This is a genomic window from Pseudomonas sp. NPDC087346, from assembly GCF_044744235.1.
Lineage (GTDB): Bacteria > Pseudomonadota > Gammaproteobacteria > Pseudomonadales > Pseudomonadaceae > Aquipseudomonas.
This window is the reverse complement of sequence record NZ_JBIUXX010000006.1, coordinates 1-115,343: the sequence shown is the minus strand read 5'-3', so window position 1 is coordinate 115,343 and position 115,343 is coordinate 1. Positions and strand designations below refer to the sequence as shown.

The 115,343-nt window shown below is 59.6% G+C and carries 62 protein-coding genes (1 of these 62 running past the window's edge); 23 read left to right on the top strand and 39 right to left on the bottom strand.

Annotation, left to right across the window (positions count from 1 at the left end; translation table 11 throughout):
• The 6 genes from ACIOZM_RS05820 to ACIOZM_RS05795 all read right to left on the bottom strand — a co-directional run.
• On the bottom strand, positions 1 to 1,110 hold the 5' end (the start) of the coding sequence (locus tag ACIOZM_RS05820; protein WP_401210592.1) for a TonB-dependent siderophore receptor. The gene continues 1,314 nt to the left of window position 1, outside the view; 1,110 of the gene's 2,424 nt are visible here — the first part of the coding sequence; it begins with the start codon at positions 1,108 to 1,110; the stop codon falls past the left edge of the window.
• A 98-nt stretch (positions 1,111 to 1,208) separates the two neighbouring features.
• Positions 1,209 to 2,192 carry a FecR family protein gene (locus ACIOZM_RS05815; protein ID WP_401210589.1) on the bottom strand — a complete coding sequence of 328 codons (984 nt, stop codon included), beginning with the start codon at positions 2,190 to 2,192 and terminating at the stop codon, positions 1,209 to 1,211.
• 40 nt (positions 2,193 to 2,232) lie between these two features.
• Positions 2,233 to 2,733 carry a sigma-70 family RNA polymerase sigma factor gene (locus tag ACIOZM_RS05810; protein ID WP_401210586.1) on the bottom strand — a complete coding sequence of 167 codons (501 nt, stop codon included), beginning with the start codon at positions 2,731 to 2,733 and terminating at the stop codon, positions 2,233 to 2,235.
• Between the two features lie 195 nt (positions 2,734 to 2,928).
• Positions 2,929 to 7,395: a hemagglutinin repeat-containing protein gene (locus ACIOZM_RS05805; protein WP_401210583.1), complete on the bottom strand. Its 4,467-nt coding sequence runs from the start codon at positions 7,393 to 7,395 to the stop codon at positions 2,929 to 2,931.
• Between the two features lie 110 nt (positions 7,396 to 7,505).
• On the bottom strand, positions 7,506 to 9,233 hold the full coding sequence (locus tag ACIOZM_RS05800) for a ShlB/FhaC/HecB family hemolysin secretion/activation protein (RefSeq protein ID WP_401210581.1): 1,728 nt from the start codon (positions 9,231 to 9,233) through the stop codon (positions 7,506 to 7,508).
• Between the two features lie 108 nt (positions 9,234 to 9,341).
• Positions 9,342 to 10,475, bottom strand: coding sequence for an MFS transporter (locus ACIOZM_RS05795; RefSeq protein WP_401210577.1), 1,134 nt, complete (start codon positions 10,473 to 10,475; stop codon positions 9,342 to 9,344).
• 99 nt (positions 10,476 to 10,574) lie between these two features.
• Here ACIOZM_RS05795 and ACIOZM_RS05790 point away from each other — a divergent pair, with 99 nt between their 5' ends.
• From ACIOZM_RS05790 to ACIOZM_RS05780, 3 genes are all read left to right on the top strand, one after another.
• A complete protein-coding gene (locus tag ACIOZM_RS05790) occupies positions 10,575 to 11,339 on the top strand; it encodes an AraC family transcriptional regulator (RefSeq protein ID WP_401210574.1) in 765 nt (254 codons plus the stop codon).
• Between the two features lie 96 nt (positions 11,340 to 11,435).
• Entirely contained in the window at positions 11,436 to 12,557 is a 1,122-nt protein-coding gene (locus ACIOZM_RS05785) for an HlyD family secretion protein (RefSeq protein ID WP_401210572.1), read from the top strand.
• Positions 12,554 to 14,146, top strand: coding sequence for a DHA2 family efflux MFS transporter permease subunit (locus ACIOZM_RS05780; protein ID WP_401210570.1), 1,593 nt, complete (start codon positions 12,554 to 12,556; stop codon positions 14,144 to 14,146). The genes ACIOZM_RS05785 and ACIOZM_RS05780 overlap by 4 nt, the downstream gene beginning before the upstream one ends.
• A gap of 117 nt (positions 14,147 to 14,263) precedes the next feature.
• Here the strand turns inward: ACIOZM_RS05780 and ACIOZM_RS05775 are convergent, their stop codons facing one another.
• The 3 genes from ACIOZM_RS05775 to ACIOZM_RS05765 all read right to left on the bottom strand — a co-directional run bounded on the left by ACIOZM_RS05775 (position 14,264) and on the right by ACIOZM_RS05765 (position 17,338).
• The gene (locus ACIOZM_RS05775; protein WP_401210567.1) at positions 14,264 to 14,704 is read right to left on the bottom strand and encodes a carboxymuconolactone decarboxylase family protein; all 441 of its coding nucleotides are present in this window, start codon (positions 14,702 to 14,704) and stop codon (positions 14,264 to 14,266) included.
• A 97-nt stretch (positions 14,705 to 14,801) separates the two neighbouring features.
• A complete protein-coding gene (locus tag ACIOZM_RS05770) occupies positions 14,802 to 16,244 on the bottom strand; it encodes a mechanosensitive ion channel domain-containing protein (RefSeq protein ID WP_401210564.1) in 1,443 nt (480 codons plus the stop codon).
• Positions 16,245 to 16,471: 227 nt separating this feature from the next.
• Positions 16,472 to 17,338: a pirin family protein gene (locus tag ACIOZM_RS05765; protein WP_401210562.1), complete on the bottom strand. Its 867-nt coding sequence runs from the start codon at positions 17,336 to 17,338 to the stop codon at positions 16,472 to 16,474.
• A gap of 733 nt (positions 17,339 to 18,071) precedes the next feature.
• Between ACIOZM_RS05765 and dkgB the strand changes: the two genes are divergently transcribed.
• A complete protein-coding gene (gene dkgB, locus ACIOZM_RS05760; RefSeq protein WP_401210559.1) occupies positions 18,072 to 18,875 on the top strand; it encodes a 2,5-didehydrogluconate reductase DkgB in 804 nt (267 codons plus the stop codon).
• Between the two features lie 4 nt (positions 18,876 to 18,879).
• Here dkgB and ACIOZM_RS05755 read toward each other — a convergent pair whose 3' ends face one another.
• From ACIOZM_RS05755 to ACIOZM_RS05665, 19 genes are all read right to left on the bottom strand, one after another.
• Positions 18,880 to 22,092: a transporter substrate-binding domain-containing protein gene (locus tag ACIOZM_RS05755; protein ID WP_401210556.1), complete on the bottom strand. Its 3,213-nt coding sequence runs from the start codon at positions 22,090 to 22,092 to the stop codon at positions 18,880 to 18,882.
• Between the two features lie 10 nt (positions 22,093 to 22,102).
• A complete protein-coding gene (locus ACIOZM_RS05750) occupies positions 22,103 to 22,717 on the bottom strand; it encodes a response regulator (RefSeq protein ID WP_401210554.1) in 615 nt (204 codons plus the stop codon).
• A 108-nt stretch (positions 22,718 to 22,825) separates the two neighbouring features.
• Entirely contained in the window at positions 22,826 to 23,260 is a 435-nt protein-coding gene (locus ACIOZM_RS05745) for a chemotaxis protein CheY (RefSeq protein WP_401210551.1), read from the bottom strand.
• A gap of 91 nt (positions 23,261 to 23,351) precedes the next feature.
• Entirely contained in the window at positions 23,352 to 24,560 is a 1,209-nt protein-coding gene (locus ACIOZM_RS05740) for an EAL domain-containing protein (RefSeq protein WP_401210548.1), read from the bottom strand.
• Between the two features lie 94 nt (positions 24,561 to 24,654).
• A complete protein-coding gene (locus ACIOZM_RS05735) occupies positions 24,655 to 25,044 on the bottom strand; it encodes a hypothetical protein (RefSeq protein ID WP_401210546.1) in 390 nt (129 codons plus the stop codon).
• Between the two features lie 175 nt (positions 25,045 to 25,219).
• Positions 25,220 to 27,376, bottom strand: coding sequence for an autotransporter outer membrane beta-barrel domain-containing protein (locus ACIOZM_RS05730; protein ID WP_401210544.1), 2,157 nt, complete (start codon positions 27,374 to 27,376; stop codon positions 25,220 to 25,222).
• A 228-nt stretch (positions 27,377 to 27,604) separates the two neighbouring features.
• Entirely contained in the window at positions 27,605 to 28,378 is a 774-nt protein-coding gene (locus ACIOZM_RS05725) for an OmpA family protein (RefSeq protein ID WP_401210541.1), read from the bottom strand.
• A 9-nt stretch (positions 28,379 to 28,387) separates the two neighbouring features.
• Positions 28,388 to 28,801, bottom strand: coding sequence for a DUF4398 domain-containing protein (locus ACIOZM_RS05720; RefSeq protein WP_401210539.1), 414 nt, complete (start codon positions 28,799 to 28,801; stop codon positions 28,388 to 28,390).
• Positions 28,802 to 29,006: 205 nt separating this feature from the next.
• Positions 29,007 to 30,107, bottom strand: coding sequence for a fimbrial protein (locus tag ACIOZM_RS05715; RefSeq protein WP_401210537.1), 1,101 nt, complete (start codon positions 30,105 to 30,107; stop codon positions 29,007 to 29,009).
• Positions 30,107 to 32,701, bottom strand: a complete 2,595-nt coding sequence (locus tag ACIOZM_RS05710; protein ID WP_401210534.1) for a fimbria/pilus outer membrane usher protein — start codon at positions 32,699 to 32,701, stop codon at positions 30,107 to 30,109. Before ACIOZM_RS05710 ends, ACIOZM_RS05715 begins: the two co-directional genes overlap by 1 nt.
• A 34-nt stretch (positions 32,702 to 32,735) precedes the next feature.
• Positions 32,736 to 33,476 (bottom strand): molecular chaperone, encoded by a 741-nt coding sequence (locus ACIOZM_RS05705; RefSeq protein WP_401210531.1) that lies wholly within the window; start codon positions 33,474 to 33,476, stop codon positions 32,736 to 32,738.
• Between the two features lie 71 nt (positions 33,477 to 33,547).
• A complete protein-coding gene (locus ACIOZM_RS05700; protein WP_401210529.1) occupies positions 33,548 to 34,093 on the bottom strand; it encodes a fimbrial protein in 546 nt (181 codons plus the stop codon).
• Positions 34,094 to 34,283: 190 nt separating this feature from the next.
• The gene (locus ACIOZM_RS05695; RefSeq protein ID WP_401210526.1) at positions 34,284 to 37,913 is read right to left on the bottom strand and encodes a transporter substrate-binding domain-containing protein; all 3,630 of its coding nucleotides are present in this window, start codon (positions 37,911 to 37,913) and stop codon (positions 34,284 to 34,286) included.
• A complete protein-coding gene (locus tag ACIOZM_RS05690) occupies positions 37,914 to 38,540 on the bottom strand; it encodes a response regulator (protein WP_401210524.1) in 627 nt (208 codons plus the stop codon).
• A 162-nt stretch (positions 38,541 to 38,702) separates the two neighbouring features.
• Positions 38,703 to 39,890, bottom strand: coding sequence for an EAL domain-containing protein (locus ACIOZM_RS05685; protein WP_401210521.1), 1,188 nt, complete (start codon positions 39,888 to 39,890; stop codon positions 38,703 to 38,705).
• Between the two features lie 122 nt (positions 39,891 to 40,012).
• Positions 40,013 to 40,729: an MgtC/SapB family protein gene (locus ACIOZM_RS05680; protein ID WP_401210519.1), complete on the bottom strand. Its 717-nt coding sequence runs from the start codon at positions 40,727 to 40,729 to the stop codon at positions 40,013 to 40,015.
• 123 nt (positions 40,730 to 40,852) lie between these two features.
• Positions 40,853 to 43,552, bottom strand: coding sequence for a magnesium-translocating P-type ATPase (gene mgtA, locus ACIOZM_RS05675; RefSeq protein ID WP_401210516.1), 2,700 nt, complete (start codon positions 43,550 to 43,552; stop codon positions 40,853 to 40,855).
• Between the two features lie 725 nt (positions 43,553 to 44,277).
• Complete coding sequence (locus ACIOZM_RS05670; protein WP_401210514.1) at positions 44,278 to 45,615, bottom strand: lysine N(6)-hydroxylase/L-ornithine N(5)-oxygenase family protein; 1,338 nt, start codon at positions 45,613 to 45,615, stop codon at positions 44,278 to 44,280.
• A 135-nt stretch (positions 45,616 to 45,750) separates the two neighbouring features.
• A complete protein-coding gene (locus ACIOZM_RS05665; RefSeq protein WP_401210511.1) occupies positions 45,751 to 46,233 on the bottom strand; it encodes a sigma-70 family RNA polymerase sigma factor in 483 nt (160 codons plus the stop codon).
• Positions 46,234 to 46,558: 325 nt separating this feature from the next.
• On the opposite strand from ACIOZM_RS05665, the gene ACIOZM_RS05660 reads away from it, so the two are divergent.
• From ACIOZM_RS05660 to ACIOZM_RS05650, 3 genes are read left to right on the top strand one after another with little or no spacing between them, the layout of a single operon-like run.
• Positions 46,559 to 47,731 (top strand): efflux RND transporter periplasmic adaptor subunit, encoded by a 1,173-nt coding sequence (locus ACIOZM_RS05660; protein ID WP_401210508.1) that lies wholly within the window; start codon positions 46,559 to 46,561, stop codon positions 47,729 to 47,731.
• The gene (locus tag ACIOZM_RS05655; RefSeq protein WP_401210505.1) at positions 47,732 to 49,705 is read left to right on the top strand and encodes a MacB family efflux pump subunit; all 1,974 of its coding nucleotides are present in this window, start codon (positions 47,732 to 47,734) and stop codon (positions 49,703 to 49,705) included.
• Positions 49,706 to 49,712: 7 nt separating this feature from the next.
• Positions 49,713 to 51,113 carry an efflux transporter outer membrane subunit gene (locus ACIOZM_RS05650; protein ID WP_401210502.1) on the top strand — a complete coding sequence of 467 codons (1,401 nt, stop codon included), beginning with the start codon at positions 49,713 to 49,715 and terminating at the stop codon, positions 51,111 to 51,113.
• A gap of 561 nt (positions 51,114 to 51,674) precedes the next feature.
• On the opposite strand, the gene ACIOZM_RS05645 is transcribed toward ACIOZM_RS05650, so the two are convergent.
• On the bottom strand, positions 51,675 to 53,303 hold the full coding sequence (locus ACIOZM_RS05645; RefSeq protein WP_401210500.1) for a PvdJ/PvdD/PvdP-like protein: 1,629 nt from the start codon (positions 53,301 to 53,303) through the stop codon (positions 51,675 to 51,677).
• A gap of 219 nt (positions 53,304 to 53,522) precedes the next feature.
• Here ACIOZM_RS05645 and pvdM point away from each other — a divergent pair, with 219 nt between their 5' ends.
• The 5 genes from pvdM to ACIOZM_RS05620 all read left to right on the top strand — a co-directional run bounded on the left by pvdM (position 53,523) and on the right by ACIOZM_RS05620 (position 61,447).
• The gene (gene pvdM, locus ACIOZM_RS05640) at positions 53,523 to 54,872 is read left to right on the top strand and encodes a pyoverdine-tailoring dipeptidase-like protein PvdM (RefSeq protein ID WP_401210497.1); all 1,350 of its coding nucleotides are present in this window, start codon (positions 53,523 to 53,525) and stop codon (positions 54,870 to 54,872) included.
• Positions 54,873 to 54,900: 28 nt separating this feature from the next.
• Positions 54,901 to 56,181, top strand: a complete 1,281-nt coding sequence (locus tag ACIOZM_RS05635) for an aminotransferase class V-fold PLP-dependent enzyme (RefSeq protein WP_401210495.1) — start codon at positions 54,901 to 54,903, stop codon at positions 56,179 to 56,181.
• Between the two features lie 30 nt (positions 56,182 to 56,211).
• Positions 56,212 to 57,105: a formylglycine-generating enzyme family protein gene (locus ACIOZM_RS05630; protein ID WP_401210493.1), complete on the top strand. Its 894-nt coding sequence runs from the start codon at positions 56,212 to 56,214 to the stop codon at positions 57,103 to 57,105.
• A 119-nt stretch (positions 57,106 to 57,224) separates the two neighbouring features.
• Positions 57,225 to 58,874: a cyclic peptide export ABC transporter gene (locus tag ACIOZM_RS05625; protein WP_401210490.1), complete on the top strand. Its 1,650-nt coding sequence runs from the start codon at positions 57,225 to 57,227 to the stop codon at positions 58,872 to 58,874.
• Between the two features lie 152 nt (positions 58,875 to 59,026).
• On the top strand, positions 59,027 to 61,447 hold the full coding sequence (locus tag ACIOZM_RS05620) for a TonB-dependent siderophore receptor (protein WP_401210487.1): 2,421 nt from the start codon (positions 59,027 to 59,029) through the stop codon (positions 61,445 to 61,447).
• A gap of 1,278 nt (positions 61,448 to 62,725) precedes the next feature.
• On the opposite strand, the gene ACIOZM_RS05615 is transcribed toward ACIOZM_RS05620, so the two are convergent.
• The 6 genes from ACIOZM_RS05615 to ACIOZM_RS05590 form a co-directional block, all read right to left on the bottom strand.
• Complete coding sequence (locus ACIOZM_RS05615) at positions 62,726 to 63,184, bottom strand: REP-associated tyrosine transposase (protein ID WP_401210484.1); 459 nt, start codon at positions 63,182 to 63,184, stop codon at positions 62,726 to 62,728.
• 591 nt (positions 63,185 to 63,775) lie between these two features.
• On the bottom strand, positions 63,776 to 64,729 hold the full coding sequence (locus tag ACIOZM_RS05610; RefSeq protein WP_401210481.1) for an alpha/beta hydrolase: 954 nt from the start codon (positions 64,727 to 64,729) through the stop codon (positions 63,776 to 63,778).
• A gap of 63 nt (positions 64,730 to 64,792) precedes the next feature.
• The gene (locus ACIOZM_RS05605) at positions 64,793 to 78,418 is read right to left on the bottom strand and encodes a non-ribosomal peptide synthase/polyketide synthase (protein ID WP_401210478.1); all 13,626 of its coding nucleotides are present in this window, start codon (positions 78,416 to 78,418) and stop codon (positions 64,793 to 64,795) included.
• A gap of 12 nt (positions 78,419 to 78,430) precedes the next feature.
• The gene (locus ACIOZM_RS05600; RefSeq protein ID WP_401210475.1) at positions 78,431 to 94,009 is read right to left on the bottom strand and encodes a non-ribosomal peptide synthetase; all 15,579 of its coding nucleotides are present in this window, start codon (positions 94,007 to 94,009) and stop codon (positions 78,431 to 78,433) included.
• 232 nt (positions 94,010 to 94,241) lie between these two features.
• The gene (locus ACIOZM_RS05595; RefSeq protein ID WP_401210472.1) at positions 94,242 to 94,976 is read right to left on the bottom strand and encodes a thioesterase II family protein; all 735 of its coding nucleotides are present in this window, start codon (positions 94,974 to 94,976) and stop codon (positions 94,242 to 94,244) included.
• 79 nt (positions 94,977 to 95,055) lie between these two features.
• Positions 95,056 to 96,228, bottom strand: coding sequence for an MFS transporter (locus ACIOZM_RS05590; RefSeq protein ID WP_401210470.1), 1,173 nt, complete (start codon positions 96,226 to 96,228; stop codon positions 95,056 to 95,058).
• Between the two features lie 195 nt (positions 96,229 to 96,423).
• Between ACIOZM_RS05590 and ACIOZM_RS05585 the strand changes: the two genes are divergently transcribed.
• From ACIOZM_RS05585 to ACIOZM_RS05555, 7 genes are all read left to right on the top strand, one after another.
• Positions 96,424 to 97,224: a glucose 1-dehydrogenase gene (locus ACIOZM_RS05585; RefSeq protein ID WP_401210467.1), complete on the top strand. Its 801-nt coding sequence runs from the start codon at positions 96,424 to 96,426 to the stop codon at positions 97,222 to 97,224.
• A complete protein-coding gene (locus ACIOZM_RS05580) occupies positions 97,217 to 99,043 on the top strand; it encodes a glycoside hydrolase family 15 protein (RefSeq protein ID WP_401210464.1) in 1,827 nt (608 codons plus the stop codon). The genes ACIOZM_RS05585 and ACIOZM_RS05580 overlap by 8 nt, the downstream gene beginning before the upstream one ends.
• Positions 99,044 to 99,434: 391 nt before the next feature.
• Positions 99,435 to 99,830, top strand: coding sequence for a hypothetical protein (locus tag ACIOZM_RS05575; RefSeq protein ID WP_401210462.1), 396 nt, complete (start codon positions 99,435 to 99,437; stop codon positions 99,828 to 99,830).
• Between the two features lie 108 nt (positions 99,831 to 99,938).
• Complete coding sequence (locus ACIOZM_RS05570; protein ID WP_401210459.1) at positions 99,939 to 100,832, top strand: alpha/beta fold hydrolase; 894 nt, start codon at positions 99,939 to 99,941, stop codon at positions 100,830 to 100,832.
• A 148-nt stretch (positions 100,833 to 100,980) separates the two neighbouring features.
• Positions 100,981 to 103,743: an antiviral RADAR system adenosine triphosphatase RdrA gene (rdrA, locus tag ACIOZM_RS05565; RefSeq protein ID WP_401210456.1), complete on the top strand. Its 2,763-nt coding sequence runs from the start codon at positions 100,981 to 100,983 to the stop codon at positions 103,741 to 103,743.
• The gene (gene rdrB, locus ACIOZM_RS05560; RefSeq protein WP_401210452.1) at positions 103,743 to 106,388 is read left to right on the top strand and encodes an antiviral RADAR system adenosine deaminase RdrB; all 2,646 of its coding nucleotides are present in this window, start codon (positions 103,743 to 103,745) and stop codon (positions 106,386 to 106,388) included. Before rdrA ends, rdrB begins: the two co-directional genes overlap by 1 nt.
• A gap of 85 nt (positions 106,389 to 106,473) precedes the next feature.
• Positions 106,474 to 107,115, top strand: a complete 642-nt coding sequence (locus tag ACIOZM_RS05555) for an SLATT domain-containing protein (protein ID WP_401210450.1) — start codon at positions 106,474 to 106,476, stop codon at positions 107,113 to 107,115.
• A 78-nt stretch (positions 107,116 to 107,193) separates the two neighbouring features.
• On the opposite strand, the gene ACIOZM_RS05550 is transcribed toward ACIOZM_RS05555, so the two are convergent.
• The gene (locus ACIOZM_RS05550; protein WP_401210448.1) at positions 107,194 to 108,165 is read right to left on the bottom strand and encodes a GlxA family transcriptional regulator; all 972 of its coding nucleotides are present in this window, start codon (positions 108,163 to 108,165) and stop codon (positions 107,194 to 107,196) included.
• Positions 108,166 to 108,254: 89 nt separating this feature from the next.
• On the opposite strand from ACIOZM_RS05550, the gene inhA reads away from it, so the two are divergent.
• The 3 genes from inhA (at position 108,255) to ACIOZM_RS05535 (ending at position 111,788) form a co-directional block, all read left to right on the top strand.
• Positions 108,255 to 108,941, top strand: coding sequence for an isonitrile hydratase (gene inhA / locus ACIOZM_RS05545; RefSeq protein WP_401210446.1), 687 nt, complete (start codon positions 108,255 to 108,257; stop codon positions 108,939 to 108,941).
• A gap of 387 nt (positions 108,942 to 109,328) precedes the next feature.
• On the top strand, positions 109,329 to 110,120 hold the full coding sequence (locus ACIOZM_RS05540) for a type II CAAX prenyl endopeptidase Rce1 family protein (RefSeq protein WP_401210443.1): 792 nt from the start codon (positions 109,329 to 109,331) through the stop codon (positions 110,118 to 110,120).
• Positions 110,121 to 110,222: 102 nt separating this feature from the next.
• Complete coding sequence (locus tag ACIOZM_RS05535) at positions 110,223 to 111,788, top strand: methyl-accepting chemotaxis protein (protein WP_401210441.1); 1,566 nt, start codon at positions 110,223 to 110,225, stop codon at positions 111,786 to 111,788.
• A gap of 359 nt (positions 111,789 to 112,147) precedes the next feature.
• On the opposite strand, the gene ACIOZM_RS05530 is transcribed toward ACIOZM_RS05535, so the two are convergent.
• From ACIOZM_RS05530 to ACIOZM_RS05520, 3 genes are all read right to left on the bottom strand, one after another.
• Positions 112,148 to 112,510: a DUF6124 family protein gene (locus ACIOZM_RS05530; protein ID WP_401210439.1), complete on the bottom strand. Its 363-nt coding sequence runs from the start codon at positions 112,508 to 112,510 to the stop codon at positions 112,148 to 112,150.
• Between the two features lie 80 nt (positions 112,511 to 112,590).
• Positions 112,591 to 112,956 (bottom strand): DUF6124 family protein, encoded by a 366-nt coding sequence (locus ACIOZM_RS05525; protein ID WP_401210436.1) that lies wholly within the window; start codon positions 112,954 to 112,956, stop codon positions 112,591 to 112,593.
• A 1,179-nt stretch (positions 112,957 to 114,135) separates the two neighbouring features.
• Entirely contained in the window at positions 114,136 to 114,813 is a 678-nt protein-coding gene (locus tag ACIOZM_RS05520) for an alpha/beta family hydrolase (protein ID WP_401210710.1), read from the bottom strand.
• A gap of 97 nt (positions 114,814 to 114,910) precedes the next feature.
• Between ACIOZM_RS05520 and ACIOZM_RS05515 the strand changes: the two genes are divergently transcribed.
• On the top strand, positions 114,911 to 115,343 hold a 433-nt coding region (locus ACIOZM_RS05515; protein ID WP_401210434.1), incomplete at its 3' end, for a cbb3-type cytochrome c oxidase subunit I.

Sequence of the window (115,343 nt, the reverse complement as noted above, 5' to 3'; positions counted from 1 at the left end):
GAAGTTGTCGTAGTCGCGGTCGGACTCGTACGGCTTGTCGTCATATTGCTTCTGCGTCAGGCCGCCGGGCATGTCGGCGCTGGCATCGTAGTAGTGAAAATTGAGACTGAAATCGTCCTGATCGGTCGGTGCCCAGTGGGTCTTGAGGATCACGTCGTCGATGTCGTTGCTGTTGTTGCGCTCGCGGTAACCGTTGCCGTTGACCCCGGAGTACAACAACGCCACGCCCATGCCGTTATCGGCGGTGCCACCGAGGAATGCGGTGTCGATGTGTTTCCAGCCGCCGTAGCGCGAGGTTTCCAGTGTGGTGCCGATTTCACCGGTGGCTTTTTCCGGGATCGCCCGGGTCACGAAGTTGATCACCCCGCCGACGTTCTGCGGCCCATAACGCACCGAGCCGGCACCGCGTACCACGTCGATGCTGTCGAGGTTGCCGGAAGAAATCGGTGCCATCGACAGCTGCGGCTGACCATACGGCGCGAAGGCTGCCGGTACGCCGTCGATCAACACCGTGGAGCGTGGCGACAGGCGCGAAGTCAGACCGCGCACGCCGACGTTCAGCGAAATATCGCTGCCGCCAGTGCCGTTGGAATCCTGCACCTGCACACCCGGCACGCGCTTGAGCACGTCGCTGACGTTCATCGCGCCCTGCTCGACCATCGCTTCGCGGCGGATCACTGTGCGGGCGCCGGGATGGTTCTGCACCACGGCGGCGTTGGCGTCACCGAGCCAGTCGCCGACCACTTTGATGTCGGTCACGCCCAGTTCCAGCGGGCCATTGGTTGCGGAAGTCGGGGCTGGCGTGAGGGTCACCGAGCCTTCATCGATCTGATATTCCAGACCACTGCCCTGCAGCAATTGGCGCAGGGCCTGTTCCGGCGACAGGTTGCCGTCGACTGCCGGGGCCTGTTTGCCGGCAACCAGATCCGGACTGAAAAACACTTGCAGCGAAGTCTGCTGACCCAGCTCACTCAGCGCCTGACCCAGTGGCTGGGCGCGGATATGAATGGCGTCGGCAGCGTATGCCAGCGGCATCGCAGCGTTGACCGCCAGCGCGAGTGCCAGCGGTAACCAAGGGGATTTTTTGTTGTTGGCAGAGGTGTTTTTCACGTCGTACGTAGTCCTGTGGATCGCAAGAGTGTGCGGCTGTTAATGCAAACCAGTTGCAGTTGAACAGGAAGACGACGAACTCGAAAAAAACCTGAATTTTATTTTGAAATTATTTCCTGACTGCCGTCGGCAAGCGTGCGAATCGCCACCGGCAGGATGTTTGGCAAGGCCTTGAGCAAGGCGTCGGTGTTGTCGGATTTGAACACGCTGGTCAGGCGCAGACTGGCTACGCTCGGGTTGGTGACCGTCAGCGGCTTGTCGCGATAACGCGAAACTTCCTCGACCACTTCACTGAGACTGGCGTTGTTGAACACCAGTTTGCCGCCGCGCCATGCAGTCAGTTCTGTCGGATTGACTGCGTAAGCCGTCGCCACCACGCCCTGCGCATCGACATGCGTTCCGAGGCCGGCGGTCAGGCTGATGAACTGGTTGTCCGGTGCATTCCGGCCCTGCACTTTCACCGTGCCCTGCTCCACCGCGACCCGGGTCTGGGTGACATCGCGGCGCACATCGAAACGGGTGCCGGTGACCGTGACCTTGCCGCTGCCGGCCTCGACCACGAACGGTCGGGCAGTATCGTGCTCGACGTTGAACATCGCCTCGCCCTCGGTCAACTCGATGACCCGGCGATCCTTTTCATAGCGCACCTGCAAACGGCTGCGACTGTTGAGATCGATCACCGAGCCGTCCGGCAACGCCACATGCTTGCGCTCGCCGAGCGCGGTGGCGAACTCGGCGCTGTAGCCATCGGGGTGGTTCAAACCACTGAACAAACCCAGGCCGAGCGCCACAGCCAACGCACTGGCGGCTACGGCATAACGCACCAGCGGCCGGCGTTTGCGGCGGTCTGGCGGGGTTTCACACAAGGCTTTCAAGCGTGGCACCGGCAGCAGATCAGCCGCCGTCCACAAGCCTTGCAGCAACTGGAATTCGTCACGGTGCTGCGGATGTTCACTCAGCCAGGCATCGAAGCGCTGCTGCTCGTCGACACTGATGGCCGGCTCCTGCAAACGCACAAACCAGCGTGCCGCTTCATCGCGCACCGTTGTTTGCCCGCACGCGCAATCACGAGGTTCCATCATGGAATGTCCTGTTTGGCCGGGGATGAAAAGCTGCGAGCACTCATGACTGCAAGCCGTCGAGACGGTCACGTAAATGCCGCAGGGTGCGGATCATATACTTTTCGACCATGTTCTTGGACAGCCCGAGGCGCTCAGCGATTTCCGCCTGAGTCAGCCCCTCGATCTTCTGCCAGACGAAAATCCGTCGGCAATTGACCGGCAGTTCCGCGAGCGCCCGCTCGATGGAATCGGCCAGCTGGATCGCATGCATGTAATGCTCCGGGTCGCCGGTTGACGACTCACTGTGATCGATCGCCTCCGACTCCATGGCACCCCGTCGATCCTCACGCCGATAACCGTCGACCGCGATATTGCGCGCGGTCTGATGCAAATACGCCCGAGGTTGCTGCACCGCCGTCGAATCAGATTCGAGCACCCGCACAAAGGTGTCGTGCGCCAGATCCTCGGCCTGCGAGCGATTGCGCAGGCGGCGGGTCCAGGTGCCGATCAACTCTTCGTAATGCTCGAAAAAGCCGGGTCTGCGGGGCAGCATGGGGATCATTGCGGCACGCTGAGGAAAGGGGCGCGAATAGTAATGCTTCCTATTAAGCCCGGCAAATCATTCCTTGGTGCATAAGGTGAGAGACAAGCGCACGTTCCATGCAGGAGCTGCCGCAGGCTGCGATCTTTTGACCTTGCTGTTTCAAGATCAAAAGATCGCAGCCTGCGGCAGCTCCTACAGGGGTTTTACGGTGTTTTAGCCTTTTTCGTCGATGCCTGCTTGCAGGGTCTGGCTGTCGAGATGACCGCTTAGAGTCACTGGGCCGACTTTCAGGTTGCCGTTCTCAAGGGAAACCTTCGGTGCGTTTTCTTCGGTTTTCTGCGGCAGGTCCAGTCCGGCTTTTACCCCGTAATTGCGGCTGGTCAGGTCGGTGCTGCTGACCTTCGAATCACCAAGATCAACCTTGCCTTCTGTCGAAGAGATCCGTGCGCCCGTCAGTTGCGTGGCGCCACCGACGTTGAGGTTCACACCCTGGCTGCCGCTGATCCCGGAGGCTTGTGCGACGCTGTCCTTGTGCGTGTATTCTCCGTCGACTTTCAGCGTTGGCTTGTAGTCGGTGCCGGCGAGTTTCTGCTTGTCGTCCGGTGGATTTTTCTTCGCAGTCAGGCTCAGGTCGACATCGACCTTGGCTTGACTGGAAGTGTCCTGACGGCTTTCGACGGTCAAGTCACCCGCGACTTTGCCGCTGACATTTTTCGCGTCGATCCGAGCACCCGACAGTTGAGCATCACCTGCGCTGTTGAGCACCACAGTGTCAGCCTTGATCTGGCTGTTCTGCTGCGTGGTGCCTTGCAGGTAATCCACGCCAACCTTGGCCCCGGCGTTGAAACCGTGGTCGCTGCTGGCTTTTTCATCAGCAGCCGTTGGGGTTTTGCTGCTCAGGTTGCCGCCAGCGTTCAGTGCAAGGTTCCAGTTGTTACGGCTATCGGTAGATTGCGCCGACTCCTGCACATAACCGCCCTTCTGTGCACCGATGCTGACGTTAAGTGCGCTGACCTGTGTGCCTTGCAGGCGCACAGAATCACCGCTCAAAGCAACCGCGCCCTGAGCGTTGAGCTGACCACCGTTCAGAGTCTGCGAGTTTTCATTAACCCGACCGATGTTGAAGTTACCGCTGAGATTGCCACCCTGATCACGGCTCTTCTCGCTGCTGGATTTGCTGCCGCCACCCTTCAAGCCACCGCCGAGATTGCTGCCGGTGGCGGTATGCGTGTCGGTGGCCGCTTGCAGATCGAGCTTGCCGTCGGCGTGCAGATCGATACCGCCAGTGCTGTCGATTTTCGTGCCTTGCTGGATCTGATTGCCGCCGCTGCTCAATTGCACGCCATTGCCCTGAATGCTCGCGACATGGGCTTGGCTATCGCTGGTCTGCTTGCCAGTGTGATCGAGCTGGAACCCGGCGCCGAGATCGACATTGGTGCCGTCGGTGCCCGGCAAGGTGCCGACCGTCAACGAAGCATTGCCACGCAGGCTGGAGCCGTCGCTGCTCTGGCGATCGTTGGCCTGATTCAACGCCAGATCGCCGCCAGTCTTGACGTTGACCGCGCCTTGACCGCCATCGAAACGACTGCCTTCGAACTGCGCATTGCCCGCCACATTGATGTTGACGCCTTGGCTACCGGTATAACCACCGACCACTGCAGTGGACGAATCCTTGCGAGTCTGACTGCTGCCGCCCGCGCCGCTGCCGGCGACGTTCACGTCCTCACCGGTTTTGGTGTAGACGCGCACATCGACCTTGGCGTCGGTGGCGCTGTCGCTGCTGCTGTGGGTGTTGCTCGCGGCATCGGCCACCAGTTGATCGGCGCTGATGTTCACTTTGCCGGCGCTGGCGTTGTACTGCGTGCCTTGGTCGTGCAGCGTGCCATTGGCCTTCACGTCCACAGTGCCGCCATCAAAACGGCTGACCACGGCGTTACTGTTTTGCTCGGTTTTGCTCGCGCTACCGTGACCGACCGCGACGTCGATGCCGACGTTCGGCTGGCCGAGATTGCCCAGTGCATCCTTGTCCGGAATCTTGCCGCCGAGGACGTCTTTGACCGCACCGGCAATGGGCCGGGCGATGTCTTTGTATTCGACGTTGGCACCGATGTCCGCCGACCAGTTGCTCTCGGTGTGAGTGCTGCTGTCGGTGTTGCTCGCTGCGCGGTTGTCGATCTCGTTGGCGACCACATTCAGACCGTTGCCGGCCTTGAGTTGTGCGCCTTCGGTGCTGAGCTTGTCGGCATTGATCGTCAGGCCGCCGCTGCTTTGCACACCCGTGGTTTGCGCGGTGGTTTTGCTGGTGGTGTCTTGCGAGGTGCTGTGAGCGAAATCAACGCCACTGCCCGCACGGTCAAGACCGCCGGTGTAGTAGAAACCGCCGCCGGTGCTGCTCTTGTCGGTCGAGGTCTTGTGGCTGTTTTCTTCAGCCAGCAGCGAGACGTTTTTGCCGCTCAGCGTGGTATCGCCAGCAGTGGACTTCACGTCCGCGCCCTTGATCGTCAGGTCGCCGCCAGCTTTTACTTGCACGCTGCCGCCACTCAGGCTGGAGCCTTGCTGGGTGACGTCGTTGCTGGTGACGGTCTGCTGTTTGTCTTCGTAATGAATCCCGGCGCGATATTGCTCAGGCGTATTTTCTTTGGCGTAGGCATCGAAACCACGCGTCTGCGTGCTGTCGCTGCTGTCATGGCTGTTCTGTGCCGAATGCACGTTCACATCCCCGGCCGCATCGGCATTCAACGCACCGCCAGCCTTGACCGTCGAGCCGGCCACTTCAATGTCTTTGGCGCTCTTGAGCTTGAGGTTGCTGTCCGACACCAGCTCGCTGCGCACCGTGGTGCTGTCCTTGCTGTTCTGGCGCGACTCGTCCTTGCTGATGCCGAAGAACTTGCTGTCCTTGTCGTGGTTGTTGCTGTGCGAAGTGTCCTGCACGCCGTCGATGATCAGCGAACCTTTATCGCTGATCACGCTGGCGTCAGTGCCGCCGCGCACCTGACTGCCGCTGATGCGCACGTCGTCAGCCTTGACGATGAGTTTGCCGGTGGCGTTGATTTTGCTGCCCTGATGCTGAGTCTGGCCTTTGTCGGCATCCCCGGTTTTACCGAAGAACCCGCCGCCGACCAGATCACCGGAGTAGCTGTTATCGCTGCTGCGATTGGTGCGCGTGGCGGTGGTGATTTCCACTTGCTTGCCGGCCAGTTGCAGATCACCGGCGCTGTTCAATTCAGCACCTTCGGAGCGCAGCAACGCGGCGGTTTGCAGGGCGATATTGCCGCCCTTCAACTGGCTGGTAACACTGCGCTGCTCTTCGCTGCTGGTGTTCCAGTTGGCTTTCCACAAGTGCTTGCGATGGTTGCCCTGATCGGTCTTGGTGTGGCTTTCGGTGGCAGCGGTCAGACGCAGATCGCCGCCGCTTTGCACGTCGAGATTCTTCGCTGCTTCGACCTTGGCGGCCTTCAGTTCAGTGTCTTTGCCGGACGACAGTTTGACGTCACGGCTGGCGACGATCTGGCTGCCGTGCTGGCGCGAGTCGCTGTCAGTCTCGGTACGGTCATAGGTTTCCCAAGTGATACCGATGGTGCTGTTGTTCCAGTTTTCGCGTTTTTCCTGGAGCTTGCGGCTCTCGACGGTGGTCAGCGTCAGGTTGCGCTTGGCATTGACGCTGACATCGCGGCCACTGACATCGGTCGCGGCCAGGGTCAAATCCTTGCCGCTGTGCAGACCGACGTCGCCCTGACTGCTGCGAATACTGGCACGGGTCACGTCGAGGCTGTCGGGCACTGCCTGACCGCTGACGCTGAGGTCGCCGGCAGAACGAATCTGCACGCCGTCGCGCCCGGCAACTTGCACCGGCCCCACCCGCACGCCCGCACCTTCGGCGGTGCTGACGATGTTGATACGCCCGGCCTGCATCGCGCCGAACAGGCTGGCGTCGATGCGTTGATCGATGGTGTGGCCTGCCGGGTCAACGGTTTTCACCTGACCACTGGCGTAGTCCACTTGATTGCGCCCGACCGTGAGGTTCAATTGATCGCGGGCATTGAGCGCGCCCTGACTGTCGATGCGTGGGGCGATCAGGTTGATCGAGCCCTCACCGTTGCGCAGGCCGCCGCTCTGAATCTGCAACTGACCGGTCGCGTCGCGGGTGCTCAGCGCTTGCAGTTTGCCGTCGTTGAGTTCCGGACGACCGACCACCAGATTGGCATTTGGCGTGTTGATGAAACTGCCGCCGTTAACCGAAATACCGTTGGGGTTGGCCAACACGTAATCGGCGGCGCGTCCGAAGATTTCCTGGGCGCCGTTGATTGAGGAGGCGTTGCGGCTGATCACTTCGTTGAGGATCACGCTCGCGGCCTGCCCCTGCAATTGCGGGTTGGCAGCCAGTTGTCCGGCAAGTTGCGACTGTCCGCCCTGCAAGGCGTTGTTCAGCACCAGGCCCTGACGGTCGACGTTGTAATCGAGGAACTGGTTGTGCGACAGGCCCGAGCCGTTCGGCGCGACGATGTTAACGATCGGCACGCCGCCCTGCGTCTGTAATTGCGCGGTGCCGCCAGGCCCGGGAGCAACCACCACACCGCCGGCCAAAGCGCTCGGCAGGTGTACGGCGAAGAACAGGCTGGCAATTGCCCAGCGCAGTTTGCCCCGAGGGGAAAGATGAAACGCAAAGGTGTTCACTGGCATAAGTCACTCTCCATGTAAGTACGGCATCACGCTGCGCGTTGGGATGAAGGCCGCGGCTGTCGCGCTCAGATCCAGCGGCTGGTTGTTCACTTGATTCAAATCTGCACATTTCATATCTGTAGCCCCACTCGCATCAGCCACGTTTCTGGCTCGTGCTGCAAACCGCGGGGGGTGTCGAGGCTGCGTTGGTAATCGACGTCCACTTGCAGATTCTTCCAGCCCAGATTCAGGCCGATGCTGGCGCCACTCAGGCGTTGGCCTTGTGCGCCGTGATCGGCTTTGATCCAGCCGTGGTCGAGGCCGACACGCGGGGTGATCTGCACCGGCCATTCAGTACGCAGCGGCAGGCGCAAAGTGTTGCGCCAGATCGCGCCGCTGGCACCGGAAACACTGCTGACGCGATAGCCGCGCACCGCAGAATCGTCGGTGCCGAGCAGTTGTTCGATGACCGGCAGCGGGTCGGGGCTGTATTGCAGATTGAGCTGGCTCTGCCACTGCCAGACCTGCGCACCGAACTGGCCGTTGCGCCACTGGCTGAGACCGGCGCGGTATTTGCGAAACTGCGCCTTGGGCAAGTTGTTGATCTGGTGCGCGCTGTCGTCGTCGGCGCCCAGCCAGCGCAGGCCTTGGGCGTAATTGAAATCGAGGTTCCACACCGCGCGGTCGAGCCAGAACAGATTAAGTCCAGCCTCGGCCACGGTCAGGGTCGGGCTCTGAATGCCCAAGCGGACGTTTTCCAGATAGCTGTCGACATCTTTGTGCGCCAGTTGCAGGTTGGCGCTGAGCTGGCGGCTCTGGTCACGCCACAACACGCGGTCGGCGCGCAGACTGAGTTGATCGGTGGTGCCGGTGCTGTGAAAGGTCACGCTGGGCAATTTGAACGGCGCGCGATATTCGGCGTGACTGGCGAACACGCTGTACGTCCAGTAACCGTAAGGAATCGCGTAATACAGGCTGGCATTGCGGCTGTAACGGTCGCCGTGATTGAGCGTGTCGCTGGCGCTGAGGCTCAACAGGTCGTTGAGCTCCAGCGGGCTATCAAGACTCAGGCTGACGGTGTCGCGATCACGCCCGGTGCTGGCGCTGCCGAGGTTGTCGGCGCCCAGTCCCAAGGCCCAGCGCGACTGGCCGCTGGTACGGGAACGCAGGATGATCCGCGACGCGCCGGGCTGGCTGCCGGGGGCGATGTCGGCGGTCAGATCAATCGAGCGCAAGCGGTTCAATTGATCCAGACCTTGTTCCAGATCACGCAGGTTCAACGGCGCGCCGAGCATCCCGGGAAATGCGCCGCCGAGCGAAACCGGCAAACTCTGATCGGCCAGTTCGATCGACTCGATGTAGCCTTCGTCGACCACGATATCCAGCGACTGCCCCGCCGCTGGCGCACTGCTCACGTACGGACGACTGGCGATATAACCCTTCTCGACGTAAATCGCGGTGATGGTCGCCAGCAGATGATTGATCTGGCCGACGCCCATGCACGGCGCGAGCAACGGTTTGATCCGTGCGTTGAGTTTGTCGCTGTCGATCAGCGTCACGCCGCCAATGCGCGTGCCACTTAGCGGCCAGCAACGCTCGTCGGGGGTAACGGTTTCAGGAATAACCGGGGTGACCGGCGCCGGCCCGAACGCGCCGCGTTCCAGTTGCCGCTTTCTTTGCTCAAGCTGCAACTGTTGCAGATCACGCTGCTGCTGTTGCTGCTGGCGCAGCACTTCCTGGCCCGGCGCGACAGGTTCGGCAGCTTCAATCGAGAACGCACAGACACTCAACACAAAGGCCGACAACAGCGGGCAACGCGTGGCACAACGACGGATCACAGCGCAAAACGAATACGGCACTCAACATCCTTTCGACCATCAGATGGCGTGATGCCATCTCATCAATAATCGTGATAGTCAGAGCCTTCCTACACAAATGCAAGACGCTTCCTACAGCGCTTACACTTCTTAAACATTTGATTTTCTTGTGGTCATCGTCAACAAGAACGCCAGTGCACAACACGCCATAAGGGTTTCCCCGAGGGCTTGAGTCCAGGCCGCGAGCATCAATCCGGCACCGATCATCAGGTAGTAAAGCAGGCCCAATAACGCGCCGGCCGTCCCCAACCGATCCGCGTAATTCACCAATGCCGAACCGAGAATATTCGGAATCGCCATGCCGAAAGCCAACACCACCAGCAACATCGGCAGTACAAACGCGATACTGCCTTGAGTCAGCCACACGCCAACTCCACCGAGCAATCCGGTCAATGCGCCGAGCCGAATCAGCTGCAATGCGCTGTAACCCCGGAGCAGTAAACGTTTGTTGATCCACGCTCCAAAACCTGAGCCCAACGCCAGTGCCACACCGCTGTAGCCGAACCAGGATTGACTCAGGCAGAGCCGCTCGAAGATGAACGGTGCGAGGCTGTAATAACTGAACAACGCAATGTTGAAACACGCTACCCACAGCGCAGAACGCCAGATCCCGCGATCACCCAACATGCGCCCGAGCGTTTCGAACAGCCCGATTGCACGCAATGTTGTCGGGCGGGTTTCCGGCAACACCCACCAACTCCAGAACCACAAAACCACGGCCAGCAGCACCAGTGCACCGAGCACGCCGCGATAGCCGAAGCCTTGCACCAGGCTCGCACCGCTGAACAGGCCAATTGCCGGACTGGCCGCCAACGCCATACCCGCCAGCGAAAATACCTGAGCCAGTTCGCGTCCCTGAAAGCGATCGCGCAACACCGTTTGCGTGACCACCGATCCCACCGCCGCACCAAATGCCGCGAGCGCTTGCGCCATCAACAAACCGTTGAAACTGTTGACGCACAGACCGATAACGCACGCCGCCGCGTAGAGCGCCAGCCCGAAGAGCATGGTCGGACGCCGACCGATCCGGTCGCACACTCGCCCCCACGTCACCACGCCAAAGGCAAACGCGAGGAAATACACGGACAGTGTCTGCGCCGCTGCCTGCGGACTGACATTAAATGCCCGGCCAATATCGCCGAGCGCAGGGCTGAACAAGGTTTGCGCGATCTGCGGGAACATCAGCAGCGCGATGCCCAGCAGCAATAATTTCCGGTTGTTCATCTCTCTGTTACCCCTCAATCAAACCGTTGAGGAGTTTAATAAGCAGCGTCTGACGTATTATCCAAACTCTGACAACTTATCCTTGATATCGGACAAACCATGGCCTGGCTCGATGCTCATACGTCTTTTGATGCGGATGCCTTTGCTGCGCCGGTCATCGGCATCGCCGCGACCCTTGGTGATCACGACTCCGGCCTGCACCGGCATCATCGTGGGCAGTTGCTGTATACCCGGCAGGGTTGCACCCGCATCACTTTGGCGCAGCAGTTATGCCTGCTGCCGCCGTCGCGTGCGGCATGGATTCCTCCCGGTGTCAGCCACCGTGCGGTGATGCAGCAAAGCGTCGATTACCGCTCGATCTACCTGTTCCCGGAATGCTGCAACGACTTGCCGCAACAGGTGTGTGTAATTGAAGTCAGTCCTTTGCTGCGCGCCGTGCTTGAGCCGATGGCGACAGCCGCTTTCGATACCGACTGGCAGCACGGTAAATTCGCCCATCTGTTGGGTCTGTGCCTGAGCGAGATCGCAGAAGCGGCCCAGCAACCAATGCTCTTGCCGCTGCCCCGGGACCAGCGCTTATCGGCGTTGCTCTCCACTCCCGAACAATTGCCGCCGGAACTGCAAGTGCTGGAGCAAAAAATCGGCGCCAGCGCCCGCACTATCGGTCGAATTTTCCAGCGTGAAACCGGGATGAACTACCAGCAATGGCGCCAACAGTGGCGGTTGATGCGCGCCATGGAGTTGCTCGCCATTGGGCGCAACCTCGGCTATTGCGCATTCGAACTGGGGTTTGCCAGCGATAGCGCTTTCATCGCCTTCTTCAAAGCGATGACCGGTGACACCCCCGCACGATGGCTGAAATAAACACCTGACGATCGGCAGCAAAAAAAAATTGCGACAAAATATTACTAGCGTCATATTATTAGCGTAATAACTGCCGATTGCATAGGTATTACCGCCATGACCAGTATGCCGACCCACGAGCCCGACCTCGCCGTCCCGACCACCGCCGCCCGGCCTCCCCTGCGCAAACGTCTGTTGTTGCCGGGGCTGGGCTTGATCGTTTTGGTGGCTGCCGGACTGTATGCCGTTCACTGGTGGGGCGACGGGCGGTTTATTGAAGAAACCGATGATGCCTACATCGGGGGCGACGTCACGGTGATCGGGCCGAAGGTCGCTGGTTACATCGAAGAAGTGCTGGTCAGCGACAACCAGTCAGTGAAGGCCGGCGACGTGTTGATCCGCCTCGATGCCCGCGACTATCGCGCCAATCTGGCCAAGGCCGAAGGTGCGGTCGCCGCCGAACAGGCGCTGCTGGCCAACCTCGATGCCACTGAACAACTGCAACAAGCGGTGATCGGCCAGGCCCGCGCCGGCATCGATGCGGCCGGCGCCGAGACCTCACGTTCGCGGGATGACAATGCGCGCTACAAACGTCTGGTAACTACGAATGCCGTCTCGGTCGAAAGCGCACAACGCGCCGACGCCACGTTCAAGACTGCTCAGGCTTTGAGTGCCCGCGCCCAGGCTGAACTGCTCGCCGCACAACGCCAGCTCGCAGTGATAGACACCCAGAAACAACAGGCCCGCGCCGCGCTGATGCAAGCCCGCGCCGAGCGCGATCTGGCGCAACTCAATCTCGGTTACACCGAATTGCGGGCGCCGGTCGATGGCGTGATAGGCAATCGCCGCGCCCGGGTGGGTGCCTATGCGCAGGCCGGTTCACAGCAACTGTCGGTGGTGCCGGCCAGCGGGCTGTGGGTCGATGCCAATTTCAAGGAAGACCAATTGGCGCGGATGAAACCCGGCCAGCGTGTGAGCATTCGCGCCGATGTGTTGTCCGGCCAGGAATTTCATGGTCGACTCGACAGCCTCGCCCCGGCCACTGGCTCGCAGTTCAGCGTGCTGCCACCGGAAAACGCCACCGGCAACTTCACCAAGATTGTGCAGCGCGTACCGGTGCGGATTTTGCTCGATCCGGCCGACGGTGTGCTCGGGCATCTGCGTCCGGGCCTGTCGGTGACTGCGGAAGTCGACACCCGCGCCCAACCTGAAACCACCGCCGTAGCCGCTGCGCCATGAGCCGCGCCCTCACCCTTGCGGCGCAGCCGTTCAACCCGGCGGACATGGCCACCGCGACCAAAGTGTTCGCCTTCGCCACCATGTGCATCGGCATGTTCATTGCGCTGCTGGACATCCAGATCGTCTCGGCATCGCTGCGCGACATCGGCGGCGGTTTGTCCGCCGGCACCGACGAAACCGCATGGGTGCAGACCAGTTATCTGATCGCCGAGATCATCGTGATCCCGTTGTCCGGCTGGCTGTCGCGGGTGTTCTCGACGCGTTGGCTGTTCTGCGCTTCGGCGGTCGGATTTACCTTGGCCAGTCTGCTTTGCGGCATCGCCTGGAACATCCAGAGCATGATCGCCTTTCGGGCGCTGCAAGGGTTTCTCGGCGGTTCGATGATTCCGCTGGTGTTCACCACGGCGTTCTTTTTCTTCACCGGAAAACAACGGGTAATCGCCGCCGCGACCATCGGCGCGGTCGCCTCGCTGGCGCCGACCATGGGACCGGTAATCGGCGGTTGGATCACTGATATTTCGTCGTGGCACTGGCTGTTCTATATCAATCTGGTGCCGGGGATTTTTGTTGCTGTGGCGGTGCCGATGCTGGTGAAAATCGACCAGCCGGAACTGTCGCTGCTCAAGGGCGCGGACTACCTGAGCATGGTGTTTCTCGCGCTGTTTCTCGGCTGCCTGGAATACACCATGGAAGAAGGCCCGCGCTGGAACTGGTTCAGCGATCAAACCATTCTGACTACTGCGTGGATCAGCGGTCTGGCCGGGATCGCCTTTATTGGCCGCACCTTGCATGTGGCCAATCCGATTGTCGATCTGCGCGCACTGAAGGATCGTAATTTCGCCCTCGGCTGCTTCTTCTCCTTCGTCACCGGCATCGGCCTGTTCGCGACCATTTACCTGACGCCGCTGTTTCTTGGGCGAGTGCGCGGCTATAGCGCGCTGGACATTGGTCTGGCGGTTTTCTCGACCGGTGTGTTCCAGATCATGGCGATTCCGCTGTATGCCTTTCTCGCCAACCGCGTTGATCTGCGCTGGATCATGATGGTCGGGCTGGGCTTGTTTGCGGTGTCGATGTGGGAGTTCAGCCCGATCACCCACGACTGGGGCGCCGGTCAACTGATGTTGCCGCAAGCCCTGCGCGGGATTGCCCAGCAACTGGCGGTGCCACCGGCCGTGACTTTGACCCTCGGCGGGTTGGCACCGGCACGGCTGAAACATGCGTCGGGGCTGTTCAATCTGATGCGCAACCTGGGTGGCGCGATTGGTATCGCAGCCTGCGCGACGATCCTCAATGACCGAACCAACCTGCATTTCACCCGGTTGGCCGAGCATCTGAACAGCAGCAATGAAGCGCTGAATCAGTGGCTGTCCGAAGTCGGCGGCAATCTCGCCACCCTCGGTCAAAGCGGTGACGTCGGCGTCACTGGTGCGCTGCATCAGTTATGGCTGCTGACTTATCGCGAGGCGCAAACGCAGACCTATGGCGACACGTTTCTGATGATCATGGTGTGCTTCATCATCGCCACGGCGATGGTGCCCTTGATGCGCAAGGTGCAACCACCGGCCGCGCCGAGTGCTGATGCACATTGACGGAACGCATATCCCCTTGTGGGAGCCAGCCTGCTGGCGATAGCGTCAGCTCAATCAACCAGATGTTGAATGGACAATTGCTATCGCTAGCAGGCTAGCTCCTACAGGGATTAGTGTTTAGAGCTGTGGGGTTTTGCGGAAGCCTACCGCCAGGCGGTTCCAGCTGTTGATGGTGCTGATTGCCACGCTCAGATCGACCATTTCCTTTGGCGAGAACTGCGCGGCAACGGCCTCGTAATCTTCGTCCGGGGCATGGGTCAGGCTCAGTTGGGTCAGGGACTCGGTCCACAGCAGCGCGGCGCGTTCGCGGTCGGTGAAGAACGGTGCTTCACGCCATGCGGTCACGGCGAACAAGCGACGTGGCGTTTCACCGCCCTTGATCGCGTCAGCGGTGTGCATGTCGATGCAGAACGCGCAGCCGTTGATCTGCGACGAACGCAGTTTGACCAGTTCGATCAGGGTCTTTTCCAGCGGCAGTTTCGAGACCGCGGTTTCCAGGGCGATCATGGCTTTGAGTGCGTCTGGGGAGGCTGTGTAGAAATCGACACGAGGTTTCATGGTGGTTCTCCGGGGCCAGTGAATGTGTGACTAAGGTAGTCCCGTCACTGCCCCGAACAAATAGCCAATCTCCCGGAAGACGGGTAGACCACGCCACTCAAACCTGATTACGCAACCATTGCAGAAAACCCTTCTTGGCCACCACCGCCGGCAGGTCCTGCGTCAGGCTTTGCGCCTTGTGCAAGCGGAAGTCGAGCAAGGCTTTCATCGCATCGTTGATGTCGTGGCGCGCATCCAGACAAGGCTTGAGATAGCTTTTCTCGATGCGATACAGCGCACAGAAAGTTTTCGCCGCAAACGTCGCCGGCACCGACGAATCGGACAGAATCCCCGCCTCGCCGATCACCTCCCCCGGCCCCATGCGCCCGGACTCGAACGGTGTGCCGTGACGGATCAACGTCACGGAAATCACGCCGGACTCGATGATAAACAAGTGATCGCTGACCTCTCCGGACTCCAGAATGGTTTCCCCGGCGCGGAAGGTTTGCAGGGTCATGTTCTGGCTGAAGGTGTCTTTCTCTTCCTGACGCAATGTGGAGAAAATCGGCGAACTGTCGAGCAACGCCCGTGGCCGCGAAAGATTGGCCGGCACATTGGCTTCAACGTTCGACAGCAGATTGACGCCGCTGGCCTGCAAATGCCGGTACGCCAGATCGAACAGTTGATTGCGCACTGAACGCTTCTGATCCATCGACGAAACAAACCCGCTGATTTCATATTCCACCCCGGCGCTGCTGGAGCTTTTCAGCGCCACGCTCGGTGCCGGGTTGTCGAGCAGTGGCCGGCAATCCTGCATCGCCCGTTCCAGTGCGTCGATCACCGTGGTCGGTCGGGTATGTGGACTGACTTGAATACTCACCGCCAGCCCGAACATATTGCTCGGGCGACTGAAGTTGATGATCTTGGCCTTGGCCGCCAGCGAGTTGGGAATCACCGCCATGCTGCCCTGACTGGTTTGCAGGCGCGTGGCGCGCCAGTCGATATCGATGACCCGGCCTTCGGTGCCATCGATGGAGATCCAGTCATCGATCTGATAAGGCTTGGTGGTGTTGAGGACGATCCCGGAAAACACGTCGCTCAAGGTGCTTTGCAGCGCCAGACCGACAATGATCGCCAACGCCCCGGACGTCGCCAGCACGCCTTTGACCGGCAGATCCAGCACGTAGGCCAGCGCCGCAATAATGGCGATCAGGAAAATCACTGCCCCGAGCAGATCCTGCAGCAGTCGTCCGGTGTGCCCGACGCGCTGCATCATCACCGCACCGATCAACACCGTCAGAGTGCGCGCACCGAACAGCCACCAGCCAATCTGCAACCCGGTTGCCGCCAGGTGTAGCGGCACGTTGTCGGCCCACGGCGCCGGCTCCATCGGATTGAGGCCTTCGTTGAACAACAGCACGCTGAACAGACTGAAAATCAGCACCCGCACCAGCAGCTTCCACTCGCTGCCCCGGGAACTGATCAGGCGCCACAGACACAGATCGAGAAGAATCAGGATCAACGCGCAAAACAACGGGTGTTCAGTCAGCAGTGACAGCATCAAACAACTCCGACGGGGGCCAATCGCGAGAAGATCGCACAGATTGGCTCAGTGTAGGAGCAATTGATTTCACAGGATGACTGGCTTACCCAAAACACCACAAAACCCTGTGGGAGCTGGCTTGCCAGCGATGGCGACCTGACAGCCAACATTGCATTGGCTGACCGAGCGCTATCGCGGGCAAGCCCGCTCCCACAGGGGTGATGTGTAGCTGTTGAGTACCGGGTTTACCCGTGCATCCGCCCAAACTGCCCGGACTGGAAGTCGGCGAAGGCCTGATGTATTTCCTGCTCGGTATTCATCACGAACGGGCCGTGACCGACGATCGGCTCGTCAATCGGCTCGCCGCTGAGCAGCAACACCACTGCGTCCTCGCTGGCCTCAAGCGTCAACTGCTGACCGTCACGCTCGAACAGCGCCAACTGCCCTACCCGCACCGATTCAACACCATTGACCTGCACCGAACCCTTCAACACCACCAGCGCCGTGTTGCGCCCTTCATGCAAATCAAGGGTCAACAACTTGCCAGCGTTCAGACGCAGGTCCCAGACATCAATCGGAGTAAAGGTGCGCGACGGACCTTTGTGGCCTTCGAACTCACCGGCAATCAGGCGCAGGCTGCCGGCGTTGTCCTTGAGAGCGATACTCGGAATGTCACTGTCAAGAATCGTCTGATAACCAGGCTCGGCCATTTTGTCCTTCGCCGGCAGGTTGACCCACAACTGCACCATTTCCAGCTTACCGCCGGTTCTGGCGAAGTTCTCCGAGTGAAACTCCTCATGCAAGATGCCGGAAGCAGCAGTCATCCACTGCACATCGCCCGGGCCAATCGTGCCGCCACTGCCGGTGGAGTCGCGGTGCTGCACTTCGCCGTCATAAACAATCGTCACCGTCTCAAAACCACGGTGCGGATGCTGACCGACGCCACGACGCTCAGTCGTCGGCGTGAACTCAGCGGGACCGGCGTGATCCAGCAACAGAAACGGACTGATGTGCTCAGCCAGATTGTCATAAGAAAACAGAGTGCGAACCGGAAACCCATCGCCGACCCAATGGCCGCGAGGGCTGGTGTAAATACCGATGATGTTCTTCATGTTGCCTCCAGAACGGGTGAATGACGCAATGGATTAAGCATAAATCCAAGAGCATTAATGCACTAGACGGCAAAAACCGGCCTCATCGTTCCATATAAAGAACAATCCAACGCCAAAAGCTCCCCTGTAGGAGCTCACGAGTGCAACGAGGCAGCGATCTTTTGATCTTGTTTTTCTAAAAAGCAAAATCAAAAGATCGCAGCGTGCAGCAGCTCCTACAGGGAATGCACATACCTGCCAGTGATTGGTCGGCTATCAGGCGCCAAGTTCCGCTTCGCTCCACCACCACTCACAGGATGAGCTTTAGCTCGGCTGTGATCTTGATCTGAGAGGTCCGTCGGCAGGCTGAGTGGAGGGATTTATCCGGGGGTTGGCGCGCAGCGCCGTTTGGCGAAGCCAAATGCATCGAGAGGAGGTGCAGCGAAGCAAACCGTAGGCGATGCCCCCGGATGAAACCCGGAGCGAAGGAACCCCGAGCCCCAGCGAGCGGGCCGAACGTCAGGACAAAGCCTTTTGGGTTACCTTTTCGGCGTTTGGAAAAGGTGACCCGCCGTAAGGGCGGAACCCTAAGCCGCCATCACCGCAGCAACGGATATGCACCCAATCCAAAATCCAAAATCCAAAAAAACATTCGTGCCCCCCGATCAACACTGCTTTGCCCAACCCCCTATTTTTCCCACCCCCCCAATCAAGGAAACTGCCCCCAATCCCCACTAAAACCAAGGAGCAAAAAATGCCCATCCCAGCATTCGGCCAAGGCACATTCCGCCTGCAAGGCCAGGTCGTCATCGACTCAGTAACAACCGCCCTCGACCTCGGCTACCGCGCCATAGACACCGCACAAATCTACGAAAACGAAGCCGAAGTCGGCCAAGCCATCGCCGCCAGCGGCATTCCCCGCGAAGAACTGTTCATCACCAGCAAAATCTGGGTCGCCAACTTCGCCAAGGATCGCCTGATCGACAGCCTCAAAGAGAGCCTGCAAAAACTCCAGACCGACTACCTCGACCTGACCCTGATCCACTGGCCATCGCCAGAAAACCAGGTTCCCGTCGAAGAATTCATGAACGCGCTACTGGAAGCCAAGCGCCAGGGCCTGACCCGCCAGATAGGCATCTCCAACTTCACCATCGACCTGATGAAACAGGCGATCGCCGCCATCGGTGCCGAAAACATCGCCACCAACCAGATCGAACTGCACCCCTATCTGCAAAACCGCAAAGTGGTCGAATTCGCCCAGAGCCAAGGCATCCAGATCACCTCGTACATGACCCTCGCCTATGGCGAAGTGCTGCAAGACCCACTGCTCCAGCAGATCGCCGAGCGCCTGCACGCCTCCCCGGCGCAGGTCACTCTGGCCTGGGCCATGCAACTGGGTTACGCGGTGATTCCGTCGTCGACCAAACGCGCCAACCTGCAAAGCAATCTCGGCGCCACCGCGATCACCCTGAGCGATGCCGACATGGCGCTGATCGCCACGCTGGATCGCGGCCATCGCCTGACCAGCCCGAAAGGCATCGCGCCGCAGTGGGATTGATTGTTCAGGCTTGAAGATGTTGCGCGAGGCTGTGCATGGCCTTGCGCAAGGTTTTGATTGCCTCGCCCAGCACAACCGACTCGGCGTCGTGGCACGCCTGATCGAGATCAGCGCATGCCGACACCAGCCGCGCGGCACCGACCATTTGCGCGCCGCCCTTGATGTGATGGGCCAGATCGCGCAGCCCGCCGGGGTCTTTTCCCACATCATCAAGCCGTTGCAGGTCGTGGTGCAGACTGCTCAGCACTTCCTCGCGCAAACGCGCAATCATCGATTGATCGGCACCGGCCAACTGTTCCAGTGCACTCAAATCGATTTCCTTCAGCGGCAGCGCCTCGCTCGTATCGTCGGGAATCGCGCTATGCCTGACACCGTTCAGCGCCTTCATCAGATTGGGCAAGAGAATCGGTTTGAACAGACAATCGTCCATGCCGGCAGCCAGGCAACGAGTCTTTTCCTCGACTTGCGCGTTGGCGGTAAAACCAAGGATCAGGCAACGTGCCCTGCCGTTCGCCGCTTCCTCTTCACGGATTTCCCGCGCCAGTTCATAGCCATTACGCCGTGGCATGTTGCAGTCGGTAATCACCACATCGAACCGTTGGGTCTGCCACTTCGCCAGTCCCGACTCTCCATCGCCGGTATCAACCGTACGGTGGCCCAAATCACTTAATTGCCAGCACAGCAACAGCCGGTTCACCGGGTGATCATCCACCACCAGAACACTCAGCGAACGCTGCGGCGCAGTCGTCAGCTCAGGATCTGTCGTGTCCGGTACCAGCGCCACCAGCATCGGCAACTCTAGAATCACTTCAACCCGCGTGCCCTGCCCGGGCTCACTGTCGAGGCGCAGTGTGCCGCCCATCATTTCGCAGAGACTGCGACTGATCACCAACCCCAGTCCGGAACCACTGCGCGCCGATTGCGGATTGTTACCTGCCTGGACAAACGGACTGAACAACCGTTGCCGATCCTCGACGCTGATGCCGACACCGCTGTCTTCGATGACCACGCACACCATCAAACGGTCCTCTCCTGCACTGGTCAATTGCAGGTGCAGACTCACCTCACCGTCGTCGGTGAACTTGATCGCATTGCTCAACAGATTCGACAGCACCTGCTTGAACCGCGTCGGGTCAATCAGCACGTCAACGTCGCTGCGTGCATCCAGCTCGATATGCCACAGCAAGTGTTTCTGCCGGGCCAGCCCCTCGAAGACCCGGCATACGCAGCTGACCAGATCACGCAGATTGGCCCGCTCGGGTGCCAGGGACAGATGCCCTGATTCGATGCGCGCGACGTCAAGAATATCGCCGATCAACTCCAGCAATTGCTGGCCGGCGCCGGAAGCCACCTGAATCGCCAGACGATCGGTGACGCCCTCTTCGGCGCGCTTGAGCGCCAGTTCGAGCATGCCCAGCAAGGCATTCATCGGTGTGCGGATTTCATGGCTCATGGTCGCCAGAAAAGTGGTCTTGGCGCGATTGGCGTCGTCCGCCGCATCCTTGGCCTCTTGCAGTTGCTGCAACCATTGCTGACGCTGACGGATCTGCCGGCGCTGAAAACCGATCCAGCCCAGCGCCAACAGGAACAAACCGGCAGCAACAGCGAACGCGCGAATAATCTCCTGACGATGGCGCGACCAATAATTGTCATCGACCACCGCGTCGTGGCTCCAGCGCTCGACCAGTTCATCCATTTCCTGCGGGGCGATGCTCAGTAGCGCCTTGTTCAGAATTGAATGCAGCGCTGCCGACTGCGGCGCAGTGGCCAATGCCAGACGAGCCGGCTGGTCGCCCACGGTCGTGGCGATGCGCAGACGCTCACGGTATTGACGGGCAATAAGATAACGCGCGACCAGCAATGAACTCACCGTCGCGTCCGCCTGCCCCTTGTCGATCAGCGCCATACCCTCGGCCGGGCTCTTGACCTCGACCCAGCGAATTGCGGGGGCCCGGTCCGACAGATAAGCACGCAACGGGTGACCGCGATAAATCGCCAGACGCTTGCCGGCGAGGTCATCCAGACTGCGCGGACTCTGCGCCGTCGTCGCGCTGACCAGCACAAATGGATTGTTCAAATAGGCACGGGTAAACCGCAGCTCTCGTTCACGCTCACCGCTGGGCGTCACCACTGGCAACAGATCGAGTTCACCGGCCTTGAGTTGCTCGATCTGCCGATCCAGCGACCCACCGCGCACGATCTCGAATTGCAAGCCGCTGCGCTGGCCGATCAGGGTCAGCAACTGCGCGGCAAGCCCGCGGAACCGACCGTCAGGATCAAAAAACGTCAAAGGCGCGAAGTCTTCGATAGCCCCCACACGGACTACCGGATGTTGGTCCAGCCAGGTCTGTTCACTGGCGCTCAGTCTCACCCGCGATTGCGCGCTCATCTCGGCGCGGCCAGCGCTCCAGCGTTGCTCGATACGCTGGCGGCGTTCCATGGGAATGGCGGCCAGCGCCTTGTCGACAATATGTTGCAAACGAGCATCGCTGCGCAGCAGAGCAAAACCGAACGAATTGGCGTCCAGGCCCGATGGGCCGGCCAGTTGCAGGTCATTGCGATAATTGGTGTTGATCAGGTAATTGGCGCTGATGAGATCGCCCAGATAAACGTCATCCGCGCCAAACGCTACCGCACCGAGGGCATCCATCGCCGATGCGTAACGTTGCACACTGGAGTCGGGATAGAACGCTTGCACAGTCGCCAGCGGCAGATAGTCCTCGACCATGGCGATACGCTTGCCAGCCAGATCCGCAGGCAGCGAGTCGTCGAGTCGGGTCACCAACATCGGCTGATCCTCGGCGTAGGCTCGGGAAAGTATCAGCTCAGGGTCGGCTATCTCGAAACTGTTCGAGGTTCCCAGCAGATCGAGATCACCGCGCTTGAGCGCTGCAATCACCTCCTCGCGACCGGAGTAGCGCCGTACCTCAATGCGCGTACCCAACAGTTGCGCCAACAGGGCCGCGTAATCGGCAGTCAGCCCTTCGAGATCCTGGTTATTGCGGGTAATTTCAAACGGCGGGTAATCAGGCCCGGAAATCCCCATGCGAAGCACCGGATGCTGACGCAGCCATTGCCGGTCCTGATCGTCCAGTCGTACCTCGACATTTTCCAGCCTGGCGCGGGCCAGTACTTCCAGCACCTGCGGCGCATCACTCGCCCAGCCCGGGGACGCAAGGACCAATAGCAATGCGAAAGTCCAGCGTCTGAGGCTCATGCGCGATATCTCAGATCAAATGATTGCGCTTGGCGAAGTCCCGCAAATGCACGGTCGCTGCCACACCGAGTTTTTTCATCATGCGGGTTTTGTAGGTGCTGACGGTTTTGTGGCTCAGGTGCATATCATCGGCAATGGCGGTGTTGGTCTTGCCGTGCGCCAGTTGCTCGAAGATGCTCAATTCGCGGTCGGAAAGCTGATCGATCAGGTGCTTTTCGCAGGCAAGCGACGAACCCGGATCCGGCAATGCGGAAAAGTACGAATAGCCGGACATGACCGCCTGAACGGCCTTTCGCAACTGCTCGATCGGCTGATTTTTGCATACGTAGCCCATGGCCCCGTGACTCAGGCAGCGGCTCTGATAGTGCAGCGGTTCCTGAGACGAAAAGACCAGGACACGGCAGCCAAAATTGCCGGCATTGATCCGGCTCAGCACTTCAAGTCCATCGAGGAAAGGCAAACGCAGATCGAGCACTACCAACTGAGGTCGGTGCTCGCGGATCAGCGACAGGACTTCATTGCCGTTCGATGTCTCGTAAATCACCGTAAAGCGTTCGGCCTCGAGCGTCATTCTGACAGCGGTACGCACAACCGGATGATCGTCGACGATCAACGCTTTCCTCATGACCTCTCCCGTTGTTGGAACATTGGATTGCTGCGGATGACTGTTGCACGGGAGTCGGGGCGAATCTACCTGTCAGATCTGACAGTTGCGACAACGGGTTATTTATGCTCAGGCGCGGCGCTGCAAGGTTGAGGCTTTATTCCAGGCATTCGAGGCGGTCTCCCGCTGGGCATCTGCCAGCGCCATCAGATGCTCTATCACGCCAATATTGGGCAATGCGGCATGGCTGATCTGCACATTTTCCTGGGCGAAGCCGGACGCAGACTGAAGCGGTGCCGAGGGCTCGTTGTAGATCAGCGCATGACGCACATGCGGGTTATCGAGGAAAAAACCCAGCAGATCCAGTGAGCCCGCCGCCAACTCGGCATTGATGACAACCGCATCGAACGGTTCACAGCCGTATTCCACCAGCGTCAGCAACTCGACAAGACTCTGAGCCGGAGCGACGCGGTAGTAGCCGAGGTGATTGAACAAGCGCTCGATTTTCATCCGGTGAAAATGCTGTGGGTCGGCAATCAGAATACGCAGGGATTTGTTGATCATCATCGATCTCCCGAGAGTAACGGTTTCAGGGAGTGGCAAGCCTACGCAAGGCCCGGGAAGTGTTCTGTAGGATCTTTCCTAAAAAAGCCGGTCATTCATCCGTGAGCGAAACCTCGTTGCGCCGCTGCAACCAATGCAGCAAATCGTCGCCGGACATCGGCCATGCGTACCAGTAACCCTGCCCTTGCGTGCAGCCCAGCGCCATTAACTCGCGACGCTGCGCATCGGTCTCGATGCCCTCGATCACCACCGTCATGCCGAGGGTTTCGCCCAGCGCCAGCGTGCTGCTGATTGCCGCTTTGCAGCGTGGTTCGTGTTCGAGGTTACGAATGAAATCGGCGTCGAGCTTGATCTCGTTGAAAGGCAACTGACACAAGCGCTGCAACGATGAAAACCCGGCACCGAAGTCATCGATCGACAACCGGCAGCCCATCATGCGCAGCCGCACAAGACTTTCCATGCTGGTCGCCGGAGCCTCAAGCAAACCGCTTTCAGTCAGCTCGAAGGTCAAGCTAGAACCGCTGGTGCGATGGCGCGCCAACAGGCCTTTGAGGGTGGACGTCAGTTGCGCATTGGCCAGTTGCACCGCTTGCAGGTTGAACGCCATGTTCAGCGCAAATCCCTGCGCGCGGGCGTTGCGCTGCACGATCAACGCCTGATCCAGTTGTGCAAAGAGCATTTCGTCGAGCAGCCCGCAACGCTCAAGAACCGGCATGAACAGCGCGGGCGAAATGACTCCGCGCGTCGGGTGCAGCCAGCGGCACAGCACTTCAACGCCACAGACTTCCCCGGTTTGCAGGTTGAACTTGGGTTGATACCAGGCATGCAACTGCCCCTCGGCCAGCGCTCGCCGAACTGACGACTCACTGGCCAGCGCCACGCAGCCGACTGATTGCGGCTGGCTGACCGGGCGCTCGATGAACTTGTGCAGCAACTCGGCCAGCACTTGCGAATGCAAAGGCTTGCCGACGTCACCCAGCAGCTCAAGCCCAAGCAAAGCGACCATCTGATGCACTGCCCGCCGCAAGTCCGCTGACAGCGAACTGCTGATGATCACCGACTTGACCTGCCCCGACGCGCCAACGCGCTGGAGAAACTCCAGACCGTCCATGCCCTCCATCTGCAAATCGCACAAGGCGATATCAACCGTACCAATCGTGTCCAGTAGCGCCAGCGCCTGAGTGCCGTCACTGGCCTCGAAGACCTGGTCACAGCCCAGCGTTTGCAGCATGTTGACCGCAACGGAGCGCTGGAAAGCATGGTCTTCAAGCACCAGGACACGGAGCGGCAGGCTAGGCATGGACGTTGACTCTTTGGTTGATCGGGTGGGATGAGTGTCCGCGAATACGGAAGGCAAATCGTTAGGAAAAGTCCCAACGTTTGTGGGAAATTTCCTAAGCATCGAGTTGCTCCAGCAAGGGGCTCAGCGTTTGCCGATCCGCTGTACGAATCAGGCTCAACTGGCGGCGATGAGTGGCATAAATGATCTCGGCCTGCGGCTGCCCACGTCGCGCGTCGTGAATCACCCCGTGGCGAATCTGCGGATTACTCTGGAAAAAACGCACTGGATCGATGCCCGCCGCAACCAACAGTTCTCCGTTAATGATCATCAGGTCGAATTGCTCGAACGGGTCAGACGAATAATGAGTCAACGCCAGTAGCTCACGCAGCGAGCGCGCAGTCGTGAAGGCGCGATATCCCAATTCACCGAGGGATTTTTCGATTCGCAGGCGCAGAACGTTCTGTTCTTCGGCAATCAGGATTCGCAGGCATTTGTAGGACATGGTTTTTCGCAAATGGCATCGCACGCAAGGGACGCGGATCAATAGGCAACCACGCTAACCAAAACCTCTGGCCACCTATGTAGGACAAGTCTGAAAAACGGGCACGAAGCTCGTAAAGACTTACAACAACGCCACACCGGGATGACCCGATGTGGCGTTTTTTCTGACTAAAGTCCTACCAGAGGTAGCGATAACCCAGGCTCACCCCGAACGGTTGCTCGATGTCATTGCCCTTGGCGTATTCGGCATCCAGCGAGATTTTGCTTTTCTCGGTGACTTGCAACACACCGCCGAAACCCAGCTCCATGCGGTTGCCCGGCAGCTCGGAGTCGAACTTGTTGCCGTTGACCCGAACCTTGCTGTTGCCCGCATGTTCGGTGATCCACGAGGCCTTGACGTAAGGTTGCGCCTGCATGCCGTTGTTCAGCGTCAACTGGCGACCGAACAATGAACCGATGCGGCTTTGCACCGAATCGAGATCATCAGCCTTGACCCGCAAACCGTTGCTGGCGGTGTAGTTCGCCCCTTGCATACGGGTTGCGGTGAGTTCCAGTTGCGGCTCGACGAACCAGCCGTCCTTGAGCTTTATGCGTTTGCCAACCTCGACGTCTGCACCGATACCGTTGGTGCTGTAGGAACCTTTTACCGCCTGCCCCAGATTGGTCGGGGTCTTGATGTCGTTATCGAAACGGCTGTACTTCAAAACGCTGTCGACATACACGCCGTTGTCATTCAGGTAAGTGGCATAGACACCGAACATCCGGCTGTCGATTTCGCCCGAGGCGCCCTCACCGAAATCCAGATCGGAACGCGCCGTGCCCAACATGCCACCGACGTAGACCTTGCCGCTGTCGAGGGCGAAAGCCTTGTCGGCACCGATCTCCAGACCGGTGATGTCCTGGGTATAGGCACGGCTGGATTGTTCGCTGACATCGAAGCGCTTGCCGATGGCCCGGGTCCAGATTCCGCCGTCGTCCTTGCCCATGCGCAATTCGCCGAGGCGCTTGACCAGGGCGTTCATTTGCGCGTTCCACAGACCAGCGCCCGCGGTGTGTGCGGCGATGGCGGCGTTGGCGCCTTTCGACAGGTTTTCCGGAGTGGGGTCGACTGGACGTGGCGGGATAACCGGGTCGACCGGTTTTATTGGCTCAACCGGAGTGACTGGATCGACCGGTGTGACTGGATCGACCGGTGTGACTGGGTCCACGGGTTTGACCGGATCAACCGGAATACTGCCGGCACTGCCCAGTACCCAGTCATCACCCTGCTGACTCAAGGTGTAGCGGAACGCGCCGGCATCGACATGGCCGCCGTACAGGGCGAATTTCGCATCACCACCGTTGGTGTCCACCAACACCAGCCGACCGTCCGACGTGGTCGGCTCGCGCCCCGAATCACCGACAACCAAAGTGTGGTTGCCGCTGGCCAGGCCGGCGCCTTGAACGACCAGCAAATCGTCATGTTGACCCGCGATATCGGTGTTCATCAAGACACTGCCATTGCCGGACAACGCATTGACGGTGAAGGTCTTGAAGCTGCCATCAGTGCTCGGCACAAAGGCCAGACGCCCGCCGTTGAGGGTCAGCGAGTCAACGGTTTTCACGCCGTTTTCCATGACGTTGACCGTGCCGCCGGACTCCACCACCAGACCGTTGGCCTGTGCGCCGGTGTAGAGATTGACCTGGCCGCCATTGCTGACCGTGCTGTTGTTGGCGGTGCCGGTGTCGTAGACGCTTTGGGTCCCGCCCAGAATCTGAGTGCCATTGGCCACCGCGCCGCCCAGCGTGCCACGGCGAATGGTTTGCTCGCCTCCGGTGGCAATTACGCTACCGTTGGCCGTCGCCATGTTGCTCAGGTTCTGCACACCACCATCGGCAATCTGCGTGTCATTGGCTCGGGCCATGATGTCCAGAGTCTGCACACTGCCGGCATTGATCAGAGTGCGGTTGGCCGTGGAATTGGTCACCGTTTGCTGACTGGCATTGAGTACGGTGTCGTAAGTCATGCCGCTGGTACCGACTGTTTGAGTGCCTCCCGCGTTAACCACCGTACCGTAACTGACGCCGCTGGAGACATTCTGCGTTGCGCCCTCGACCTGAGTGTCGTAACTCACGCCATCGCGAAACACGTTCTGCGAACCAGTGCCGCTGACGGTAGTGCGATGAGTTGTGCCGTTGGTACCGACCACTTGTATGCCCGTCGTGACGCTTTCGTCATACACCACTGCCCCGCTATTCACCGCAGCGGTATAGGCACTCGCGTGCAACGGCACGAGCAAGGCAACTGCGATGGCAATGGGCGTTCGGCGAAATGAAGGGGCAATGGCTTTCATGGATAGCACCTCAAGTGTGCCATTCCTGGCACCTGCATTTTCGGACTGAGCCCGAACCGCAGACATCAGGGGTTCGCACTCGGGAGGCAGGTAATTTAGGAAATCGAGGAGACTTTTTGAGTAGGACTTTTCCCTATCTTTGTAGGAAATTTCCCAAGCGATACGGTCAGGCTTGACCGCTCACCAACACTGGAAAAGCGAGCCCGTTGCAGGCTCGCCCAATGGTCATCAGCTGCGGGAACCGACCACCGATGAACCGTAGGAAATGATCACTTCCACTCGACGGTTGAGCTGACGCGAGCGCGCATTGCCGTTGTCAGCAATCGGGAACTCCTTGCCGTAACCCTTGGTGATCAAGCGCTCAAGGCCAATGCCCATTTGTTGCAACGCACGGGCCACCGAGTCGGCACGACGCTCCGACAGCGACTGATTGTAGGCATCGCCGCCGACATCATCGGTGAAGCCTTCAATGCGCACTTTGCGCTCGGGATTGGCGCTCAGGTACTGGGCCAGTTGTTCGAAGTTGCGCTGGCTGCCGTACTTGAGGTCGGACTTGCCGGTGTCGAACAGCACATCGCCGAAGGTCACGACTTCACCACGCTCGGTTTTCTGCGCTTTCATCGCTTGCAGCGCTTTCAATTGTTGGGTGCGCACGTCGAGTTGCACCTGGGTGCGCTCGGCGTCGATTTTCTTCAACCCGGCCTCAGCCTGACGACCAGTGATGGTCTGCTCGGCAAGGGCGATTTTCTGGCTGGCGAGGTAGGCCAACTGATCGATACCCGGCGCCTTGCGATCCTTCAGCGAAGCCTGATCAGCCTTGTTCAGCGCACTGAAAGCATCCTTGGTTTCGATGGCCGCCAAAGTGCTCGACTCCGGCTTCTGTTGCAGCGTTGCAAACTGCGAGCGAGCTTGCAGCAGTTGCGGGTTTTCCGGTGGCGTGGCGCAACCCGCAAGCATCACGGCGAACAGCGAAACGACTGGCAATAATTTGAAATTCGGCATGGACTGTCCTTATTGAGCGTTGGCTGGCGGATTGAAGCCAGTGGTCGGGTCTTGCAGCATTTCCTGCTTCAGAACCTGGATGCCACTGCGGGCGTCGGTCAGCTGTTTCTGCAATTTGACGGCTTGCGCCTTGCGTTCGGCGAGGTTGGCGTCCGACTCGATCTGTTCAGCCAGGACACGCGCCTGAACGTAATTACGTTCCCCCATGGCGCGTTCCATCAGAAACATCTTGTCCTGAGCGGCTTTCATTTCCAGCGGCGCGTATTGCGTCGCCTCGGCAGCGACGGCGCGGTTGACGGCGTCTCGGGACAGGCTGATCTGCTGATCGGGGGCCGGCGCACTGGCGCAGGCACTCAAGGCCCCGGCCATGACCAACAGACACGCCGATACGCGTACACGCGAAGACACACGTTTTATAGTCATCTACTACTCCTAACAATGAAGTCCGGGCCCGGTCGTTATTGATCTATAGGCACGGACGGGTTGCGCTCAAACAAGTCGTTAATTCAGTAGTCATCCATGATGAAAATCCCCGTGGCGGTATTGCGCCGCGAAGTGAAAACGCTGGAAAAGTGTCTGCTACCAAAGCGCGCAATTCGTTAGGACACGTCTCAATTTTCAGAAATATTCAGTAGTAATTGATGGTGAAGGTCGCCGTGGCGTTGGCGGGGCCGGCAGTGATGCTGTCCTCGGTCTGGATGTAGCGGGCCTTCAGCGGGATGGTGTAACTGGCGCCTTCCACGGCTCGCGGAGTGATGCCGCTGGCACGCAAGGTTGCCAATGGCAACGGTGTGCCATTGCTGTCGGCGACTTGCAGGCCGATGCCGGTCGCCGCCGGGGTTTCGCCGGGGGCGCTGGGGTTCAGGCTCATGATCCCGAGGTTGGGGGTGATCGCCGTGCGGGTTGGATCGAGGCGGACTTGCAGCACGTTGTTTTTGCGTGAGTCGAGGTTATTGCTGGTGCCATCACTCAACCAGCGCGGGCCGGTGGTCTGGTAATAACCGTTGAACGCCGGGCAATTGTTCAGAGCAATGGAGAAATCCTTCCATGCGGTGAAAGTGTTCTTGCCCGAAAACTCGTTGGTCATGTGAGTGCCCATCGGCACCGCGACGTCAGGGGTCTGGCAGGTGCGTGAGACGATGTTGATGCTGCCGGAGAAATTCACGCGACTAAGATCGATGATATTGCTCGTAACGAGTTTCAGATCCGCTGTCGGCAATTGCGCCCCTTGAATCGTCCCGGGTGACACCTCGCCGATCTTGATTAATGACATGTCGAAGGCGAGCGTCGGTTGAACTGTCACTACACAGACATTCGTACCCGACCCACAGTTGGTGCTATTGGTTGAGGCAGGCAGTGCGGTGCCGGAGTACCAGAGCGCAACGCCAATGCCAGGCACCCCGCTCTGATAGACATTCCCGCCATAGGGGGTCCCGACCCAAGAAGACAGCGGTAAAGGCTTGACTGGTAGCCCGCGGCGGTATTCAAGGTTATATAAACCGGCAGAACACGACACCCGTACAAAAGTCGCCGCCTGGAACGTCTGCCGATAAATTTCCGCACCCAACGGTACATCGCGCCCCACCGTCAGATTGCCGCCCAGCAGGGGCTGCGTTCTGACCATGGTTGATGTCCCGTCAATGAAGTTGCAGTCAGCCAGTGCCGCGCCCGCCATCAACGTCAGCCCGGCCACTGCCAGACCCGATTTGAACAATCCGGTGGTCTTCATCACTTGTACTCCTGTGCGCTGTTCACAGAAGCAACGCGATTATCTGTTTGAGCGACCGAGCACACTGCATCCACTTGCTGCAGTTGCTTGCCTGCGCTTTTCACTGACGGCAATGGCAATGCGCATTGCTGACCGGCCTGAGTGCCCCAACTGATCAACAGTCGGCGCGCGTTGTCCTTGACCCGGGCGTAGAGCTGACCGCCCTGCCCGACCACACCGACCGACACGCCACGGTCATCGACCACACTGGCGCCGAACGGCAGGCTGCTGCCATCGGCCAAGGTGACGTTGAGCAACAACGCCTGACCGTTTTGCGTACCGTATTTGAGCGCCACCACGGCGCCTGCACGCGGCGCGACTTGCTGGCTGGTTTCGCTCAATTCGACGTTCATGTCGGTGCCCAGCGGATCAATCGCCACTTCGTTCAGTTCATACGGGCGCAAGTACGGCACCACCGCGTTGCCACGCTTGTCGAGGCGCAGCCCGGGGAAGCCGACCACTTTCGCGCCCTCGGCCCCTTCAGCGGTGATCACCGCCATGGTTTCGCCGCGATACGGGGTCAACGTCACGCCATTCGGGTGCGCGACCACGCTGCCGCTGGCATTCAGCGAAAGGCTGTCGTAACCCTCGCCACGACTGACGGTGGCACCGACAATGGCTTTGGGGCCGATGTACTGGCCGTTGACCGAGGTGCTGTTGGCGCGAGTTGCGCCGTCATGGCCGGCCGTCACGCCATAGTTGTACTGACGGTCTTCACCGGCAGTGCCGCTGAGCGTCGCTTGCTCGCTGTAAGTACCCTCGGTGTCACGGATGACCCGCGCCGACAGTTGCGGACGATTGACCGTGGAGCCGAACTCCAGCGGCATGCTCACGGTGAACAGCAGGCTGGTGTCCATCTCGCCCATGCCCATGCGCGCACGGTTGGCGCTGACGCCATAACTGACCGAGCCGTGCTGCTTGTTGTAGCTGAACTGGTACTGCACATCGCGACCCGGCAGGTTCCAGTAGTTCTGGGTGAAACCGTTGAACGCCACCTGACCCCAGTCGCCCATGCTCTGGTTGGCGGTCAGCGACAAACGACTGCGCGGACGCCCGTAAAGGCTGGTGTCCAGACCATTGCGCTCGGCATCGAGCAACTGCACGGCGTTGCTGAAATCCAGGTAGTTTTCCGTGGAAAAACGAGTGGCCGCCACGGCAAAGTTACTGCCGGTGCTGAGAATGTTTTTGCTGTAGCTCAAACGCGCACTCTGGCCGCTGGCGGTGCCGCTCTTGAGGTCGGTCTGCGCGTGAGTGACGTCCACCGCCATCGCCCCGACCGGCGTGCTGAACGCCAGACCACCGAGCGCCGCACGATAGTCGTCGCTGAGTTGCGAGCCGCCGTAACCGGTGAAAATATTGCTTAAGCCACGCTGATAGGTGCCCTGAAAAAGCTTCGCCTGGCTGTCGATGTAATTGTTGCGGGTTTCACCGGCCGTCACGCTGAAACGCGAGGTGCCCGGACGCAGCAATTGCGCGGTCGAGGCAAACGGCACGATGAACGACTGTTCGCTGCCGTCAGCTTCGTAGACGGTCACGTCGAGGTCGCCGCCATAACCGGTCGAATACAGGTCATCGATCACGAAAGCGCCCGGCGCCACCGTGGTTTCATACAGCAGATTGCCGGCCTGACGCACGGCCACTCGCGCACTGGTGCGGGCGATGCCACGGATCACCGGCGCATAGCCGCGCTGGGAATCCGGCAGCATGCGATCGTCAGTGCCCAGTTGCACACCGCGATAGGCCATGGTGTCGAAAATCTCGCCACTGGTATTGGCTTCGCCCACGGTCAACTGGCTCTTGAGCGAGGTGACATCGCGCTGGGCGTAGGTGTTGAGCACCTGATAATCCTGACCGTTGAACTTGTCCCAACTGACCGAGCCGTTGTGGCGCAGACGCCAGTCGCCAATGTTCAAACCGGCATTCAGGCCCAGATAAGCCGAGTCGTAGTTACCGGTGTCGGTCTTGTTGTGATTGGCGTTGAAGTTGTAGCTCAGGGTCCCGGCGGTCACGCCGCGATCCCACAATTCAGGGCTGACATAACCACGCGCATCGCGGCGCAGGGCAACCTGCGGAATGCTGATGTCGAGTTGCTGATTGGACGGCGAAAACGTCGCGCTCGCGCCTTCGATCAACTGCGCGATATCCAGGCACGATGCTCCGCTTTCCACGCTCGCCATGGCTTCAGCGGACAACCGTCGAAAATCCACACCGACCAATTCCAGTACGCCACGGCTGAAACACACCGTCGGGTGGCTGCCATCGGCTTCGGCATTGATGCGGATGTCCTGGCGCGTCATCAGTTTGCCGTTGACCGCGATGTCGGCGCGGTACTCGCCCGGCAACACCGGGTTGCCCTGCTGATAGGCTGCGAGGTCGAGACTGCGCGAATCCTCGGGCAGAAAGGCGTCGTTGAACTGCACGTCTTCGGCCCATGCCTGGGTGGCGAACGCGCCTGAAACCCCGGCCAGCGTCTGGAGAACCAGAGCGGTCAGCGGATTCAGGGCAAAGCGAGGGCGAGCCTGCGGGCGCGTCCCCAGGCGTGGAAGAGTTTTCATAGGTTACTCGTGCGCTAAAACGTTCGCGGAAAGATCAGGGCTTGAGCGGTTGCTTGACCGGCACCAGAGCGCCGTAGTCGTTGATGGCGTTGAACTCGACCTGCGCCGCTGCACCGGGCATCGACTTGAGTGCAGGCAAGGCAAAGGTCTTGGTTTCACCCGGACCGACCATGCCGTTCTCACTGTCAAAACGCTGCGTGCCAACGGTCAGGGCCAGTTCGACCTGGGACATGTGAAACGCGCTCGGATTGAAGGCTTGCAGAGCGAAACCCTTGTCCGCCGGCACGACTTTCCATTGCACCTGCTGCATCGCCTCGTTGGGATTACCCGGCAGACCATCAGGACGGTAGAAAATCTTGATCCGCGAACGGAAAGCCATTTGCAGCACGTTCAGATCCGTCGGACCTTCAGCCTTCGGCGGAATTTCCAGGACGTTGAGCCAGAACACCGATTCCTTGTTGGCCGGCAACGCTGCGCCAGTGAACATCAGGCGCAGGCTCTGGCCTTTGCTCGGGTCGATACGCGACACCGGCGGCGACAGCACAAACGGCGATTTGGAGCTGGTCGGACTCGACTGCATATCACCGCTGTCGACCCACGATTGCACCAGCACTGGACGCGCGCCGTTGTTGTTCAATTTGACGGTGACTTCTTTCTGACTCGCCGGATACACCAGACGCGTCCCGGTGATCACCACACCGGCCTTGGCTTGCGAATACATCAGCATGGACAGCATCAACACTGCGCTGATTCGAAACAGACTTGCATAACGCATGACGCACCTCATTTGCCGCACGCTGACGCGCCCTGCCCCCCTGGGTCGGGGCGCGTCAGAGAGCTATCGGCTTACTGGTAGTCGACGTTGTAGGTCACGGAACTGACCACAGTGCCCGGCGTGGTAGCGCCAGTTGCGAAGTACTGCACGGCGTACGGCATGTTGGCCGCGCCAGTGCCGTCGATGGTGTTGCGAGTGGTGTTGGCGATCTGGTTGGTGTTACCCGCCTGAATCACTGCGCCGCCCTGCTGGTCAACCAGTTGCAGTTGCACGTTGTTCGCCGTGCCGGACATGTTGTTGAGGTTGCCGCTGACCGGGTCAACGGTCGAACCGGAGTTGAAGAACGCCGCAGCGGTGGTGGCGGTGCCAACGCAGTTGCTCAACTGGATGTTGAAACCGGTCTGGCCTTCAACCTGGCCAGCGGTGGTCAGCAGGCCGGTGGAGATGGTTGGCAGAGTCACGGTCGCGACCGCCGGCGAAATCACGCCGTCAACGGCGATGGTGCAGGTCTGGTTGACCAGCTCGCCATTGAAATTGATGGTGCCGTCAGCGGCGTTGGCGAATTGGGCGCCAGAGGCGGCAACCATTACAGCGATGGCGAGAGCTTTGCGATTCATGGGACAACTCCAAAAGTAAGATACAAACCCGTCGCGTAAGTCTGGATGGTTGTCCGGCGCGGAATGCGTCGTGAGTTACAAGCCATCTGCTTGGGCAACGAAGTAATCTTGATCCTTTGGAGGGGGCGTTCCCGTAGGCGCTTTCCTTGCGCCGTGTAGGACAATTCCTAGCGATTTTGCCGAGAGTTACTTAAGCAAGCAGCGGTTCGAGCTGTTCAGCCAGGCGTTCCATGGCTTGCTGCAAGGCATCGACGGACTCGATCAGGCGTGTCGAATCCAGCCCGTTGCAGGCTGACTCGAGATTTTCGCAAGCGCTGATCAACGCGCTGGCCCTGATGATCCGCGCCCCACCCTTCACCCGGTGTGCCAGATCTGCCAGGCCGGGCAAATCGTTCTTGGTGAACAGGCGCATCAGTCGCGCCATGTCTTCGTCATTGCTACTGGCCAGATCACCGAGCAGGCTTTTGATCGAAGCACGGTCGCCACGGGTCAATTGCTCAAGACTGGTCAGATCAATCTCATCGGACTCCGGTGTATTCAATGGCTTGTCAGTCTGCGTCGGGGCTTGCGGCACCACCTGCGCCAGACGTGCATTCAAGTCTTTGAGGCTGATTGGTTTGAACAGGCAATCGTCCATCCCGGCCACCCGACAGCGGGTGACTTCTTCCGGCTGAGCATTGGCGGTGAAGCCGAGAATCAGCCCCGGCGTCAGCCCGCGAGTGGTTTCTTCCTCTCGAATGGCGCGGGCCAGTTGGTAGCCGTTCATGATTGGCATGTTGCAGTCGGTGATGACCACATCAAACACTTCGTTGCGCCAGGCGCGCAAACCGTGGGCGCCGTCCTCGGCATCCTTGACGCGATGCCCGAGGTAGCTCAGTTGTTGCGAGAGCAACAGGCGATTGGCCGGATAGTCGTCGATCACCAGAATGTTCAGCACATGGCCGGGCATGCTCGGTTCGACGGTCTCTGCCGGTAATTCGGTCAGGGGTTGCAGGGTCGGCAAGGCCAGTTGCACTTCGATCTGTGTGCCTTGGCCGAGAGTGCTGCTCAGGCTCAGGCGCCCGCCCATCATTTCGCACAACGTGCGGCTGATCACCAGCCCGAGGCCGGAACCGCTGCGCGCTGATTGCGTATTGTTGCTGGCCTGAGTGAAGGGGCTGAACAGGCGTTGTTGATCTTCTTCGCTGATACCGTTGCCAGTGTCTTCGACTCGCAGGCATACGCTCAGGCGTTCGTCGTCCTGGCCCGGCTCGACCTTGATGCTGACGCGCACCCGCCCGGCTTCGGTGAACTTGATCGCATTGCTCAGCAGGTTCGACAGCACCTGTTTGAAACGCAGCGGATCAATCAGCACATCGCTGTTGGCCGCCGCGTCCAGTTCCAACACCAGACGCAGGTGCTTCTGCCGCGCCAGCCCTTCGAAAATCCGTACCACTGATTCCACCAGCTCGCGCAGATTGGCGCGTTCCGGTGCCAGTGAAAGACGCCCGGATTCGATACGGGCGATGTCGAGAATATCGCCGATCAAATCGAGCAAACCACGTGCAGCACCCGAGGCAACTTCGATGGCAAAGCGATCCATGATGCCCTGATCGGCCTTTTTCATCGCCAGCTCGAGCATGCCGATCACCGCGTTCATTGGCGTGCGGATTTCGTGGCTCATGGTCGCGAGGAATGTGGTCTTGGCGCGGTTGGCATCATCGGCGCCCTCCTTCGCTTCGCGCAATGCTTCGAGCAAGCGCTGGCGTTCGCTGACATCGATCCAGCCGCCGATCATGCCGCTGACTTCGCCGTTGCTGCCGCGATACGGCAACATCCAGTGGTAGATGGTCAAACGGTTGTCGCCCATGCTCAGGCTGCGATCCTGCACCCGTGGCAAGCCTTCGCTCATCACTTGCAGGTAATCATCGTGATAGGCCTGCGCCTCTTCGCCGTTGCTCAGAACGCCTTCGAGCACGGTCTTGCCGATCACTTCATCGCGTTCGACCTTGAACACCTGCAAGTAGCCTTCGTTGCACACCAGCAAGCGCCCTTCGCGGTCGCGCACGTAGATCGGATGCGGCGTGCCATCGATCAATACGCGCATGAATTCCAGCTGATCGTTGAGGGCGATTTCCGCCTGCCGGCGCTTGCGCATCAACATCCGCAGATAGGCAATCCAGCCCAGCGCCACCAACAGCAACACCGCCGCAGCGGCAAAGCCCTGAACAATCGCCGTGCGATTGCGCAACCAGTAACTGTCATCGACCACCACCTCGCTGCGCCAGCGATTGGTCACTTCATCAAGCTCTTCGGGTGGAATGCTCAGCAGGGCTTTTTCGAGGATCGAATACAGCTCAAGTTCGCCCCGCGCCGTGGCGAACGCGACCAGCGCCGACTGGGTGCCGACGGTGCTGGTGATACGCAAGCGGTCGCGGTACTGCCGGGAAATCATATAGCGCGCGGTGATCAGCGAGTTGACCGACGCGTCGGCCTGACCATTGGCAACCAGCGTCATGGCTTGCTGCGCGTTGTCGGCATCGATCAGCGTGATTCGCGGATAGTCATCGACCAGCAGTTCATGCACCGGGTTGCCACGGATCACCGCCAACCGCTTGCCGGCCATATCATCCAGAGTGCCCGGGCTGTCGGCGCCGATCCGGCTGACCAGTACAAACGGCGTGCTCAGATATGGCCGGGTGAAACGCAACGAGCCTTCTCGTTCGGCACTCGGGGTCAGGGTGATCAGCAGATCGGCGCGGCCGCTGCGCATCTGATCGACCATATCCGGCACCGACTCGGCACGCTGCACGTCGAACTTCAGGCCGGTGCGCAACGCGACTTTGGCCAGCACGTCGGCACTGATCCCGCGAAACTCGCCGTCCTGGCCGAAAAACGACAGTGGCAAAAAGCTCTCATCGATGGCCACCCGCAAACGCGGATGCCGGGCCATCCAGCGCTGCTCGCTGGCACTGAAATGCAACGCCTGCTGACCGGGCATGCTCGCACCACCGGCACTCCAGCGGCGCAGGATGGTCATGCGCTCGCCTTGCGGAATACTCGACAGCGCTGCATTGATGATATGCAGCAGCCGCTCGTTGCCACGCGGCATGGAAAACGCGAAATTCTGCGATTCCATTTGCGAGAAATCGGCCAGTTGCACGTTGTTCAGGTAGTTTTTGTTGATCAGATAATTGGCACTGATCGAATCCCCCAGGTAGACATCGGCGTTGCCGAACGCCACAGCACCGATCGCACTCAGGGTCGACGGATAGAGCTGCACATGGGCCTTGGGGTAAAACGCCTTGACCGTCTCTGGTGGCAGGTAGTGATAGAGCATCGCCACCTGCTTGCCGGCCAGGTCCGGGGACAAGTCCTGACTGTCACCGACACGGGTCACAAGGGTGGGAATGTCTTCGGCGTAGGCACTGGATAGCACCAGATCATGATCGGCCGCCTCGAAACCGTTGGAGGTGCCGAGCAGGTCCACTTCACCGCTTTTCAGCGCCTCAAGCACTGCCGAGCGCGAAGCGTAACGGCGGACTTCGATGCGGATGTTCAGCAACTCGCCGAGCAGTTGTGCGTAATCGGCGGTCAGCCCTTCGTAGTCGGTGCCGTTGCTGGTGATGGCGAACGGCGAGTAATCCGGCGCCGATGCACCGAGGCGCAATGTGGCTTTGCTGCGCAGCCAGCTCCAGTCCTGCTCGTCGAGCGAAACGCGGTAATCATCGACGTTCGAACGGCCGAGCACGTGCAGGGTTTCCGCAGGCGCGGCCAGTGCAAGATTGATGGGGCCAACCAGCGTCAGCGCCAGCAGCCAGGTGCGAATGGAAAGGCGCATTCAGATCAGATTGTTGCGCTTGGCGAAATCGGCGAGGTACACCACCGATTTCACGTTGAGCTTTTCAATCAGCCGGGTTTTGTAGGTGCTGATGGTTTTGTTGCTCAGCAGCATTGCGTCACCGATTTCCTTGTTGCTTAGGCCGTTGGACAGCTGTTGCAGAATGGTCAGCTCGCGGTCGGACAGGCTCTGGATCAGCTCCTGCTCGGTGGCATCGACATCCGAACGACGCACAGAGCTGGTCGCCAGATTGGGAAAGTAGGTGTAGCCATCCATGATCGCCTTGATCGCTTTGATCAATTCGTCGATATCGTTGGTCTTGGACAGGTATCCCGCCGCGCCGGCCTTCATGCATCGCATCGAATAAAACAGCGGCGATTGCGAGGTCAGCACGAGGATTTTGCTCTTCAGGCCCAGTGCACCGATGCGACTGATGACTTCCAGTCCGTCGAGTTTGGGCATGGCGATGTCGAGGATGATCAGGTCAGGGGCATATTCACGGGTCATCTGTACCGCATCGGCGCCGTTATCAGCCTCGCCAATGACCTCGAAACCTTCCTGTTTCAGGAGCATTACCACCGATGACCGAATGAACGGATGATCATCTACAACCAATGCTTTAAACATATGAACCCCTAAGAGGCACGCCGGAAACACCCCGAAATGCGAACGTCCATGACATGAAAACAACAGGAATGGCTGACGGTTCGGAGCGCGGTTCAAAAATACACCAGCATGCCCACAGTGTAGGAACTTTCTCAGCCTTTTCCGCCAGGTTTGTGTGAACGATCATGATTGGCCGTCGCAAGTGCTCAACCACTGCAACAAGTCGTGGCCGGACATCGGCCGTGCGAGGAAAAAACCCTGCCCCACTTCACAACCCAGCCCGACCAGAGCGTCCTGCATTGAACGGCTGTTGACGCCTTCAATCACCAATTGCATATCCAGTGAACGAGCCAGCGCCAGGGTGCTGGCGACCATGGCTTGCCAGCACGGCTGATGCTCATGCTGGACCAGTTCGCCATCGAATTTGAGTTGATTGAACGGCAACTGACAAAGCAGATTGAGCGAAGAGAAACCGCTGCCTAAATCGTCAATCGCCAGACCACAACCGAGCAACCTCAGGCGCAACAGGCTTTCCTGAGTACCGGGGGCCATTTCCAGCAGGCCATTCTCGGTCAGTTCGAATTGCAACACCGAACCGGCAAACTCATGTCGCTGCAAGGCGCGTTGAATATGCTCGACCAGATCGTTATTGGCCAGTTGCGAGGCATGCAGGTTGAACGACAAGCTCAGGTGCAAGCCTTGGCGACGGAGGATGCCCAACAGGCAAAGGCCCTGTTCGAGCAATTGCTTGAACATCGGATCGATCAGGTCATACGCCAGCACGGCGGCGAGAAAGTCTCTGGGCAGCAACACACCTTTAGCGGGATGTTCCCAGCGCACCAGCGCCTCGGCACCGGCGACAGCACCGTTGGCGAGAAAAAATTGGGGTTGGAACCACGCCCGAAATTCGCCCAGCGCCAGTCCACGCCGAACTTCGTCTTCGCTGGGCAGTTCGGCTGGCGGCTCAAGCACTTCGAAGCCGGGAACCGGCATTCGGTAGCGGTTCAGCGCTCGATGCAACAGACGTAACTGCACCGGCGGCTGCATGACGCCGAGCAATTGCAGGCCCGACAACGAATTCATTTGAGCCAATGTGCGGTGCAAAGCCGGACGCAATTCACTGCACAGAATCACCGCACGAACCATGCCGGTTTCCCGGGCATAACCGAGAAATTCCAGGCAATCGAGACCCTTGTCGACCAGGTCGCACACCACGATGTCGACCCCGCCGGACAAATGCATCTGCACCAGCGCCTGCTCGCCGTCACTGGCTTGCAGCACTTCGCGAACGCCCAGGCGATGCAGCATCTTGACCATCACGCTGCGCGCAAATCCATGATTTTCCAGTACCAGAACCCGTGGTGAGGTCATTTTCCATCCATCGCTGCGCAGACCCGAGGACCGGCATAGTGACAATGGGAAAGGCACAGGTTTGACAGATTAATCCTGTCGTCGTGTAGGAAAATTCCCAAGAACGACTTTTTCCGATGGTGCTATTCGGTAGTGCTCGGGCTCCAGAACGCCTGCACCACCAGCGCTGAGGTAGAGATTCGCGCCACCAGTGCGTCCAGCTCATCGCCATCGACCGAGGTGGTCGCGAGCGTCGCTTCGATCTCGATTTCATCGGCGCCGAAAGCGTGAACATCGACGTCGCTGGCCGGGTAGTTGCTGCGTTCCAGTTCGGCCTCGAGCAAGGCGAACACGGCTGTTTGCTGCGAGCGTCGGGCGATGACGTAGACGATGTTGGTGACCTCCGCCGAAACCACGTCCAGTGGCTGACGGTTGATGTTGTTGACGATAGGCCGCAGCAAGGTGTTCGCGGCAAGAATGAACAGCGTGCCGAGCACCGCTTCGGCCAGCAGATCGGCCCCGGCGCAGGCGCCGACGGCCGCTGAGGTCCACAGGGTCGCGGCGGTGTTGAGGCCGCGCACGTTGCCCTCTTCACGCATGATCACCCCGGCACCGAGAAAGCCGATGCCGGAGACCACGTAAGCGACGACTCGCACCGCGCCTTCGGCCCCGCCGAGCCGGTTGGCCATGTCGACAAAAATCGCAGCGCCGACGGCGACCAGCACGTTGGTGCGCAGACCGGCCGTGCGTTGCCGGTACTGGCGCTCGAAACCGATCAGCCCACCGAGAAGGAACGCCGCGCTGAGGCTGACCAGGGTGTCGAGCAGCGAGGTCAGGTTGAGGTTGTTGATGGCTTGCATGACAAAAATCCTTGAAAACATACCGTTCCCTGTAGGAGCTGCGGCACGCTGCGATCTTTTGATCTTGATTTAAAGATCAGGATCAAAAGATCGCAGCGTGCCGCAGCTCCTACAGGGGCAGCATTACTGCCAGCCGAACCGGCGGATGTAGAAGCCTTTCACTGCCTGGGTCAGCCCCATGTACGCCAGCAGGATCATTGGCAGGAACACGAAGTACATCGATGGCAGCGCTTGCAGTTTGAAGTAATTCGCCAGCGGCCCCATCGGCAGGAAAATCCCCACGGCCATGATGATTCCGGTCATTACCAGCAACGGTGTCGCCGCGCGGCTTTGCAGGAACGGAATCTTCGGTGTACGGATCATGTGCACGATCAGCGTCTGGGTCAGCAACCCCACCACGAACCAGCCGGACTGGAACAGCGTCTGGTGATCCGGGGTGTTGGCATCAAATACGTACCACATCAAGGCAAACGTTGTGATGTCAAAGATCGAACTGATCGGGCCGAAGAACAGCATGAAACGTCCGACGTCAGCCGGCTGCCAGCGCTGCGGTTGTTTGAGCATCTCTTCATCGACGTTATCGAACGGAATGGCGATCTGCGAAATATCGTAAAGCAGGTTCTGTACCAGCAGATGCATCGGCAGCATTGGCAGGAACGGAATGAACGCACTGGCGACCAGCACCGAGAACACGTTGCCGAAGTTCGAGCTGGCGGTCATCTTGATGTACTTGAGCATGTTGGCGAAGGTCCGGCGCCCTTCAAGCACGCCCTCCTCCAGCACCATCAGGCTCTTTTCCAGCAGGATGATGTCGGCCGCTTCCTTGGCGATATCCACCGCGCTGTCCACCGAAATTCCGATGTCAGCGGTACGCAACGCTGGTGCATCGTTGATGCCGTCACCCATGAAGCCGACCACATGGCCGTTGCCTTTGAGAATGCGCACAATGCGTTCTTTATGCGTTGGCGTCAGTTTGGCGAAGACGTTGGTGTTCTCCACCGCGACCGCCAGTTCGGCATCGCTCATGCGTTCGACATCATTGCCCAGCAGCAGGCCTTGTTGTGCGAGGCCGACTTCGCGGCAGATTTTCGCGGTGACCAGTTCGTTGTCGCCGGTCAGCACTTTTACTGCCACACCATGCGCAGCCAAAGCCTTGAGCGCCGGTGCAGTACTTTCCTTCGGTGGATCGAGAAACGCCACGTAACCGATCAGCGTCAATTCCTGCTCATCCGCCAGGCTGTAGGTGTCGCGACCTTCGGGCATCGAGCGTGCAGCAACCGCCACAACTCGTAAGCCTTCAGCGTTGAATGCTGCGGTGACCTGCCGAATACGGGTCAGCAATTCATCGCTCAAGGCTTCATCGAGTTCGCCATGACGTACACGGGTGCACACCGCCAGCACTTCTTCCACGGCGCCTTTGCAGATCAACTGATGTGGCTGGCCGCTGCCTTCGACCACCACCGACATGCGCCGACGATTGAAGTCGAACGGGATCTCATCGACCTTGCGAAACGCGGTGCCGACCTTCAGTTCACGGTGAACTTCCACGTGTTCCAGCACCGCCACGTCCAGCAGGTTTTTCAGGCCGGTCTGGTAGTAGCTGTTGAGGTAGGCCATTTCCAGCACGTCATCGGAGTCTTGACCCCAGACGTCGACATTGCGCGCCAGGAAAATCTTGTCCTGCGTCAGGGTGCCGGTCTTGTCGGTGCACAGCACATCCATCGCGCCGAAGTTCTGGATCGCATCGAGGCGTTTGACGATGACTTTTTTGCGCGACAGGAATACCGCGCCTTTGGCCAATGTCGAGGTGACGATCATCGGCAGCATTTCCGGAGTCAGGCCGACAGCAATCGACAGTGCGAACAGCAGTGCTTCGGTCCAGTCACCTTTGGTGAAGCCGTTGATGAACAGCACCAGCGGCGCCATGACGAACATGAAACGGATCAACAACCAGCTGACTTTGTTGACGCCCATCTGGAACGAAGTCACCTGGCGGTCGGTAGCCCCGACTCGTTGCGCCAGCGCACCGAAATAAGTGCTGTTGCCAGTGGTGAGAATCACCGCCACCGCCGTGCCCGACACCACGTTGGTGCCCATGAACAGGATGTTGTCCAGTTCCAGCGGGTTGCCGGTGTCGCGATCCGCCTGACGCGGAAACTTCTCTACCGGCATCGATTCACCGGTCATCGCCGCTTGGCTGACGAACAGGTCCTTGGCGCTCAACACCCGGCAATCGGCGGGAATCATGTCACCGGCCGACAGCACGATCAGGTCCCCCGGCACCAGCAGTTTGATCGCCAGTTCGGTACGCGGCGCATCCCGGCGCATAACCGTGGCGGTGTTGCTGACCATGGCTTTCAGCGCATCGGCAGCCTTGTTCGATTTGCTTTCCTGCCAGAAGCGCAACAGCGTCGAGAGCACCACCATCGAGAAAATCACGGTGGCGGCTTTCAGGTCTTCAGTCAGCCACGAGATCACCGCCAACAGGGTCAGCAGCAGGTTGAACGGGTTTTTGTAGCAGTGCCACAGGTGAGTCCACCATGGCAGCGGTTGTTCATGCTCGACTTCGTTGAGGCCGTATTGCGCACGCAGCGCATCGACTTCGAAATCGGTCAGGCCATCGGTGTGGGTCCCAAGATTGGTCAACAGCAAACCGCTGTCGCAATGGGCGGCATCGACCAAAGTGTTGGCCAGGGTGGGCGGCACTTCACGGCTGACCGTGGTGTCGGTGATGGATTCCAGCAGCGCCAGGCGACGGAAGTGTCGGGCGATGTGGCGGGTCCGCAGAAAACCTGCGAAGAATTCCTTTAGCGTAAGTTTCATGGCTGTTGCCCCTATGGTCAGCCGGGAAACCGTCAAGCAGGTACGACCGCGCCTCGTGCACCGAAAAAAACGGCACGGCAAGGCTTGGCGCGCCGGTCAGAAAAGACAGGCGTGTCGATAGGGCTGCGATCACGACGAAAAGTCGAAACCACGCTCTTTCAGTGTCGAAGAGAAGGACGTCGAGACATGACCTGACAGGCCATGCACGGGATGCCGCTGCTCGCTTTTACGGCGAGACAACGGCAGAGAAAGGCTGCGCGTTATCTTGCCGAGAATCCGCCGGTTATCGAGACCGGCCGACAACTGTCACTCGAACAAGTACCCACTGTGGGTCTCCGCTATTGATGAAAACGCGCGAAGCTTACGCCCCGATGTATTGAGAGTAAACCCGTAACTATATGTGTGCCGGGCAAATGCCGGGTTCTTCAGGAAGGGTTCAGGAATCAGAATTTGTGGCGGTCTCAGGGGCCCCATCGCTAGCAGGCTAGCTCCCACAGAGCATCTTCAGTGAACACAGCTTTTGTGTCAGATGAGAATCCAGTGTGGGAGCTAGCTGCTCCCACAAAGCATCTTCGGTGAACACAGCTTTTGTGTCAGATGAGGATCCAGTGTGGGAGCTAGCTGCTCCCACAAAGCATCTTTGGTGAACACAGCTTTTGTGTCAGATGAGGATCCAGTGTGGGAGCTAGCCTGCTAGCGATTGCGGTGTATCAGGCAATACAGAATCAGCTGGCAGTCGCCAACAACAGATCGGCCATCGAACGGCTGTGCCCACGGTTCTTGCCATGCTCATACAGCGAGCCGGCAATTTCATCGGCGCGGATCGGCAGGACCGACAGCAGCGTGTCGCTCAAACCGTGGCTGGCCTGGCAGAAGCCCTGCATGTAGATGCCGGCCTTGCAGCGCTCGTCGGTGATCAGCTTGTAGTTGCGATCCACTTCGAATTCACCCAGATACTCTTCCAGCGGCGCCAGCAGTTTGCGGTGCATCTGACGCTCGTAACCGGTGGCCAGCACCACGGCGTCGTAAACGCGCACGGTGACTTCGCCAGTGGCGTTGTTGCGCACCGCCAGTTCGATGCCGCGCTCGGTGGCGGTGGCTTTCTCGACAGTGGTCAGGGTACGGAACGCATGACGGGTCACACCGGAAACCTTCTGGCGATAGAAGATCCCGTAGATGCGTTCGATCAGATCGATGTCCACCACCGAATAGTTGGTGTTGTGGTACTCGTTGACCAGACGCTCACGCTCGGCGCTGTTCTGCTGGAACACCAGATCGGTGAACTCCGGCGAGAATACTTCGTTGACGAACGGGCTATCGTCCGCAGGTTTGAGCGCCGAACCGCGCAGAATCATGTCGACTTTTACCGATGGGAACGAATCGTTCAGATCGATAAAGGCTTCCGCCGCGCTCTGCCCGCCGCCAATGATCGCAATGTTCATTGGCTGGTTGTTGACGCACGGCTGCCTGGCCATTTCCGCCAGGTATTGCGAGTGATGGAACACCCGGCCATCGCCCTTCAGCGCCTTGAACGCTTCTGGAATACGCGGTGTGCCACCGGCGCTGACGACCACCGAGCGGGTGGTGCGTACATGTTGATGACCCAACGAATCGCGCGAGATCACCCGCAGCGCTTCAACCTGATGGTTGTGCAGCACCGGCTCGATGGTCAGCACTTCTTCGCCGTAACGACTCTGCTCAGTGAACTGCCCGGCGACCCAGCGCAGGTAGTCGTTGTACTCCATGCGGCACGGGTAAAAGGTGCCGAGGTTGATGAAGTCCACCAGACGACCGTGATATTTGAGGTAATTGACGAACGAGTACGGGCTGGTCGGATTGCGCAGGGTCACCAGATCCTTGAGGAAGGAAATCTGCAACTCGCTCTGCGTCGACAGCGTGTTGCCGTGCCAGCTGTAGTTGGCCTGCTTGTCGAGAAACAATACATCCAGTTCGCCGTGGGTCGGGCCGCGCTCTTGCAGTGCGATGGCCAGTGCCAGGTTCGAAGGGCCGAAACCGACGCCGATCAGGTCGTGAACGATGGGCGATGCAATTGCCTGTGTCATTTCCAGTGTCCTCTGGATGTACCCCCCAACAGCGGGGAAAGGAGAGCCTAAGTGACCTGACCGGCCTTGAGCAGGACAGCAGGTCGTCTGTTGAGTAGGAACGAGGACAATGAAATAAAATTTAACGACGTCGGCTCAATGGGCATCCCATTGTTTGATTCGCAGTCGGCAATGCTTCATCGCATTGACGATGTGTTTTTCCACCAGCGCCTTGGAAATGCCGAGGTGTTCGGCGATCTCCGGGTGTGAGAGGCCTTCGATCTTGCGCAGCAGAAAACTTTCGCGGCACGCCGATGACAGTTCGGCCAGTGCGCGCTGGAGCATCTCCAGTCGCTGACCATGATCGAAGGTGCTGTGGGGGGACGGCGTGAAGTAGCGCTCTTCGTTATCGAGCACGTCCAGCGATTCAACCTGACGCAAGGCGTTGCGGCGGTGATCGTCGATCACCAGATTCAACGCGGTGCGGTAGAGAAAAGCCCGGGGCTGCTCGATCGGCGTTTCGCTGGAACGTTCCAGCACCCGCAAATAGGCGTCATGCACCACATCTTCGGCAACCTGACGGTTGCCGAGCTTGGCGTTCAGGAAACACACCAGCTCGCGATAGTAGTTTTCCAACATGACTCCCGGCCGCAATAAAAGGTGCGGTTTCTGTCCTTGAGCACACTGATTTGCCAGCGCGAAGCGCGGTAGCAAGATAGTGGCAACTTGAGGCGCGTAATTTATAGTAATTCTCATATAGATTTAAAGTAGTGTTTGCCCTTGCCCGATAAATAGTCCTGCCCTATAGCTGTTACTTTGTATTTCCGCGCTTAAATTCCCCCTCGCCTGCATCGTTTACAGGACAGCCCCCCGTGTCTGTCGCGCCCTGCGATAGCGTTCAGCGACCGCACGATTCTGTGTACCGGTTGAATGACGGGCCGAATTTCATTGGCCGGAACCCTGCATGAAACGTCCCCGCCCCGCCCGACGCGCGCTGCTCGTAGTCCTTTGTCTGATTCCTGTTGTCGCTTACGCCGCCTGGCAAATCATGCCGCCAGGCCGGGACAAATTCGCCACCGTGCAAGTCAGTCGTGGCGACATCGAAAGCAGCGTCACGGCGCTGGGCACCCTGCAACCACGGCGTTATGTCGACGTCGGCGCGCAGGCCTCGGGGCAGATCCAGAAAATCCATGTGGAAGTCGGTGACGTGGTCAAGGAAGGCCAGTTGCTGGTCGAGATCGACCCGTCCACGCAAAAAGCCAAGCTCGATGCAGGGCGTTTTTCCATCGAAAACCTCAAGGCGCAGCTTCAAGAGCAACGGGCCCAGCACGAGCTGGCGCAACAGAAATACCAGCGTCAGCAGAATCTCGCCGCCGGCGGTGCCACCCGTGAAGAAGATGTGCAGACCGCTCGCGCAGAATTGAAGGCCACTCAGGCGCGCATCGACATGTTCCAGGCGCAGATACGCCAGGCCGAGGCCAGCCTGCGCAGCGATCAGGCCGAGCTCGGTTACACCCGCATCTACGCGCCCATGGCTGGCACCGTGGTCGCCCTCGATGCCCGCGAAGGCCAGACCCTCAACGCGCAGCAGCAGACACCACTGATTCTGCGCATCGCCAAACTGTCACCGATGACCGTCTGGGCCGAGGTTTCCGAGGCCGACATCGGCCACGTCAAACCGGGCATGACGGCCTATTTCACTACGCTCAGCGGCGGCAGCCGCCGCTGGAGCAGCACCGTGCGGCAGATTCTGCCGGTGCCGCCAAAGCCACTGGATCAAACCAGCCAGGGCGGCGGCAGTCCGGCCAGCAGCAGCAAAAGCGGCAGTGCCCGGGTCGTGCTCTACACCGTGTTGCTCGACGTCGACAATGCCGACAACGCCTTGATGGCCGAGATGACCACCCAGGTGTTCTTCGTCTCCAATCAGGCGAAAGATGTGCTCACTGCCCCGGTCGCCGCGTTGCAGGGCAGCGCCACGGCGAACCTGCAGACCGCCCAAGTGGTGGCGGCCAATGGCAACATTCAGTCCCGCGAAGTCCGCACCGGTATCAGTGATCGGTTGAAGGTGCAGATACTCGAAGGCCTGAACGAAGGCGATCACCTGCTGATCGGCCCCGCCGACGGTAGCGGAGGCTGAATGCAAACGCCTCTGATCGACCTGCAGGACATCCGCAAATCCTACGGCGGCGGCGACGCGCCGCAAGTTCACGTGTTGCGTGGCATCGACCTGTCGATTCACGCCGGGGAGTTCGTGGCGATTGTCGGTGCTTCCGGTTCCGGCAAATCGACGCTGATGAACATCCTCGGTTGCCTCGACCGACCGACGTCGGGCGAGTACCGTTTTGCCGGGGAAAACGTCGCCGCCCTCGACAGCGATGAACTGGCGTGGCTGCGCCGCGAGGCCTTTGGTTTTGTATTCCAGGGCTATCACCTGATTCCATCCGGCTCAGCCCAGGAGAACGTCGAAATGCCGGCGATCTATGCCGGCATGCCTGCCGCCGAGCGTCATGCCCGCGCCGCCGCCCTGCTCGACCGACTCGGGCTGGCATCACGCACCGGCAACCGGCCGCATCAGCTTTCCGGAGGCCAGCAACAACGGGTGTCGATTGCCCGGGCATTGATGAACGGCGGCCATATCATTCTCGCCGACGAACCCACTGGCGCCCTCGATAGTCACAGCGGCAAAGAAGTGATGGCGTTGCTCGATGAACTGGCGAACCAAGGTCATGTGGTGATTCTCATCACCCACGACCGCGAAGTGGCGGCCCGGGCCAAACGCATCATCGAAATCAGCGACGGCCTGATCATCAGCGACAGTGCCCACGACAATCCGCAAGCCCAGACCAGCGCCAGACCCGGAGCCTTGCAGGCAGTCGACCTGCGCAAACGTCTGGCCGAGGGCGCCGAAGCGAGGGGCGCGTGGAAAGGTGAGTTGATCGACGCATTGCAAGCCGCGTGGCGGGTCATGTGGATCAACCGTTTTCGCACTGCCCTGACCCTGCTGGGGATCATCATCGGTGTGGCATCGGTGGTGGTCATGCTCGCTGTCGGTGAAGGCAGCAAACGTCAGGTCATGGCGCAAATGGGCGCTTTCGGCTCCAACATCATTTATCTGGGTGGCGTGCCGCCGCATCCACGGGCGCCCCAGGGCATCGTTACCCTCGACGATCTCGCCGTCCTTGCCACCCTGCCGCTGATCAAGCAGATCATGCCGGTCAACGGTGCCGAAGCCGTGGTGCGTTTCGGCAATGTCGATCACCACAGTTACGTCGGTGGCAACGACACCAGTTTCCCGAAGATTTTCAACTGGCCGGTGGTCGAAGGCAGCTACTTTACTGCTGCCGACGAAGCCGCAGGCGCTGCCGTGGCGGTGATCGGGCACAAGGTGCGGACCAAGTTGCTCAAGGACGTGCCCAACCCTGTCGGTCAATACATTCTGATTGAAAACGTCCCCTTCCAAGTGGTCGGCGTCCTCGCGGAAAAAGGCTCCAGCTCCGGCGACTCCGACAGCGACGACCGCATCGCTATCCCCTACTCCGCCGCCAGTACGCGACTTTTCGGCACCTACAACCCGGAGTACGTGGCCATCGCTGCCGCCGATGCGCGCAAGGTCAAGGAAACCGAGCAGGAAATCGAACGCATGATGCTGCGCCTGCACAACGGCACCAAGGACTTCGAACTGACCAACAACGCCGCGATGATCCAGGCCGAAGCCCGCACACAAAATACCCTGTCGCTGATGCTCGGCTCGATTGCCGCAATCTCGCTGCTGGTGGGCGGCATCGGCGTGATGAACATCATGCTCATGACCGTGCGCGAACGTACCCGCGAAATCGGTATTCGCATGGCGACCGGCGCCCGGCAACGAGACATCCTGCGGCAGTTTCTGACCGAAGCGGTGATGCTCTCGGTGGTCGGCGGCATCGCCGGGATCGCTCTGGCGCTGATCGTCGGTGGCGTGCTGGTGCTCAGCGAAGTGGCTGTGGCGTTTTCCTTGATGGCGGTACTCGGTGCCTTTGGCTGCGCCCTTGTGACCGGTGTTGTCTTCGGCTTCATGCCGGCCCGCAAAGCCGCCCGGCTCGACCCGGTCACGGCCCTTACCAGTGAATGATCGCTCTATGAAACCGCGCCTCAGCCTGTTGACCCTCTGCCTGATGCTCGGCGCCTGCGGTACTCCCGCCCAGCGCCCGGACAGCGACTTGCAGCCTCCCGCCAACTGGCAAGCGCCACACGCTGACAGCCTCGCCCGGAGTAACGTGCAATGGTGGACGCACTTCGCCAGCCCTGAACTGGATCGCTTGATCGAACAGGCGCGTACTGGCAGCTTCGACCTTGCAGCCGCCGTCGCCCGCGTGCAGCAGGCGCAGGCCGGAACCGTGATCGCCGGCGGCTCGCAATTACCGGAGCTCAAGGCCGCACTCAATGCCAATCGGCAAAAACTGCTGCGCGGCAACGGTTATAGCCAACTGGATGCCGACAGCAGCAACAAGGCTGTCGATTACTTCGACGCCAATCTGAATGCCAGTTACGAAATTGACTTCTGGGGCGGCAAACAAGCATCCCGCGACAGCGCGCAATTTGCCTTGCAGGCTAGCGAATTCGACTGTGCAACCGTGGAACTGACATTGCTCGGCAGCGTCGCAGAGACCTACGCACAAACCCTTTCGCTGCGCGAACAAAGTCGTATCGCCGCACTGAATCTGACCAATGCCCGGGATGTCTTGAGGCTGGTACAGACCCGCTTTGACTCAGGCTCGGCCACTGCGCTGGAACTGGCACAGCAGAAAAGCCTGGTGGCCGCGCAACAACGCCAGTTGCCACTGGTGCAGCAACAGGCACGTGATGCGGCTGTCAGTCTCGCGGCGCTGCTTGGTCGTCCGGTGCAGGAGTTGGCGGCAAGCCGTGAATCCTTCGCGCAGTTGCAGTGGCCGGTCATCGATGCAGGCTTGCCCAGTGATCTGCTCAATCGACGCCCCGACATCGCCCGCGCCGAAGCACAACTCGCCGCCGCCCAGGCCGACGTCAAAGTCGCCCGCGCGGCAATGCTGCCAACCGTGATCCTCAGCGCCGACCTCGGTTCGGGATCCGATCGCTTCAGTGATGTGTTGCGCAGCCCTTTCTACAACCTCACGGCCGGGCTGGTGGCCCCCATCTTCAACAACGGCCGCCTGAGCGCCGAGCGCGACAAAGCCACCGCGCGCCAGCAAGAGCTGCTGGAAAACTACCGTGGGGCGATCATCAATGGTTTCGCCGATGTCGAGAAAGCCCTGAACAGTATTCGCGGACTGGATGAACAGCGGCAGTGGCAGACCGAAGAACTCGGCCAGGCACAAACTGCCTTCAACATCGCCCAGAGCCGCTACCAGGCGGGTGCCGAAGATCTGCTGACCGTACTGGAAACCCAGCGCACCCTGTACGCAGCGCAAGATCTGAATGTGCAACTGCGACTGTCCCGATTGCAAGCGAGCATTGCCCTGTATAAGGCACTGGGCGGCGGCTGGCAGATCGCAAGCCGATAAACCAGCGGGCAGCGGCGGTGGGCCAGCCAGTGACCTGCTGGATGTACTGCACCCATCGCCAGCAGGCTGGCTCCCACAAGGTTTGGAGGATAGGCACAACTTTGCGCCACACCACGGACATTGTAGGAGCCAGCCTGCTGGCGATAGCTGTGAGTCTGGCAGAACAGCGCCTGGATGTGACAACCCCATCACCAGCAGGCTGGCTCCCACAAGGTTTGGAGGATGGGCACAACTTTGCGCCACACCTTGGACATTGTAGGAGCCAGCCTGCTGGCGATAGCTGTGGGTCTGGCAGAACAGCGCCTGGATGTGACGGCCCCATCGCCAGCAGGCTGGCTCCCACAAGGTTTGGAGGATAGGCACAACTTTCCGCCACACCACGGACATTGTAGGAGCCAGCCTGCTGGCGATAGCTGTGGGTCTGCCAGAAAAAGGCTGGATGTGACAACCCCATCACCAGCAGGCTGGCTCCCACAGGGCTTGGGGGATGGGCACAACTTTGCGCCGCACCTTGGGACATTGTAGGAGCCAGCCTGCTGGCGATTGAACGATGATGCGGTCTCAAGCCGTCGTCTGTTTGGCCTTCAGATGCCGGGCATACCAAGGTCGTTTCGGCACTTTGCGGAACAGTTCGGTGAGTTTCTTCTCGTCATCGCTGAAGGTGATCCGCAGCGCCAGTTTCATGGTCTCCGGATCCATCTCAACCGACTTGCCCGACTGCAGACCCGGCACGGTACTGCAACCGTGAGTGACCGGCCCCAACCACGGATCATCCACTTCGACCCAACGTCCTGGCGCAAACCACGGCACACCATTCACCTGCAAACGAGTCACCTCTCCCGGATGGAAGCGTTCGTGAGCGCGGAACCAATCTTCCAGACGGTCATCGATCCAGGCATGAAACGCCCAGAATACGGGACTCACATGAGAGGAAAACGGATCGCCAAGGAAGTCATTTTCAGCGGCGTACCAGCGTGCCGAAAAATCCGCCGGGTCGCGGGCAAACGGCACCGGGTGACCGTTGGATGGATCACGCGGCACTGATGCCCAGCGCATGTGCAGCCAATCGTGCAGCCCCAGTTCGACCTCCGAGCCGAACTGGCCCAGAGTCAGTTTCGACAGATAGCGCGGGTCACGGTAACGCGACTCCCAGACCAGGAAGTTGCTGTGATAAGTCTCGGCGGTCTTGATGTCGCTGACCCACTGCGAATACTCGTCATCGTCCTCGGCCACCCAGGTCGGTGGCAGCGAAGTACCGTCATGATTGTCGAAGTAACGGGCGAAACCCTGCCGATCGCGGATCAGTTCCGGCTGCGGCAACGGGAAATGCTGCCACGCTGGCAGATCCTGCATCGTGCGCGCAGTGCCCAGCATGTGCCGGTGCATGAAAAAGAAATCGATCCCCGAGCCATTGCGATCCTTGCGCGGGCCACGGGCATCGCGCTCCTTGTCTCTCGGACCGGGTTGCCAGCCAATACCGCGCAGGGCTCCGCGCTTTTCCTCGGACAAGGTGTGCCACTTGTCCCGTGAGGCGTGCCAAAGCTGATGGAACAATCGATGTTCGGGAGAGATCAGCCAGGCCAGCAGCGTCGGATTGAGGCCGGCGCGTTCACGCGCTTCAGGGAAGACACGCTTGACCGCGATAAAGCGGTTGTCCTGGGATGGCAACATCAAGGGACGATCCAGATTCAACACGCGACCACTGAGGCTGCCGCTGCCAGCGTTGCCGAAACCGCCCCAGACCTCATCCAGCGCCATGCTGAATTCATAGTCAGGCGCACCATCAGCCGCCGTGGTACTGACCAACCGCCAACTCAGTTCGGATACCTTGACGTCGGCAAGATCGGCGAGCACTCGATAACGCGGCTCAAGTGGTGAGCGCAGACGCTCGCCAGTATCAACAAAGCCGATGACACCACGGCCCTTATGGGCGATGTCGAGGAAAACTTCCAGGCCCTCTTTCGGCAACCCGGCGATGCCTGCATCACGGCCTTCGAAACGAATTTGCCAGACGCCACGCAAGGTGTCGGCCAGCCGTTGGCCGGCGGCATCCGCGACATCGAACGACGCCTCACCGGGCGTAATCGTCGGGTCCGGCTTCGTCCATTCACGATGCCCAAAATAAGCTGCAGGCACGGCAGCGCCGGTCAGTGCCAGACCCGCCATGAACCATCGTCGAGAAATCGTCATTGCCTTACCCGTGTCAGCCATGAAGCAGGCTTTATCCAAGCTAGAACGATTGCCGGGGCAGCAAATTTATCGGTTTGGCAAAAGATCGCAGCCTGTATCAGCGTCTACCGGTACCGATCTTTTGCCGGCACGCTAAATTACTGCCCTGCCCAGTCGTTCTTTCCAGATAGCAAAGGCCCTTGTGCCTGCACCTCGACGGCGAACCTGACTGAGATGGCAATGACAAAACCACGTTCGAAAAAGGCTCTTTACATCGGCCTGCCGCTGGCCTTGGCGATCAGCGCCGGCGCAGGCTTTGCGATCTGGGACCACTGGTTCAGAGACAATCCCGGCTATCCGCCCAAAGTCATGAAACAGGCTGACGAGTTGCAGGACCGCATTCTTTCATTCGACAGCCACGTCACCGTTCCGCTTGATTTCGGCACCGCCGGTAACGAAGCCGACAAGGACGGCAGCGGCCAGTTCGATCTGGTCAAGACTGCCCGAGGACGCCTCTCCGGCGCCGCCCTGACGATCTTCGGCTGGCCGGAAATCTGGAACGGCGCCAACGCTCCGCATCGGCCGACCGCAGGCTTCGTCGAAGAAGCCCGGTTCGAACAGGAAGCACGCTACAAGATCATCAGCACGCTGGTGCGCGACTTCCCCAATCAGGTGGCTATTGCCTATACCCCCGCCGACTTCCGCCGCCTCCATGGCGAAGGCAAGTTCGCGATTTTCATGAGCATGCTCAACGCCTATCCGCTGGGCAACGACCTCAACGCTCTCGATAAATGGGCCGCACGCGGCATGCGCATGTTCGGCTTCAGTTACGTCGGCAACAATGACTGGTCCGATTCGTCTCGCCCGCTGCCGTTTTTCAATGACACCCGTGATGCGCTCGGCGGCCTGTCTGACATCGGCAAACAGGCGGTGCACCGTCTCAACGACCTTGGTGTGATCATCGATGTATCGCAGATGTCGACCAAGGCCCTGAAGCAAGTGGCGCAATTGAGCCGCGCGCCGATTGTGGCTTCGCACTCCGCACCCCGGGCGCTGGTGGATATCCCGCGCAACATCAGCGATCAGGAAATGCAACTGATCAAGAACAGTGGCGGCGTGGTGCAAATTGTCGGTTTCCCGACTTACCTGCGCCCGCTGAGCCAGACCACGCAAGACAAACTCAATGCCCTGCGTGCCAAATTTGACCTGCAACCGCTGCAAGGTCTGGAAATGGCGCTGATGCCCGGCGATCCGATCATCACCGTCTGGCCGGAGCAGCGCTTCGGCGAATACGCCAGCCAGCTCTATGGGATCGTCGATCAAGAGCCGAAAGCGAACCTCAAGGACCTGGGCGACGCCATCGACTACGCCGTGAAAAAAATCGGCATCGACCACGTCGGCATCAGCTCCGACTTCAACGATGGCGGCGGCCTGGATGGCTGGAAGGATGTCAGCGAGGCGCGCAACGTCACAGCCGAGCTGATCTCGCGCGGCTACAGCGAGGCCGACATCGCCAAGCTGTGGGGCGGCAACTTTCTCAGAGTCTGGGAGCAAGTGCAGCAATCCTCGAAACCCGTGGCCAGCCACTGATGCCCTTTGCCAGAAGCGAACCGAAGTCATGACCAACCGTCGTTCTTTCCTCAAGCAGGCCGGCATTCTTGCTGCCGGCCTGCCGCTGGGGGCTGCTGTCAACCTGCCCGTGCGCGCCGCCAATTCGCAATCGTCGTACGGGGACAAATGGGCGCAACTGCGCCAGATGTTCGATCAGGATCCGGACTACCTGCACTTCGCCAACTTCCTCGTGACCTCCCATCCGCGTCCGGTGCGCGAAGCCATCGAACGTCATCGCGCCACACTGGATCGCAACCCCGGACGTGCGATGGACTGGGATCTGGGCGAAAGTGAAAAGCGCGAACAGGCCGTGCGCGAATGGGCTGGCCGCTATCTCAAGGCCAAACCGGAGCAGATCGCCCTGACCGGCAGTACCACCGAAGGTCTGGCACTGATTTACGGCGGCATTCATGTGCGCCCTGACCAGGAAATCCTCACCACCGAACACGAGCATTATTCGACCAACTACACCCTCGGCTATCGCCAGCAGAAAGACGGGGTGAAGGTACGCAAGCTCAAGCTGTTCGAGAGCAGCGCCGGGATCTCCGTCGATGAAGTGCTGACCAGCATCGACCGTGGCATCCGCCCCGAAACCCGCGTACTGGGCATGACCTGGGTGCAATCGGGCAGCGGTGTGAAATTGCCGATTGGCGAAATCGGCAAACTGGTAGACCAGCACAACCGTCAGCGCGAGGAAAAGGACCGCATTCTGTATGTGGTCGATGGCGTCCATGGTTTCGGCGTTGAAGACCTCGACTTCCCGGACATGCATTGCGACTTCTTCATCGCAGGTACCCACAAGTGGATGTTCGGCCCACGCGGCACCGGGATCATCTGTGCACGCTCCAGCGAACTCAAGGACGTCACACCGACCATCCCGACCTTCTCCGAAGCCACGACGTTTTCCACCACCATGACACCCGGCGGCTACCACAGTTTTGAGCATCGCTGGGCGCTGGACGAGGCGTTCAAACTGCATCTGGAACTGGGCAAGGCCGAGGTACAGAACCGCATCCACACCCTCAATACCTATGCGAAAAACCGTTTGCTGGAACACCCGTCTATCGAACTGGTAACGCCTCGCAGCGCAGAACTGTCCGCCGGTTTTACTTTTTTCCGGATCAAGGATCGCGACTGTGACCAGGTCGCCACCCAACTGATGGCAGACCGCGTGGTGTGTGATGCGGTGGAGCGCGACGCCGGCCCGGTGATCCGCATCGCGCCCGGTTTGCTGAACAACGAGAACCAAATCGAGCGCTTCATGGCTGTGCTGAACAAACATCTGTGACGCCCCGCTTTCCTTTAAACGAGATGACTCATGAAATCTGATCTGTTGTCCCCAGCCACGGGCGCCAAGGCGCTCAAGGCTCTGGCCCTCGCCGCGTTGATGGCCGGCCTGCTGCCGACCTCTGCCCAGGCCGCGACTCCGCCACCGGCGGGCAAAGTATTCAAGGACTGCAAGGACTGCCCGGAAATGGTGGTCCTGCCGGCAGGCACCTTCACCATGGGCACACCGGATGACGAAGTCGGCCGCGAACCCGATGAAGGACCGTTGCACGACGTGACCTTCGCCAAGGCATTCGCCATGAGCCGCTTTCAAATCACCGCCGGTGAATGGGACAGCTACGTCCGCGACAGCGGCGTGGTGATCGCCAATGGCGACACGCGCCCCGGCCGCGAGTGCGTTGCCAGCAAGCCACGCTATCCGCAGACCCCGCGTCAGCCAGCCGTGTGCATGGACTTCCAGGACATCAAGGACTACGTCGCTTGGCTGTCGAAAAAGACCGGTCAGAAATACAGCATGCTCAGCGAGGCCCAACGCGAGTACGGCGCCCGTGCCGGTTCCAAAGGCCCGTTCCCCTTCCCGTTCGACGAAGGCAAGGGCTACAGCATCGCCCGGCACGCCAATACTTACGGCCCGGCCGACGGCTACAGTTTCACCTCGCCGGTGGGCAGCTATCCGGCCAACGCATTCGGCCTGTACGACATGCACGGTAATGTTTACGAATGGGTCGAGGATTGCTACCACCCGGACTACAAAGGTGCGCCAACCGACGGCAGCGCCTGGCTCGAAGCCAATTGCGAGACCTTGCGTATCCGTGGCAATGACTGGGGCGAAGCACCGGTTTTCTCCCGTTCGGGCAACCGCAACGACATCGATCCAAAGACGCGTGGCGACTGGATCGGTTTCCGCGTCGTGCGTGAGCTGTAACGCGCTGTAACGCTTACCCTCTCCTCCCGGTCGCCGCCAGTCGGCGACCGTCTAAATTAAGCACCGGATCAGACGTTCTACAGGGTATCTGCCTTTACGACCCAAGGAACTGTCCTGTCATGACCCAGCCTACGCGCGGTGCAATTCATGAATTGTTCACCCTACTCAAACCCTTTCGGCTTGTTGTTGCACTCTCGGTCATTCTGGGCATGGTCGGTGGCCTGAGCGTCACCGTCCTGCTGGCCACCATCAACAATGCACTGCACTCCGAAAGCGGCCTGACCCAAGGCGTGGTGGCATTGTTCGGCGGCTTGTGTGTACTGGCGCTGCTCAGCTCGATCTGCTCGGACATCGGCACCAACTATGTCGGCCAACACATCATCGCCACCCTGCGCAAACAGTTGGGCGAGAAGGTGCTTTCGGCCCCCATCGACCAGATCGAGCGATACCGCAGCCACCGGTTGATTCCGGTCCTGACCCATGACGTCGACACCATCAGCGACTTCGCGTTTGCTTTCGCACCGTTGGCCATCTCGCTGACCGTGACCCTCGGCTGCATGGGCTATCTGGCGATGCTGTCCTGGCCGATGTTCCTGATCATGGTGGTTGCAATCCTGATCGGCAGCGGTATCCAGTACTTCGCCCAGGGCCGTGGAATCAAAGGCTTCTTCGCCGCCCGTGACGCCGAAGACGAACTGCAGAAGCATTACAACGCCATCGCCGAAGGCGCCAAGGAGTTGCGCATCCATCGTCCGCGCCGCCAGAGCATGTTCAATGCCGGTATCAAGGGCACCGCCGATTTCATCTGCAAGACCCAGATCAAGTCGATCAATACTTTTGTGATTGCCAAGAGCTTCGGTTCGATGCTGTTTTTTGTGGTCATCGGCCTCGCGCTGGCCCTGCAATCGTTCTGGCCAAGCGCCGACAAAACTGTGATGAGCGGCTTTGTGCTGGTGTTGCTGTACATGAAAGGCCCGCTGGAACATCTGGTCGGCACCCTGCCCGTAGTCAGCCGTGCGCAGATCGCTTTCCGCCGTATCGCCGAACTGTCCGCGCAATTTTCCTCGCCCGAGCCACACCTGCTGCTTAGCGACCAGGGCAAGAAAGCCACGCCGGTGCATAGCCTGGAACTCAATGACGTGCGCTACGCCTTCCCGGCGGTGGGCGATGCCCAGCCGTTCACGCTGGGCCCGGTAAATCTGAAGATCGAACAGGGCGACATCGTGTTCATCGTTGGCGAAAACGGTTGCGGCAAGACCACGCTGATCAAGCTGCTGCTGGGGCTGTACCCGCCACAGCAGGGGGAAATCCGTCTCAACGGTGAGTGCGTCAATGCTCAGACACGCGACGATTACCGTCAGTTGTTCACCACCATTTTTGCCGACTACTACCTGTTCGACGATGTGGTGCAAGGCGACACGCACATCCCCGAAGACGCCAACAAATACCTGCAACGCCTGGAAATCGCCCACAAGGTCAGCGTGCAGGACGGCAATTTCACTACCACAGATCTGTCCACCGGGCAGCGCAAGCGCCTGGCGCTGGTCAACGCATGGCTGGAAGAACGTCCGGTGCTGGTGTTCGACGAATGGGCGGCAGATCAGGACCCGACCTTCCGCCGGATTTTCTACACCGAACTGCTGCCCGACCTCAAACGCCTGGGCAAAACCATCATCGTGATCTCCCACGATGACCGCTACTTCGACGTGGCGGACCAGTTGGTGCGCATGGACGCCGGCAAAGTCATGACCGCGCTGAATCCGGCCTGACTGCCTTTTGCTCAGGGATGAGCCAATCCTGCCCCCGCGCGATAGCAGAAGTATTCGTGGGTGCGGGATTTTTTCCGGTTTTTTCTCAGTGTTGCGTCTAATTATCATTAACTAATAAAACTGCACTCGCACTTCAGGAGCATCCCGAGCACATGCAAGCCTTCAAGTTGTCCCGCACTCCCTTGGCCGAGGCCATTTCTCGCCGCAACCCACGCGGTTCCGTGCTGTCCGGTGCCTTGCTGGCTTTGATGCTGATGGGCAGCGCCCAGGCTCAGGCGACTCCGGTCGATGTCAATGTTCCGGCACAATCACTGGCCAGCGCCCTGCAACAACTGGGTCAACAAGCCAACCTGCAGATTCTTTACAGCCCGGAGACGCTGTCGGGTCTGAAGTCGAGCGCGGTATCTGGCCATCTGGAACCGGAACAAGCGCTGAACAACTTGCTGCTGGGGAGCGGCATGACTTATCAACTGACCGGCAATACCGTATCGCTGTTGCCAGCGACCGGTGCCGGCAACGCGCTGGAGCTGGGCGCGGTATCGATTTCCGGCAAGGCACCTGGCTCGACCACTGAAGGCACCGGGCTGTACACCACCTACTCGTCCAGTAGTTCGACGCGTCTGAACCTGACCCCGAAAGAAACCCCGCAGTCGCTGACCGTGATGACCCGCCAGCGCCTGGACGACCAACACCTCACCAACCTCAGCGACACCCTCGACGCCACGCCAGGCATCATCGTGCTGCGCGATGGTCAGGGCGCAGAATCCGACGGTTATTTCTCCCGAGGTTTCGAGATTCAGAACTTCGAAATCGACGGCGTGCCGACCGTCAAGCGCATGGACAACTACACCCAAAGCATGGCGATGTACGACCGTGTTGAAGTGGTGCGTGGCGCTACCGGTCTGATCAGCGGCCTGGGCAGCCCTTCGGCGACCATCAACCTGATCCGCAAACGCCCGACCGCCGAGGCCCAGGCCAGTGTCACCGCTGAAGCCGGTAACTGGGATCGCTACGGCACCGGTTTCGACGTTTCCGGTCCACTGACACCGACTGGCAACGTGCGCGGCCGACTGGTCGCCGACTTCAAGACCGAACAATCCTGGGTTGATCGCTACAAGCAGGATTCGCAGCTGATCTACGGCATCACCGAATTCGATCTGACCGAAGACACCCTGCTGACCATGGGCTTCAGCTACCAACGCACCGACGTCGATTCGCCGATGCGCTCCGGCCTGCCGACCCGCTTCACTGATGGCTCGCGCACCAACCTCAGCCGCTCGCTCAACTCGGCGCAGACCTGGTCGTACAACGACCACGAACAAACCAGCTTCTTCACCTCGATCGAACAACAGTTCGCCAACGGCTGGAGCGGCAAACTCGAATTCACTCACTCGGAAAACAAATTCGACGAGGTCTTCAACTACGTAAACGGCGGCCTGAATCCGGACGGCAGCGGCACCACCCAACTACCTGTGCGGTTCTCCGGTACTCCACGCCAGGACAACATCGACGCCTACCTGACCGGCCCGTTTGGCCTGCTGGGTCGCGAGCATGAGTTGATTGCCGGTGTAACCCTGTCCAACTACTACGAGAACGTACCAAGCTACGGCGGCTGGAAGTACGACTACTCCGGCTCACCGGCCGGCGCCATCGACAACCTGCTGAACTGGAACGGCGACTCGGTCAAACCGGAGTTTAATGTCACCGGTAAATCCACCGTCGACGAAACCCAATATGCCGCCTACCTGGCCACCCGCCTGCATGCCACTGACGACCTGAGCATCCTGCTCGGCAGCCGAGTGGTCGACTGGCACCGCGACATCGAAGACAAGCCATACGGCGCCGCAGAAACCAAGACCAAGGAATCGGAAACCGGCGTTTACATCCCGTACGCGGGCGTGGTCTACGACCTCAACGACACTTGGTCGCTGTACGCCAGCTACACCAAGATCTTCAACCCGCAATCGTCCTGGGTACGTGACGTCAACAACAAGCCGCTGGACCCGATGGAAGGCACCGGCTATGAAGTCGGCGTCAAGGGCAGCCACTTCGACGGCAAGCTGAACTCCAGCTTTGCGCTGTTCAAGATTGAACAGGACAATCTGGCGATCTGGATCGACACGCCGGGCGGCAACACTTATAAATCCGAGCAAGGCACAACCACCAAGGGCGCCGAACTCACCCTGGACGGCGAACTGGCCGAAGGCTGGCAGGCTTCTGCAGGTTACGCCTACGCAGTCAGCACCGATGCCGATGACCAGCGCATCGTCACCACCCTGCCACGCCACAGTCTGAAAACCTTCACCAGCTATCGCCTGCCGGGCGTTCTGGACAAAGTCACCCTCGGTGGTGGCGTGAACTGGCAGAGCAAGACCGGTGCCGACCTGCACACCTTCCAGCAAGGCAGCTACGCCGTCACCAACCTTTTGGCTCGTTACGACATCAACAAAAACCTCAGCGCCTCGGTCAACCTGAACAACGTATTCGACCGCGAGTACCTCAGCTACGCCGGCGACCACGGCATGTACGGCGCACCGCGCAACATCATGACGGGCTTCAAGTACACGTTCTGACTTAACGGCTGTAACCAGAAAAACGCCACGGCAAAACCGGGGCGTTTTTTTTTGGCCGGACTTTAACTTGTGCCAGATCAACTCTCCTTGTGGGAGACAGCCTGCTGGTGATTGGCTGCCGGTCAGTCAACAAAGATTCAGCAGGGATTGCCCCAATCGCCAGCAGGCTGGCTCCCACAATGGTTTTTCAGGGATGCACATATTTTGCGTCCAACCACGGTCCTTGTGGGAGACAGCCTGCTGGCGATGGCTGTGGGTCAGTCAACAAAGATTCGACAGGGACTGCCCCATCGCCAGCAGGCTGGCTCCCACAGTGGTTTTTCAGGGGGGCAGATATTTTGTGTCAAACCGCGGTCCCTGTGGGAGACAGCCTGCTGGCGATGGCTGTGGGTCAGTCAACAAAGATTCAGCAGGGATTGCCTCATCGCCAGCAGGCTGGCTCCCACAGTGGTTTTTCAGGGATGCAGATATTTTGTGTCCAACCGCGGTCCTTGTGGGAGACAGCCTGCTGGCGATAGCTGTGGGTCAGTCAACAAAGATTCGACAGGGATTGCCCCATCGCCAGCAGGCTGGCTCCCACAGTGGTTTTTCAGGGATGCAGATATTTTGTGTCCCACCGCGGTCCCTGTGGGAGACAGCCTGCTGGCGATGGCTGTGGGTCAGTCAGCAAGGATTCAGCAAGTATTGCCCCAATCGCCAGCAGGCTGGCTCCCACAGTGGTTTTTCAGGGATGCAGATATTTTGTGTCCAACCACGGCCCCTGTGGGAGTCAGCCTGCTGGCGATGGCTGCCGGTCAATCAACAAGGATTCAGCAGGTATTGCCCCAATCGCCAGCAGGCTGGCTCCCACAATGGTTTTCGGGAGGGGCAGATACTTTTTGTCCAACCACGGTCCCTGTGGGAGACAGCCTGCTGGCGATGGCTGTGGGTCAGTCAACAAGGATTTAGCAGGGATTGCCCCATCGCCAGCAGGCTGGCTCCCACAGTGGTTTTTCAGGGACGCAGATATTTTGTGTCCAGCCACGGTCCTTGTGGGAGACAGCCTGCTGGCGATGGCTGTGGGTCAGTCAGCAAGGATTCAGCAGGTATTGCCCCAATCGCCAGCAGGCTGGCTCCCACAGTGGTTTTTCAGGGATGCAGATATTTTTTGTCCAACCGCGGTCCTTGTGGGAGACAGCCTGCTGGCGATGGCTGCCGGTCAGTCAACAAGGATTCAGCAGGGATTGCCCCAATCGCCAGCAGGCTGGCTCCCACAGTGGTTTTGGGGGGTGTTGAAATTCAGACCCATATGGCATCCCACAATGGATAGTCGCCAAGTTTCTCGACCAGGCCCGCTCGCAAAGGGTTGGCCACAATATAGCGGGCCATTTTGATCAGGTCCTCTTCGCGTCGCAGTGCCCGGTCATGAAAACCCTTTTGCCAGAGACTGACCTTGTGGCCTACGGACTTATTCACCGCTTTGGCACTCAGAGATTTGGTTTTTTGCATCAAGTCTCCCAGCGACCCACACTGCAACTCGACCAGCCAATGAAAGTGATCAGGCATGACGACCCAGGCCAATGAGTTCGCCACGCCTTGCTGTTGTGCATGTCGAAATTGGTTCACAACCAAGCGACCCAGTTCGAAATTCTGAAAAACTGGTTGGCGTCCGTGGGTGTTGGTGGTCAGCAGGTAAATTCGATTTGATTCGGCGTAACGACCACGCCGCAGGCGATGTGAAGCAGGTAAATCAGGCATTCCTTCGCCTCGCTCATAAATTGATTATGAGAAGGCTAGTCCGTCTGACCCATGGAGGGTTTACAGACTTTTGGCTGGATGTGTCTAACTGATCACTATCGCCAGCAGGCTGGCTCCCACAATGATTTTCAGGGGAGCAGATATTTTGTATCCAGCCGCAGACCTTGTGGGAGACAGCCTGCTGGCGATAGCTGTGGGTCAGTCAACAAGGATTCAGCAGGGATTGCCTCAATCGCCAGCAGGCTGGCTCCCACAATGGTTTTCAGGGGGGCAGATATTTTGTGTCCAACCGCAGTCCCTGTGGGAGACAGCCTGCTGGCGATAGCTGTGGGTCAGTCAGGGATTACCTCAATCGCCAGCAGGCTGGCTCCCACAGTGGTTTTCGGGAGGGGCAGATATTTTTTGTCCAACCGCGGTCCTTGTGGGAGACAGCCTGCTGGCGATAGCTGTGGGTCAGTCAGCAAGGATTCAGCAGGTATTGCCCTATCGCCAGCAGGCTGGCTCCCACAGTGGTTTTTCAGGGATGCACATATTTTGTGTCCAACCGCGGTCCCTGTGGGAGACAGCCTGCTGGCGATGGCGTCGTTGCGGTCAATCCGCTATGTCAGCCGGATACATCGCGGCGCGCAGAACCGTAACCAGTTCCTGATAAATCGCCTCCACTTCTTCGGTGACCATGCGCATGCGCAGGAAGTCGTGAACGTGGCCGGGGAATTCACGGCATTCAAGCAGTCCTCCTGTGCCGTCCAAACGTTCGGCATAAGCGCGGCCTTCGTCCACCAGCGGGTCGAAACCTGCCAAGGCGACGTAGGCCGGGGCGGCGCCAGCAAGGTCGGGGCACAGCAGTGGCGAGAAACGCCAGTCGTGGCGATCTTCAATGCTGCGTGCATAGTGCTGGTAGAACCATTCCAGGGTGTCGCTTTCCAGCAGATAACCCTCGCCGAGCAAGTCCATCGACTCGCGGCGCTGCGAGGCGTCCGTCACCGGATAGCAGAGCAATTGCAGGCATGGCTTGAGCGCGTCGGCCGCACGCGCTTCAAGCGCCAGCACGGTCGCCAGCGTGGCGCCGACACTATCGCCGCCAAACACCAGACGCGACAGATCGAGATCGAACGCCCCGGCATGTTCGCGCAGCCAATCCAGTGCATCGGCGCAATCGTGCAACGCCACCGGAAACCTGTGTTCCGGTGCGCGGCGATAGCCCACCGACAACACGGCACACGGCGTACGTGCGCAGAACTCGCGGCAAATACCGTCATGGGAGTCGAGGCTGCCCACCACAAAACCGCCACCGTGCAAAAACAGCAGCACCGGCAAGACACCGACCTTTTGCAAAGGACGGTAAAGCCGCAACGTCAACTCGGCACCGTCGCGAGCGATGTATTGCACCTCAGTCACATCGACATCCGGCACATCCCAGCGCATCTGTTGCGAGGACTGTTCGAACGCCGCTCGCGCCTGCTCCGGCGTACCCTGGTGAAACGCACTGCTCTGGCTATCCTCGACCAGATCGAGAAACGCCGCCACTTCCGAATTCAATGACATAAATCACATCCCGGACCGATGCGCAGAACGCGCACCGGCCCTTTCAAAAAGTTAAGAAACCGCTCAGACCACAGACTGCTGCAGGCAATGCTCGACCAACGCTTCCAGCTCAGTCTGATACGCCTGCATCAGGGTCTCGATGGTGCTCGGACGGAACCGGCGGGTGCTGTACATGCAACGCATCGACAGCTTGCCGTCGAACACCTGACCAACGATTTCCAGCCAGTTACCGAGGTTGGCATCGAGGCTGTAGACGTCGCCGATGTGCTCGTCTGCTGGCAGCAACATCGCCTGCTCGTCGAACGTCTGGTCGAACTGCCCCAGATAGTTGAAGGTCAGGCGCGCCTGCGGCAACGCGGCCAACTGCTGTTGTACCGGCGCACCGGCCATGTAGCGCAGCGCGCCGTAGCCAACACCCTTTTGCGGGACCGCCGCCAATTGCTCGCGCACCGCAAGGATCGAAGCGCCGAAATCCTGCCCGGCCAACGGCGCCAGACGCACCGGAAACATAGTGGTAAACCAGCCCAGCGTGCGGCTCAGGTCCAGCCCTTCGACCAGGTCTTCACGACCATGGCCCTCAAGCTGCACCAGCACCGATTCGGCATCGCTCCAGCGGCATAGCACGCGACCAAGAGCGGTCAGCAGCAAATCGTTGATCTGCGTGCCGTACACCGCTGGTGCCTGCTTGAGCAATTGCCCGGTGCGGGTGGCGTCGAGACCCATGAAGGTCTCTTCGCGCAAACGCACCAGATTCTTGCCGCGCGGGTTGTCACACGGCAGATCCTTCCCCGGCTGATCCAGCTGTCCGAGCCAGTAATCGAGTTCCTGCTCGACCAGTGCCGGCACTTGCGCTGCAAGGCCATCGGCCCAGGCGCGATAGCTGCTGGTGCGCTGCGCCAGTTGCGGTTCCCGAGACTGACTGAAAGCCTCGTAACTCAGTTGCAGATCCTGCAGGAAGATGCGCCACGACACCGCGTCGATCACCAGGTGATGCACCACCAACAGCAGGCGCACTTCGCCGTCCGGCAAGTTAACCAGCAAGCCGCGCATCAGCGGACCATCGACCAGATTCAGGCTGCGCTGGGTTTCGTTAACCAGTGCCGCCAACTGCTCGATATCACCGATTTGGCGTTGCCACAGCAACGGATCTTGCGTGGCGTTACGCAGGCTGTCATCCAGCGACTGATAGTGCTGCAACCAGCGCCCCTGATCCTGGAAGAAGCGCAGGCGCAATGAGTCATGCTGCTCCAGCATCAGCCGCATAGTGCGTTCCAGTGCAACAGAGTCCAGTGGCTGGCGCGAGCGCAGCATCATCGCCTGGTTAAAGTGATGCGGCTCGCTCATGCCCTCGGCGAAGAACCACTCCTGAATCGGTAGCAGGCCGAACCCGCCGGCCTGAGCCACATGAGTGCTGTCCACGGTCTGGCTCGATTGCGCCACCGCCTGCTGATCGAACAGGTTGCCGATGGTCTGGAAGCGCATCAGGTCGCGCAGCTTGATTTCCAGTTTCAGTTGCGGATGGTTACGTGCCCGGGAGATCACTTGCAGGCTGAGAATCGAATCACCGCCCAACTCGAAGAAGTTGTCGCTGATGCCGACGCGCTCGACCTGCAAGACATCCGCCCAGATCCCGGCCAGCCAGGTTTCCTCGTCATTGCGTGGTGCCTGGTACTGATCGGCCGAGAACTCCGGCTCGGGCAGGGCTTTGCGATCAAGCTTGCCGTTGGGCGAAATCGGTAGCCGCGCCAGACAGATAATCTGCAACGGCACCATGTATTCCGGCAACTGCGAGCGCAGCAAGGTTTTCAGGCGATCACCGGCATTGTCGTTATCACTGACCACATAGCCGATCAACTGTTTACCGGACACACCGTCACGCGCGATGACCACGGCGTCGGTAACGCCGCTCTGTGCCCGCAGACAGGCTTCGATTTCGCCCAGCTCGATACGGAACCCGCGAATCTTCACCTGATGGTCGGCACGGCCGACGTAATCGAGGATACCGTCAGCGCGCAGGCGCACCAGGTCGCCACTGCGATACAGACGGCTGCCGGGTGCACCGAACGGGTCCGGCACGAATCGCTCGGCGGTAATCGCCGCACGTCCGTGGTAACCACGGGCAACCCCATAGCCGCCGATGTACAACTGCCCTGAAAGATCCTGCGGTAACGGATTGAGATCGTCATCCAGCACCCACAGCGAACGCTGGCCGACCACTCGCCCGATGGGCGCATAAGCCGCCGCACAGGCTTCATCGTTGGCCGCTTTCCAGAGCATCGGCGTGACCACGGTTTCGGTCGGGCCGTAGCCGTTGGTGATGAACTGCGGTTGCAGTACCCGGCGCACCTGGGCCAGCGTCTGTTCCGGCACCGCATCACCGCCAAGGCAGTAAATGCGCACCTTCGGCACAACCATGCCACTGGCCTCAACGTACTCGGCCACTTGTTTGAGATAGGCCGGCGGGAAGCAGGCAATATCAATCGAGCGGTTGAGCAACGCGTGACTGGTCTGCTCCGGCGTCCACAGTTCGTGATCGCGCAATACCAGCGTGCCACCGAATGCGAGCGTGGTCAGCCAACGTTCATGGGCACCATCGAAAGCGAACGACATGAAGTGCAACTCACGGGTGGTGTGATCCATTTCATACAGCTCGCGGATCGCCTGACAATGCATGCTCAACGGCCCGTGAGTCACCGCCACGCCTTTGGGCAGACCGGTGGAGCCCGAGGTGTAGATCAGGTACGCGAGGCTGTCCTCGACGGCTTGCACACGCGGCGTGGTGAGCGGATATTGGCTGGCGTCGAAATGATCCAGATCCAGCAATGGCAGACCGGCCGGCAGCGGCAGGCGCTGACTGGCGGCACCACGACTGATCATCTGGCGCATGCCCGAATCTTCGATCATGAAAGCCAAGCGTTCGCTTGGGTAATCGATGTCCAGTGGCACGTAGGCAGCGCCGCTCTTGAATACCGCCAACAACGCAACCAGCATGTCGATAGAGCGCTCCAGCGCCACGCCGATCAGCACTTCCGGCCCGGCGCCGGCAGCGATCAGATGATGCGCCAGTTGATTCGCCCGACGTTCCAGTTGCGCATAGCTCAACTGCTCATCACCACACTCGGCGGCAATCGCCTCGGGACGTTGCGCGGCGATCAATGCCGGCAGCAAGTCACGACGATGCACTGCCGCCGGTTCCGCCCCCCACTGTTGCAAGGCTTGCCACTGCGGCTCGGCCAGACGTTGCAGGTTGCCCAGGCAGGCCTCTGGCGTGTGCATCATTGCGTGCAGCAGCACCTCCATGGTCAGACGAATCCGCTCGACGGCTTCGACGCTGAAGCGGTCGCGCAGGAACAGATACTCAATGGAGAACTCTTCGCCCAGATGCACCGCCAGGTCCATCGGGAAGTTGGTGACGTCGTGGCTGGCCGAAGTGCCGAAACGCAGACCACCCGGTGCCTGTTCCAGACGCTGGTCAATCGGGTAGTTTTCGAACACGATAATGCTGTCGAACAGCGGCTGACCGCCCTGCCCCGACCAGCGCTGGATATCCGCCAGCGGTGCGTGGGCGTGCTCGCGCAGATCGAGGTTGTAGGCCTGCAATTGGCTCAGCCAGGTATTGAGTGGTTGCGCCGGATCAAGCGTCTGGATCACCGGCAAGGTGTTGATGAACAGGCCCAGCATGCTGCCGGCATTCGGCAAGCCTTCCGGTCGCCCGGCCACAGTGGCGCCGAAAGCCACGCTGTGCTGGCCGGTGTAACGCTGCAAGACCATCAGCCACGCACCCTGAATCAAGGTGTTGGCGGTAATGCCCTGTGCCCGGCAATGCTGTTGCAAAACGGCCGTCTGGTTTGCGTCCCAACGGGTGTAGATCGCCTGGTGACCGTGCTCGCTGGACTCATGGCGAGGGTGCATGGCCTGGCTCAGCGCCGTTGGCTCGACCAGCGTTTGCAAGTGGCCTTTCCAGAATTGTTCGAGTTGCGCCGAATCCTGCTTCTGCAACCAGGCGATGAAGTCGCGATAGCGCCCGCTCTCGCCTTCGACCTGACCGGTGGCATAGTGCTGCAAGACTTCGCCGAACAACTGCGAACTGCTCCAGCCGTCCATCAGGATGTGATGGCTGGTCCAGATCAACTGATACTTGTCCGCACCGAGGCGGATCAGCCGTGTACGCTGCAACGGCATGCGGTTCAGCTCGAAACCCTGCACCCGCTGCTGGCGTGCGAATTCGGCCAGTTGCGCCTCGTCCATCGGTGTGTCGAGTGCTTGCAGATCGACGCTGCCCTGGCGGTGTACCACTTGCACCGGCGACGCCTGGCTGTCCTGCCAGTGGAACGAAGTCCGGAGGATTTCGTGGCGCTGCACCACGCATTCCCACGCGGCACGGAAGCGTTCGATGTCGAGGCCTTCGACCGACAGGTTGAGCTGGTTGACGTAGAGGTCGTCGCCATCGTCGGACAAGGTGTGGAACAACATGCCCTGCTGCATCGGTGACAGCGGATAGATGTCTTCGATGTCTACCACCGGCACCGGCAACCCGTCCAGACGCGCCTGACTCAGGCTCGCCAGCGGGAAGTCGGAAGGCGTCAGGCCGTGGTTGTCCGGCGCCAGGCAATGCTCGATCAGCAGCGCCAGTTCACGTCCGTAGTCATCGGCCAGTGCCTGCACGGTCGCGGTATCGAACATCTGCTCGCTGAAGCTCCACGACAGACTCAGTTCACCGCCATACACCTGGCCGTTGACCGACAACCAATTGCCCAGCGGCGCGCGCTCACTGAGGTCGCTGCCGGCGCTTTCGCTGGCCGGCATGAACAATGCCGACTCGTCGAACTGGCTGTCGAACTGGCCCAGATAATTGAAGGTGATTCTTGGGCTCGGCAACTGCGCCAACACCGCGCGCGCCGAATCGTTGCCCAAGTAACGCAAAGCACCGAAACCGATGCCCTTGTCGGGAATCGCGCGCAGTTGTTCCTTGATCTGTTTGATCGAATCGCCGAGGCCATTGGCCGGTGTCAGGTGCACCGGGAATACACTGGTGAACCAGCCGAGCGTGCGGCTCAGGTCGATGTCGTCGAACAAGTCTTCGCGGCCGTGACCTTCGAGCTGAATCAACGCCGAAGCATGCCCGCTCCAGCGGCTGATTACTCGCGCCAGCGCGGTCAGCAGCAGATCGTTGACCTGCGTGCGGTAAGCCGCCGGGGCCTGTTGCAGCAATTGCCGGGTCAGGTCTGGCGCAAGACGTGTCTGCACACTTTGTGCGTAACGGTTTTCCAGGCTGCCGTCGGTACGTTCGCACGGCAGCGTCGCCGCTGAACCCTGCAAGTGCTCCTGCCAGAACGCCAGTTCGCCATCGAGGTTGGCGGCATGCGCTTGCAGACGTTCGGCCCAGGCCTTGAAGGCACTGGTCTTGGCCGGCAACTCCACGCCCCGACCGGCCCGCACCTGACTGAACGCGGTTTGCAGATCTTCCAGCAGTACGCGCCAGGAGACGCCGTCAACGACCAGGTGATGCACGATCAACAGCAGGCGCTGAGTCTGATCCGGCAGGTCCAGCAACACGCCGCGTAACAGCGGACCGTTCTGCAGATCAAGGCTGGCTTGCGCTTGTTGACAGATCGCTTCGATGTCGCCGATATCGCTCAACGAACGATGCCAGAGCATATCCGGCACAATCTGCGCAGAACGGTGACTGGCGATCCAGCCTGCGGCGTTTTCGCTGAACGACAGACGCAATGCATCGTGATGCACCACCAGCGCCTGCAACACCTGCTCGACCGTGTCAGCCTGCAACACCATCCCCGGTTTAAGTAGCAACGACTGATTCCAGTGATGACGCTCGGGAATATCGCTGGCGAAGAACAGCTGCTGGAACGGCAACAGCGGCGTCATCCCGCTGACCGGGCCCTGATCAATGGTCAGGCCCGCACCACCCAGTTGGGCCACAGCTGCCAGTGCCTGCACGGTTTGATGCTGGAACAGATCCTTGGGCGTGAACTGAATGCCGGCCTGGCGTGCGCGGCCCACCACCTGAATCGAGATGATCGAATCGCCGCCCAGTTCGAAGAAGTTGTCCGTGGCGCTGACTCGCTCCAGACGCAACACATCGGCCCAGATCGCGGCAATGCGCTGCTCCAGTTCGTTACGCGGTGCGACGTAGCTGTTTTGCATCAGACTGGCGTCCGGGGCCGGCAAGGCCTTGCGGTCCAGTTTGCCGTTGGGCGTCACCGGCAATTGCGCCAGCACCATCAGATGCGCTGGCACCATGTGCGCCGGCAGACTTTCCTTGAGGCTGTTGCGCACGCTGTCGCGCCATTGCCCCGGCAATGCATCTTCGACCGGTTGGGTCGGTACCAGATAAGCCACCAGTTGCTTGCCGCTCGGTCCGGCATGCGCCAGGACCACGGCTTCACGTACGCTGCTCAGTTCGAGCAGACGGGCTTCGATTTCGCCCAATTCAATGCGGAAACCACGAATTTTCACCTGGTTGTCGACCCGACCCTGATAGTCGAATACGCCATCGGCACGTTCGCGTACCAGGTCGCCGCTGCGATACAACCGTGCACCCGGCGCACCAAACGGGTCCGGCACAAAACGTTCGGCAGTCATTGCCGGCCGATCCAGATAACCGCGAGCCAGGCCCGTTCCCCCCAGATACAACTCGCCCATCACTCCTTGCGGCAAAGCGTTCAGATCAGCACTGAGCACGCAAGTGCTACGGTCGCCAATACGCGTACCGATAGGCGCATAGGCGGCGCCGCACACGTCGTTGCGTGCGGCCTTCCAGATCAGTGGTGTGACCACGGTTTCTGTCGGCCCGTAACCGTTGATGATGTAGTCCGGTGACAGCGCGGCGCGAGCTCGTTCGAAACTGTCATTAGGCACCGCATCACCGCCAAAACAATAGATGCGCACTGCCGGCGGATTACCCGCCTGCTCAGCGTGCTCCGCCAGTTGTTGCAGGTACACCGGAGGGAACGCGGCCACGGTGACACCGTGTTGCTGCATCGCGGTGTAGGTCTGCTCCGGACTCCACAGGCTGTCGTCGCGCAACAGCAGGCGCGAGCCATGGGTCAACGGGGTCAGCCAGCGTTCATGGGCACCGTCAAAGGCGAACGACATGAAGTGCAACTCACAATCGTCCGGGGTCATTTCGTAGCGCTTGCCGATGGCCTGGCAATGCATGGCCAGCGGGCCATGCGCAACGCAAACGCCTTTCGGTTGCCCGGTCGATCCGGAGGTGTAAATCACATAAGCGAGGTTCTCCGGATGCAGTTCTACTTGCGGCGCGGTGCTCGGCAGCCCGGCGGTTTGCAGAGTGTCGAGGTCCAGCGCATGCAGGCCGTTGCTCAACGGCAGCTGCCCACGCAATTGCGAGTCGGTGAGCAACAGGGCAATACCCGAATCTTCGATCAGGTAAGCCAGGCGCTCACGCGGATAACTGGCGTCCAGCGGGACATAAGCACCACCGGCCTTGAGCACCGCCAGCAACGCCACCAGCATCGACGGACTGCGCGGCAGCGCAACGCCAACCCGCACTTCCGGGCCGACACCTTCGCCGATGAGTAAATGCGCGAGACGATTCGATGCGCTATCCAGTTCAGCGAACGTCAGCGCCTGATCGCCACAGCGCACCGCTTCACGTTCTGCGTGCTGCGTGGCAATCAGCGCGATACGTTGCTGCACCAGCAACGGGTCGGTACACGGCTGTGCACGGTTACTGTCCTGCAGACGCACCTGCTCGGCGCTGCTCAACAAAGTCAGCGCCCCCAGACGGGCACTGGCCGACTGGACGAATTGTTCCAGCAACGAGGCCAATTGCGCATGCAAACGCACAATGGCGCCATGGCTGAAGTGCGCCGGGGTGAAGCTGTAATGCACCGACAGCGTTTCGCCAAGATTGACCCCGACGGTCAGCGGGTAGTTGGTCTGTTCGCGGGTATCCACCGCGCCGAAATTCAGGCCCAGCGACGAACCCTGCTCCAGCGCCTCGGAGATCGGGTAGTTCTCGAACACCAGCAAATTGTCGAACAGACCATCGCTGCCCTGCCCCGACCAGCGCTGGATATCGGCCAGCGCTGTGTGCTCGAAATCACGCAGGGAAATATTCAGTTCCTGCACGGTTTGCAGCCATTGGCTGACGGTCAGTTGCGGCTCGGGACGAGCGATTACCGGCAAGGTGTTGATGAACAATCCAACTTGCTGTTCGACCCCCGGCAGGTTCGCCGGGCGCCCGGACACTGTCGCGCCGAAAGCCACGGTCGGCTGGCCGGTATAGCGTTGCAGCAGCAACAGCCACGCCGCCTGCACCAGAGTGTTCAAGGTGACTTTCTGCTGCCGGGCAAATTCGCTCAGGCGCAAGGTGCCGGTCGCATCGATCCACTGCTGATACTGGTCGGCAGCGCCGCCACTGGCATTCGCCGCATGATCAGCGAGGCCTTGGGCGAGACGGGTCGGCTCGTCGAATTGCGCCAGGCGCTCCAGCCAGAATCGTTCGCTGACCTGACTGTCCTGACGTTGCAGCCAGGCGATGTAATCGCTGTAACGACCAACGGTCGCAGCGGGAGTTTGTCCGGCATAGCGTTGCAGCACTTCGCCGAGCAACTGCGAGTTGCTCCAGCCGTCCATCAGAATGTGGTGACTGGTGTAAAGCAGTTCGTGGCGATCCTCGCCCGTGCGCACGACCACCAGGCGCAGCAGTGGCACTTGCGTCAAATCGAATGGACGGTTGCGCTCGGTATCGGCCAGCGCATCCAGTGCATCCGCCGACTGATCGCGCCAGTCGTGAACGGTGAACGGCAACGTGGCCGAGCGCTCGACGACTTGCAACGGCACCGCTTGCTCGCCGCCCCAGACAAACCGCGTGCGCAGAATGTCGTGGGCATCGAGGGCTGCCTGCCAGGCCTGACGGAAGCGCTCGACATCCAGCCCTTCGACCGAGACGCGCATCTGATTGATGTAATCGCCAGAGCCTTGCTCATAAAGCGTGTGGAACAGCATGCCCTGTTGCATCGGTGACAGCGGATAGACGTTGTCCACCGACTCCGATTGCGGCAGCAGTGCATCGAGTTGCGTCTGGTTCAATGCCGCCAGCGGGAAATCGGACGGTGTGACGCCATGGTTGTCCGGGTCGCAGCAATGCGCGATCAACGCGTTAAGTTCTTGCGCATAGTCATCGGCCAGACGCTGGATGGTTGCCTCATTGAACATCTCGCGGCTGAACGACCAGCTCAGATTCAGCTCACCGCCATAGACCTTGCCGTTGATGTCCAGCCAGTTGGCCAGCGGCGCCAGCGCGCTTTGCTCACGTCCGGTGCTTTCGCTGGCCGGGACGAACAGCGCGGCCTCGTCGAACTGACTGTCGAACTGCCCCAGATAGTTGAACGTGATACGCGGCACCGGTTGCGCGGCCAGCGTCCGGCGTGCCTGCTCGTCGCCCAGATAACGCAAGGCACCAAAACCCAGGCCTTTGTTCGGCACGCTGCGCAGTTGCTCTTTGACCGCTTTGAGCGAGTCGGCCAGCGCCAGCGCAGGCGTCAGGCGTACCGGGAACAGACTGGTGAACCAGCCCACGGTACGGCTCAGGTCGACGTCATCGAACAGTTCTTCTCGGCCATGGCCTTCGAGCTGAATCAAGGTCGAAGCCTGGCCAGTCCAACGGCAGATCACACGAGCCAGCGCGGTCAGCAGCAGATCGTTGATCTGCGTGCGGTACGCTGCGGGTGCCTGTTGCAACAGTTGCCGGGTCTGGTCGGCACTGAGACGGGTTTCGACGCTCAGCACATGCTGGTTTTGCAGGCCGGCGTCAGGGTTGTCACACGGCAGATCGGCGCTGGCGGCGCCCAGTTGCCCGGCCCACCAGGCCAGTTCGTTTTGCAACTCGCCACCCGCGAAGGCTTGCAGGCGTTCAGCCCAGGCCTTGAACGGGCTGGTCTTGGCCGCGAGCTTGATCGTTTGTCCGCTCTGCACTTGCTCGCAAGCACTCTGCAGGTCTTCGAGCAATACCCGCCACGAAACACCATCGACCACCAAGTGATGGATCGCCAGCAACAGCCGTTGGCTTCCGTCAGCCACATCCAGCAGTACCGCGCGCAACAGCGGCCCGGCTTGCAGATCAAGGCTGCCTTGGGCGGCGTCACACACGGCTTCGATTTCGTCGCCATGTTGCACCGTCACCCTTTGCAGCAACGGCTGGTTAGCCGGCGCACGGTGCGTGGCGGTCCAGCCGTCAGCGCCCTCGACGAAGCTCAGGCGCAACGCGTCGTGATGTTGCACCAACGCCTGCAAGGCTTGCTCCAGCACCTGGGCCTCAACCGCTTGCGCAGGCTTGAGCAGCAGCGACTGGTTCCAGCGCTGACGCTCGGGAATCTCCAGCTCGAAGAAACGCTGCTGGAACGGCAGCAAAGGCGTGACACCGCTTACCGGCCCCTGATCGATACTGAACGCCGCCTCGCCACGCTGGGCGACCCGGGCCAGACCTTGCACGGTCTGGTACTGGAACAGGTCTTTGGGAGTAATGCGCAGACCGGCCTGCCGGGCGCGACTGACCACTTGAATCGAAATGATCGAGTCGCCACCCAGGGCGAAGAAGTTGTCGGTCACGCCGACTTGCTCCAGCCCGAGCACTGCCTGCCAGATCTCGCACAACTGTTGTTCGCTGTCGTTGACGGGTGCCAGATAGGTCTGCTGCTGCAGCGCGGCGTCGGGTTTGGGCAGCGCCTTGCGATCCAGTTTGCCGTTGGGAGTCAGCGGCAGGTGTTCAAGGAACAACAGGTGCGCCGGGACCATGTATTCCGGCAAGTGTTCGCGCAGCGCAGCCTTGAGCACTTCGCGCAGGCGCGCCTGCTCCTGGGCATCGCCCAAGGCGCCATTGAGCACGATATAAGCGACCAGTTGCTGACCGCTGGCACCTTCCTGAGCCAGTACCGCCAACTCGCGCACGACATCTTGCTGCAACAGCCGCGCTTCGATTTCACCCAGTTCGATACGGAAGCCCCGGACCTTGACCTGATGGTCGATACGCCCGACATATTGCAGGTTGCCATCGGCCAGATAACGGGTCAGGTCGCCGGTGCGGTAGAAACGCTCGCCGGGCGCGCCAAACGGGTTCGGCAGGTATTTTTCTGCGGTCAGCCCGGGACGCGCCAGATAGCCGCGCGTGATCCCGGCACCGGCCAGATACAACTCGGCCGCGACGCCTTGCGGCACCGGTTGCAGTTCGCCGTCGAGGACGAAACTGGCGGTGTGCTTGAGCGGTCGGCCAATGCTCGGCTGGCCACCGGCGGTGCGTCGGGTCCAGGTCGAGTACGTGGTGTCTTCCGACGGGCCGTACAGGTCAAAAACGTGCTCGACCGTGGTCTGACGGTACAAGGTATCGACCAGCGACTGTTTGAGCGGCTCGCCAGCCAGATTGATGATGCGCACGCTCGACGGAATTTCCCCGCTGCGTTGCAGTGCGGCGATGGCCGAAGGCACGGTGTTGATCAGGCGCACCTGATCGCGGGCCGGCAACTGCGGCAATTCCAGCGCATTACGCGCGATGATCAGCGAGCCACCGTTGGCCAGCGTGACAAACAACTCCCACACCGACAGGTCGAAACACACCGACGTCGAGGCCAGCACACCCTGAATGTCGTCGCGACTGTAGACCGACTGCGACCAATCGATCAGCGCCAGCACGTTGCGATGGGCAATCGCCACGCCCTTCGGTTTGCCAGTGGAACCGGAGGTATAGATCACATAGGCGAGGTTGTCGGCATCGACACGAGAGGTGGGTGCATGCGTCGGGTAAGCGGCGAAATCGCTGTCGGCGTTGTCCATCAACAGCACATCGGTGCCGCTGCCAATCGCCAGGCTGGCGGCCACGTCGCGCTCGGTCAGCAGGCACAGCGCACGGCTGTCCTCAAGCATGTAAGCAACGCGATCTGCCGGATAATCAGGGTCAAGCGGCACATACACACCGCCAGCCTTGAGCACGGCCAACAACGCGACCAGCAGGTTTTCCGAGCGTTGCATGGCCACGCCGACCCGCACTTCCGGACCGACACCGCGCTCGATCAACGCATGGGCCAACGGGTTGGCGCGCGCCTCCATCTGCGCATAAGTCAATTGGCGGTCAGCAAACGTTACTGCCAGTGCATCCGGGGTTTGCCCGGCCTGACGAGTGATCAACTGATGGATGCACAGCTCACTGGCAAACGGCGCGTCCGGACGATTCCAGTCGTGCAGCATCAGTTGTCGCTCGCTGGCATCGAGCATCGGCAGCTCACCAACCCGCTGCTGCGCGTTGCTGACGATGCCCTTGAGCAACGCCTGCCAATGCCGCCCTATGCGCTCGATGGAGACACCGTCGAACAAGTCCGTGGCGTAGATCAACGAGGCCCAGACACCGTCCGGCGACTCGTGGGTTTCCAGGGTCAGGTCAAACTGCGCGGTAAGGCTGTCCCAGTTCACACTTTCGACACTCAGCCCCGGCAACTGCATGGCCTGACTGCTTTGCTTTGCCCCGCTCTGGTGGTTGAACATCACCTGGAATAAAGGACTGCGGCTGAGGCTGCGTTCCGGCGCCAGCGCTTCGACCAATTGCTCGAACGGCAGATCCTGATGCGCCTGAGCACCCAGTGCCGACTGTTTTGCCTGAGCCAGCAACGCACTGAACGGCATGCTGCTGTCGAGGCTTGCGCGCAGCACTTGAGTGTTGACGAAGAAGCCGATCAAACCTTCGGTTTCGGCACGGTTGCGGTTGGCAATCGGCACACCGATACGAATGTCGTCCTGACCGCTGTAACGGTGCAACAAGGTCTGGAACGAGGCCAGCAACAACATGAACATGGTCACGCCTTCCCGGCGGGCGATTTCCTGCAAACCCTTGCTCAACGCCGCATCCAGTTGCAGATCCAGGCGTGCGCCGCGATAGCTTTGCACCAACGGTCGCGGATGATCGGCGGGCAACTCCAGTACACCCGGATCACTGCCCAGATGTTCGACCCAGTAATTCAACTGCCGCTCACGCTCGCCGGCGTCCATCCAGCTACGTTGCCACTGGGCGAAGTCGGCGTACTGGATCGGCAACGCCGCCAGCGTGGCCGGCGTGCCGCGACTGAACCCGGCATAAAGTTCGATCAGCTCACCGACCATGACCTGCATCGACCAGCCATCGGAAATGATGTGGTGCTGGACCATCACCAGCACGTGATCGTCAGGCGCAAGACGCAACAGGCAGACGCGCAGCAACGCGTCCTGCTCCAGGTCGAACGGGCGGGCGATCTCGGCTTCGATGGCCGCGCGCAAACGCGGTTCATCGACTTCACCGTCCAGCTCGCGGATCTGCATCTGCAAGGCGAACGGTGCCTTGATCAGTTGAATGGCCTTGTCCTGATCCCCTCGGGCAAACCCGGTGCGCAGACTTTCGTGACGCTCGATCAGCGTATCGAAACTGCGCTGCAATACCGCCATGTCCAAAGCCCCGCGCAAACGCAGTGCCGTGGGAATGTGGTACGCCGCGCTGTCCGGCTCCATCTGCCAGAGAAACCACTGCCGCTCCTGGGCATAAGACAACAGCAGCGGTTCACCTTCAGTGCGCCGAAAAATCGGCGCGATGCCATAAAGGTTAATGCCCTGTTTGCCCAGTAGAATCGCCAGCGCCTTGCGTTTCTCGGGAGAAAGCGCGCCTACCGATTCAATCAACTGCTGCATGCCGTGGTCCTCTCAGGAAATCAGTTTTTCAAGTTCATCTGCTGATAAACGATTGAGAGCCTCCAAGGATTTAGCCAAAACATCATGAACGGGCTGCAAATCTGGTTGCAGGGCTTGAACGGCAGCGCAAAACGCCGCCAGATCGGCACTGGCGAACAGGCTTGCCAACGGAATTTCGAAGCCCAGCAGTTCCCGCAGGCGCAGTGCCACCTGGGTCGCCAGCAGCGAGTGACCGCCGAGTTCGAAGAAGTTGTCGCTCAGGCCCACCCGCTCCAGCTTCAGCACTTCGGCCCAAACCCCTGCGATCTGCTGTTGCAGTTCGCTTTGCGGCGCCACGTAGACGTTTTGCAGCAAACTGGCGTCCGGTTGCGGCAACGCCTTGCGGTCGAGTTTGCCGTTGGCGGTCAGCGGCAGGCTGTCAAGCAGCAACAGATGCGCCGGCACCATGTAATCCGGCAAGTTGTGCTTGAGCGCCTGACGCAGGTGTTCACGCCATTGGCCCTGCTGATCAAGTTCCACCGATTGATCGGCCACCAGATACGCAACCAGTTGCACACCACCGGCACCTGGCTGATCGAGCACCACAGCCTGGCGAATCTGCGGCAGCGCCAGCAATTGCGCCTCGATCTCGCCCAGTTCGATACGGAAGCCACGAATCTTCACCTGATGGTCGATGCGTCCGGCGTACTCGATGCGCCCATCAGCGCGATAACGTGCCAGGTCACCGGTGCGATACAGACGCGCCCCGACATCACCAAACGGGTTGGGTACAAAGCGCAGGGCGCTGAGGTCCGCGCGCTTGAGATAACCGCGTGCCAGGCCAGCACCGCTGACGTGCAGTTCACCGATACAACCCTTGGCCACCGGGTTGAGGTCAGCGTCGAGCACATACCAGCCCAGATCCGGGATCGGATCGCCCAGCGGGCTGCCGGCATCCTGTTCCAGATCGGCCAGACTCAGCGGACGATAGGTCACGTGCACCGTGGTTTCGGTGATGCCGTACATGTTGACCAACTGCGGAGCCGAATCGCCGAAACGTTCGAACCATGGGCGCAGGCTGCGCACTTCCAGCGCCTCGCCACCGAACACGACATAACGCAGCGACGGCTGCTGAGCCTGTGGAGTATCGCAAGCCACTTGCATCAGTTGTTTGAAGGCCGACGGCGTCTGGTTAAGCACGGTTATGCGCTCGCGGCAGAGCAACTCGTAGAACTCCTGCGGCGAACGGCTGACTGTGTGCGGCACGATCACCAGACGCCCGCCGTGCAACAGCGCGCCAAAAATTTCCCAGACCGAGAAATCGAATGCGTAGGAGTGGAACAGCGTCCAGCGATCTTCGGAACCGAAACCGAACCAGCCATCGGTGGCCTCGAACAGACGCAGCACATTGTCGTGCGCCAGCAGCGTGCCTTTCGGCTTGCCGGTGGAGCCCGAGGTGTAGATCACATAGGCGAGGCTGGCACTGTCGGCCCAGACTTGTGGATCATTGGCCGGTTGCGCCTGCCAGGTCGCGTCATCGCCCAGCAACAACGTCTCGACGCTGGGCGCAAGTTCCAGGTGATCAAGCACGCCCGGTTGCATCAACAACAGAGTGATTTCGCTGTCTTCGATCATGTATTGCAGGCGCTCGGCCGGGTACTGCGGGTCCAGCGGCAGATAAGCACCGCCAGCCTTGAGGATGGCTACCAGGCCGACGATCATTTCGATCGAGCGCTCGGCGGCAAGCCCGACCAGTACGTCGGCGCCCACCCCTCGGGCGATCAACCCATGAGCCAGACGGTTGGCTCGAATATTGAGCTCGCCGTAGGTCAATTGCTCATCACCCAGGCTGACGGCAATCGCATTCGGCGACTGACGAACTTGCGCTTCGATCAACTGCTGCAAGGTGCAGGTTTGCGCGAAAGTCGCCGGCTCGCGGTTCCAGTCGCGCAGCACCGCTTGTTGCTGCACGGCGTCGAACAGGCCGATCTCGGACAGCCGCCGCTGAGCCGGCGAAACGGCCATTTGCTGCAACAGGTGCTGCAAGTGGCCGCCGATCTGCTCGATCTGCGCTGCGCTGAAATGCTGACAGGCATAAGCGAACTGCAACGACAGGCTCTCGCCCATGTCCACCAGTACGGTCAGCGGCAGATTGGTCTGCTCCTGACTGGACGCCTGACCAAAACGCAGGCCCTGCGCTGCACCGCTGTTCAGGGCTGCGGAGACCGGATAGTTCTCGAAGACCAACAGGCTGTCGAACAGTCCTTCACCGCGCTGTCCTGACCAGCGCTGAATATCCGCCAGCGGTGTGTATTCGAAATCGCGCATGGCCAGATTCAGTGCCTGCACCGATTGCAGCCAGTCCTCAAGACTCTGCTCGGCACGCGGACGAGCAATCACCGGCAGCGTATTGATGAACAACCCGACCTGCTGCTCGATACCCGGCAATTCTGCCGGACGACCGGCGACCGTAGCGCCGAACGCAACGGTCTGCTGACCGGTGTAACGTTGCAACAGCAACAGCCACGCGGCCTGCACCAGCGTATTGAGGGTGACTTTCTGCTGGCGGGCGAACTCGCCCAGACGCAGCGTCTGCTCTGTGTCCAGCAGTCGCGTGTGTTGCGCATAACCGCTGACGCCGGACGCTGCGGCATTGTCGAGGCAACTGCGAGCCAGGTGCGTCGTCTCGTCCAGATCAGCCAGCCGCTCGCTCCAGAAGCGCTCGCTGGCCTGACTGTCCTGACGTTGTAGCCAGCCGATGTAGTCCGCATAACGGCCCACTGGCGCGAGCGGCGTTTCACCGGCGTATCGCTGCAACACTTCGCCGAGCAACTGCGAATTGCTCCAGCCATCCATCAGGATGTGATGGCTGGTGTAGAGCATTTCATGGCTGTCCTCGCCAGTGCGCACCAGGACCAGACGCAGCAACGGCGCCTGCAGCAGATCAAAGCCCTGTTGCAGTTGTTCCTGCGCCAGGCTGTCGAGTGCCTGGACGAGATCGCTGCGTCCGCGCCAGTCGTGCAGGCTGAACGGCAGTTGTGCCTGACGCTGGACGATCTGCAGCGGTTGTTCCTGCTCGCTGATCCAGACAAACCGCGTGCGCAGAATCGAATGACTGTCCACCGCAGCTTGCCAGGCCTGACGCAGACGCTCGGCATCGAGGCCCTGCACGCTGACGCGCATCTGGTTGATGTAATCCCCCGAGCCTTGCTCATACAGGCTATGGAACAACATGCCCTGCTGCATTGGCGACAGCGGATAGATGTCTTCGACATCGGCTCCGGCGCCCGGCAAGGCATCGAGCTGGTTTTGACTCAGCGGTGCCAGCGGGAAGTCGGACGGCGTGATCCCGGCATGCTGTGGATCGCAGCAGTGGGCGATCAGTGCAGCCAGTTCCGCAGCATAATCATCGGCCAGACGTTGTACCGTGGCGTCGTCGAACATCTCGCGACTGAAGGTCCAGCCCAGGCTCAGCTCGCCAGCATAGACCTGACCGTTAAGCTCCAGCCAGTTGCCCAGCGGCGCCAACGCGCTCTGCTCGTCACCGCCACGTTCACTGGCCGGCACAAACAGCGCCGCTTCGTCGAACTGCGTATCGAACTGCCCCAGATAGTTGAAGGTGATGCGTGGGGTTGGCAATGCCGCGAGCTCACGACGGGTCGCCTCATCACCGAAGTAACGCAGCACACCAAAGCCCAGGCCCTTGTCGGGAATCGCGCGCAACTGTTCCTTGATCTGCTTGATCGAACCGTCGAAGGTTTCAGTCGGGGTCAGACGCACCGGGAACAGGCTGGTGAACCAGCCCACGGTACGACTTAGATCGATACCGTCGAACAGATCCTCACGGCCATGACCTTCGAGCTGGATCAGCGTCGATGGCTGACCGCTCCAGCGGCAAATCACTCGTGCCAGTGCGGTCATCAGCAAGTCGTTGACCTGAGTGCGATAGGCCGCCGGGGCCTGTTGCAACAGTTGTCGGGTCAGGGTCTGGTCGATGCGCGTCTGCACCGTGTGCGCGTGACGGTTCTGCAGACTGCCCTGCGGGTTGTTGCACGGCAGATCCGGCACCGCACCGGTCAATTGCGCACGCCACAGTTCGAGTTCATCTGCGCGTTGCGGGGCATGTTGCTGCAAGCGTTCGGCCCAGTGCTTGAAGGCGCTGGTCTTGGCCGGCAGTTTCAACGGCTGGACCTGCTGGACCTGCACATAAGCGCTGTGCAGGTCTTCGAGCAGAATTCGCCACGACACCCCATCGACCACCAAATGGTGAACCGCCAGCAACAAACGTTGCGAGCCATCGGCCAGGGTCAGCAACAGGCCGCGCAGCAACGGACCTTGCGCCAGATCGAAGCTGCGTTGAACCGCAAGGCAGGCGGCCTGCATCTGCTCATCGTCGGCCACGGCGGATTGCATCAGCAAGGTATGACTGGCCGCCGGCTCACGATGGCTGGCGGTCCAGCCGTCAGCCGATTCGGTGAACGCCAGACGCAACGCATCGTGGTGATTCACCAGGCCCTGCAAGGCTTGCTCAAGCACCGCAGCGTCAAGATTTTGTGCCGGCTTGAGCAACACCGACTGGTTCCAGTGATGGCGCTCGGCAATCTCTGATTCAAGAAACAACTGCTGGAACGGCAGCAACGGTGTCATGCCGCTGACCGGACCTTGAGGAACCTGCGAACCACTGCTGCCCAGCGTGGCGACGCCGGCCAGCGCCTGCACGCTCTGGTACTGGAACAGGTCTTTCGGCGTGAAGCGAATGCCCGCCTGACGAGCGCGAGCCACCACTTGAATCGAGATGATCGAATCGCCACCCAGTTCAAAGAAGTTGTCGCTCAGCCCTACCCGTTCCAGCTTCAGCACATCGGCCCAGACGGCGGCGATGCGTTGCTCCAGTTCGGTACGTGGCGCGATGTATTGTGCCTTGCCTTGATTCAGCTCGGGTTTCGGCAACGCCTTGCGATCCAGCTTGCCGTTGGGGCTGAGCGGCATCTGCGCCAGACTCAGCCACTGGTTCGGAACCATGTACTCCGGCAGGCCGCTGTGCAGATGAAGCATCAAGGCATCGCGCCAATCGGGGGCTTCCTGCGCCAGCACGACGTACCCGGTCAAGTGCTTGCCGTCGATCACCAACACCGCAGCTTCGCGTACATCGGCATGCTCGAGCAGGCGCGCTTCGATCTCGCCGAGTTCGATGCGCAGCCCACGCAATTTGACCTGATGGTCGATGCGCCCGGCGTATTCGATCACCCCGTCGGCGCGATAACGCGCCAGGTCACCAGTGCGGTAGATCCGCTCGCCATTGCCGAACGGGCTGACCGCAAAACGCTCGGCGGTCAGCGCCGGGCGCTGGTGATAACCGCGCGCCAGACCGATACCGGCCAGATACAACTCGCCCAACACACCCGCCGGTACCGGCTGCAGTTGGTCGTCGAGGATGTAGCAGCCGAGGTTGGCGATCGGTTGACCGATCGGCACGCTGTCGCGGCCCTCCTCCACACAGGTCCAGTGAGTCACGTCGATGGCCGCTTCGGTCGGGCCATAAAGGTTGTACAGACCGGCCTGCGGCAGCTTGGCGAACACTTGTTGCTGGGCATCCGCCGGCAACGCTTCGCCGCTGCAGACAATGCGTTGCAGACTGGCGCAAGTGGCGACGTCGCTGTCCTGCAGGAAGGCTTGCAACATCGACGGCACGAAGTGCAGCGTGGTAATCCGTTCGCGGTTGATCAACTCGACCAGTTTTGCCGGATCGCGGTGATCGCCCGGAGCCGCCACCACCAGACGCGCACCGGTCATCAGCGGCCAGAAGAACTCCCATACCGATACGTCGAAGCTGAACGGGGTCTTTTGCAGCACGCTGTCGCCTGCGCCGATGGCGTAAGCCTGTTGCATCCAGCACAAGCGGTTGGTCATTGCGACATGACGGTTACCAGCGCCTTTCGGTTTGCCGGTGGAGCCGGAGGTGTAGATCACGTAAGCGAGGTTCTCGCCGTTAACCATCACCTGCGGATTGACCGTCGGGTAAGCACCCAGCGGCGCGTCCAGCAACAGGGTTTGCACCTGACCACTCAATGGCAGTGCATCAACCAGATGCGCCTGGGTCAGCAGCAATTGCACGCCGCTGTCCTCGATCATGTAGCGCAGACGATCCTGCGGGTACTCCGGGTCCAACGGCACATAGGCGCCACCAGCCTTCAACACCGCGAGCAGGCCGACGACCATTTCGATCGAACGCTCGGCAGCAATACCCACCAGACTTTCCTGGCCGACACCGGCGCCAATCAGCTTGTGCGCCAGTTGGTTGGCCCGGGCGTTGAGTTCTGCGTAGCTCAGGCGCGTTTCAGCGAACACCAGAGCCGGGGCATCGGGAGTTTGCAGCACCTGCGCTTCGATCAACTGTTGCACGCTGCGGTCGAGCGGGTAATCGGTCGCCGTGGCATTCCAGTCCTGGATGATGGTCTGACACTCTTCGGCGTCCAGCATCGGCAGCGCCTGCACCGCTTGCTGCGGCGCGGCGACAATGCCGCGTAGCAGCGCCTGCCAATGCCCGAGCAGACGGCTGATGGTTGCAGCGTCGAACAAATCGCTGGCGTAGGTCAGACTGACCATCAGTCCGGCGTCGGTTTCGGTGGTGTCGAGGGTCAGATCGAACTGCGCTGTGGCGCTGTTCCACATCAGGCCTTCAACGCGCAGATCGCTGACGGCTGTCACCGGGTCTTGTGCACTTTGATGGTTGAACAACACCTGGAACAGCGGGCTGTGGCTGAGGCTGCGCTCCGGCGCCAGCGCCTCGACCAGTTGCTCGAACGGCAGGTCCTGATGGGCCTGGGCACCGAGCGCCGCTTGCCGGGTTTGCATCAGCAGATCGCGGAAACCCGGCTCACCGTCAAACCGCGCACGCATCACTTGAGTGTTGACGAAGAAGCCGATCAGGCCTTCGGTTTCAGCGCGATTGCGGTTGGCAATCGGCACGCCGACACGCACGTCATCCTGACCGCTGTAGCGATGCAGCAAAGTCTGAAAAGAGGCCAGCAGAAGCATGAACAGCGTCACGCCTTCGCTCCGGGCCAGGTCGTGCAGTTGCGTGCTCAGTGCCAGTTCGAGCGCCAGATCCTGGCGTGCACCGCGATAGCTCTGCACCGCCGGGCGCGAGTGATCCAATGGCAATTCCAGCACCGGTTGTTCGCCGCCCAATTGTGCGACCCAGTAGTCCAGTTGCCGCTGGCGTTCGCCGGCGTCCATCCATTGACGCTGCCATTGCGCGAAGTCGGCGTATTGCAGGGTCAGTGCAGGCAGCTCGATGGATTGTCCACTGCGTTGCGCGGCATACAGCGCCATCAGTTCACGAACCATGACCTGCATCGACCAACCATCAGAGACAATGTGATGCTGGGTTATCACCAGCACATGCTCGTCTGCCGCTACTCGCAGCAGACTGACTCGCAGCAATGGTCCGTTCAGCAGGTCGAACGGCTGGCTGATCTGCGCCTGTACCCAGTGCTGCACGGTGCCCGCATCGGTCTGCGGCAATGTCTGCTGTTCAATCAGCAACGAGCCTTGCGGATGAATGATCTGCACCGTGCGCTCGTCATCCTGACGGAACGTGGTACGCAACGGTTCATGGCGCGCGACCAGTTGTTCGAAGCTGTGTTGCAACGCGGCGATGTCCAGCGGCCCGTGCAAGCGCAATGCGCTGGGTACATGGTAAGCGGCGCTGTCCGGTTCCAGTTGCCAGAGGAACCACTGACGTTCCTGGGCATATGACAAGCGCAACCCCTCGCCACGCGTGACGGCCAGCATCGGCAGGCTTTCGCTGTGCTGCAAAGCACTGCACGCCGTGGCAAACCCCTGAAGGGTCGGGTGTTCGAACAGGGTACGCATCGGCACGTCGCGCTTGAGCACCTGACGTACCCGGGAGATCACCTGAGTCGCCAGCAGCGAGTGACCGCCGCGCTCGAAGAAGTGATCGTCGAGGCCTACCGGCCCCGACTCCAGCACGGCTTGCCAAATGTCTGCCAGTTGCACCTGCAGCAGGGTCTGCGGCGCGACGTAAGCCGTCTGTACCAGGCTGAAATCAATTTTCGGCAGTGCCGCACGGTCGAGTTTGCCGTTGTTGTTCAGCGGCAACGCGGCCAATGCCAGCAGGTGCGCAGGCACCATGTAATCCGGCAGCGCCTGTTGCAATGCAGCCTTGATCTGCGCCAGCCATTGCGCTTCGCCGAGCGCCGGTTCGCGGCCGGTTTCGGCCACCACGCAGGCGACCAATTGCGCGCCGCCGGCAAATTCCTGAGCGATGACCGCTGCCGCTCGCACGCCGTCCAGCGCTTGCAGGCAAGCTTCGATTTCGCCCATCTCGATGCGGAAACCGCGGATTTTCACTTGATGGTCGATACGCCCGGCATACTCCAGGTCACCGTTTTGGTTGTATCGGGCGAGGTCGCCACTGCGATACAGACGCGCACCCGGCTCACGGGCGAACGGGTCCGGGAGGAAGCGTTCGGCGGTCAGCGCCGGACGGTCGAAATACTGCTGCGCCAGACAGGCGCCCGCGCCAATGCACAACTCGCCGACACCACCGGCCGGCAACAATTGACCGGCGCTGTCGAGCACATACAAGGCACGACCGGCAATCGCCCGGCCAATCGGAATACCGAAGCTGTCGCTGGCATCGCTCAAGCGGCACTCATGCACGCTGGACACCACCGTGGCCTCGGTCGGCCCGTAGGTGTTGAGCAGACGCACGTGGCCCAGGCCGGCTTCATGCCACAGACGCAAACCCTCGACCGACATCGCTTCGCCGCCAACGTGCACCTGGCGCAACTTGCCCAGCCCCTTGACGTTGCCACTCGCGCATTCACGGGCCAACAGGAACCAGTAAGCCGCCGGCAAGTCGGCCAAGGTAACGTCGTGCCGGACGATTTCGTCGGCCAGGCGGGTGACGTCCCACAATTCGTCACCGCGCAGGATCAGCGCCGCACCCACGCACAATGGCGGATAGCACTGCTCGACAAAGCCGTCGAAGCTGAACGTCGCAAACTGCAGCACCCGATCCTGCGCCTCCAGCAGCGAATACTCGGCGCCGGTCTGGCAGAACTCCTGCAAGGCAGCATGATCGATGGCCACGCCTTTCGGCTGGCCGGTGGAGCCAGAGGTGTAAATCACGTAGGCCAGATCAGCGGCAACTGCGGTGTTCTGCGGGTCGCTGTCGGGGTAAGCCGCCAACTCGGTGATGATGTCCGTCAGGTCCAGACGTACCAGGCCCGTTGGCAGTGCGACGTCGTCCAGCAGGCCGGACTTGCTCAGCAACAGATCGAGACGGCTGTCTTCGATCATGTAGGCCAGGCGCTGCGTCGGGTACTTCGAATCGAGCGGCACGTAGGCCGCGCCGGTCTTGAGCACCGCCAACAGGCTGACAATCATCTGCGGGCTGCGATGCAAGGCCAGGCCGACACGTTTGCCCGGCGCCGCGCCGCTTGCCAACAAACGATGGGCGAGGCGGTTGGCTTGAGCGTTCAGCTCGCCGTAGCTCAGCCTCAGTTCGCCAGCCTGTACCGCCAATGCCTGCGGCGTGACGCGCGCCTGTGCGGCAATGCGCTCGTGCACCAGGCCTTGCTGCTGCAACTGCACCGCCGGTGGCTGGCAGTGGGCGAGCATCGTCCGGAGCGCCGTTGCATCGAGTAGTTGCAAGGCACCCAGTCGGGTCTGGGCACTGGCGACCAATTGTTCCAGCAGATGCCGCAGATTGGCGCATAGCGTTTGCACCTGCGCCGCGCTGAAACGTGCCGCGTCGTAGCCCAGTTCAAGGCTCAGGCTGGCACCCAGTTCGATGCCTAGCGTCAGCGGGTAGTGGGTGCGCTCATGGTTGTGCAGGTTGCCGAAAGTCAGACCTGCTGGCGCACCTTGTTTGAGGGCTTCAGCTACCGGGAAGTTTTCGAACACCAGCAGGCTGTCGAACAGTGCTGATCCTTGCTGCCCGGCCCAGCCCTGAATGTCATAGAGCGGCACATGCTCGTATTCGCGCAGCGCCAGATTCTGTGCCTGCAAGTCACTCAGCCACTGGCCGACGCTGTGGTCCGGACGCAGGTTGCAGACCAGCGGCAAGGTGTTGATGAACAGTCCCAGTTGCTGCTCGATCCCCGGCAGCGGCGCCGAACGACCGGCCACGGTCGCACCGAACACCACGCAATCCTGCCCGGTATAGCGTTGCAACAACAGGCTCCAGGCCGCTTGCAACAAGGTGTTGAGGGTGACTTTTTGTTGGCGGGCAAACTCGCCCAGACGGCGGGTTGTCGGTTCGTCGATCAGCTCGCGGTGCTCGCCGCTGCCCTGCCCGTCCACCGGCGCACGCATTGCGTCGGCGAGCAGCGTCGGCGCTTGCAGCGGGGCCAGCGTGGCGTCCCAGAATTGCCGGTCGGCAACTGCCGATTGCTGCTGCAACCAGCCCATGTAATCACGGTAATTCGCCACTGGCGCCGGTTGCGCACGGCCAGTGGCGTAGTGCGAAATCACCTCGCCAAGCAACTGCGCATTGCTCCAGCCGTCCATCAGAATGTGGTGGCTGGTGTAGATCAGGTGCCAGGCATCGGCAGCAGTGCGGACCAGTTTCAGTCGCAACAATGGCGCGCTGTCCAGATCGAAACCACGGGCGCGTTCGGCGTCGGCCAGCGCGGCGGTGTCGATGCCGGTGGCACTGCCATCGAGCAATTCCAGTGGCAACACCACTTGACGGCTGATCACCTGATGAGCGCTGTTCAGGCCTTGCCAATGGAAACTGCTGCGCAGCACGTCATGCCGCTCCAGCACCGCCTGCCAGGCAGCGGCGAAGCGCTGCGGATCGAGGCCTTGAATGTCCAGGCGCATCTGACTGATATAAGCCTCGACCTGCGGTTCGTACAAGGTGTGGAACAACATGCCCTGCTGCATCGGCGACAGCGGATACAAGTCTTCGATGGCGGCAGCAGCCACCGGCAAGGCATCCAGTTGTGCCTGGCTGATACGTGCCAGCGGGAAGTCCGACGGCGTGGCCTGTGGCGCTTCGAGCGCACAGCAATGTTCGATCAGCGCGACGAGTTCGGCGGCGTAATCATCGGCCAGACGCTGAACGGTGGCGACGTCGAACATCTCGCGACTGAACCCCCAGCTCAGGCTCAACTCGCCGCCATACACCTGACCTTCGACGGTCAGCCAGTTATCCAGCGGCGCTTGTTGGTCCTGTGCGGCACCGCCGCTCTCAGTGGCCGGCACCAACAGTGCCTGCTCGTCGAACTGACGGTCGAACTGCCCCAGATAGTTGAAGGTGATACGCGGCTGTGGCAGTGCTGCCAGTTCTTCGCGTATGTGCGGCGCGGCCAGATAACGCAGCACGCCATAACCCAAGCCTTTGTCCGGAACGGCGCGCAGTTGCTCCTTGATGGATTTGATCGAACCATCGAGGTCATCGGTGCAGGTCAGGTTCAGCGCGAACAGACTGGTGAACCAGCCCACGGTGCGCGTCAGGTCGATGTCGTCGAACAGATCTTCACGGCCGTGACCTTCCAGTTGAATCAGGGTGCCCGGCTGTTTGCTCCAGCGGCTGACGGTACGCGCCAGCGCTGTCAACAACAGGTCATTGACCTGCGTGCGATAGGCCGCCGGCGCTTGTTGCAACAGTTGCCGGGTGCGCTCGGCGTCCAGACGCCATTCGATTTTCTGTCCATGCACATTCTGCAAACTGCCTTGCGGGCGTTCGCACGGCAGATCCTGCGCGGCCTCATGCTGGGTTTTCCAGTAGGCCAACTGATCGTCGAAGCGCGCTGCTTCGCCACTCAAGCGTTGCGTCCAGCTCTGGAATGCGCTGGTCTTGGCCGGCAACTGCACGCCGCCGCCAGCGGCCAGTTGTTCGTAGGCTTGCTGCAAATCTTCCAGCAGCACCCGCCAGGAAACACCATCGACTACCAGGTGATGCAGGATCAGCGACAACCGCTGAGTGCCGTCGGCCAACGTCACCAGCAGCGCCCGCAACAGCGGGCCGTTTGCCAATTCAAGGCTGCGCTGTGCGGCATCGCACAAGGCCGTCAGTTGCTCGGTGGACTCGGCATCGCGCTGCCACAGATCAGCGCTCTCGACTTGCGGGCCATAAACTTGTTGCCAGCCATCGGCGCCTTCGACAAATCGCAGGCGCAAGGCATCGTGATGGTTGAGCACTCGCGTCAACGCAGCGTCCAGCCACTGCGCGTTCAGCGGCTCGCGAGGCGTCAGCAACAACGACTGGTTCCAGTGCTCGCGCAGCGGCATCACGCGGCTGAAAAACTGCTGCTGGATCGGCCCCAGTAACGCCTCGCCGGTCACCGGCCCCTGATCGATCGCACTGTGGCTGTCGAGTTTGGCCACCAGCGCCAGACTGCGTACGGTTTGATACTGGAACAAGTCCCGTGGACTGATGCGAATACCCGCCTGCCGAGCGCGGCTGACCACTTGAATCGAGATGATCGAGTCGCCACCGAGTTCGAAGAAGTTGTCCTCCAGGCCGACGCGTTCGAGGCCGAGCACGTCTTCCCAAATCGCCGCGAGGGCTATTTGCATCGTGTCCTGCGGCGCAACAAATGCTTGCTGCGACGCGGCGTCGGGTTGTGGCAGGGCTTTGCGGTCGAGCTTGCCGTTGGCGGTGACCGGCAGTCTGGCCAGCGTCATCAGATAGGTCGGCACCATGAATTCCGGCAGACTGCCGAGCAACCACGCCTTGACGTCCTGCTGCCATTGCTCGTCCGCCTGGGCATTTTCCAGCACCAGATACGCGACCAGATGCTTGCCACCCTGCACCAGCACCACGGCCTCTCGCACTAGCGGATGCTGCATCAGACGGGTTTCGATTTCGCCGAGTTCGACGCGCAGACCGCGCAATTTGACCTGATGATCGAGACGACCGAGGTATTCGATCACTCCGTCGGCACGCTGGCGTACGCGGTCTCCGGTACGGTACAGCCGCGCTCCGTCATGGAACGGGCACGGCACAAAACGTTCGGCTGTCAGCGCCGGACGCTGATGATAACTGCGCGCCAGCCCCGCCCCGCCCAGATACAACTCGCCGGCGACACCGCTCGGCACCGGCAGCAGCTCGGCATCCAGCACATGCGTGCGCAGGTTGGCAATCGGCCGGCCAATCGGCACGCTGTCGGCGCCCTCATCGACGCAGGTCCAGTGAGTGACGTCGATGGCCGCTTCAGTCGGGCCATAGAGGTTGTACAGGTGGGCATTCGGCAGCTTGGCGAACACCTGCTGTTGCGCATCCAGCGGCAAGGCTTCGCCGCTGCACACGATACGTTTCAGACCTGCGCAGCTTTCGACGCCCGGCTCATGGATAAACGCCTGCAACATCGACGGCACAAAGTGCAGTGTGCTGATGGCATGACGGTTGATGGTCTCGATCAGTTGCAGCGGATCGCGATGCGCCCCCGGTGCGGCGACCACCAGACGAGCGCCAGTCAGCAGCGGCCAGAAAAACTCCCACACCGACACGTCGAAGCTGAACGGGGTTTTCTGCAACACCGACTCGGTGTCGTCCAGTGCATACGCTTCCTGCATCCAGGACAAACGGTTGACCAGTGCGGCATGGCTGTTGCCGGCACCTTTCGGTTTGCCGGTGGAGCCCGAGGTGTAAATCACATACGCCAGATGCAACGGATCGACCACCACCTGCGGGCGGCTCTCGCTGTAGCGATCCAGCCAGTCGGCCTCCTGATCGAGAATGATCACCTGCACGCCATCAGTCGGCACTCGCGACAGCAGCGAACTTTGAGTCAGCAGCAAGGTAATGCCACTGTCCTCGACCATGTAGGCCAGGCGCTCCTGCGGGTATTCCGGATCGAGCGGCACATAGGCACCACCAGCCTTGAGGATCGCCAGCAGGCCAACGACCATTTCGACCGAGCGCTCGACACAAATCCCGACCAGGCTATCCGCTTGAACACCCTGCTCGCGCAGCAAGTGCGCCAACTGATTGGCTCGGGCATCGAGTCGGGCATAGGTCAGCGTGTTCTCGCCAAACACCAGCGCCGGTGCATCTGGATTGCGCGCTACCTGCGCTTCGATCAGATGATGAATCGGCTGGCCGGTCGGGTACACCGCCTGCACATTGTTCCAGTCATGCACCAGCGTGTGTTGCTCGGCGGCATCGAGTAACGGCAACTCGCCAACCCGTTGCGAGGTATCGGCGACCATCGCCTGGAGCAGACGCGTCCAATGCCGCGCCATACGCTCGATGGTCGTGGCATCAAACAGATCGCTGGAGTAAGTCAGTGCCGCATGCAACTTGCCGCCCTTCTCCCAGGTGTCCAGGCTGAGGTCGAACTGAGTCGTGCGGCTCTGCCAGTCGAGACTGCTCAACGACAGGCCCGACGCTGTGCCGACATTGGCCAGATCCGCAACTTGTGGCTGGTGGTTGTACATCACCTGGAACAGCGGCGTATGGCTCAAGCTGCGTTCCAGTTTCAAGGCCTCGACCAGCCGCTCGAACGGCAGATCCTGGTGGGCCTGAGCGCCGAGCGCGGTTTCCTTGATGGCGCGCAACAGATCATCGACCCGGGTCTGACCATCGAGTTGCGTGCGCAATACCTGGGTGTTGACGAAGAAGCCGATCAGGCCTTCGATTTCCGCACGGTTGCGGTTGGCGATCGGCACGCCGATGCGGATGTCGGTCTGGCCGGTATAACGGTGCAGCAGCGCATTGAAGGCACCGAGCAACAACATGAACAGCGTGACCTGATGCTTCTGTGCGGTGTTGCGCAGTTGCTCGGCCAATTGGCCGTCGACAGCGAATTCGTAGCGGGTGCCGCGATAGCTCGGCATTGCCGGACGCGAATGATCCAGCGGCAGTTCCAGCACCGGATGTTCATCACCCAGTTGTGCCTGCCAGTATTGCAATTGCCGCGCCTGCTCGCCGGCCTCCAGCCAGCGCCGCTGCCACAGCGCATAGTCGCTGTACTGGACCGCCAGCGCCGCCAGTTGCGGCTGCGCGCCAGCATCAAAGGCGTCGTAGCAGCGGATGAATTCGTCGATCAGCACGTTCATCGACCAGCCATCGGAGACGATGTGGTGCAAGGTCAGCAGCAGAACGTGTTCATCAGCGCCGAGCTTCAGCAGGGACACACGCAGCAACGGGCCCGTCGCCAGATCGAACGGCTGCACCGATTGCTGTTCGGCAGCACGGCTGACCGCCTGCTCGCGCTCATCGGCCGGCAGTGCGCTGAAATCCTCGTGATTGATGATCAGCGGCGCGGTGGCCGGCACTTGCCGCAAGCTGTCGTCAGGCTGGCGCTGGAATACTGTGCGCAGAGTTTCGTGACGCTCCACCAGGCTGGCGAACGATTGTTCCAGCGCCGCCAGATTCAGTTGCCCGCTCAGGCGCACCGCACCCGGCAAATTGTAGGCGCCGCTCTGCGGATCGAGTTGCCAGAGAAACCACATCCGCTGTTGCGCGTAGGACAACGCCTGGCGATCCTCGGCTTCAATGCCGGCGGGGATCGGGAATCGAGCGAAATCCACGCCCTCCTTTTGCAGGGCCGCGAGGAACATCTGGCGCTTTTCCAGGGGCAACCCGATAAACCGGCGAGCAAGTTTCAAGGAGTCTTCAGCATTCATTTCTTAGCATCCGGATCAGTAGGCAGGAAGCACAAAGGCACGTCGTCCCTATAAAACGAATCCAGACCGGAAAAATTAGCGAATGAGAACAACTGGCAGACAGGACGCCTGGGGAGAAATGAACAAGGCACAAATCAATGCGCGAGCGGGCTTGCTCGCGAACGCGGTGTATCAGCCGAGATCATTGGCGGCGGATAAAACCTTCGCGAGCAAGCACGCTCCCACAGAAAAATCAGGCGCTGACGAGCAGACCGTGCCGTCGATGATGCACATCCAGCTGATCCTTGATCACCCGCAGCACTTTGGCTTCGTGCTCATGAATGAAGAAGTGCCCACCGGCCAGCATGTCCACGGAAAAGCTGCCGTGGGTTTCCTTGCTCCAGCCAATCAATTGTTCAGTGGTGGCACGATCAGTGGTGCCGCCAAGCACATGCACAGGGCATTTGAGCAACGGACGCTGGATCGGCTGAAAGCGTCCGCACAGCAGAAAATCAGCTCGTAGCACCGGCAGCGTGAGACTCATCAACTCGTCGTTGGCGAGGATCTCTTCACTGGTGCCATTGAGGGTGCGCAGTTGATTGATCAATTCGGCATCGGTCTTGGGCTCGGAGAAACCACGGTCGTAGTCGCTGCGCATGGTCGGCGCCGCGGTACCGGAGGCAAATAACGCCACGGGCTCCGGCAACCCCAGTGCGCGCAGTGCGTGAGCCAGTTCGCTGGCCAGCAATGCCCCCAGGCTATGGCCGAAAATCGCATACGGCGCACGCAATGAAGTTTGCAGTTCGGCCGCCAATTGACGCGCCAGCGCACGCATGTCGGTTTGCAGCGCTTCGCCGAATCGCGCGCCGCGTCCCGGCAGTTCGACCGGTTGCAGCGTCAGCCACTCTGGCAGTTTGCGCCGCCAGCGGCTGTAAACCATGGCACTGGCGCCCGAATAAGGAAGGCACAGCAATGTCAGCTGAGTCACCCGGCTTACCTCGAAAAGTTGTCTGTATAGAAGAACGAAAGCGACCTTGTAGAAATTAGCCCTCGCCCCTGCCATCCAGTCACTTCAGGTGTCGGTAACTTTGCACCGCCGCGCCCAGCACGACGGCCCCGGCGGCAATCGCCAGCCAGAACCCGCTGCGGGCACCGAAGGCATCCACCAACGCTCCGGAGCCGGCAGCGCCGATGGCGACGCCAATACTCAAACCGGTCACCAGCCAGGTCAGCCCTTCGGTCAACTTGGCCGGCGGCACGATGCGTTCAATCAGCGCCATCGCCACAATCAACGTCGGCGAGAAGAACAGCCCGGCGACGAACACCGCCAACGCCAGCCCGAAAATATTGCTCGCCAGCAACAGCGGCAACGTGGTCACCGCCGTCGCTACACCGCCGTACAGAAACAGTCGCGGCAACGGTAATTTCGAGCGCATCGCGCCGAAGGCGATCCCGGCCAGACAGGAACCGATGGCGTAGACCGACAACACAATGCTCGCCGCCGCCGGTTGCCCTTGTTGCTGGGCGAACGCGACGCTGACCACATCGACCACGCCGACAATGATGCCCATGGCAATCATCAGCGCCAGCAGCAATTGAATGTCCGTCGAACGAATGATCGAACCCTGATGATGAGACTCATGCGGGTGCACCGCTGGCTCGGTACTGCGCTGGGCGACGAACGCGGTGACACCGATCGCCAGCATCAACAGCGCCGCCAATGGCCCCGCCTCGGGAAATGCCACTACACACAACCCCACCGACAATGGCGGGCCGACGATGAAACACACTTCATCAAGCACCGACTCCAGCGCATAAGCGGTCTGCAATTGCGGTTGACCACGATAGATTTCGGTCCAGCGCGCCCGCACCATCGCCGACATGCTCGGCATGCAACCGGCCAGCGCAGCAAAGATGAACAGCGTCCAGGTCGGCGCCTGCAAACGGGTACACAGCAACAACATCAACAGCGCCCCGCCGCCGATCAGTGCCGACACCGGCAGAACCCGCCCCTGACCATAGCGGTCGACCAGCCGCGAGACCTGCGGTGCACAAAACGCCGTGGCCAGAGCAAACGTCGCCGCCACTGCACCGGCCAGTCCGTAGCCACCCTGAAGCTGCGCGAGCATGGTGATCAGGCCGATACCGGTCATGGAGATCGGCATGCGCGCAATCATCCCGGCAATCACAAAAGCCCGGGCACCGGGGGCGTTGAACAGTTCGCGGTAAGGGTTTGCCATCGGATGCAGCCTCATTCAGGGCCGCCAAGTTGCCACAAGGCCAATGGGCGTGGAAGCAGTGAATTGTTGGTGGAGTGTGAAGCCCGCATTCCCCTGTAGGAGCTGCGGCACGCTGCGATCTTTTGATCTTGCTCTGAACTCTCAAGGCAATCGGCTAGTCAGCTAACTAGGCCCTCACCCAAGGCACAACCGCGCATGCACATTTCCCTCGCCCGTCAGGTTGCACTGGTCACTGGCGCCAGCTCCGGCATCGGCCACGCAGCCGCCAAAGCCCTCGCTGCAGCGGGTGCGGCCGTTGTCATCAACTACAACCGCCAGGCTGAACCTGCACAGGAACTGGCCCGGCAGATCATCGCCGATGGCGGGCAGGCACTGGCCATCGGCGCCGATGTGTCCAAGGAAGACGACGTCGAACGACTGTTCGCCGAGACGCTGGAAGCCTTCGGCTCACTGGACATTCTGGTCGCCAACTCCGGTATGCAAAAAGACGCAGCGGCTGTGGATATGTCGCTGGCGGACTGGAATCAGGTGATCGGCGTCAACCTCACCGGCCAGTTCCTCTGCGCCCGCGCCGCGTTGCGCATCTTCAAGCGTCAGGGCATCCGCGAAGGTGTGTCCCGCGCTGCCGGCAAAATCATTCACATGAGTTCGGTGCACCAGCGTATTCCGTGGGCCGGACATGTCAATTACGCCGCGTCCAAGGGTGGCGTCGACCAACTGATGCAAACCCTGGCTCAGGAAGTCAGCCGTGAGCGCATCCGCATCAATGGCATCGCTCCCGGAGCGATTCGCACGGCTATAAATAAAGAGGCCACCGAAGGCGCGGCCGGCGAAAAACTGCTCGACCTGATTCCCTACGGCCGTATCGGCGATGTCGAGGATGTCGCCAACGCCGTGGTGTTTCTCGCCTCCGACGCCGCCGACTACATTGTCGGCACCACCCTGTTCATCGATGGCGGCATGAGCCTCTATCCGGAGTTTCGCGGCAATGGCTGAACATCATCCCGAACGACAAAGCGCTATCGACGCCCACGGCATCATCGGCGACATGCGCAGCGCGGCACTGGTCAACGACAAGGGCAGCGTGGATTTTTTCTGCTGGCCGGAGTTCGACAGCCCGACGATTTTCTGTTCGCTACTCGACAGTCCAGAGGCGGGGATTTTCCAGCTCGCTCCGGATTTGCCGGATGCCCGCCGTGAGCAGATTTATTTGCCGGACACCAATGTTCTGCAAACCCGCTGGCTCAGTGAATTTGCGGTGGTGGAAATCACTGATCTGCTGCCGATTGGTGACAGCGTCGATGACCTGCCGCTGTTGATGCGTCGGGTCCGAGTGGTCAGCGGGGAAGCGAAGTTCCACATGCGCTGCGCCGTTCGCCACGACTATGCCCGCGCCGAAACCAGTGCGCAGATGGATGGGCAAACGGTGGTGTTCAGCGCCGAAGGTCAGCCATCGCTGCGACTGGTAGCGGATCAGCCGATGTACATCGATGCCGAGTCGGCGCTGGCGTCGTTCAGCTTGAAACAGGATCAGAGCGCCGAGTTTCTACTCGGTGGCGCAGACGATCCGCGTTTTGCCGAGGACGCGGCCAAGTTGTGCATGGAACGCACGCTGAAGTTCTGGCGCGACTGGATCGGCCAGTCCAACTACCGTGGCCGCTGGCGCGAAATGGTCAACCGTTCGGCGCTTGCGCTCAAGCTGCTGACCTCACGCAAACACGGGGCAATCCTCGCGGCGGCGACGTTCGGCCTGCCGGAAGCCGTCGGCGGCGAACGCAACTGGGACTACCGCTACACCTGGGTCCGCGACGCCTCGTTTACCGTGTATGCGTTCATGCGCCTGGGCTTTGTTGAAGAAGCCAACGCCTATATGCGCTGGATGCGCGGCCGGGTCAGTGATTGCCATGGCCAATCGATGAAGCTGAACATTCTGTACGCCATCGACGGACGTCAGGAATTGCCGGAAACCGAACTCACGCATTTGTCCGGCCACGGCGGCGCAAAACCGGTACGCATTGGCAATGGCGCGTATGACCAGATTCAGCTGGATATCTTCGGCGAACTGATGGATGCGGTGTATCTGGTCAACAAGTACGGCGATGCGATTTCCCACGAAGGCTGGAAGCACGTGTGTGAAGTGGTCAATCAGGTGTGTGAGACCTGGCAGACCGAAGACGTCGGCATCTGGGAAATGCGCGGTGAGACGCACCATTTCCTGCACTCACGGCTGATGTGCTGGGTGGCGCTGGATCGGGCGATTCGGCTAGCCTCGAAACGCTCGCTGCCGGCCCCGTTTGCGCAATGGGATCAGACCCGTCAGGCGATCTACGCGGATATCTGGGACAACTTCTGGAATGAAGAGCGCGGGCATTTTGTGCAGTACAAGGGCGGCACTGCTCTCGATGGTTCGATGCTGTTGATGCCGCTGGTGCGTTTCGTCAGCGCCAAGGACCCGCGCTGGCTCTCGACCCTCGAAGCCATCGAGAAACATCTGGTGCGCGATGGCATGGTTTATCGCTATCGCAACGATGACGCCAATATCGACGGTTTGGCCGGCACCGAAGGCGCGTTTGCCGCGTGTTCGTTCTGGTACGTCGAATGCCTGGCCCGCGCCGGGCAGGTGGAAAAGGCGCATCTGGAATTCGAACAACTGCTGCGTTACGCCAATCCGCTGGGGTTGTATGCAGAAGAGTTCGACAGCCATGGGCGACATCTGGGCAATACCCCGCAGGCGTTGACGCATCTGGCGCTGATCAGTGCGGCGAGTTTTCTGGACAGGCGGTTGAGTGGCGAAAAGGACTCGTGGCAGCCGTAATGTTCGTCAGAGCCTGTCGGAAATGTCCAATTGCACACAGTGTTTGTAGGATCTTGCCCACACATTTCTGAAAGATGTCTGCACTCTGTGGCGAGGGGATTTATCCCCGTTGGGCTGCGAAGCGGCCCCCGTCCCTGATCTGCTCACTTCATCACAAGTACCGCATCGACTGGCTTTGCGACTGCTGCGCAGCCGAACGGGGATAAATCCCCTCACCACAGTTATGCGGTTCGACACCTACACGCCTTAAACAAATCAACCGCACTTCGTGCCCCGCAACTCGCACTTACACCCTGAAATACCTTGTTGCCAGCTGTTACATCCCCCCCTACCATCCACCGCAACGGGCACAGCGGAGCTGTCCAATAAAACCCGAATTCAAGGAACCAGAATGACCCAGCACGTCCACCGTCCCATCGACATGCCCTTGCGCACCGGCCTCAACCGCAGCCAACTCTGGGAAGCCGCCGACAACGGCCTGATCAAGTGCTGGGAAGTCGGCCGCCAGCGCGCCGCACGCTTCCCCGACCTCGCCCAACGCTGCCTCGCCGACGAACTGCCCGTGCTCGGCTGGAAAGGTGGCGTCAGCCGCAGCCTGAAGAAAAGCCAAAAATACGGTTCCCTGAAGTATCTGGCGCAGTGGCAGGGATTACGCGGAGAGGATCTGGATATTGATCTGAGCGTCGAACGGGCACTGACCTGTTCGCGGACGAAAATGGTGGTGACGTTTACCCCGGATCGGACGAAGTATTTCAATCAGGTGCCCGAAACAGAAACCCCAGCCTGATAGAGCAACTGTGGCGAGGGAGCTTGCTCCCTCGCCACAAGGTTCATCTGCAACAGGTTCAGCGGTTTGGTCTAGTGTTGCTGGACGCCTATTTTTTCGGAGCCTTCCATGACTGACATCCAACATGTACGGACGCAGACCCTGGACATTGCCTGCGAAAATCATGGTCCCGACAGCGGCGAACCAGTGATTCTGCTTCACGGATTCCCCTACTCTCCCCGCGCCTACGATGAAATTGCTCCGACCCTCGCAGCCAAGGGTTATCGGGTCATCGTTCCATATCTGCGCGGCTACGGCCCGACCCGATTTAACAGTCCGGACACTTTGCGCTCAGGGCAGCAAGCAGCGCTGGCTCAGGACTTGCTGGATCTGATGGATGCGCTGGGGATCGAACAAGCCACCCTCTGCGGTTATGACTGGGGCGGTCGGGCGGCGTGCATTGTTGCGGCGCTGTTTCCAGAGCGGGTACGTGGTCTGGTGACCGGAGACGGCTATAACCTGCAAAACATTCCACATTCGACCCAGCCGCTGGCCCCAGAGACCGAGCATCGGCTGTGGTACCAGTATTATTTCCACACGCCACGCGGCATTGAAGGTCTGAGGCAAAACCGACGGGAGTTTTGCGAACTGCTTTGGCGTCTGTGGTCGCCGACGTGGACGCAAAACGCCGAGCGCTATCCGCTGAGTGCCCCAGCCTTCGACAATCCCGACTTTGTCGACGTGGTGATTCATTCCTACCGACATCGTTTCATGTATGCACCGGGCGATCCGGCTCTGGAATGGATGGAGCAACTGCTGACAAGACAACCGGCAATCAGCGTGCCGACCATCTCCCTGTGTGGCGCCGATGACGGCGTCGGTCCGGCGCCAGCAGAAGATGAGGACATAGACCATTTCACCGGGCCATATGAGCGGCGGGTACTGGCCGATGTTGGGCACAACATTCCGGAAGAGGCCCCGCAGCAAACGCTTACGGCGTTGCTGGATCTATTGCAGCGATGAATGAAGCCCCTTGGAACCGCATAGCTGTGTAAGAGTTTGACTGGCATTTGTAGTAGCACATGGCTACTCTCATTGGATCCACATCAAACATATCTTTCGCCTTCCCCCGTGGGGGTAGGCGCTATGCGCATGACAAGGAATGCTTTACATGGGCGAGAACTCCGGCATCGAAATCGAATTGCCAATCGATCAAGGCGAACAAGCACACCAGCCGACGCCCAAAAATCTGTTGGCGCAGGACGTCTATAAAAAGATTGTCGAGCATTTGAAAAGCAGCCTTGGCAAAACTCCTTCCCTCGACAGCCAGTCCGACGATCTGGACGATTATCGAAGCCATGAAGCCATCCTCATCGACGGAGGTCGAGGCACAGGTAAAAGTTCGGTCCTGGTGAATCTCGCAACGTATCTCAAAGATGACAAGGATCTGCTGATCCTTAAACCGGTAGACCCGACCCTTCTGGAAAACGGTGATGACCTTCTGCTCAACGTGATCGTCGCCGCGCTGATGCGGGATAAGACAGTACGCACCGCCTTGCAGAACCGGGAAAAAGAGGCCGAAGCTTTTTACGAACAATTGCATAAATTGGGCGCGGCACTGGAAGGTATCCAGAAGCAGAAAGAGCAATACGGCCTCGACAAACTTCGAGCTTTCATGGGCAATCAATCTCTGGCTGAGCATGTTCACATTCTGCTCAAAAAAACGTTGTCGTTGACTGGAAAAAGGCTGGTTGTACTCCCTATTGATGATGTCGATACATCGCTGCAATTGGCATTTGAAAACATAGAAGTTGTTCGTAAATACCTGACCTCGCCGTTTGTCGTGCCACTGATCAGCGGTGATCTAGGCCTATACGATGAGGTTATCTGGCGGGAGTTCCATGGGCGGCTGACGCATCAGAAGGCGGCCATCGAAGAAGAAGCCGAAACCAGAGCGCGGGATCTAGCAGAAGAGTATCAACGCAAAATCCTGCCATTACCCCGCAGGATCAAATTGCCTGCATTAACAAGTTATTTGCAAAATCAGAAAATCATCCTGACGAACCACGGTTCAAAAATTTTCCCACTGGCCACACTTCAGCATTGGCTCAATGCGTTATTGAACGAACGTGTGAACGGAGAGGAAAATAGCCGCTTAGAACTTCCGCTGCAAACAGTTCGAGAAATGACCCAATTTATTAATGGGTGCAAGCATCTAATTCCGGCACTCGAGGAACATCTAAGCCTGGATTTGAACAGTGTTTCACCTCAGACACTTCCAACGATGCTTAAGCGCTTGCTGTTCATGCCTTTGGGCATTGCCACGGCTGTGCAGGATTTTGAAGAAGAATACAATAAGGCGACTTTCAGTAGCGAACCACATCGACGGGACATACGAACTGGCAAAGAGCGCGCATATCGAGCCTTGGGGGCAAGCACTGCAGGTATTCCGGAAAAATTCAAGGCCGACTTTACCCCCTATATCCAGCAGTGGTATAAGGCGATTTCGGACTACTTTCAGTATCACCGAAAAGGAGGAGCGGCCTACTTCACTGCTTCCACTAATGAAAAATGGCTGACAGCTAACAGCGACAGCAAAAAAATATCTGTATTGGCTCACGACATGTTCCAACCGTTGGAACAAAGTGTTAAAAAATACGAAACCTTCGAAAGCATTGCTGGTATAAAACAATCGTGGTCTGGAGTTTATTCATCGGTAGTGCCGCAAGCTTGGATTGAGCGAATTCCAGAATCGACTGTTTTGTCCTTCCCAATTCCGGAAAAGGGTCAAAGAATACCAATCAAACCGTCCTCGAGTTGGTCGTTGAATGTACAAACCCCGGAAGCCTTGCACGGCAAAGCCGAACTTGCGCGCCAACTGTTAGTGCACTGGAGTTTTTATTCACCCAACCAACGTGCCAACCTCGTTCTTCACGGGCGAATTTTTGAACTGGTGGTGGCCAGCCTGGTTCGTGATATTTCGGAAATCGAAATCGCAGATATTATCAACCGCCCGCCTTTTCACTCAATGGCAGCACTGGCTCATACCAACACTCTGAATCTCTCGGAAGCCTTTGAAGTATCCGAAGATGAAAAAGAAGAAATAAGTACAGAAGAGGCAGTCAAGGGAGATCAAAAAACCAAGGAAACCATTTCAGATTTCACCGCGGAAATAAATAATTGGCGTCGCCAGCACAACATCCAAGTGCCGCACAGCTGGTTGATTTATAACGTTATGAATAGAGCTTTTAATCAAATCAGCGCATTTTCGCCTAACAAAAAATCGAACAATTATTCATTGTTAGAGATTATAGACTCGGGAATGCGCATGTTCAACTCAGTGTGGTCCGCCTTCGGTAGTTTTGAAAAAGGTGAAACCTTTGGCCTGCCGCGAATCATTGCCTACGTCAACATGTCTAGCTCCAGCATAAACTTCGAACAGCACGCGCATTATCGGCAAAACATCTTGCCTTTTCTTCAAAAAATAAACGAACGGGGTCAACACCACAACTTCAAAACCGGATCATATACGTTCGCACTAGAGTCACATCCACTGCGAGCTTTGTTACAGGAAATACTTCAACGCGACCATCCGCAACAGAAAAGCTCAAAAAACAATCAAACTAACGAAAAGGCGACAAGAAAACGCACAACCATGACCCCATCAACAGAACTCAACAAAATCATTAACGCCACCGCAAGAGAACTCGGCATCACTTTAAAAAACCAATCATCCATAAACGCGCTTGACGCTGCGACAATGCTACGCTTCTTAAATCTTGTTCTTGAGCGATGCAACAAAACACTTGCAATAGAGTTCCATAAAATTATAAGTGGTGCGAAAGTTAATCCGGGGCCTCAGCGCCACCTTCAATACATGCACGAACAGTTTTTACTTCGACCAAGAGGCTCTGCTGGGACAGGTCCAGCCTGATGCTCGACCAGTCGCTATTCGAACTCGCCAGCGCGACATGTTTCTCCAGCACATCCCTGGCGGAAACGTTGCGCGCGCGACTGTTGTCAGCACCGAACCTGGGTGATCCGACCCGGCACGATTCATTTCATGAAACTTGTCTGCGCAATTTGCGCAAGGATCTTGATGCCGATTACCCGCGTCGATTTCGTATCAACGATATGGATCTGGCACTCGAAACTCTTTGGCCCCGCAATCTCTTTCTAGAGTCCCAAGGCGGACGTCTGGACATGCTCGACGGTTTGTTCGATCAGCTGTTTCTCGAAAACGGTGACGTCATTCAATATCGGGATGACCGTGTGCAGGCCTACGTGCGAAGCGCTGCACGTCTCGATCCGGCGTTGCTGGCTGGCTGGCGGATCGCCAAACGCTTGAGAGAACAGCCGAGACTGGGATGCAATGACCTGTCGCGCATTGTCGAGGCTCAACAACCGTTTTTCAGCCCCAGAGCTCAGACTGATAAGGCCTTTGCGGAAAACCATGTGCACTTGGGTGGAGTTCATTACGACGGCCTGGTCCTGATGTCGGGATTGAGTACACCACTCAAGGAACTGGCGAACGAACCGGCGCTCAAGGTGCTTCCGTCACTGCAGCGATTGACGCAAAGACTGCTAATGGACATAGGTACTACTCCACTTGAGAACAAAGATGTTCGAAAAATCTGCATCGAGACTTTGGGCAGTCGCTGGAAAATAGAACCTCCCGTCGCCATAAACTGGAGATGGCTTGCTGAAAAACAGATGGAACCGGCAGACGTCCTGCATCCGCATTGGCAACGACAGAAAATCGCACGTGCTTTGGTCAAGGGTGATACTGGCAAGGCATGGTTATGGTTCGTGATCTGGTGCTGGACCCGATATCAGGACCCGGCCTGCAGCAGCGAACTGCGCATGGCCCTGTTCTATCTGCTCAACTCATTGACCCACATGCGTCGCCAACTTCTGATGGACGGTCAAGGTTTGACCCGTTTCGTTGACGTTTACAACAATCATGCACGCCGCAATCTGGGATGGGATCAACAGTACACCGACGCCGCGCGGCGTATCTTTCACGGTGATGGCGATGTGGCTGAAATCAAGGTTGTCCATCACCAGTTCACACCCCAGGCAGTCGTCCAGTGGTTGGGCCATCTGGCAAACGCCATCGGCCTCGATTCCGCTCCCAAACTTCAACCAGTGCCTTTGGCAAAGCAATTGGCAATGCGTAATGCATTTGAACGCTGGCATTTTTGCATCCATCTGATTCGGGATGAGTTCAGTCGGGACAATCCTTCGAACGTTTGGCTTGAGGCCAATAAGCTAGAAAGCAAGCTCAACAGTAATGCCTCGTGGGAACGTGAAGAGCTTATCAATACCTCAACCCTATGGCCTGGTCGTTTGCAGCCCGCACGCTGGATAAGGGGATTGGATGTTGCCGGTGACGAAAATGCGGTAAAGACAGAAGTGTTCGCACCTGCTCTCAGATGGTTGCGTCAAGGCCTGCAATGCAAACCGTTTCTGGCAGCGCCATCATCGGGTCTGCACCTGAGCGTTCACGCCGGCGAAGACTATGCGCACCCACTATCGGGTATGCGCCACATTGATGAAACCGTAGTGTTCTGTGAAATGCGTGCAGGTGATCGGCTCGGACACGCCCTTGCAATCGGCGTAGAACCTAAAATGTGGCTGGAACGACATGGTGAAGCAGTTTTGCCACTCGACGAGCACGTCGACAATCTGGTTTGGGCCTGGCATCACGCGTGCGAAATGAGCCCTCATCTCGACTTGGCCGCACAGATTGTTCCGAAACTTGAGCGAACCTTACGTCGGCTGATTCCATATCTTTCTTGGCTATGTGAAGGTCAAGTTCCTCCGACAATAGAACAGCTTTTTGACGCATGGCGGATGCGCCGTAATTGTTACCACTATGTAACACGCAACATCATTGCTCCTTTTGAGGATGCCAAATTCAATATTGCCGTGCCTGACCGACGTGAGTTCGAACGACACTCAAAAGAACATCCATCCCCTGCGGTCGCGCTTTATAAACAGCGTTGGCGAGTACTTTCAAGCCGTCGAAGCGGTTTGAATGAATACATCTGGGCGCCTCAAGACCAACAAAGACAGGTCGTTTGCAAGGTTCGAATTCGTCAATCGGATCATGAGTCCGACAGCCACTATCGGACAAAATGTGATTTGAACCTGATTACCGTCACCGAAACATCCAACGAAGTTGTGTTCATGCATGCACTTCAGGATTGGCTTCTGGACAGATACGACCGCCTCGGACTGATTATTGAAGCCAACCCGACATCTAACGTTTACATCGCACGGTTGAAATGCCATAGCGAACATCCTGTTTTCAGATGGTACCCACCTGACGAAAGCACTTTGCATAAAGGCGCCAAACACAATCTGTTCGGCTTGCGACGTGGTCCAATCAAATTCTGCGTCAATACCGACGATCCGGGCATCATGCCAACCACGTTGCGGACCGAGTTTTCACTTCTGAGAGAAGCAGCTCAGGCGCATGAAGTGTCTCGAACTCAGGCGGAGCAATGGCTGGAGCGCATCCGCCTATTGGGCCTTGAGCAGTTCAATCAGAAACATGAATCGCTGTGGGGATAGAAAAAGCCGTATCCGCACTTCCATGTTTTTACACGTACTCAACTTCCACCAACAGCCAAACCAACAGGGATGAAACGTATTCAGCATGACAACCCAAGATAACGAACTACTGAAGCCAGATTCTTTTAAGGCATTCCTTGGCGCACTAAAACTGATTCACGGCGCAAAGCAAGACAAGGAGTCCCTCAAGCGTATCGTCGAGGCAATAAACGCGTTGATTTATACCAGCGTCGATTACTACGCACTGGCCGGAAAAAGACATAGTTCCAGAGCAACCATAACGCGCTGGGTCGCCATCGTGTTTGGCACGATAGGTGTGCTCGCCCCCTTGTTAGGCGGAATCAATGATTGCTTCAAGGGACTGGTGGGCTGGGGGTATCCCGCACTAGCCATCGCTGGTGCGGCCATGCTGGCTGATCGATCCTTCGGTTATACCCGAGGTCATATTCGGTACGTCATTGCGCGTCTGGAGTTGAAGCACCTGATGACAAGCTTCCAGGTGGGATGGTCATTGTGGCTGGCTAACAACCCGCAAGATCAACTCGCATCAGAACAGCTGAAAGAAGCCGAGAATATTCTGTATACATTTATCGACCGAGCACATGAAATCGTTAAGGCAGAAACCGCTGTTTGGGGCATCGCTGTCGTTGAGGATATGCAGGAACTTAAAAATCTGATTGGGCAGAACCCGCAAACCAAGCCTGACGCCTCAAAAGATCCCGTTTGACTCAAGTTTCATCCTCAAAATCTCAGCGTCCTGCTGGCAACGGCATGACGCTCTTCCAATACTTTCTACTCTCGCTTTCTAATCTGCCGCCTCACCAACCGAAAACCGCTCCCGATAAGCCTGCGGCGTCACCCCAATCGCCCGCAGAAAACTGCGGCGCAAGGTCTCTTCGCTGCCAAACCCGCAGTTGGCTGCCACGCGTTTGACTGGCAGGCCGGTGTCGCTGAGCAATCGCCGAGCGGTTTCGACGCGGATCAGTTCGATGGCCCGCGCCGGGGTCTGGCCGGTGTCGGCGCGGTAGTGGCGGACGAAGCTGCGTTCGCTCATGCCGGCCTGTTCGGCGAGGGTCGGGATGCCGAGATCGCAGGTGAGGTTTTCGGCGATCCAGGCGTGCAGTTCGTCGAAGCGGTTGCCTTGATTTTGCAGGGATAGCGTCACGCTGAATTGTGATTGCCCGCCCGGGCGTTTGAGAAACACCACCAGATGCCGGGCGACGTCCAGCGCGATATCGCTGCCCAGGTCTTCTTCGACCATGGCCAGCGCCAGATCGATACCAGCGGTGACACCCGCCGAGGTCCAGACCGGGCCGTCGTTGATGAAGATCGGATTGGCCTCGACCTGCAAGTTCGGGTGTTGCTGCGCCAGTTGTTCGCAGCGGGTCCAGTGGGTAACGACGCGGCGCCCGTCGAGCCAACCGCTGGCCGCCAGCAGAAACGCGCCGGTACACACCGAGGCAACGCGCCGACATTTCGCGGCGTGTTCGCGCACCCAATCCACCAGCGACACATCTTCGGCGGCGGGATAAATGCCCCAGCCTCCAGCGATGATCAAGGTGTCGCTGGCCTCTTGCGGCAACGGCTCGGCCAGCACCGCCAAGCCCGCCGACGACATCACTGCCCCGCCTTCGCTGGCGATCACGCTTGGCGCGTAGGGAATCGGCAGTCCGCGCTGGCGGGCGATGTCGTTGGCCGAGGCGAAAACCTGCAACGGGCCGGTGACGTCGAGGATCTGCATGTTGGCGAACGCGAGTACGTGAATGGCTTTGGGCATTTGGCGTAATTCGTGGGGTTATTGGCGTATGCGCCAGACGCTACGCGCCTACAGTGAAGCCGTCCACCCCTTTTAATGGAGCAAAAGCCATGGCGTTGCAGATCGGTTTTCTGTTGTTTCCACAGGTGCAGCAACTGGACCTGACCGGACCGTATGACGTGCTGGCGTCGTTGCCGGACGTGCAGGTGCATCTGATCTGGAAAGATCTGGTGCCGGTCACCGCGAGTACCGGTCTGGTGCTGAAACCGACTATTACCTTCGACGATTGCCCCGATCTGGATGTGATCTGCATCCCCGGTGGCGGCGGCGTCGGGCCGCTGATGGAGGACGAGCAGACACTGGAATTCATCAAGCGTCAGGCGGCGCAGGCCAAGTATGTGACGTCGGTGTGTACTGGGTCGCTGGTGCTTGGCGCGGCGGGATTGCTTCGGGGTAAACGTGCGACCACGCATTGGGCGTATCACGAACTGTTGCCGACGCTGGGCGCGATTGCAGTCAAGGATCGCGTGGTGCGCGACGGTAATCTGTTTAGCGGTGGCGGGATTACCGCGGGGATCGATTTTGCCCTGACGCTGGCCGCCGAATTGATCGGCGCCGAGGCTGCGCAGGTGCTGCAGTTGCAACTGGAATATGCTCCGGCTCCACCGTTCAATGCGGGTAGCCCGGACACTGCGTCGCAGCACGTCCTCGACGAAGCACGCAACCGCGCTGCGGCATCGTTGAAGACGCGCACGCAAATCACTGAGCGCGCGGCTGCCAGACTTAACCTGCACTGATTTTCTGCCGATCACCAAGCCCGCTTCCACAGTTTTTGTGTCCGGTCGCAGTATTGGCATATGTCGAAAAACCAAATGTAGGAGTGAGCCTGCTCGCGATGGCGGTGTGACAGGCAGCATCAATGTCGGCTGATAGGTCGCCATCGCGAGCAGGCTCACTCCTACAGGGATTTGCGGTTGGATGCGGGGTTGGTGAACACGCTTAACCCTGTGGGAGCCGGGCATTGTTGTGTCAGACAGACCGCTATCGCTGGCCAGCTCCCACAGGTACTGATGTTGGCTAAAGGTTTGCGTCCTGTCCCGACTTCCCGCCACACCTTTACTTGTCCCCTGCCGCCCGCCCGTGTAGAAAGCCTTCCCCTGAGCATTTGAAACACAAGGATTCACATGAAGGCTTTGCCATGGCTCTATCTCGGGCTTCTCGCCATTGGTTACGGACTGGCTCTGTCATACGGCCACCTCGGCTGGCTCGCACTGATTTCCGTGGGGCTGCTGCTGGTCGCCGGTTTTGCTGTGCGCCAGCAAACCATCCCGGTCGCGCGATATCTCGGGCATGGCCTGTTTATCGTTCTGGCCCTGTCGCTGGCCCTGCATTGGTTGCCGGGGTTTTATAACGGTCGGGCGATTGATCCGCAGCGTTTCAGCGACAACTCCGTGCCGTTTTCGATGTACATGAATCTGGACAAACCGCTGATTGGCTTCTGGCTGTTACTGGCCTGTCCATGGATCGTCGCCCGCCGCTCGTTGCGCCTGACGGTTTACGCCACGACCCTCGCGCTGACCCTGAGCGTGATCCTCGCGCTGGGCGGTGCGCATCTACTCGGCATGATCGATTGGGCACCGAAATGGCCGGATCAGTCGTGGATCTGGGTGCTGAACAATCTGCTGCTGGTGACGCTGGTCGAGGAAGCGCTGTTTCGCGGCTATATACAGGGCGGTCTGAGCCGAACCTTCAAACAGCTGCCTTATGGCGAGAACCTTGCGCTGCTGCTCGCGTCTTTGCTGTTCGGCCTGGCCCACATCGGGGCGGGATGGACCTGGGTGTTGCTGGCTGGCTTGGCGGGTATAGGCTACGGCCTGGCCTACCGTTTTGGCGGACTCGGCGCGGCAATCGCCACGCATTTCGGCCTGAATCTGCTGCACTTCGGCCTGTTCACCTATCCGATGCTGGCGGGTTGAAACAAGGGCCGTTTTGCGACGCCGTGCTGATTATTGAAAAATATTTTCAATAAATACCTGACACCGCCGACAACCTTTCAAAGCCTTGCGGATTGAAGAATCATGCGTAATAACCAGCCCATCACACAACGCGAACGGACTTTCCCCGCTCAGCAACGGTTGATTTCCACAACCGACGCCAAGGGCGTGATCACCTACTGCAACGACGCTTTCGTCGAAATCAGCGGGTTTTCGCTTGAGGAACTGATCCGTGCGCCGCACAACCTGTTCCTACACACAGACGTGCAGGCTGCGGTGTTTTCGCACATGTGGGGCACACTGAAACAAGGCTTGCCATGGATGGGCATTGTCAAGAATCGCTGCAAGACCGGGGATCATTACTGGGTTAACGCCTATGTAACGCCGGTGTTCGACGGCAAACAGGTGGTCGGTTACGAGTCGGTGCGGATCAAACCCACCGCCGAACAGATCCGCCGTGCCGAAGCGCTCTACCAACGCATCAACCAAGGCAAGTCGGCAATTCCTTCCAGCGACAAATGGCTGCCGGTGCTACAGGACTGGCTGCCGTTCATTCTGGTCAGCCAGTTGAGCTTCGTGATCGGCGCAACCCTGAACTCGCACTGGGGCTTCGCGCTCGCTGCCGGTCTGTCGGTGCCGCTGGGCCTGATGGGTCTGCAATGGCAACAACGCGGGCTCAAACGCCTGCTGCGTCTGGCCGAGCAGACTACGTCCGACCCGCTGATCGCGCAGATGTACACCGACAGCCGTGGCGCACAGGCGCGTCTGGAAATGTCGATCCTCAGCCAGGAAGCCCGCCTGAAAACCTGCCTGACTCGCCTGCAAGACACCGCCGAACACTTGACCGATCAGGCCCGACAGTCCGACGCTCTGGCGCACAACAGCTCTACCGGTCTGGAACGTCAGCGCGTGGAAACCGAACAGGTCGCCACCGCCGTCAACCAGATGGCTGCGACCACCCAAGAAGTCGCGAGCCACGTGCAGCGCACCGCCGACGCCACTCAGGAAGCCAATCGCCTGACCGGTCGCGGTCGCGACATCGCCGGGGAAACCCGCGAAGCCATTCAGCGCTTGTCCGTTGTCGTCGGTGAAACCGGTCTGACCGTGACCCAACTGGCCAAGGACAGCGACGAAATCGGCGGCGTGGTCGACGTGATCAAAGGCATCGCCGACCAGACCAACCTGCTGGCGCTCAACGCCGCCATCGAAGCCGCCCGTGCTGGCGAGATGGGCCGCGGTTTTGCCGTAGTGGCCGATGAAGTTCGTCAACTGGCGCAACGCACCAGCGAATCGACCGGGCAGATCCACGCCCTGATCGCCAAGTTGCAACAGACGGCTTCGAGCGCCGTGCAAACCATGGAAGCCGGGCATCGTCAGGCGGAAGAAGGCGTGGCGCGAGTGCTGGAAGCGGATCAGGCATTGGTCGGAATCAGCGAAGCGGTGGCCAACATCACCGACATGACCACGCAGATCGCTGCCGCGACCGAAGAGCAAAGTGCGGTGGCTGAAGAAATCAGCCGCAACATCAGCAACATCTCGGAACTGGCGGATCAGACCTCGGAACAGGCGCATAACTCGGCGCTGCTGAGTGAAGAGCTGACCAAGACTGCCAACACGCAATACTCGTTGGTGGAGCGGTTTAACCGCTGATTGAACTGGTGATACGAAAAACCCGGATGGCGAGAGCTTCCGGGTTTTTTATTGCTTGTCTGGAATTGATGGTGTCCGGCAGACCGCTATCGCGAGCAGGCTCACTCCTACATTGATCTGCGGTGGCCACAGATTATATGCCCGACAAAGATCCAATGTAGGAGTGAGCCTGCTCGCGATGAGGCCAGTTTTAATGGCGACAATCCCCTCAGTGAGCAGGGCTTTGAATAGGCTCGCAAATCAACACTCCTGAGGTTTAGCCGCTAAAAATCAAAAGATCGCAGCGTTCCGCAGCTCCTGCACTGATCACTTGTAGGAGCTGCGGAACGCTGCGATCTTTTGATCTTGACCAGTAGCGCTTATTCCTTCGGAACAACGTTATCCAACGCCTGATTCACCGCCAACTCCCCCAGCATCACAACCTGCGCAATACCCAGCAAAGTCTTGCGGTTCGGCCCTTCCAGCAGCCCGGCGAAATCACCGAGCATGACCGTCGCCGATGCCAGAGATTCGCAGGCATTTGCCAGCAGGGATTCGGTATCGGATTGCGGGTTGACCATGAACATGCTGCTTGGGGAATAAGGTGCGGCCATGATTTTGGCCGCAGGCGTGAGGTAATGGTCGAGGGCGCGTTCGGCTGCTTCGTGGAGCTTTCTCGAATCGAGTGATTCGTAAGGTGAAGCCGGGTCAGACTCTGGCGCAATCGGTGTGGTTTTGGTCATCAGCTGGAACTCCGTTTCAGAGCCGCACAGGGGCTCTAATGGAAGGAGGGAGCAAGCTCCCTCGCTCATCTGCGTAGCGATTAGTCGGGTACGCGCTGGTTATCCAGAACGCGATTGACCACCAGTTCGCTGAGCATGATCAGCTGTTGCAGCACCAGCATCGATTTACGCTGTGAGGTGTCCAGCGTGCTTGCGATTTCACTGGCCAGGTCGCTGGCTGACGACAACGATTCGCAGGCTTCGACCAAGAGTGTTTCGTCATCCACGGTGGGGTCGATGAGAAAGATCTTGTTGGGCTTTTGGGGGTACATCGACCCTCTGAGCGTCTTGGGATTGAGATAGAAATTGATGGCGCGGTCTGTCGCCTCTTTGATCTTTTGAGGGTCGAGAAACGGGTCGTAGGGGATTGAGCTGGTGTCTGGGGGGTTGGGTGTGGCTTTGAACATGAATGAAACTCCTACTACAGATTTAAGGAGCCATCACCCTCTCGCTACCAAACGATGGGTGGCGGCCATACGCGGGTTGGTAGACCGGCTGCAATAGGAACCCGGCGCTCGCAAAGGAGCCCCACGCATGACCACCATAAAACCGAGCCAAAAAAGAAGCCCCATAAGGTGTTGCCATACAACTATTACAGACGGGCTACCAAACCCGATCACTGTTTTTCAGTGACAGGGAAACGATATAGCCCGACCCATAGTCGTGTAAGCCGGCGGATTCTGGCGTACGCGTAGGTAACGGCGCAAGGCGTTGTAGCCTTTATGGCGTAACGGTTCGTGTACTTTAAACATGCGTACCGGATTAAGTTTATGGACAGCCGATACACCGCTTTCGCGAGCAAGCTCACTCCCACATTTGGACCGCATACATCCGGTGGAGATTGGTCGGCTGTCACGCCGCCATCGCGAGCAGGCTCACTCCTACAGAAAGCAAAAGCAAAACAGCCCCACGCCACGCCGCCATCCCGTTGTAGGAGCTCACGAGTGAAACGAGGCAGCGATCTTTTGATCTTGTTTTAATGAAGCAAGGTCAAAAGATCGCAGCGTGCCGCAGCTCCTACAAAGAATACGCATATCTGCCAGAGCCTGGTCGGCTGTCAGGCCGCCAAGTCTGCTTTGCTCTTCACCACTCAACAGGATGAGCGTTAGCTCGGCTGAGCTCTTGATCTTGGAAGGCAAAGTCAAAAGATCGCAGCGTGTCGCAGCTCCTACAAAGAATGCGCACGCCTGCCAGAGCCTGGTCGGCTGTCAGGCCGCCAAGTTCTGCTTTGCTCTTCACCACTCGCAGGATGAGCGTTAGCTCGTCTGCAGATCTTGATCTTGACCTTGATCCACGGGCGACGTCGGAAGGCTGAGTGGAGGGATTCATCCGGGGGTGGGAGCGCAGCGACCGTTTGGCGCAGCCAAACACATCGAGAGGAGGTGCAGCGCAGCAAACCGTAGGCGATGCCCCCCGGATGAGTCCCGGAGCGAAGGAACCCCGAGCCTCAGCGAGCGGGCCGCACGTAGGAGCAAGCGTTTTTTTGCTTACTTTTTTTAGGCGTTTGTAAAAAAAGTGAGTCGCCGTCAGGGCGAAACCCTAAGTGGCCGTTACCGCAGCAACGGATATCCCCCAAAAACAAAGCCTCACCGAAGAAACCCAGCCAAACGCTCAGCCGCGCTCGCCAAATGCTGCTCATGCGTAAACCCGGAAGCTTTGAGCGGCTTCAAATCATGATCCCCGGCCGCCAGCCACGCCACCTCAATACTCGGTGACAAGCTGTAAGCCTCGACAGCTTCACGATTGCCAAGCGCATCCCGCTCCCCCTGCACAATCAAAGTCCGCGTCTTCAACCCAGCCAAATGCTCAACCCGCGGCTTCTCGGGTTTCCCAACCGCATAAAACGGATAACCCAGACAAACCAACGCATCAGCCCCCAACTCGTCCGCCAAAAGACTGGCCATCCGCCCGCCCATGGACTTACCACCGATGGCCAAAGTCCCAGCGACATGACGTCGCACTTCAGCGAACACTTCGCGCCAGCATTCAAGCAGTTTCTGCGCCGGATTCGGTGGACGTTTGCTGCCGTCGATACGCCGCTGCGCCATATAAGGAAACTCAAAGCGCAACACGTTCACCCCAAGCCCGGCAAGGCGCCCAGCCATATCCGACATCCAGCCACTGTCCATCGGCGCACCCGCCCCATGCGCCAGAATCAAAGTCGCCGAAGCCTCGCCACTGGCCGCATTCCAAAGCCATCCATGATCGAGCACGCACTGCGCCCATTGATCCCCGTCAATACTGGCCTTGTGCTGTTTGTCCATGCTTGCCTCGCTTTTAGTCTGCCTATAACTCCAGGCGAAGGAATCGCGGCGTTTTTTGCCCGCGTACTCACTTCGGCTGAACCGTGGATGGGGAACCATGAACACTTCTATCAGTACCGCCTACAACTACAAGGTGGTCCGCCAATTCGCCATTATGACGGTGGTGTGGGGCATCGTCGGCATGGGGCTCGGGGTTTTTCTCGCCGCTCAATTGGTCTGGCCCGAACTCAACTTCAATTTGCCTTGGACCAGCTTCGGTCGTCTGCGCCCGCTGCACACCAACGCAGTGATCTTTGCGTTCGGCGGCTGCGCCCTGTTCGCCAGTTCGTTCTACTCGGTACAACGCACCTGCCAAACCAAACTGTTTGCGCCGAAAATCGCCGCGTTCTGCTTCTGGGGCTGGCAGTTGGTAATTCTGTTGGCGGCAATCAGCCTGCCACTGGGTTACACCAGTTCCAAGGAATACGCCGAACTGGAATGGCCGATCGACATTCTGATCACCATCGTCTGGGTCGCCTACGCCATCGTGT

Coding starts and splice junctions, on each gene's coding strand:
- ACIOZM_RS05815 (WP_401210589.1), bottom strand. CDS start 2,192: ATGATGGAACCTCGTGATTGCGCGTGCGGGCAAACAACGGTGCGCGAT.
- ACIOZM_RS05810 (WP_401210586.1), bottom strand. CDS start 2,733: ATGATCCCCATGCTGCCCCGCAGACCCGGCTTTTTCGAGCATTACGAA.
- ACIOZM_RS05805 (WP_401210583.1), bottom strand. CDS start 7,395: ATGCCAGTGAACACCTTTGCGTTTCATCTTTCCCCTCGGGGCAAACTG.
- ACIOZM_RS05795 (WP_401210577.1), bottom strand. CDS start 10,475: ATGAACAACCGGAAATTATTGCTGCTGGGCATCGCGCTGCTGATGTTC.
- ACIOZM_RS05790 (WP_401210574.1), top strand. CDS start 10,575: ATGGCCTGGCTCGATGCTCATACGTCTTTTGATGCGGATGCCTTTGCT.
- ACIOZM_RS05785 (WP_401210572.1), top strand. CDS start 11,436: ATGACCAGTATGCCGACCCACGAGCCCGACCTCGCCGTCCCGACCACC.
- ACIOZM_RS05780 (WP_401210570.1), top strand. CDS start 12,554: ATGAGCCGCGCCCTCACCCTTGCGGCGCAGCCGTTCAACCCGGCGGAC.
- ACIOZM_RS05775 (WP_401210567.1), bottom strand. CDS start 14,704: ATGAAACCTCGTGTCGATTTCTACACAGCCTCCCCAGACGCACTCAAA.
- ACIOZM_RS05770 (WP_401210564.1), bottom strand. CDS start 16,244: ATGCTGTCACTGCTGACTGAACACCCGTTGTTTTGCGCGTTGATCCTG.
- ACIOZM_RS05765 (WP_401210562.1), bottom strand. CDS start 17,338: ATGAAGAACATCATCGGTATTTACACCAGCCCTCGCGGCCATTGGGTC.
- dkgB (WP_401210559.1), top strand. CDS start 18,072: ATGCCCATCCCAGCATTCGGCCAAGGCACATTCCGCCTGCAAGGCCAG.
- ACIOZM_RS05755 (WP_401210556.1), bottom strand. CDS start 22,092: ATGAGCCTCAGACGCTGGACTTTCGCATTGCTATTGGTCCTTGCGTCC.
- ACIOZM_RS05750 (WP_401210554.1), bottom strand. CDS start 22,717: ATGAGGAAAGCGTTGATCGTCGACGATCATCCGGTTGTGCGTACCGCT.
- ACIOZM_RS05745 (WP_401210551.1), bottom strand. CDS start 23,260: ATGATCAACAAATCCCTGCGTATTCTGATTGCCGACCCACAGCATTTT.
- ACIOZM_RS05740 (WP_401210548.1), bottom strand. CDS start 24,560: ATGCCTAGCCTGCCGCTCCGTGTCCTGGTGCTTGAAGACCATGCTTTC.
- ACIOZM_RS05735 (WP_401210546.1), bottom strand. CDS start 25,044: ATGTCCTACAAATGCCTGCGAATCCTGATTGCCGAAGAACAGAACGTT.
- ACIOZM_RS05730 (WP_401210544.1), bottom strand. CDS start 27,376: ATGAAAGCCATTGCCCCTTCATTTCGCCGAACGCCCATTGCCATCGCA.
- ACIOZM_RS05725 (WP_401210541.1), bottom strand. CDS start 28,378: ATGCCGAATTTCAAATTATTGCCAGTCGTTTCGCTGTTCGCCGTGATG.
- ACIOZM_RS05720 (WP_401210539.1), bottom strand. CDS start 28,801: ATGACTATAAAACGTGTGTCTTCGCGTGTACGCGTATCGGCGTGTCTG.
- ACIOZM_RS05715 (WP_401210537.1), bottom strand. CDS start 30,107: ATGAAGACCACCGGATTGTTCAAATCGGGTCTGGCAGTGGCCGGGCTG.
- ACIOZM_RS05710 (WP_401210534.1), bottom strand. CDS start 32,701: ATGAAAACTCTTCCACGCCTGGGGACGCGCCCGCAGGCTCGCCCTCGC.
- ACIOZM_RS05705 (WP_401210531.1), bottom strand. CDS start 33,476: ATGCGTTATGCAAGTCTGTTTCGAATCAGCGCAGTGTTGATGCTGTCC.
- ACIOZM_RS05700 (WP_401210529.1), bottom strand. CDS start 34,093: ATGAATCGCAAAGCTCTCGCCATCGCTGTAATGGTTGCCGCCTCTGGC.
- ACIOZM_RS05695 (WP_401210526.1), bottom strand. CDS start 37,913: ATGCGCCTTTCCATTCGCACCTGGCTGCTGGCGCTGACGCTGGTTGGC.
- ACIOZM_RS05690 (WP_401210524.1), bottom strand. CDS start 38,540: ATGTTTAAAGCATTGGTTGTAGATGATCATCCGTTCATTCGGTCATCG.
- ACIOZM_RS05685 (WP_401210521.1), bottom strand. CDS start 39,890: ATGACCTCACCACGGGTTCTGGTACTGGAAAATCATGGATTTGCGCGC.
- ACIOZM_RS05680 (WP_401210519.1), bottom strand. CDS start 40,729: ATGCAAGCCATCAACAACCTCAACCTGACCTCGCTGCTCGACACCCTG.
- mgtA (WP_401210516.1), bottom strand. CDS start 43,552: ATGAAACTTACGCTAAAGGAATTCTTCGCAGGTTTTCTGCGGACCCGC.
- ACIOZM_RS05670 (WP_401210514.1), bottom strand. CDS start 45,615: ATGACACAGGCAATTGCATCGCCCATCGTTCACGACCTGATCGGCGTC.
- ACIOZM_RS05665 (WP_401210511.1), bottom strand. CDS start 46,233: ATGTTGGAAAACTACTATCGCGAGCTGGTGTGTTTCCTGAACGCCAAG.
- ACIOZM_RS05660 (WP_401210508.1), top strand. CDS start 46,559: ATGAAACGTCCCCGCCCCGCCCGACGCGCGCTGCTCGTAGTCCTTTGT.
- ACIOZM_RS05655 (WP_401210505.1), top strand. CDS start 47,732: ATGCAAACGCCTCTGATCGACCTGCAGGACATCCGCAAATCCTACGGC.
- ACIOZM_RS05650 (WP_401210502.1), top strand. CDS start 49,713: ATGAAACCGCGCCTCAGCCTGTTGACCCTCTGCCTGATGCTCGGCGCC.
- ACIOZM_RS05645 (WP_401210500.1), bottom strand. CDS start 53,303: ATGACGATTTCTCGACGATGGTTCATGGCGGGTCTGGCACTGACCGGC.
- pvdM (WP_401210497.1), top strand. CDS start 53,523: ATGACAAAACCACGTTCGAAAAAGGCTCTTTACATCGGCCTGCCGCTG.
- ACIOZM_RS05635 (WP_401210495.1), top strand. CDS start 54,901: ATGACCAACCGTCGTTCTTTCCTCAAGCAGGCCGGCATTCTTGCTGCC.
- ACIOZM_RS05630 (WP_401210493.1), top strand. CDS start 56,212: ATGAAATCTGATCTGTTGTCCCCAGCCACGGGCGCCAAGGCGCTCAAG.
- ACIOZM_RS05625 (WP_401210490.1), top strand. CDS start 57,225: ATGACCCAGCCTACGCGCGGTGCAATTCATGAATTGTTCACCCTACTC.
- ACIOZM_RS05620 (WP_401210487.1), top strand. CDS start 59,027: ATGCAAGCCTTCAAGTTGTCCCGCACTCCCTTGGCCGAGGCCATTTCT.
- ACIOZM_RS05615 (WP_401210484.1), bottom strand. CDS start 63,184: ATGCCTGATTTACCTGCTTCACATCGCCTGCGGCGTGGTCGTTACGCC.
- ACIOZM_RS05610 (WP_401210481.1), bottom strand. CDS start 64,729: ATGTCATTGAATTCGGAAGTGGCGGCGTTTCTCGATCTGGTCGAGGAT.
- ACIOZM_RS05605 (WP_401210478.1), bottom strand. CDS start 78,418: ATGCAGCAGTTGATTGAATCGGTAGGCGCGCTTTCTCCCGAGAAACGC.
- ACIOZM_RS05600 (WP_401210475.1), bottom strand. CDS start 94,009: ATGAATGCTGAAGACTCCTTGAAACTTGCTCGCCGGTTTATCGGGTTG.
- ACIOZM_RS05590 (WP_401210470.1), bottom strand. CDS start 96,228: ATGGCAAACCCTTACCGCGAACTGTTCAACGCCCCCGGTGCCCGGGCT.
- ACIOZM_RS05585 (WP_401210467.1), top strand. CDS start 96,424: ATGCACATTTCCCTCGCCCGTCAGGTTGCACTGGTCACTGGCGCCAGC.
- ACIOZM_RS05580 (WP_401210464.1), top strand. CDS start 97,217: ATGGCTGAACATCATCCCGAACGACAAAGCGCTATCGACGCCCACGGC.
- ACIOZM_RS05575 (WP_401210462.1), top strand. CDS start 99,435: ATGACCCAGCACGTCCACCGTCCCATCGACATGCCCTTGCGCACCGGC.
- ACIOZM_RS05570 (WP_401210459.1), top strand. CDS start 99,939: ATGACTGACATCCAACATGTACGGACGCAGACCCTGGACATTGCCTGC.
- rdrA (WP_401210456.1), top strand. CDS start 100,981: ATGGGCGAGAACTCCGGCATCGAAATCGAATTGCCAATCGATCAAGGC.
- rdrB (WP_401210452.1), top strand. CDS start 103,743: ATGCTCGACCAGTCGCTATTCGAACTCGCCAGCGCGACATGTTTCTCC.
- ACIOZM_RS05555 (WP_401210450.1), top strand. CDS start 106,474: ATGACAACCCAAGATAACGAACTACTGAAGCCAGATTCTTTTAAGGCA.
- ACIOZM_RS05550 (WP_401210448.1), bottom strand. CDS start 108,165: ATGCCCAAAGCCATTCACGTACTCGCGTTCGCCAACATGCAGATCCTC.
- inhA (WP_401210446.1), top strand. CDS start 108,255: ATGGCGTTGCAGATCGGTTTTCTGTTGTTTCCACAGGTGCAGCAACTG.
- ACIOZM_RS05540 (WP_401210443.1), top strand. CDS start 109,329: ATGAAGGCTTTGCCATGGCTCTATCTCGGGCTTCTCGCCATTGGTTAC.
- ACIOZM_RS05535 (WP_401210441.1), top strand. CDS start 110,223: ATGCGTAATAACCAGCCCATCACACAACGCGAACGGACTTTCCCCGCT.
- ACIOZM_RS05530 (WP_401210439.1), bottom strand. CDS start 112,510: ATGACCAAAACCACACCGATTGCGCCAGAGTCTGACCCGGCTTCACCT.
- ACIOZM_RS05525 (WP_401210436.1), bottom strand. CDS start 112,956: ATGTTCAAAGCCACACCCAACCCCCCAGACACCAGCTCAATCCCCTAC.
- ACIOZM_RS05520 (WP_401210710.1), bottom strand. CDS start 114,813: ATGGACAAACAGCACAAGGCCAGTATTGACGGGGATCAATGGGCGCAG.